Genomic DNA, 112389 nt, shown 5'->3' with positions numbered 1-112389 from the left:
TGCGCGGCGCGGTGGCACTCAACCACCGCACCGCGGACCGCATGCTGGTCGTGAACCTGCCCGGCAAGGGCACTTTCGAATTTCGCCTCCGCCTGCCGGCCGAGCCGCATCGCTCCGAACAGCCCGGCGCTCAGTTCGGCCCTCAGTTCGGCCCTTGGCACCTCGCCGACCGCATCGCCTCGCCGCTGGCGAGCCCCGCCGCGCCGCAGGACGCCTACATGATCCGCTATCGCGTGCTTTAAACATTGTTCGATCGCTGACCGTGGGTGCGCCGTCATCGTTCCGACGTCGGGCGGCGCCTATGATCAATCCATGTCCGTATTTCGCCTGACGCAGATCTCCGACACCCATCTTGGCCGGCGCTTCCCCGGCCTGATCGCCAACTTCCAGGCGCTGAGCGCGCATATCGACACCGATAGGCCCGATCTCGTCGTCAACACCGGCGACGTCTCGTTCGACGGGCCGACCAGTCGCGACGATGTCGAATTCGCCAAGGGCCTGCACGATGCCCTGCCCGTCGCCTGCCGCTACATCCCCGGCAATCACGACATCGGCGACAATCCGACCGCGATCGGCCCTGCGCCGAAGCCGCCGGTCGCGGAAGCCCATCGCCAGCAATTCCGCGAGATCATCGGCGAGGACCATTGGTCGTTCGAGGCCGCGGGCTGGTGCTTCATCGGCCTCAACTCGCTGGTGATGAATTCAGGGCTCGCCTTCGAGGCCGAGCAGTTCGATTGGCTCGCCTCGGAAGTTTCGCGCGCGAACGGCAAGCCGATCGCGCTGTTCGTGCACAAGCCGGTATTTCTCAACGGGCCCGACGACCCCGAGACGCCGGAGACGTCGATCCGCTACGTGCCGCAGCCGGCCCGCGCGCGGCTGATCGAGATGTTTGCACATGTCGACCTGCGCATCATCGCCAGTGGTCACGTGCACCAGCGGCGCGACTTCACCTGGCGCCACACCCGCCACGTCTGGGCGCCGTCGGCCGGCTTCAAGATCAACGATGCGCGCCAGGACCGGATCGCGATCAAGGAGGTCGGCCTTGTGGAGTACCGCTTCCAGCCCGACGGCTTCGAGGTTCGCCACGTCAGGGCCGCCGGCCAGGTCGATATTGATATCGAGGAGCTGCTCGCCCAGATGGGCGGCGAGCATTAGCGCTGCCCATCGCTGCTCAAGCTACGCTTTTGAGATCCTGCTGGATCGCGGCAAGCAAGGACTGCAGCGCGTCGCTGTCCACCGGCTTGGCCCCGGTGTTGGCGGGCGGAACATTGACAGGCCGCGCGGCTTTGACCGGGCGCTTGGGGAATGGCGGCATGGGCGTGGGCATCGCGGATTGCGCCAACGCGCTGGCGTCCTCGGTATGAACGAACTTGCCATGGATGACGTCGTCGCGACGGCCCATGACAAACATCGTCGCCCAATAACCGGCGGCCAGCAGGATTACGCAGAAAACAACAAGCTCTAACATCATCGCACCTGAAATATGCGCAATGATTCAATGCCTTCGCCTGCCCGTCAATGAACCGAGGGTCACACCTGCGGTTTTTACGGGCGGGTGTGGCCGATCGGTCACTCTTTGTTAATCATACTCGACCCTCAGAGGGGGGGGCCGAGCGCGGCGGATCAAGCTTTGTCCGGCCCGACCCGCACCAGCTGCTTCCCGAAATTGGCCCCCTTCAGAAGCCCCATGAAGGCCTCGGGCGCGCTCTCCAGGCCCTCGGTGACGAACTCCTTGTACTTGACCTTGCCCTCGCGGACCCAGCCGGACATGTCGCGCAGGAAGTCGCCATGGCGGGAGGCGAAGTCGGAGACGATGAAGCCGCGGAAGGTCAGCCGCTTGGTCAGGGTCGCGCGCATCATGCTGGCGGCCCATTTCGGCGGCTTCGCTTCAGTGTCGTTGTAGTGGGCGATGAGGCCGCAGACCGGTACGCGCGCAAACGCGTTGAGCAGCGGGAACACCGCCTCGAACACGGCGCCGCCGACATTCTCGAAATAGACGTCGATGCCCTTCGGGCAGGCGTCCTTCAGCTTCGCCGCGAGATCGGGATCGCGGTGATCGATGCAGGCATCGAAGCCGAGCTCCTTCACGACGTAATCGCATTTGTCCTTGCCGCCGGCGATTCCAACCGCGCGTGCGCCCTTGATCTTCGCGATCTGTCCCACGGCCGAACCGACCGCGCCGGAGGCGCCGGCGACGACGACGGTCTCGCCTTGCTGCGGCTTGCCGATATCGAGCAGGCCCGTGTAGGCGGTCATGCCGGGCATGCCGAGCACGCCGATAGCCGTCGAGATCGGCGCGAGCTTCGGGTCGATCTTGTTCAGCCCCTTGCCGTCGGAGATCGCATGCGTCTGCCAGCCCGCGCGCGAGAGCACGATGTCGCCCTTGGCGAAGTTCGGATTGTTGGAGGCTGCGACCTCGCAGACCGTACCGGCTTCCATCACGCCACCGACGGGCACCGGCGTCGCGTAGGACGGACCGTCGCTCATGCGCCCGCGCATATAGGGATCGAGCGAGAGCCAGATGGTGCGCAGCAGGACTTCACCTGCGGCAGGCGTCGGCACGGCGAATTCCTCGATGCGGAAATCGGACGGCTTTGGCTCGCCGACGGGACGCGCGGCGAGAACGATGCGTTTGCCTTGGGACATGATGGCTTCCTCCAGATTGCTTTGTCGCAATCATTTAGGAGGTGGATGGGAATGAAGCAAACCCAACAGGCGCTGTCATGCCCCGGTCGAGCCAGGGCATGACAGCGGAATGTGGAGCGCCTAACCCCCGCCCGGATAGTTCGGCGCCTCGCGCGTGATGGTGACGTCGTGGACGTGGCTTTCGCGCAGGCCCGCGCCGGTAATGCGGACGAACTGGGCCTTGTCGTGCAGGTCCTTCATGTCCTTTGCGCCGACATAGCCCATCGCGGCGCGCAAGCCGCCCGCGAGCTGATGCATGACGTTGCCGACCGGGCCCTTGTAAGGCACCTGGCCTTCGATTCCTTCGGGCACGAGCTTGAGCGTGTCCTTGATGTCCTGCTGGAAGTAGCGGTCGGCCGAGCCGCGCGCCATCGCGCCGACCGAGCCCATGCCGCGATAGGCCTTGTAGGAGCGGCCCTGCCACAAGAACACTTCGCCTGGCGTCTCGTCGGTGCCGGCGAGCAGCGAGCCGACCATGGCGATGTCGGCACCGGCAGCAAGCGCCTTGGCAAGATCGCCGGAGAACTTGATGCCGCCGTCGGCGATGACGGGGATGTCGGACTTCTTCGCCGCCTCGACCGCATCCATGATCGCGGTGAGCTGCGGCACGCCGACGCCGGCGACGATGCGCGTGGTGCAGATCGAGCCCGGACCGATGCCGACCTTGATGCAGTCCGCGCCCGCATCGATCAGCGCCTGCGCGCCCTCCGAGGTCGCGACGTTGCCGGCAACGACCTGCACGGAATTGGACAGGCGCTTGATGCGGTTGACCGCATGGAGCACGTGACGGGAATGGCCGTGCGCGGTGTCGACCACGACGAGATCGACGCCCGCATCGATCAGCCGCTCGGTGCGCTCGAACCCGCTATCACCGACCGTGGTGGCGGCGGCGACGCGCAGGCGGCCCTGCGCGTCCTTGCAGGCCAGCGGATGGGCGACCGCCTTCTCCATGTCCTTCACGGTGACCAGGCCGACGCAACGATATTGCTCGTCGACCACGAGCAGCTTCTCGATGCGGTGCTGATGCAGCATCCGCCGCGCCTCGTCCTGGCTGACATTCTCGCGCACCGTGACGAGACCTTCATGCGTCATCAGTTCGGAGATTTTTTGCTGGCGGTCGGTGGCGAAGCGGACGTCGCGGTTGGTGAGAATGCCGACCAGCTTGCCCGGCGTGGACTTGCCCGCACCGGTGACAACCGGAATGCCCGAGATGCCGTGATCGCTCATCAGCTTGAGCGCGTCGTCCAGCGTGGCGTCGGGGCTGATGGTGAGCGGGTTCACCACCATGCCCGACTCGTAGCGCTTGACCTGCCGCACCTGGGCGGCCTGCCCTTCGGGATCGAAATTGCGGTGGATGACGCCGATGCCGCCGGCCTGCGCCATCGCGATCGCCATGCGGGCTTCGGTGACCGTGTCCATGGCGGAAGCCATGATCGGGATATTTAGCGGAATGGCGCGGGTGACACGGGAGCGGATGTCGACCTCGCCCGGCATGACGTCCGACAGGCCCGGCTTGAGCAGCACGTCGTCGAACGTGAGGGCTTCGCGAATGCCTTGTTGCACGGTGGCCATGTGCCAACTCCTTCCGCGGCCCTGCCGCAAATAGCTATGGATGAGCGCCGCCCTCGGCGTACCTTGCGGCAACGCCGGAGAATCGGAGCCCATCGGTGGGGTTGACGCGGGTCGATAGCACGGGCGGGCGACGAATCAAAGCAAATCGGACCGCCGGCCAGCCATGCACAGGTACTTTGGCAAATTCGCCGCGGATCAAAAGGCGCTGAGAAGCTGGGCTGAGACACTTTGACATGTGCAGCACATGTTTCTATGCTGATCGCATGACAACGATGATTCAGATCCGCAACGTCCCGGACGCCTTGCATCGTCGGCTGAAGTCGCGGGCTGCGCTGGCAGGCATGTCGCTGTCGGACTATCTGCTCAGCGAAATTCGGCAGGTGGCGGAACGGCCGACGCTCGACGAGTTGCGGGCGCGGTTGCGCAGCCGCACCGAAACCATGCCCTCGATCGCCCCGGCTGAAGCGGTTCGCGCGGAGCGTGATCGCGCGTGATTGTCGTCGATGCCTCGGCCCTGCTTGAAGTCCTTCTACGGACGCCCGCAGCGGCAACGGTGGAACAGCGGCTGTTCGCCCCTCATCAAACACTGCACGCCCCTCATTTGCTCGACGTCGAGGTCGCCCAAGTGATCCAGCGCTATGCCGCCAACAGGGAGATCAACGTCGAGCGTGGGCGTATGGCCCTCGCCGACTTGGCGGACCTGTCCCTGCGGCGATACCCCCACGATTTCCTTCTGCCGCGCATATGGGAGTTACGGAACAATCTGACTGCATATGACGCCACCTATGTCGCGCTGGCCGAGGCGCTCGATACACCACTGCTGACGCGCGACAGACGCTTGGCCGCGGCTCCCGGACATCACGCGCAGATCCAACTGGTGTAGTCCCATCGGGCGCCGCAGCGAGCACGTCACGCGTCCCGGCGCCCACCGTCGCCCTCGCAGAGAATTTAGGTGCCATGCGTCGATCCGCCATGGTCGCGGCCCCGTGGCGGTGATAAGCCGCAATTCTCGCCCTTCCTTCCGATTTTCATTGCCAATCCGTCATGGTCGACAAGCAACGCGTCATCCCGCTGATCGTGGCCACTGCTCTCTTCATGGAGAACATGGACTCGACGGTGATCGCCACGTCGCTGCCCGCGATTGCGGCCGACATCGGCACCAGCCCACTGACGCTCAAGCTCGCGATCACCTCCTATCTGCTGTCGCTTGCGGTGTTCATCCCGGCGAGCGGCTGGACCGCCGACCGGTTCGGCGCGCGCATGGTGTTTGCGATTGCCGTCGGCGTCTTCATGGTCGGCTCTGTCGGCTGCGCGCTCTCGACATCGGTCACCGATTTCGTCTTCGCGCGCATTCTGCAAGGCATGGGCGGGGCGATGATGACGCCGGTCGGGCGGCTCGTGCTGTTGCGGTCGGTCGACAAGAGTGCGCTGGTCAATGCCATGGCGTGGGTGACGGTCCCTGCCCTGATCGGCCCCGTGATCGGGCCGCCGCTCGGCGGCTTCATCACCACCTATGCGTCGTGGCACTGGATCTTCCTGATCAACATCCCGATCGGGCTGCTCGGCATCTTCATGGCCTTGCGCTTCATCGATCCCATCAAGAGCGAGGAACGAGAGCCGTTCGACCTCTACGGCATGGTGCTCGCCGGCCTCGGGCTCGCCGGCATTGCCTTCGGGCTGTCGGTTGCCGGACTCAATCTGCTGCCGTGGAGCACGGTTGCCGCCCTGGTCGTCGGCGGATCGATCTCGATGACGCTGTATGTCCTTCACGCGCGGCGAACGGGGTCGCCGGTGCTGGACTTCACGCTGCTGAGGCTGCCGACGCTACGCGCCGCCGTTCTCGGCGGCTTCATGTTCCGGCTCGGCATCGGCGCGCTGCCATTCCTGTTGCCGCTGCTGATGCAGATCGGCTTCGGCCTCTCGCCGTTCAAGTCCGGCCTCGTCACGTTTGGCTCCTCGCTCGGCGCCATGGGCATGAAGGCGCTGGCCGCACGCATCATCCGCGCCTTCGGCTTCCGCAACCTGATGACGGTGAACGCAATCATCAGTGCCGTCTTCCTCGCCGCCTGTGCGCTCTTCACCGTGACGACGCCGCTGCTGATCATCATGATCATCCTGGTGGTCGGCGGCTTCTTCCGTTCGCTCGAGTTCACCGCGATCAATACGGTCGCCTATGCCGAGGTCGAGCACGCGCAGATGAGCCGCGCCACCACACTCGTCAGCGTCAACCAGCAGCTCGCGGTCTCGGCCGGCGTCGCCGTCGGCGCCGCGTCCGTGGAGACGACGATGTGGCTCAGCCACGCCAGCGAGCTCAACGCCACCGTGTTCGCGCCGGCCTTCGTCGTGGTCGCCCTGACTTCGGCGGCGTCGAGCTGGTTCTTCTGGCAGATGCCCGCCGATGCCGGCCACGAAGTCTCCGGCCGCAAAGCGGTGGAGATCGCGAGCCGCAAAGGTGCTGGCAAGGGCGCGGCCAAGGCGGCCGTCAAGGCGGCGACCGAGGATACGCAGGACGTGAGGGATCAGCGGCTGGGGTAGCCCATCTCGTCATTGCGAGCGAAGCGAAGCAATCCAGAATCCCTCCGCGGAGACAGTCTGGGTTGCTTCGTCGCAAGAGCTCCTCGCAATGACGGAGTTTGTTGCTATTCCGTCGCCCCGCCCCGAAATCCCGTCGCCAGCACATAGCGCTCCGAGGAATCCGCACGGCTCGCGGCCGGCTTGACGTGACGCACCGTTGCGAAATCGCGCTTCAGTTGAGCGAGCAACTCGGCGTCGGCGCCGCTCTGGAACGCCTTCGCCAGGAAAGTCCCGCCCGGCTTCAGCACATCGCAGGCGAACGCGGCGGCGGTCTCGATCAGGCCGACGATGCGGAGCTGGTCGGTCTTGCGGTGACCGGTCGTGTTGGCAGCCATGTCGGACATCACGACGTCGGCACCGCCGCCGTCGAGCATGGCCTTGAGCTTGCCCGGCGCGTCATTGTCCATGAAGTCGAGCTGCGCGAACTCGACGCCGGCAATCTCGGGGATTTCCAGCAGGTCGATCGCGATGACCTTGCCCTTGCCGTCGACCGAGCCGACGCGCTTGGCGGCGATCTGGCTCCAGCCGCCCGGCGCCGCACCGAGATCGACCACCGCCATGCCGTGCTTCAGCAGCCGGTATTTGTCATCGATCTCGAGCAGCTTGAAGGCGGCGCGCGAGCGATAGCCCAGCGCCTTCGCCTTCACCACATAGGGGTCGTTGAGCTGCCGCTCCAGCCAGAGCTTCGACGACAATTTGCGCTTGCCGTGGGTCTTGACCTGGACGTGCAAGCGGCCGGTGGTGTCCTTGGCCATCTCACCAGCTCCTGAGCGCGCCGTCTTCGCGCATCATCTCGACCAGCATGCCTTCGCGCAGGCCCCGGTCGGCGACGCGCAGGCGTGGCAGGGGAAAGGCGCGGCGGATCGCGTCGAGGATGGCGCAGCCGGCCAGCACGAGATCGGCGCGCTCGATACTGATGCAGCTGTTGCCGGCGCGCTCCTCATAGCTCATGCCGAGCAGCTTGTTGATGGTCGCAGTGACGTCGGTATCGTTCATCCAGACGCTGTCGATGCGGCGGCGGTCGTAGCGCGCGAGATTGAGATGGATGCCGGCGAGCGTCGTCACAGTGCCGGATGTGCCCAGGAGATGCATGTCGGCGAGATCGCCGCCATGCTGTTCGGCGAACGGCGTGATGTGACGGGCGACCTCGCGCTCCATTGCGGCGTAGATCTCGGGCGTCACGTCGCGGCCCCCGAACTGCTCGGCCAGCGTGACCACACCGAACGGGATCGACATCCAGGCTTTGATGCGCGGCTCCGGATTTGCGGCGTCGCGCTCGATTCGCACCAGCTCGGTCGAGCCGCCGCCGATGTCGAACAGGATCGCGCCGCGCCCCCTGGGATCGACCAGCGGCGAGCAGCCGAGCACGGCGAGCGCCGCCTCGGTCTCGCGGTCGATCACCTCGAGCTCGATCCCGGTCTCGGCAGCGACGCGGCTGCGAAAGCCCTCGGCGTTCGAGGCAGCGCGGCAGGCTTCGGTGGCGATCAGCCGCAATCGCTTGGCTTTGCGCAGGTTGATCTTGTCGCGGCAGATCCCGAGCGCCACGATGGCGCGCTCGATCGCGGCCTCGCTGATGCACCCCGTCGCCGAGACGCCCTCGCCGAGCCGGATGATGCGCGAGAAGGAATCGACCACCCGAAAGCCGTCGTGGGTCGGACAGGCGATCAGGAGCCTGCAATTGTTGGTGCCGAGGTCGAGCGCCGCGTAGACGCCGGTTCCCGGCGCTTGCGCGCCGACGGCCGGTTCAGTGGCGAACGCCGCCGCCATCGACCCCAGCTCACCGTGCGGCGCAAGGCCGTCGCGGAGCCGCGTGTGGTCATTCATACAAACTGTCTTTCCGCGGCCGGTTAGGCCGAGCTGGAATTGCTTTTTCGCCTGAAACATTAGCAGCGCACCAATCCTGCGCAACAACACATCACATGGGACCATGCCCATTCGTGCGTTGTCGTGAACGGGCCGGTGGGTTATTTTTGAGGGGTCCGGTCCCCTAGGCGCCCCCCAAACCGCGCAATTGCCGGCTTTTCAGGTCAATTCCATGCAAGAACACACCAAATCCTCGACGCTCGAAAACGCTATTGCACTGCAAAAATATGGCGTCGGGCAGCCGGTCCGCCGCAAGGAGGACGATACCCTGGTGCGCGGCAAGGGCCGCTACACCGACGATTTCAACCTGCCGGGCCAGGCCCATGCCGTGATCGTCCGCTCGACCCATGCCCACGGCGCCATTCGCGGCATCAACATCGACGCCGCCAGGGCGATGCCGGGCGTGCTGGGGGTGTGGACCGGCAAGGACCTCGATGCGGCCGGCTACGGCCCCTTCACCTGCGGCCTGCCGCTGAAGAGCCGTGACGGCTCTCCCCTGCTCCAGACTAACCGCCAGCCGCTCGCAACCGACAAGGTCCGCTTCGTCGGCGATCCTGTCGCCTTCGTGGTGGCGGAGACGCTGGCCCAGGCGCGCGACGCGGCCGAGGCGGTCGAGCTCGATATCGACCCGTTGCCAGCGGTGACCGATCCCGAGGAAGCCGCAAAACCCGGCGCGCCGCAACTCTACGATCACATCCCGAACAATGTCGCGCTCGACTACCACTATGGCGACATCGAGAAGGTCAATGCGGCCTTCGCCAGCGCCGCTCACGTCACCAAGGTCGACATCGAGAACACCCGCGTCGCCGTGGTCTCGATGGAGCCGCGCGTCGGCCTTGCCTCCTACGACAAGAAGTCCGAGCGCTACACCATCCAGATGCCGACGCAGGGCGTCGCCGGCAACCGCGCCAACCTCGCCAAGAACCTGAAGGTGCCGAACGAGAAGGTGCGCATCCTCACCGCCAATGTCGGCGGCTCCTTCGGCATGAAGAACGTCAACTACCCCGAGTACATGTGCATCCTGTATGCGGCCAAGGAATTGGGACGGCCGGTAAAATGGCTGGACGAACGCTCGACCAGTTTCTTGTCCGACAGCCACGGCCGTGCGCAGAAGATTCACGCCGAGCTCGCGCTGGACGCCGAGGGGCATTTCCTCGCCGCCAAGCTCTCGGGCTACGGCAATCTCGGTGCCTACATCACCGGCGTTGCCCCCAGTCCGCTCTCGCTCAACACCAGCAAGAACTTTTCCAGCGTCTATCGCACACCGCTGATGGCCGTCGATATCAAGACGGTGCTGACCAACACCACGCTGATGGGCGCCTATCGCGGCGCGGGCCGGCCCGAGGCCAACTACTACATGGAGCGGCTGATCGACCGCGCCGCCGACGAGATGGGCATCAACCGGCTGACCTTGCGCAAGCGCAACTTCATCAAGCAGAACCAGATGCCGTTCGCCGCGTCCTCCGGCGTCACCTATGACAGCGGCGACTTCCAGGCTGTCTTCAACAAGGCGCTCGAAATCTCCGACCACGAGAATTTTGCCAAGCGCAAGAAGGAGAGCAAGAAGTCCGGCAAACTGCGTGGCATCGCCGTCGGTTCCTATCTGGAGGTGACCGCACCTCCCGGCGTCGAGCTCGGCAAGATCGTGTTCGATCCCGATGGCTCGGTGCAGCTCATCACCGGAACGCTCGATTACGGCCAGGGCCACGCGTCCGCATTCGCGCAGGTACTCTGCCAGCAGCTCGGCGTCCCCTTCGACAGCGTCAAGCTGGTGCAGGGCGACAGCGATATCGTCCACACCGGCAATGGCACCGGTGGCTCGCGCTCGATCACCGCGACCGGCATGGCGATCGTGGGCGCCGCCAAGCTCGTGATTGAAAAGGGCAAGCGCGCCGCCGCGCACATGCTCGAGGCATCCGAAGCCGACATCGAATTCGAAGGCGGCAGCTTTACGATCGCCGGCACCGACCGCAGCATCGACATCATGGAGCTCGCCAAGCGCCTGCACGACGGCAAGACCCCGGATGGCGTGCCCGACAGCCTCGACGTCGATCACACCAGCGAACCGGTGCCGTCGTCCTTCCCGAACGGCTGCCATGTCGCCGAGGTCGAGATCGACCCCGAGACCGGCGTCGTGCAGATCGTGCGCTACAGCGCGGTCAACGATTTCGGCACGGTGATCAACCCGCTGCTGGTCGCGGGCCAGCTCCATGGCGGCGTCGTCCAGGGCATCGGCCAGGCTCTCATGGAGCACGTCCGTTACGACGAGAGCGGCCAGCCGATCACGGGCTCGCTGATGGACTACGCCCTGCCGCGCGCCGAGGACGTTCCGAACATGACGGTCGGCGACCACCCGGTGCCGGCCACGACCAATCCACTCGGCAGCAAAGGCTGCGGCGAGGCCGGCTGCGCCGGCAGCCTGTCAACGGTCGTGAACGCGGTGATCGACGCGCTCTCCGACTACGGCATCAAGCACATCGACATGCCGCTGACGCCGGAGCGCGTGTGGCGGGCGATCCAGGATGCCAAGGGGAAAGCGGCGTAGCGCTGCCCATCTGCCTCCACAAGCTCACTGTCATCGCCCGGCTCGACCGGGCGATCCAGTACTCTGAGGCGGCAGTGATTTACGGAGAAGCCGCGGCGTACTGGATGCCCCGCCTTCGCGGGGCATGACACCGAGCTTGGAGCCGTGTACTTGCCTCTCTTCGCCCGTGCCTACGCCACCGCCTGCTCGCGCGGCTGGTAGATCGCGATGTGCTGGCAGTGCGCCAGCGGCGTCGTGCCGTTGGCAACCACCAGCGCGTCGAGCTCGACGAAGCGGTGGCCCTTCTTCTCGTAATTCGCGGTGACTTTTGCCCGCGCGGTGATCTCGTCACCGGAGCGTGCGGCCGACAACAATTGCATGCGGCTGCCGACATGGATCCAGGGGCCGAGGATCGTGTTGTCCACCAGCACGCGGTTCATGACGCGCTGGATCAGGCCGGGGTGGCCTAGCCCCTCGCCCGCGAAGATCGGATCGGTCTCACGGATGTCGGCGAGATAGTCGGCCGCATCCTGCCCGGCCCAGCGGCGCGGTGTCGTGCCGAGCCATTTGCCGGTCTCGAATGTTGCCGCGCTGACCGGCTTGCGCTCGGCAATCGCGGGGACCTCGACATAGTCGCTCAACGACACCGCAGTCGCAGTCGCCGGCAGCGACGCCGTGCCCGTTGCGCAGAGCTCGGTACGGCTGAACACCTCGATGGTGAGCAAGCCGTTGTGCTCGGTCGCATCGACGTCGGCGGTCTCGCCGTCATAGACCGGCTTGATGAAACGCGCCTCGATCAGCCCGCGCGACAGGAAATCTCGGCCCCAGCGCGCCACCGGCACATGCACCATGTAGGCGAAGACGTCGACGCCGGGGACCAGCCCGCCGGAAAATCCGAAGCGGCGCGCCACATTGTCGTCATGCATCTTGTTTTCGGATTGTTTGGCCGTGTTGTAGGCCTCGACGCGATAGGTTTCGAGCCGGTTCGGCATGGCTTGGCTTTCCCCAAATTCTTGTTGTTTCGGGCCGATCGTAGGCCCTGAGGAACCGGGGTCAATCCCCTCGCCTTTGCGATCCGAATGGGGTACCACGCGGCTGCTGCGGAACCGCTTCGCAAGCCCCATCTACGGACAATGACGAACCCTCAAAACACCACCCGCATCTATGTCGACGCCGACGCCTGTCCGGTGAAGGACGAGATCTATCGCGTCGCTGGCAGGCACGGCCTGCCCGTGAGCGTAGTCGCGGGCAATTTCATCCGCGTGCCCCAGGATCCGCTGATCGAGCGGGTCGCCGCGGGTGCCGGCATGGACGCGGCCGATGACTGGATCGCGGAACGCGCCGGGCCCGGCGATATCGTCATTACCTCGGATATTCCACTCGCGAGCCGCTGCGTGAAGGCCGGCGCCGATGTGATTGCGTCCAACGGCAAGGCGTTCACCGAGGAATCGATCGGGATGACGCTCGCGGTCCGCAACCTGATGACCGATTTACGCTCGGCCGGCGAAGTCACCGGCGGTCCGAAATCCTATTCACCGCGCGACCGCTCGACGTTTCTGTCGACACTCGACCAGACCATCCGCCGCATCCAGCGCCGCCGCGCCGACCAGGCCGCAACAAGACAGGACTGAGACACCGCATGGCGCCACCGCTGATTCAACTGCGCGATATCAAGCTGACCTTCGGCGGCACGCCGCTCCTGGCAGGCGTCGAACTGTCGGTTTCGACCGGCGAGCGCGTCTGTCTGATCGGCCGCAACGGGTCCGGCAAATCGACGCTGCTCAAGATCGCCGCCGGCCTGGTCGAACCGGATGGCGGCAGCCGTTTCGTGCAGCCCGGCGCTACCATCCGCTACCTGCCGCAGGAGCCGGATTTTTCCGGTTTCTCCACCACGCTGGCCTATGTCGAGGCCGGCCTCAATGCCGGCGACGACCACTATCAGGCGCGCTATCTGGTCGAGCAGCTCGGTCTCAGCGGCGAAGAAGATCCGGCGCATGTCTCCGGCGGCGAAGCGCGTCGCGCCGCGCTGGCGCGCGTGCTGGCGCCCTCACCCGACATCCTGCTGCTGGACGAGCCGACCAACCATCTGGATCTTCCGACCATCGAATGGCTGGAGGGCGAACTGGAAAGCCGCCGCTGCGCGCTGGTGATCATCAGCCACGATCGGCGCTTCCTGGGCAATCTCTCGCGCAGCACCGCCTGGCTCGACCGCGGCCAGATCCGGCAGATCGACCGCGGCTTCAGTGCCTTCGAGGCCTGGCGTGACGAGGTGCTCGCGGAGGAAGAGCGCGACCAGCACAAGCTCGACCGCAAGATCGTCAACGAGGAGCACTGGTTGCGTTACGGCGTCTCGGGCCGCCGCAAGCGCAACGTCAAGCGGCTGGGAAACCTGCACGCGCTGCGCGACCAGCGCCGCACCCATCGCGGCGCGACGGGCAACGCCAATCTCGCGGCTGCCGAGGCCGACAAATCCGGCAAGCTCGTCATCGAGGCCAAGGATATCAGCCGGTCCTATGGCGAGCGAAAGATCGTCGACGGCTTCTCGATCCGCGTCCAGCGCGGCGACCGTATCGGCATCGTCGGCCCGAATGGTGCCGGCAAGACCACGCTGATCGAGATGCTGACCGGCGGCAGCGCACCGGACAGCGGCAGCATACGGCTCGGTGCCAACATCGAGATGGCCACGCTCGACCAGCATCGGGAAAGTCTCGATCCGAAGACGACGCTGGCCGAGGCGCTCACCGGCGGCCGCGGCGACCATGTCATGGTCGGCGGCAAGCCGAAGCATGTCGTCAGCTACATGAAAGACTTCCTGTTCGCCCAGGAACAGATGCGCACGCCGTTGGAGGTGCTGTCGGGCGGCGAGCGCGGCCGGCTTATGCTGGCACGCGCGCTGGCAAAACCCTCCAACCTCCTGGTGCTGGACGAGCCGACCAACGACCTCGACCTGGAGACCCTCGACGTCCTCGAGGAGATGCTCAGCGACTATGAAGGCACCGTGATCCTGATCAGCCACGATCGCGATTTTCTCGACCGCGTGGTAACGTCTGTGATCGTGCCCGAGGGCAACGGACGCTGGCTCGAATACGCCGGCGGTTATACCGACATGCTGGCCCAGCGCGGCGCCGACGTGAAGCGCGCGACAGCGAAGGCCGTCGAAGAGACGAGAGAGCAGCGATCAGTTGCGCCGTCCGGCGGCGCGAGACGGCGGTTGACTTTCAACGAGCAACACGCGCTGGAGACGCTGCCCAAGACCATCGCCAAGCTGCAGGCCGAAATCGCCAAGCAGCAGCGCTTCCTTGACGACCCCGATCTCTTCCGAAAGGATCGCAAGCGCTTCGACCAGGCATCCGACGCTCTGACGAAGGCGCAAAAGGAACTGGCCGAGGCCGAGGACAAATGGCTGGAGCTCGAAGTGCGGCGCGAAGAGATTGAACAGGCCTAGCGTGCATTCGCAAAAGTGGGCACCGCTTTTGCAAACGGAATGCGCGCCAACTCAGAGACTTCCATGACAACGACCCTTGCCGCCAAGATCGCCCGCGAATACGGCACGCCCTGCGCCGTCATCGACATGGACAAGGTCGAGCGCAACATCGCGCGGATCCAGAAGGCCTGCGATGACGCCGGGATCGCCAACCGGCCTCACATCAAGACGCACAAGAACCCGACGATCGCGAAGATGCAGATCGCTGCCGGTGCCAAGGGCATCACCTGCCAGAAGCTCGGTGAAGCCGAGATCATGGCCAATGCCGGCATCGATGACATCCTGATCAGCTACAACCTGCTCGGCGAAGAGAAGATGGCGCGGTTAGGGGCGCTGCAGGCGAAGGCGAACATGACGGTCGCCGCTGACAATTCGACCGTCGTTGCCGGCCTGCCCAAGGCCGCCGCGGCCTCAGGCCGACCGCTGTCGGTCGTGGTCGAATGCGACACAGGACGCAAGCGCGCCGGCGTCGAAACGCCCGCCGAGGCGATTGCGCTGGCGCAAGAGATTGCTGCATCCAAGGGACTGCAATTCGCTGGCTTCATGATGTATCCGACCGAGACCGGCTGGGTGGACGCGCAAAAATTCTATGACGAAGCTCTGGCCGGCGTGCGCGCGCACGGGCTGGATGCAAAAATCGTCTCGACCGGCGGAACGCCGAACCTGAAGAATCTCGGCAAGCTCAAGGGCGGCACCGAGCACCGCTTCGGCACCTACATCTATAACGACCGCATGCAGGTCGCGGCGGGCGTCGCCACCTGGGATGACTGCGCGCTGCACATCTATTCGACGGTGGTCAGCCGCGCCGCGCCTGAGCGCGGCATCCTCGACGCGGGCTCGAAGACTCTGACGACGGACACCGGCGGCCTCGACGGCCACGGCCTCATCCTCGAGCACCCCGAAGCGAAGATCGCACGCTTCGCCGAAGAGCACGGCTTCCTCGACCTCTCCCGCAGCAACACCCGGCCCAATGTCGGCGACGTCGTGCGGGTCGTGCCCAATCATGTCTGCGTCGTCGTCAACATGATGGACGAAGTGGTGATGGTGCGCGGTGAGGAGATCATCGGCACGCTGCCGGTGGCGGCACGGGGAAAACTGAGGTAGGGCTCCGTGGGATGGGTGGAGCGTGCGCTCTACCCGTCCTTCAGGGCGAGCCGTCGCAACACGCCCCTGCCCGCCGCAGCCCCCGTCGCGAACGAGGCCTGAAGCAAATAGCCACCGGTCGGCGCCTCCCAGTCCAGCATCTCACCGGCCGCGAACACGCCCGGCAGCTTGCGGATCATGAAGTCCGAGTCGAGTTCATCGAGAGAAATCCCGCCGGCGCTGGAGATCGCGCGCGCGATCGGCGCTACGCCCGTGAGCTTGATCGGCACGGCGTTAATGAGCTCCGCCAAACCTTCGGCCGACACGGCCGACAACGACTGGCCGGCACTGATGGCGGCTTCCTGCAACAGCCCGACTGCGACCGGCGACAGCTGCGCAGCCTTGCGCAGGAAGTTGGAGAACGATTGCTTGCCGCGCGATGCGGACAGGCGTTTGACGAGTTCGCCATGATCGACATCCGGCCGCAAGGCGACATGCAGGACCGCTTCGCCGTTCGCCGCGATCGCCTCGCGCAGTTCGGCCGACAGCGCATAGATCGCCCCGCCCTCGATCCCGCCGCTTGTGATCATGGCCTCGCCGCGCGCCCGGTGTGGGCCGAAGGACAGCGTAATGCCCTTGAGTGGCTGGCCTTCGAAGCGCGTGCGGAAGATTTCGGACCATGCGACTGTGAAGCCGGAGTTCGCTGGCCGCAGCGTCGAGATCGCAACGCCTTTGTCGGCCAGGATCGTCGTCCAGCCGCCATCGGAGCCTAGTCGCGGCCAGCTGGCGCCGCCGAGTGCCAGCACTGTGGCGTCCGCGGCGACGGTAGCGCCGCTGCCGGGCGGGTCAAAGACCAGCCGTCCGTCCCGGTCCCAGCCCATCCAGCGCTGCCGAAAGGCAAAGCGCACGCCGGCAGCATCGAGGCGCCGCAGCCACGCCCGCAGCAATGGCGATGCCTTGAACGCTTTCGGAAACACACGCCCGCTGGAGCCGACAAAGGTCGGCTCGCCCAGCGCCTCGCTCCAGGCACGCAGCGAGTCAGGCGAAAACGCTTCGATCGCAGCCTGCAGTCTCGGCGCCGCCTCGCGATAGCGCGTGATGAACTGCGGCAGCGGTTCGCTGTGGGTGAGATTGAGTCCGCCGCGGCCGGCCATCAGGAATTTGCGGCCCGCGGATGGCATGGAATCGTAGACGGTGACACGAGCACCGCCCTGCGCGAGCACTTCGGCCGCCATCAGCCCAGCAGGGCCGGCGCCGATGACGGCGACCGCTGTCAGAGCTTTACCCCGGCACGCGCGGCGGCCTGCGCCACGTATTTCTGCGTCTGCTCGAACGCCCCCTGCAGCGCCTTCGCCTTCGACATGTCGCTGATCTCTGCGAAATGCTCCGCGACCGCATCCGGGGTCCACTCGGACTCCGGCAGGTTGATGCCTTCGCTCTCGACGATCTTGATCACCGCGAACGAGCCGGCGCCAGCGCCCATGATGGTGCGGGTCGGCGCATCCTCGCTCAGCATGTACTCGACCGCTGGCGTGATCGCGTTCGGCTTCATCAACTGCAGCGCCTGCGGCGGCAGCAACTCTTCCGTCATGCGGGTTGCTGCCGTCGGCGAGATAATGTTGACGCGGATGTCGGACTTGCGGCCCTCTTCCGCCAGCACGTTCATCAGGCCGACCATGCCGGACTTGGCTGCTCCGTAATTGGCCTGGCCGAAATTGCCGTAGAGGCCGGAGGACGACGTCGTCAGCACGATGCGGCCGTAGTTGCGATCGCGCATGCCGGCCCAGGCCGCCTTGCAGCAATAGAAGGTGCCGACGAGGTGCACGTCGAGCACCTTCTGGAAATCGGCCGCTTCCATCTTGCCGAACGACTTGTCGCGCAAAATGCCGGCATTGGCACACAAGAGATCGACGCTGCCCCATTCCTTGGTGGCGCGCTCGACCATCGCGGTGACCTGCTCGAAATTGGAGACGTCGGCGCCGTCGGCCATGGCGATGCCACCGGCCTTGCGGATCTCCTCGACCACGGCTTCCGCCGGCGAGAGCGAGCCGCCGCTGCCGTCGCGCGCGCCACCGAAATCGTTGACGACCACTTTGGCGCCACGGCTGGCCAATCCCAGCGCATGCGCGCGCCCCAGACCATTCCCCGCGCCGGTGACGATGGCGACGCGTCCGTCGAACCTGATTGCCATTGTGCTTCCTTGTGCTGTCTTCCTTTCTCCCCTTCTGGGAGAAGGTGGCATAGGCGGCCAACGGCCGCCGTTCCTAGTTAAAACGCCAACGCGTAGCGTTGGCTACGGCGCCGGATGAGGGGTCTGTCTCGGCAGATGAGCGTGTGGAAAGATACCCCTCACCCGGCTTCATCTCGCTCCGCTCGATTTCGCCACCCTCTCCCGCAAGGGGAGAGGGTGCACCGAGCGCGATTTGAACGGCTTTTGAGCAGCGATGGGTTGCCGGGTCAAGTCCGGCAGGAACGGCTCGCCTCAGGCGAAATAGATCAACCCCAGCCACTCCGCGACCAGCGCGGGCTTGTCCTCACCTTCGATCTCCACGGTGACGTTGGTGCGCGACTGCAATTCATTCGGCTTGCGCAGCTTCGCTTCCGCCAGCACGAAACGACCGCGAACGCGTTTTCCCGAGCGCACCGGCGAGATGAAACGCAACTTGTCGAAACCGTAATTGACGCCCATCGTGGTGCCCGCGATGACGGGCATCACCTCGTACGACATGATCGACAGCAGCGACATCGTGAGGAAACCGTGCGCGATGGTGGTGCCGAACGCCGTCTCCTTCTTCGCACGCTCCGGGTCGACGTGAATGAACTGGTGATCCTCGATCACGTCGGCATAGGTGTCGATGCGGGGCTGATCGACCAGGTGCCACGACGACACCCCGATCTCCTTGCCGACCATGGCCTGATAGGCGTCCAAGGAAATCGGCGGCTTCTTCCAGACTTCGTTCACTTAGGTCTCGCTCCGTGTTTTCGGCAGTTCCGGAAAATCCTCTTCGCGGAATTCCCGACCGCGCAGGGGATCGTTGCGGTCGTCGTCGCGCTCGAGACGTCTGAGCTGAACGCGGCGGATCTTTCCCGAGATTGTCTTCGGCAGCTCCGTCACGATCTCGAGGCGGCGGATGCGCTTGAACGGCGCCAGGCGCGCGTGCAGATGCCTGAAGATGGAGAGCGCGGTTTCCGGCGAGCGCTCCGCGCCGGATGTCAGCAGCACGAAGGCCTTGGGAATCGCCAGCCGGATCGGATCCGGGCTCGGCACCACGGCGGCTTCCGCGACGAGCTCGTGCTCGAGCAACACGCTCTCGAGTTCGAACGGGCTGATGCGATAGTCGGAGGATTTGAACACGTCGTCGGAGCGGCCGACGAAGGTGAGATAGCCATCATCGTCCTCGAACACGACGTCGCCGCTGCGATAAAGCTCGCCTTCGGCCCCGGACAGTTCACCGTTGTCGCCTTGATAGCCCTGCATCAGGCCGGCGGGGCGGTTTTCGCCGAGCACCAGAGCCACCTCGCCCTCCTTGGCCGGATGACCATCGGCGTCGCTGACCTGCACGCGATAGCCCGGCAGCGGCCGGCCCATCGAGCCGATCTTGATCTTTTGCCCCGGCGAGTTGCCGGCGAGCGCTGTCGTTTCCGTCTGCCCGTAACCATCGCGGATGGTGAGGCCCCAGGCGGCCTGCACCTGGTCGATCACTTCCGGATTGAGCGGCTCGCCCGCGCCGCAGACCTCGCGCAAGGCCACCTTGAATGACGACAGGTTCTCCTGGATGAACAGCCGCCACACCGTCGGCGGCGCGCACAGCGTGGTGACGCCGCAGCGGCCGATGGTGGCAAGCAGGCCCTTGGCGTCGAAGCGCGGCTGGTTGAGCACGAACACGGTCGCGCCCGCGTTCCACGGCGCGAAGAAGCAGCTCCAGGCGTGCTTGGCCCAGCCGGGCGAGGAGATGTTGAGATGGACGTCGCCGGGCTTCAACCCGATCCAGTACATGGTCGAGAGATGGCCGACGGGGTAACTGCGCTGGCTGTGCCGCACCAGCTTCGGCTTTGCGGTTGTGCCCGAGGTGAAATAGAGCAGCATGGGGTCATCGGCGTTGGTCGGGCCGTCGGCTGCAAAGCTCTCCGCCGCCTTTGCCGCCTCATCATAGGAAAGCCAGCCATCGGAAGCCTCGCCCACGACAATGCGGACGATATTGTCGGCGCCAAGGCTTGCGAACTTCGCAACCTGGTCCTGCGCTGCCACCACCGCCTTCGCCTTGCCGCGATCGAGCCGGTCGTGGAGCTCGTCGGCGGTGAGCAGCGTCGTTGCGGGAATCACGACGACGCCAAGCTTGATCGCCGCCAGCATTGTCTCCCACAGCGGAACGACATTGCCGAGCAGCAGCAGGAGATGATCGCCGCGCCTCAAGCCTTGCGCACGGAGGAAATTCGCGACCTGGTTGGAGCGGCGCGACAACGCCGCGAACGAGAGCTTGGTCTGCCGGTCCTGCGCGGCATCGACGATCCAGAGCGCAGGACGATCCTTGCTGTCCGCATTCGCCGCCAGCTCGGCGTCGAACCAGTCGAGCGCCCAGTTGAAGGGAACCGGATCGGGCCAGCGGAAGCCCTTGACCGCTGTCTCGTAGTCCGTGCGGTTATGAAGTAGAAACGCGCGCGCTTCCTGAAATGTCGTCATGGTGAGAGCCCGTCGAATTGACCTTCGAGCGTAGCCCGGATGGAGCGAAGCGCAATCCGGGGCCAGCTAGGCAATTGGAAGCGGCTGTCCCGGATTTCTCTTCGCTCCATCCCGGCTACGAGCAAAGCATCGCTATTTCTCAGCGAGGCTGCGAACGTGCTTGATAATTCCGGAAAAATCCACCCCGCCGTGGCCGGCTGCGTCGAATGACTGATAGATTTCCTGCGCATGCTTGCCGAGCGGCGTCGCCGCGCCCGCGGCCTTGGCGGCGTCCTGCGCCAGCGTCAGATCCTTCACCATCAGCGCCGAGGCAAAGCCCGGCTTGTAGTCGTTGTTGGCGGGCGAGGTCGGCAATGGCCCGGGCACCGGGCAATAGGTGGTCAGCGACCAGCACTGGCCCGACGAGGTCGAGGCGACGTCGAACAGCGCCTGGTGCGAGAGCCCGAGCTTCTCGGCCAGCGCGAACGCCTCGCTCACGGCGATCATGGAAATGCCGAGGATCATGTTGTTGCAGATCTTTGCCGCTTGGCCCGCGCCGGCACCGCCGCAATGCACGATCTTCTTGCCCATGTTCTCCAGCACGGGCTTTGCCGCTGCGAACGCGTTGTCCTCGCCGCCGCACATGAAGGTGAGCGTCGCACCCTTGGCGCCGCCGGTGCCGCCGGAGACCGGCGCGTCGACCGAAAGCACCCCGTGCTTGGCCGCCAGCGCATGCGCCTGGCGCGCGCTCTCGACGTCGATGGTGGAGGAGTCGATGATCAACGCGCCCTTGGTCATCACAGGAACGACCTCGCCCCACACGCCGAGCACATGCTTGCCGGCCGGCAGCATGGTGACGACCACATCGGCGCCTTTCACGGCGCCCGCCGCGCTCTCGGCGATGCCGGCACCGTCGGCCTTGGCCTGGTTGCGGGAGGCCTCGGCGAGGTCGAAAGCGACGACCTTGTGGCCGGCCTTGACCAGATTGGCGGCCATTGGACCGCCCATGTTGCCGAGACCGATGAATGCGATCGTGGCCATCTTGGTTTCCTCCGCTTCAAAGACGTTGTTAATTGAACTTCAGTTCGTCGGCGCCGATCTCGGCGAGATACTGCGCGAGCATGTCCGGCGTGACGTCCTCGATCCGCGACGGCGACCAGGTCGGATTGCGGTCCTTGTCGATCACGGCGGCACGCACGCCTTCGCGAAAGTCGTCGCTGTGGAAGACTTCCAGCGCAGCGCGATATTCGCGCACCAGGCATTCTTCCAGGCTGGACGCGGTGCGCGCGAGCCGCAGCAACTTGAGCGTCACCACCATGCCGCGCGGCGATTTTTCGTTGAGCGTCTTCAATGTCGTGAGCGCGAACTCGGAACCGTCACGCTTGAGCGCGGCAAAGATGTCTTCCATGCGGTCGAAGCCGAACAGTGCGTCGATCGCCGGCTCCCTTGCGGCGACCGGCCCCACGGTCTCCCCCGTCGCAAAACCTTTGATGAGCTTGCTGACATCGGCCGCGGTGATGCCCAGGCGAACCTTGGTCAGCGCGTCGCGCAACTCCGGCCATTTGGCCGCCGGCACCACCGCGTCGGCAAACCTCGCGTGGATCGCATCGGGGCCGTTCATGGTCTGGCCAGTCAGGCCGAAATAAGTGCCGATCTCGCCCGGCGAGCGTGACAACAGCCAGGTGCCGCCGACGTCGGGAAAGAAACCGAGCCCGACCTCGGGCATCGCGAGCCTGGTGCGGTCGGTCACGATTCGATGGCTCGCATGGGCCGAGAGTCCGACGCCGCCCCCCATCACGATGCCGTCCATGAAGGCGACATAGGGTTTTGGGAATTTCTTGATCCGGGCATTGAGGATGTACTCTTCCCGCCACAGGATCTTGCCGAGGTCACCGTCGACCTTCGAGCTCTCCCAGAGCGCACGAATGTCGCCGCCGGCACACAGGCCGCGCTCGCCGGCACCTTCCAGCACGATCACGGCAATGGCGGGGTCGGCTTCGAAGCGGTCGAGCGCCTTGTCGATGTCGCGAAACATCTCCAGCGTCACCGCATTGATTGCCTTCGGACGGTTGAGCCTGACAATGCCGGCCGCGCCCTCGACCCGCGCGACCAGGTCGCCCTCCTGCGCTCCACTCATCGCGCGCCCTCGATCAATTTGCGCGCCACGATCAGCCGCATGATTTCATTGGTGCCTTCGAGGATCTGGTGCACGCGCAAATCGCGCACGATCTTCTCAATGCCATATTCGCTGAGATAGCCGTAGCCGCCATGAAGCTGGAGCGCCTGGTTGGCGACCTCGAAGCCGACATCGGTGCCGAAACGCTTGGCCATCGCACAGAGCATGGTGGCATCCGGATCCTTGCGATCCAGCGCGGCGGCGGCGCGCCATAGGAAGGTGCGCGCGGCCTCGAGCTCGATCGCCATGTCGGCAAGCTTGAATTGCAACGCCTGGAATTCGTCGAGACGTTTTCCAAACGCCTTGCGCTCCTTCATGTAGGCGCGCGCCTTGTCGAGCGCGGTCTTCGCGCCGCCGAGCGAGCAGGCCGTGATGTTGAGGCGCCCGCCGTCGAGGCCCGCCATCGCGATCTTGAAGCCGACGCCCTCCTCGCTCAGCCGGTTGGCAACCGGCACGCGGGCGTTCTCGAAGATCACGGCGCGGGTCGGCTGCGCGTTCCAGCCCATCTTGCGCTCGTTGGCGCCGAACGAGACGCCCGGCGTCTTGCCGTCGATCACAAGCGTCGAGATACCGCCCGGGCCATCGCCGCCGGTGCGGACCATCGCCACCAAGAGATCAGTGCCGCCGGCACCGGAGATGAACTGCTTCTGACCGTTGAGGACGTAATGATCGCCCTCGCGCATGGCACGGGTGCGGAGCGCTGCCGCGTCTGAACCGGCGCCGGGCTCCGTCAGGCAGTAGCTCGCAATCAGCTCCATGGTGCAGAGCTTGGGCAACCATGTGTGGCGTTGGGTGTCGCTGCCGTAGGCATCGATCATCCAGGACGCCATGTTGTGGATGGAGATGAAGGCCGAGGTGGTCGGACAGCCTGTCGCCAGCGCCTCGAAGATCAGCGCCGCGTCGAACCGCGTCATGGCGGAGCCGCCGACATCCTCGCGGATGTAGATGCCGCCCATCCCGAGCGTGGCGGCCTCGCGCATGACCTCGACGGGAAAATGTTTCTCCTCGTCCCAGCGCAGCGCGTGCGGCGCGATCCTTTCCGCCGCAAACGCCAACGCCATGTCGCGAACCGCGATCTGATCCTCGTTCAGAGCGAACTGCATGATGGGCTGCTCATTTTTACTCGTCATTGCGAGCGAAGCGAAGCAATCCAGACCGCCTCCGCGGAAAGATGCTGGATTGCTTCGTCGCTGCGCTCCTCGCAATGACGGCCGAGGGGATCACTTCATCAGCGGGATCGAGAACTCCGCGCCTTCCTTGACGCCGGACGGCCAGCGCGAGGTCACCGTCTTGGTCTTGGTGTAGAAGCGGACCGAATCCGGGCCGTGCTGGTTGAGATCGCCGAAGCCCGACTTCTTCCAACCACCGAAGGTGTAATAGGCGATCGGCACCGGGATCGGCACGTTGATGCCGACCATGCCGACGTTGACTTTGGCCGCGAAGTCGCGCGCGGCATCGCCGTCGCGGGTGAAGATCGCAACGCCGTTGCCGTAATCATGCTCCGACGGCAGCGCCAGCGCTTCCTTGTAATCGTGCGCACGCACGACCGAGAGCACGGGACCAAAGATCTCTTCCTTGTAGATCCGCATGTCCTTGGTGACGTTGTCGAACAGCGAACCGCCGAGATAGAAGCCGTTCTCGTAGCCCTGCATCTTGAAGCCGCGGCCGTCGACGGCGAGCGTCGCGCCTTCCTTGATGCCGATGTCGATATAGCCCTTGACCTTCTCGACCGCCTCGCGCGTCACCAGCGGACCGTAATCGGCGGACGGATCGATCGAGGTGCCGATCTTGAGCGACTCGACGCGCGGGACCAGCTTTTCCATCAAGCGGTCGGCAGTGGACTTGCCGACGGGGACCGCGACGGACACGGCCATGCAGCGTTCGCCGGCCGAGCCGTAGCCGGCGCCGATCAGTGCGTCGACCGCCTGGTCCATGTCGGCATCGGGCATGATGATGGCGTGGTTCTTGGCCCCGCCAAAACACTGGCAGCGCTTGCCAGTCTGGGCTGCGCGCTCGTAGATGTATTGCGCGATCGGGGTGGAGCCGACGAAACCGACGGCCTTGATATCGGGATCGTCGAGGATGGCGTCGACCGCTTCCTTGTCGCCGTTGACGACATTGAGGATGCCGGCCGGCAGGCCCGCCTCGATCATCAGCTCGGCGAGCATCATAGGCACGCCGGGATCGCGCTCCGACGGCTTCAGGATGAAGGCGTTGCCGCAGGCAATCGCGGGAGCGAACTTCCACATCGGGATCATCGCCGGGAAATTGAACGGCGTGATGCCGGCGACGACGCCGAGCGCCTGGCGCATGGAGTAGATGTCGATGCCGGGGCCGGCGCCTTCGGTGTATTCGCCCTTCATCAGGTGCGGGATGCCGCAGGCGAATTCCGCGACTTCGAGGCCACGCTGGATGTCACCCTTGGCGTCAGGAACGGTCTTGCCATGCTCGCGGGCGAGCAGCTCGGCGAGCTTGTCGTAGTCGCGCTGCACCAGCTCGACGAACTTCATCATGACGCGGGCGCGGCGCTGCGGGTTGGTCGCAGCCCATTCCGGCTGGGCGGCGCGGGCGTTTTCCACGGCGGCGCGAACCTCGGCCTTGGACGCCAGCGCCACCTTGGCCTGGACGTCACCGGTCATCGGCTCGAAAACGTCGGCGGTGCGGCCCGAGGTGCCCTTGACCTCTTTGCCACCAATGAAATGTCCGACTGAACGCATGGAATGGTCTCCTTGAGGCGAGCTTGAACGCTTTGACAAATCCTATCGACCTGCATTTTATAGGATTCAAGTCTGAGATAATGCACCATAGATGTGCGAAAATGCTGGATCAAGGCGCTATCGACTGGGACGACTTCCGCTTCGTGCTGGCCATCGTGCGGGGCGGCTCGGTTTCGGCTGCGGCAAAACAGCTCGGCGTCGACCATGCCACCGTCATCCGCCGCGTCGACCGGCTGGAGAAGCACCTCTCGGCCAAGCTGTTTGACCGGCGCAAGACCGGCTACCTGCTGACAGAGGCTGGCCAGCGCGTCGCCGACAGCGCCGAAGCCATGGAATCGACCATCGTCGCCAACCAGGAGCAGGTCGGTGGCTCCGTGGCGCGGCTGACCGGCACGGTGCGGATCGGCGCCCCCGACGGCTTTGGGACCGCGTTCCTGGCGCCGCGACTGGCGCCGTTCGCGGACCGGTATCCCGATCTCGACCTGCAACTTGTGGCCACCGCGCGGCTGTTCAGCCTCTCCAAGCGCGAGGCCGATATCGCCATCAGCCTGACCATGCCGAAGGAAGGCCGCATCGTCGGCCGCAAGCTGCTCGACTACCGGCTCGGACTCTATGCCGCGCCCGCCTATCTCGACCGCTTCCCGAAAATCACCTCGCGCGAGGTGCTGCCGCACCATCGATTCGTCGGCTATATCGAGGAGCTCTTGTTCACGCCCGAGCTCGACTATTTGCCGCAGGTGTCGCCGAAGATCTCCGCACGGTTGCGCAGCGCCAATCTGATCGCGCAACTCAACGCCACGCTCGCCGGCTTCGGTATTGCCGTCCTGCCGCATTTCATGGCGGCCGACTATCCGCAGCTGATTGCGGTGCTGGCGGAAGAGGTCTCGATCACCCGCACCTTCTGGATGCTGATGCACGCCGACAGCAAGGACCTCGCGCGGATCCGTGCGGTGGCGGATTACATCGGCGAGATCGTTGAGCGCGAGCGGGCGTTGTTTGCGGGAAGGTAGAATTTGCAGGGGAGCACGACTGCCTCACCTCATGGTGAGGAGGCGCGGAGCGCCGTCTCGAACCATGCAGGCCACATCTCACCCGCGGCCATCCTTCGAGACGACCGCTGTGCGGTCTCCTCACGATAACGTCCGGAGCCTCTGGCTTTCGCTAACTCTGCTTCGCCTTCTTCGCAACCGCAGCCTTCGGCTCGCGGCGCGCGCCGTCCAGCGCGCTGTCCTTGCCCGTCTTCAGCACCTCGTCCGATAGCTCGCTCGAGCCGGCGATGCGCGCGAGCAACATGGTGCCAGCCATGGTCGCCAGGGTCGCGATCGCCTGCTTGCGCGCAGCCTTGCGCGGCAGATTCGGGATGAAGTCCGTGATCATCTCGATCATCTCGTCGAGCTTGCCGGCAAAGGCCTTTCGCGTCTTCGGGCTCTCGCGGGCGATCTCGGCGCCGAGCGCGGGGATCGAGCAACCGTGACCGGGGTTGTCGCGATGCACCGTCGAGAGATAGGTCTCGACGATCTGGGGAAGCTGCTTCTCCGGCGCGACCTGATCGGACTGCTTGCGCCAGTGCTCCATCGAGCGATTCATCGCGTAGTCGAATGCCTCGATCACAAGCGCCTCGCGGGAATCGAAATGGGCGTAGAAGCCGCCATGGGTCAGGCCCGCTTCCTTCATGAGGTCGGCGACGCCTATGCCGTGGGCGCCCTTTTCGCGCAGCCGCACGGAGGCCTTCTTCACGATGCGGTCGTGGGTTTCCTGCTTGTGTTCCCGGGAATAGCGCATGCGGATCTCATTGGATGTCGGAGGTCATCTAATAACACGGATATCGGCCGGACGGCGCATTAATTCCCGGTAAAATTGTTGCCGATCATGGAAAAGGTCGCCGTTGCGTGCACCGCAAGTGCCCCCTTACCGTCCCGCACGAAGCCCTCGGTGTAGCTGGTCTGGCGTCCCAGCTTGATCACCTTGCCTTCGGCTGCGATCAGCCCGGACCGGACCGAGAGCGGACGCAGGAAGGTCATTTTCAGATCGAGGGTGACGGAGCCCTGCCCGGACTCCAGCCTGGTCGAGATCGCACACCCCATGGCGGTGTCGATCAGCGCGGCGGCAGTGGCTCCGTGCAGGAGGCCGATGGTGTTCTCGAGGTCCTCGCGCGGATCGAGTTCCATGACGATTCGGCCCGGCTCGACCACGGCCATGACGAAGCCGATCAGCTTGGCAAAGGGTGGCGGCGGCAACCGTCCGTCGCGGATGCCTAGCATCGCGTCCATGCCTGACAGGCCCATTGCCACTTTCGCAACCGGCGCAGGCACCTGCCACTCCACCACCCGCTCGCGCCTCTGCACGGGCGAAAACAGGTCGAGTTGATCGATGTTGGTCACCACGGCCTCTTTGTATGATTTCCATCATACTATGCTGCGGATTTCGTGCTGGCAACTCCCTCCCCGCCCGCTTGACAAGCAATGTAATTCGGCCCGGAAGTGTGATCCCGACCGGCGTATTCGCACGTCCACGAAACTCAGAGATCCTCTCATGGAAATGCTCAACCACCACTGCGGCGTGACGCGCGATGCGCGCGGCGTCGTTCATGTCGCGATCTGCAACGCCGGCTCGCTGAACATTTTGGGCTCGCCCGTCACCGAAGCGGTGCGCAAAGGCTTGCAGCAGCTCTCGTCGGACCGCAGCATCCGGGTTGTGGTGCTGCGCGGCCAGAGCGAGAAGAGCATGATCGGCGGTGCCGATATCAAGGAGATGGCCGGGCTCGACCAGAAGTCCGCCGAAGCTTTCATCAGCCGCCTGCGCGACCTCTGCGAGGCGGTGCGCGCCTTTCCGGCCCCGATGATCGCGCGCATGCCCGGCTGGTGCCTCGGCGGCGGGCTCGAAGTCGCTGCCGCCTGCGATTTCCGGATCGCGGCGCATGACGCGCATTTCGGCATGCCGGAGGTGCGCGTCGGCATTCCCTCGGTGATCCATGCCGCGCTGCTGCCGCGCCTGATCGGGTGGGCCCGCGCGCGCTGGTTGGTGATGACTGCTGAGAACATCGACGCGGCGACGGCTCTGGCGTGGGGACTGGTCGACAAGGTCGCGCCGGAGGGTGGGCTCGATGCCGAGGTCGAGCACCTCGTGAAGGCCCTGCTCGAATGCGGCCCCGAGGCGCTGCGCTCGCAGAAGGCACTGCTGCGGCAATGGGAGGAACTGCCGCTGACGGAGTCGGTGGATTTGAGCGTCAAAGTCTTCGGCGAGTCGTTCCTGACGGACGAGCCGACGCGGCTGATGGGCGCGTTTGTGAATCGGAAACGCTAGGCTCTCCGCCTCGTCCGTTCGAACGAGCAAATCTCATCTGACCCACGACAATTTCTCATGCCGGACGCGGTTGCATTTTTTGCGCCGCATCATATGATGATCATAATCTTACATTCTGACATCTGAGGGAGCCTTCCCCATGGCCGAAGCCGCCGATCCCGTCGTCATCGTCTCCGCCGTCCGCAGTCCGCTCGGCCGTTTCATGGGCGAGCTGTCGCCGCTGGCCGCGCACAAGCTCGGGTCGCACGTGATCGGCGCGGCACTCGAGCGTGCCAAGCTTGCGCCGGAGAAGGTCGACGAGGTCTTCATGGGCTGCGTCCTTCCCGCGGGCCAGGGCCAGGCCCCGGCGCGCCAGGCTGCGCGTGCCGCCGGCCTGCCCGACGCCACCGGCGCCACCACCGTCAACAAGGTCTGCGGCTCCGGCATGAAAGCGACCATGCTGGCGCACGATATCATTCGCGCCGGCTCGGCCGAGATCGTCGTCTCCGGCGGCATGGAAAGCATGAGCAACGCGCCATATCTGCTCGCCAAGGCGCGTGGCGGCTATCGCGCCGGCCACGACCGCATTATCGACCACATAATGATGGACGGCCTCGAAGACGCCTACGAGACCGGCCGCTCCATGGGCGATTTCGGCGAGGCCACCGCCGAAGCCTATCAGTTCACCCGCAAGGACCAGGACGCCTATGCGATGGAAACGCTCAGCCGCGCGCGCAAGGCGGTCGAGGGCGGCGCGTTCAAGGCCGAGATCGCGCCGATCACGCTGAGCGAGAAGGCAGGTCCCCGCATCGTCGCCAATGACGAGCATCCGCTGAAGGTCGATCCCGCGAAGATCCCCGGGCTGAAGCCGGCGTTCCGCGCCAACGGCACCATCACGCCGGCGGCCTCTTCCGCCAACGCCGACGGCGCCGCTGCGCTGGTCCTGACGAAGCGCTCGCTCGCCGATCGCAGCGGCCTGCCGGCTCTGGCCGAGATCAAGGGCCACGCCACCCACAGCCAGGAGCCGCAATGGTTCACCACGGCGCCGATCCCGGCAATCCGCAAGCTGCTCGACAAGGTCGGCTGGAGCGCCGACGATGTCGATCTGTTCGAAATCAACGAGGCCTTTGCCGTGGTGGCGATGGCGGCGCAGCGCGATCTCGGCATTCCCCGCGACAAGCTCAACGTCAACGGCGGCGCCTGCGCGCTCGGCCATCCCATCGGCGCCACCGGCGCACGGCTGATCGTGACGCTGCTACATGCGCTCGAGGCGCGAAACCTCAAGCGCGGTATCGCGGCGCTCTGCATTGGCGGCGGCGAAGCCACTGCGATCGCGGTGGAGCGCTTGACGCACTGACGTGAAAGTCCGGAAGTGAGGGAACTCTGTCATTTTCGACAGACGCGTCCCGTGCCATTCTGCAAACTCGCGCAGGTCTCTCGCCTGCCCTTCAAGATTGAGGCCCAATGATCTCGAACTGGCTCGCGGCAGCACTCGGCCGCCGCAATATCCATTACGGCTGGGTGATGGTCGGCGTAACCTTCCTCACGGCGCTGATCAGCGCCGGCACGGTCGGCGCGCCCGGCGTGTTCATCGTTCCGCTTCAGAAGGAGTTCGGCTGGAGCACGGCGGAGATCTCCTCCGCACTGTCGATCCGCTTCATCCTGTTCGGGCTGATGGCGCCGTTCGCGGCTGCCCTGCTCAACCGCTACGGCCTGCGCAACGTCACGCTGACCGCGCAGCTCATCGTCGTCTCGGCGCTGGTGCTCTCGCTCGGCATGACAGAGGTCTGGCAGCTCGTCGCGCTGTGGGGTGTGGTGATCGGGATCGGCACCGGCATGACTGCGCTGGTGCTGGGCGCCACCATCGCGACGCGCTGGTTCGCGGCGCGGCGCGGCCTCGTCGTCGGTATCATGACCGCGAGTGTCGCCACCGGTCAGCTCGTGTTCCTGCCGCTGCTGGCAAGCCTCACCGAACGTTTCGGCTGGCGGGTTGCGCTCGGCTTCGTCTGCATCGCGCTCGGTGTTTCCGCCCTCGCGGTCCTGCTCGCGATGCGCGACCGCCCGAGCGACGTCGGCCTGCGCCCCTTCGGCGACGAAGGCGCAGAGCCCCTGCCCGCCGCGCCGGTCACCCACGGCTCGATCACCGGCGTTGCACTCGGCACGCTGCGCGACGCCTCGAAGAGCAGCGCGTTCTGGGTTCTGTTCGCGACGTTCTTCGTCTGCGGCGCATCCACCAATGGCCTCGTGCAGGTGCATCTGATTCCGATGTGCCTCGATTTCGGCATCCCCCAGGTGCAGGCCGCGGGCCTGTTGGCTGCGATGGGCATCTTCGATTTCTTCGGCACCATCATGTCGGGCTGGCTGTCGGACCGCTACGACAACCGCTATTTGCTGTTCTGGTATTACGGCCTGCGCGGGCTCTCGCTGATCTTCCTCCCTTTCAGCGATTTCTCGTTCTATGGGCTCTCGATCTTCGCGATGTTCTACGGGCTCGACTGGATCGCAACCGTGCCGCCCACGGTGCGCTTGACCGCGCAGAAATTCGGACCCGAGCGCGCCAATCTGGTGTTCGGCTGGATCTTTGCCGGCCACCAGCTCGGCGCGGGCACCGCCGCCTTCGGCGCGGGTTTCTCGCGTACGGTCTATCAGAGCTACCTGCCCGCCTTCTTCATCGCCGGCGCGCTCTGCGTGTTCGCCTCGCTGATCGTGCTGACGCTGTCGCGACAACCGAAGCCAAAGCCGCAGGCCGCGATGGCTTAGTACCTGATCGTGGTGGTGACGCCGAAGACTGCGGCGTCACCGATCCGCGCGACACCGCTCGAATCGTTCGGGTCCGGGATGCCGCCCGATGGACGGAACACATATTGGAAGTACGGCGCGACCAGCCAGCCCGGCTTGACATGCGCTTCGTAGATCATCTCGATCAGGGTTTCGTTGCTGCGCACCGGGCTCTGGATGCCGGTGAAGAATTGGGTATCGACGTCGAGATGACGCGCAGTGTTCGAGATCCGCATGTAGGCCGCCGCCACGCCGAAGCGATCGAGCGGTCGACCGGGAACGAAACCGACGAAGCCGATGCCGCCGTCGATATAGAGATCAATCAGGTTGCGGTCCGGCGGGCTGTAGGCGATGCGGCCGAACGCGGTGACACCCGGGATCGAGGCCGACGTGCTGTTGTCCCTGACCTCCGGCGGGCGGTAGAGCACCTGCTCGATGACCGCGAAGATTCCGTAATTGCCGCGAAGCTTCGCCGGAATGCCGCTTCCGCCGGGATCGGCGATCGACTGTCCCTCCGCCGTCAAGCGCTGGCTGTCGAAGGAGCCATAATGCTTCCAGGCACCCGGCGTGACATTGCCGGCGAGCGGACGGCCGCCGATATCGATGGCGTAGTTGAAGCGAACCTGCCCGATCACCCACGGCGGGTCGTTGACGCGAAAGGCGAGACCATGATGGTCGCGAAGCTGCGGATCTGCATCGCCAGGTCCTGACGGATCGCCGTTGAAGACAGCACCGAACGCCGTGATCTGATCCGTCAGCGCGGCCTTGATGCGAATGCCGGGCACCGCGATCGGCGGCGCCGGCCCGCCGGCCGGAAGGTTGGATGCCTTGATCGCCGGCCAGCCGAAGGTGCCGTTGATGAAGAGATCGTCGGTCTGGCTGTCGAAAAACTCGACATCGGCGGCCTGCTGGCCGGCCCTGATGTTCAAGCGGTCGTTGAAGAAGCTCTGCTCGAAATAGGCATTGTAGAGCCGCTGGTCCGGCAGCGCCTCGATTTCGCTGATGGTGGCGAGATTCATGACGTAGTTGCGGCTCAGACCTCGCCCGTAGATCACGAAGGCATTGGCGTAAAAGCGGCCACCGGTCCAACCGACCAGCTTGTCGAGATCGGCATCGACCGACAGATCAAGCCGGCCGAAATGGATGGCGCCGCGCTTAACGCCACCCGACACATTGCCGATGTTGTCGGCGATGTAGGTGGCGCCGAAATTCAGGCCCTTGTCGGCGAGGCCGTCATGCCAGTCGTTGAACCATTTCGGAGCGAGCCACCCCGCCGCGCTTTCGTCCTTGGCGCCGGCGAACGCGCTCGTGCCTGCCACTGTCCAGGCCAGCGCAATGGCAGCCGCATATCGCAGCAAAAATCGATGTGCACTCGCGATCACGGCTGATACCGGCTGGCGTACGCTATTTGAAGATGCCGCTACGCCGCATGAAGAGATAGGCCGCACCGACCGACGAGGCCATCAGGAGCGCCGCCCAGAAAAATCCGCTCTCGACATCGGTCAGCGGCAGGCCCTTGGTGTTCATGCCGAAGATACCGGTGATCAGCGTCGGCGGCAGCAACAGCGAAGTGACGATCGATAGCGTGTGGAGGTGGTTGTTGCTTTGCTCCTCGTTCTTGAAACGCAGCTCCTCCTCGAGCAGGCGGCTGCGTTCGCGCAGCTCGACGATATCGTGGTCAAGGCCGTCCAGCCGCTGCGCCAGCTTGCCGGCCTGGATACGCAGGTCCGGCGACAGGTGGTCGGTGTTCTTCTGGTCGAGGCGATGGAACAGCGTACGCAGGCCGGTGAGCTGGCGATGCAGCCTGACGCAGGTCCGGCGCAGCCGGCCGAGATTGCGGCGCATCTCCGGCTTGGCGTCGTCGGCCAGAATCCGCTCCTCGATCTCGTCGATCTCCTGGCCGAGCTTGTCGGCCATCCTATCAAGCGTGTCGGCGACCTCGTCGACGATCTTTTCGAGGAGATGGGCGACATTGTCGACGCGGTAGCCGCCTTCGAGCACCCGGCGTGTCGCGTCCGCCGAGCACAGCGCCTGATGGCGGCCGCTGATCAGGAGCCGCTCGGTCATGGCGAAGCGCAGGAACGCGGTCTCCTCCGTCGCGCTGCCGATGTCGCGTACGAGGTCGGAGAACACGCCGTAGATGCAGTGATCGATGACGTGAAGCTGCTGGAAGGTGTCGTTGGACAGCAAGAGCTCGCGCGCAAGCGGCGGCAGCTGTGACGCGGCGATCCACGGCCGTGAACGCGTGTCCGTGAGGTTGAAATGCAGCCAGAGCCGGCCGTCGTGACTGAACTCGATCGGCTGGTCGATCGGCAGCGCTTCGGCACCGCCGTCGCTGTGGAGGCGGAACGCCCACACCAGGCCGGGAATGCCAGACACGGAATCCGATATCGCGCTGACACGCTCTGCCGGCTCAGCCATGACCAACCCCAACCGTCAACGAATGCCCCGCTCCGGAAGATGGCTGACGCATCTTCCGGACCCACGCGGGTACTCAATTACGGCATTGTTACAGTTTGATGATGACGCCCTACTCGGCCGCCAACCCGGTCGAGGCCGCCGCCTCGGCTTCCCTGATGTAGTCGTGCACGACGCGGCCGAACGGCAGCGTCAGGTCGGCGATGTAATGATGCGCGCCGAGGCAGCGGCGGACCGGGAAATCAGCGACGGGCGCGTTGACATGCGGCACCAGATGCAGCCGGCCGGGCCCCATCCAGGAGCCCTTCGGCACGATGTCGGTGAGGTTGATCGCGACCAGCTGGCAGACCTCGAGGCGACCGTCGACGCCGGGGATCATCTTCAGATTGATCTGCGTCTTCGACAGCGTGGCGCGGGTGAGATCGCCGTTGCCGGCCATGCTCTCGTGCTTGTAACCCATCGTGCCCATGGCGACGAGCTGGCCGGCATATTCCAGCGTGCCCGTCAGCGTGTCCTTGACGATCTCGAGTTTGGGATGAGCGTATTTCTTGGGAAAGCCCCAGATCTCGCGGCCGGCGGCGATCGGCGGATCATCGTCCAGATACATCTGCGAGACGAAGTTGACCTCCTCGCCGTGCAGGCGCGCGGGGATGACGAGGCCGGATTCGGTGTAGCTGCCAAAGCCGGACGAGTCCGGCATCCTGATCCATTCGTAATGCACGATCGGCTGATCGATCGGCTCCAGCGGCTCAGGCAGGCCGGCGCGGATGAGGTCCGGATCGGTCTCGTAGGTGATGACGAGGAATTCGCGGTTGACGAAGCGATAGGGCCCGGCCGGATAGCTCGGCCCGGCCGCCGGCATCGACGGAAGTCTCAGCAAATCTTCCCTGCGCATCGCTGGTCTCTCCTCTCGTGGCGCTCACGTGATGCCCACCCGGCGGCGTCAGGCGGCGATGCAGAGTGCTAGCCGCCGTCATTGACTGCGATGTGAAGGATTTCCGTCAGCCGCACGACCGCAGCCATTCCCAAGGCGATCATGGTGCATGCAAGCGATGCATCGGCGCCAGAATTGTCATTACGCCGTCACCGCCGGACGCAATCGTTTGGCGAAACAGGGAGCACCGACCATGGACGCCCGCACATATCAGACACATCAGCCTTCTTCACGAGGCTGGCGGCCCGAGCGCTGCGACCGCGTCGCGCTGGTGCTGCAAGGTGGCGGCGCGCTCGGCGCCTATCAGGCCGGCGTCTACCAGGCGCTGCACGAGGCCGGCATCGAGCCCGACTGGGTCTGCGGCGTCTCGATCGGCGCGATCAACTCCGCCATCATCGCCGGCAACAAGCCGGAGAAGCGGCTCGAGGCGCTGCGCATTTTCTGGGAGCGCATCACCAACCGCAAGATCTGGCACTACACGCCTGACGGCGACATCTTTCGCCAGTGGCGCAATCTCACCAGCGCCTGGATGACGTCGGCGATGGGCCAGCCGGGCTTCTTCAGCCCGCATCAAGTCAATCCATGGCTCAGCCCGGTCGGAGCCCGGACCGCCACCAGCTATTACGACACGATGCCGCTGAAGGAGAGCCTGCTCGAACTCGTCGACTTCGACCTCATCAACGAGAAGAAGGTTCGCTTCGCAGTCGGCGCCGTGAACGTGCTCTCCGGCAATTTCATCTATTTCGACAATTCCCATGACGAGATCGAGCCGGAGCACATCATGGCTTCCGGCGCCCTGCCCCCGGCACTGCCGATGGTACGGATCGGCACCGATCATTTCTGGGACGGCGGCATCGTCTCCAATACGCCGCTCCAGCACCTGCTCGACCAGGAGGACGCGCTCAATTCGCTGGTGTTCCAGGTCGACCTGTTCAGCGCGCGGGGCGTGCTGCCGCGCTCGATCCAGGACGTGATGGCCCGCCACAAGGACATCATGTATTCCTCGCGCACCCGCCACAACACCGACGTCTACCGCCGCACCCACAACCTCAAGGTCCTGCTCTACAAGGCCTTGGCGAAGCTGCCCGACGAGCAGCTCTCCGAGGAGGAGCGCAAACTCAAGTCGAGCCTGCGCCACATGCCGGAGATCGCGATCCTGCATCTGATCTACCAGCAGAAGGCCTATGAAGGCGACGCCAAGGACCACGAATTCTCGGGCACCTCGATGCGCGAGCACTGGACCTCCGGCTACGAAGACACCAAGCGCACCCTCAAGCGCCGCGACTGGATCAAGATGCCCGACGAAGGCATGGGGCTGGTGGTGCACGATGTGCACCGGGAGACGGAAAGCGCGTGAGCAACGCGCCCCGCGGGGCGCGCTCAAACAAAAAGTGCGAAAACAACCCCATGCACAGTAGCCGGGGCGTGGCAAATCAATGACTTACGTTTTACCGAAAACGATTTGACTCGTCGGGCAAAACAGGAGCAGGATGTCATCGTCGGGCATCTGCGTCATCATCGTCATCAACCTGCAAAATGGTCTCCGACAGCAGAGCGGCAGCCTTTTGCAGCGGGCCTATGAACCGGTCCAACTCGACGAAGCTGACGCGTGCCACCGGCACGGAGACGCCCAGGCAAGCGATCAGCTCTCGATCCGGGGACAGGATGGGCACGGCACACCCCACCACGCCTTTCACGTACTCTTCGTTCGTTTTGGCCCAGCCGCGCTGCCGCGTCTCTTCGAGCACCTTCATTAGCGCGTGGACATCGACAATCGTCGTTTCAGTGAATTTGATCAGAGCGAGTGCGTGGCACAGCTTCACCCGCGTCCGCTCGGGCAATCCGCTCATGTAGATCTTTCCGGTGGACGTGCAGTGTAGCGGCGCCGCTTCTCCCGGATTGAACTGAAGACCTTGCGGCTCCGAAACGCGAACGCTGTCCACATAGGCGACGGAATTATCGCGCACGACGCCGATCTCGCATTGTTCACCGATTTCTGCCGCGACCGCTCGAAGCACCGCGTGCCGCCGCGCTGTGCGGAAGGCCGCTCCGATCACAGTCGCGGATAGCGTGACGAGTTGATTACCCACAACGTAACGCTTGGTCCCCAACGCCTTCTGAAGCAGTCCGCGGCCTTCAAGATTTCCGATCAACCTGTGCGCCGTTGGAAGAGGCAGCGAGAGAGCCTTGGCGATCTCTGCCGCTGAGACGGCTTTGCGTTGGTCAGCCACATGCCGAACGATCGCGAGGGCGCGGTCCAAGGGTCCATCCCTCTCAACTTGCTTCGTCATTTCCCTACCGGTTGGGATTGGCAGCAAAATACACTGCATCCAATAATTATCATTTTTCGGAATAAAATCTATTGATATTCGACAATTCCATTTGTCCAAATCCGGAAAGCTCATATTCTTGGCGCTGTCGGCGATTGACTAGAACTTGTGCAGCGCGGTCTCGCCGTTTCGAAATGTCGCTTCGTCGCATGGCCGACCGCCAAGTCCGACGGCGCGCTCAACAGGAGATGTGTATGTCTCGTCACTACGACGTGGACGCCGTGAGGAAGGAATTCCCTGCCGTTGAACGGATGGTTTATCTGGACTCGGGATTTCAAACGCCGCTCGCGCGCCCGGTGAGAGCCGCGATCGAGCTCTTCCTTCGCGAGGGCTTCGAGACGGCTGGCCCGAAGAGCGTCTGGCTCGACCGGGTGGAGCAGACCCGCGCCAAGGTCGCTCGCTTTCTCGGCGTGACTGCCGATGAGATCGCCTTCACGAAAAACACGTCGGAAAGCATGAACATCGCGGCAAACGCATTGCCGCTCCAGGCCGGTGACAATGTCCTGATGGTCCACGGCGATCATCCGAACAACGCCTACGCGTTCCTCAATCTGCAACGGAAGGGCGTCGAAATTCGCTTCATTCCGATGACGGATATCGTCGATGCCGACAGCTTTGCTCCCTTCATTGACGACAAGACGCGCGCAATCTCGATGTCGCATGTGACCTTCCATGCCGGTCACCGCTTTGACATCGAGAGCGTCGGCGCGATGTGCGCCAGGAAGAAGCTCTACTTTGTCGTCGATGTGATGCAGGCGATCGGCGTCGTACCTGTTGATGCGAAGGCGATCGGCGCCAGCTTCATCGGCTCCGGCAGCCACAAGGGATTGCTCGTTCCGCAAGGCCTCGGGCTTCTCTATTGGGACAAATCCCTTCGAGAGCTGGAACCGACCTATATGGCGGCCGCGAGCCTCGCCGATATCCCCAGCGACCTCATCGCGTGTCCCGACAAAATGGCGCCCTCTGCGACCGCCAGGCGCTTCGAACTTGGCAATTTCAATCTGCCCGCGATCCATGCTCTGGGTGCTTCCCTCGACATGATCGAGCAGATCGGGGTGCAGAACATCCAGAACCACTGCTTCGACCTCGGCGATCACCTGATCGCGCGCCTGGACGAATTGGACGTCCGCCTGGTTGGCCCGCACGAGCGACAACACCGCGCTCCGCACATCTACGTCATCGCCCTGCCCGCAGCGGACTGGCTCGGGCATTTCGAGGAGAACGGCGTGCGGGTTTCGCCCGAACGTGACGGCATCCGCGTCTCGCTCGGCATGTTCAACACCGCGACGGATATCGATCGCCTGATCGACGTCATTCGCCGGCGAGGGCTCGGACGCCCTTCGGTTGCAGCTTGAATTTGACAAACGATGGGATGACAAAAACCATGAAACAGCTCGTTCAGGTATTGGGACTTCTCCCGGCGCTCTTAGTTAGCAACGCAAGCCCCTCCGCGGCGGCGGATAGCCCGACGCTGGACAAGATCAAATCCAGCGGTTCGATTACGATCGGTCACCGTGAGGCCTCAATACCGTTCTCGTACCTCGGGCCCGACCAGAAGCCCGTCGGTTTCTCGCTCGATCTCTGCGCGGCGATCGTCGATCGCGTCAAGGAGGAGCTGAGATTGCCCAATCTCAAGGTCAGTTTCACCCCGGTGAACTCGTCGAACCGGATACCGCTGATCCAGAGCGGGACCGTCGACATCGAATGCGGCGGCACCGCGAATGACAAGAAGCGGCAGGAACAGGTCTCGTTTTCGGTCGCCACGTTCGTCAGCCAGCCGCGATGGCTGGTCAAAGCCGCCAGTGGCGTCAAGACCGCCGGCGACCTGAAAGGCAAGACGATCGTCGTCACCCAGGGCTCCAACGCGGTCGGCTTCGCGCAGGGCGTCAACGCCAAGGAACAGCTCGGCCTCAACATCGTCCAAGCCAAGGACCATGCGGAATCGTTCCTCATGTTGAACACCGGCCGTGCGGCCGCCTTCATGGAGGACGATATTCTCCTCGCCGGGCTGAAGGCTGCGGCGCCGAATCCGGACGCACTCCTGTTCCTTCCCGAGGGTTACGCGAAGATCTACTACGGGCTGATGTTCACGAAGGGCGATGCCGGCTTCAAGGCACTCGTCGACGACGTTCTCTCCAAGCAAATGGCATCAGGCCAATTCGAGAAGACCTACGCAAAATGGTTCACCAAGCCGATCCCGCCCAAGGGTGAGAATCTCGCATTTCCGCTCACCGACGAATTGATGGGCCGGATCGCGCATCCCAGCGATTCTGTCGACTGACTGACGGAGCCGATCGTCTCGCCAGGTCATCCTCGTCCGCACCTGCAACTTTGAGGACTCGCGATGTTCGGAGTGCTTTTTGAACAGACGGCGGACGGCCAGCGCTATATCGACTGGCTGCTGTCGGGCCTCGGTTGGACACTCGCTCTCGCCTTCTTCGGCTGGTGGATCGCCTTCGGCATCGGGGTGATCGTCGGCGTGGGCCGCACGGTGCAAAATCGCGTCTTCGCGATATCGGCCCGGCTCTATGTCGAGATATTCCGGAACATCCCTGTCCTTGTGCAGATGTTCCTCTGGTATTTTGTTTTCCCGGAGGTGGTGCCGAGCGCAATCGGAGATGCAATCAAGCAGATCCCGCCGCCATGGGCATCGTTCTTCCCGGCACTTCTTTGCCTCGGGCTCTACACGGCTTCCCGCATAGCCGAGCAGGTCCGGGCCGGCATCGAGGCGCTCCCAAAAGGACAGCTCGAAGCCGCCAACGCCCTCGGCCTCAGCGGTTACCTCACCTATCGACACGTCATCGTGCCGCAGGCCTTGCGCCTCATCGTGCCGAGCCTCACCAGCGAGGTGATGGGCATCTACAAGAACACCTCCGTCGCACTCACGATCGGTTTGATGGAGCTGACCGCCCAGGCACGCCAGATCAGTGAAGCGACGTTCCAGACATTCACTGCCTTTGGCGCGGCGACCATCGTCTATCTCTGTCTGGCACTGATTGCCTATCAAGCCATGGCGCTGATCGACAGAGCGGTCCGGATTCCGGGTAGCGCGCCCGCCACGCTCCCGGCTGACCAGGATCTCGCCGGCGAAGTGGAGCAAGGCGCCTTGCCCGGCGTGATGGGAGCCGCGAAATGAACGCCCTCGATTTCTCGATCGTCGCGCAATCATGGCCCTATCTCTGGTCGGGCCTGCTGTTCTCGCTGTCGCTCACGGCCGCCGCGTTCGCCATCGGCATGATTCTCGGAACCTGCCTTGCGCTGGCGCAGCACTTCGAGCTTCCCGTGGTTGCCCAGATCATCCGCGGCTACGTCGCGATCATCCGATCGATCCCGCTGATCCTCGTTCTATTCTGGTTTTTCTTCCTGGTGCCGATCGTGCTCGGGCACCTTAGCGGCAACGGCCGCCCCATCCCGATCGGCGCCACCTATACCGCCTTCATCACTTTCGGCTTGTTTGAGGCGGCCTACTATTCCGAGATCATCCGCGTTGGACTGCGCGCCGTGAACAAGGGCCAGTTTGAGGCCTGCCAAGCCCTCGCGCTGTCCACCTACGACACCTACCGCCAGATTGTCCTCCCGCAGGTCCTGCGGGTGGCAAGTCCGATTATCCTGAGCCAGACGATCATCCTGTTTCAGGACACGTCTCTCGTCTACGTCCTGTCGTTGACGGATCTTCTCGGTGCGGCCTCCAAGCTCGCGCAGCTCAACGGCCGCCTCGTCGAAATGTACCTCGTCATAGCAGTAGCCTATCTCGTCATCAGCTCTGCGGCGTCCCAGTGCGTCGCCATCCTTCGCAAGCGATATGCTGTTGCCGCTGCCCGCTGACCATCGGGGTACCAAATGGCCCCGCATTTGGGAGACGAACATGCCTCAAGCGACTGTCCGCAATGCCACACGGCCCGCCGAGATCGTCGTCGTCGAGAACGTGACGAAGCGGTTCGGCGCATTCACCGCGCTGAACGACGTCACCCTCAAGGTCGACAAGGGCGAGAAGATCGTGCTCTGCGGACCATCAGGCTCCGGCAAGTCCACCCTTATCCGGTGCATCAACCATATCGAGAAGCACGATGCAGGCAGGATCATCGTCGATGGTGTCGAGCTGACCAACCGCATCGCCGACATCAACAGCGTACGTTGTGAAGTCGGGATGGTATTTCAAAGCTTCAACCTATTTCCGCACCTCACCGTCGCGGAAAACTGCATGCTGGCTCCAATTAAGGTTCGCGGGATTTCGCAGTCTGAAGCGCGCGATCGCGCACTCGGCCTGCTGCGGAAGGTCCGCATTCAGGATCAGGCCGACAAGTATCCCGCGCAATTGTCGGGCGGTCAGCAGCAACGTGTCGCCATCGCGCGAGCGCTGTGCATGCAGCCCAAGATCATGCTGTTCGACGAACCGACATCGGCTCTCGACCCCGAGATGGTCAAGGAGGTACTGGAAACCATGGTCGAGTTGGCGAAAGAGGGAATGACGATGGTGTGCGTGACGCACGAAATGGGATTTGCCCGGGAGGTCGCCGACCGAGTGGTCTTCATGGATCGCGGAAACATCATCGAGGAAGCGGATCCGGAAACATTCTTTCGAGATCCTCGCACGGAACGAGCGAAGGCTTTTCTAAACCAGATCATTCACTAGCCAAATCGGCAGCGCCCGATAGAGTGCGGCTTGTCGAGGCGATGCCACAGCCCCCATCACGACGCCCCGGAGCGCTTGGTTTCCGCTCTGATTCGAAAGTCCGATTTTGCAGCACTGAGCGCTGCGGCGAGCTCGTCGATGTGGTAGGGTTTCGACAGGATCCGGATCCCGGCTGTTTCGGCGTCGCGAACCGCGGCTTCGGCGTATCCGCTCGTCAGCAAGACCGGAATGTCGCTTCGCCGTCTCTTGATCTCGGACGCGAGCTCGACACCGTTCATGCCGCCCGGCATCATGATATCGGAAAACACCAGATCGACGGAGCGGCCGTCCGCTAGGGCACCGAGCGCCGCCGCAGCGCTGGCCGCGCGCGTGACCTGGTAACCGAGCTGCGCAAGCATCTCGCTGACCAGCGCGGCGACCTCGTCGTCGTCTTCGACGAGGAGAACCCGGCCATGATTGGCCTTCTTGGGCCGAGCCCTGTTCAGGTCGATGAGATGCCGTTCACCCGAAGGGATATTCCTGGATCGCGGCAAGTAGAGCTCGATGCTGGTGCCCTCGTCGACGATCGATTTTATGCGAACCATCCCGCGTGACTGCGTCGCAAATCCGTGAACCTGGGCAAGCCCCAGGCCCGAGCCTTTCCCGACATCCTTGGTCGTGAAGAACGGTTCGAAGACCCGCGCCAGGATCTCGGGGCTCATTCCAACGCCCCTGTCGACCACGGACAGACGAACGTAATCGCCCGCGATCTCGTTCTCGTTCAGGCCGGCCAGGTTCTCGCCACGGACAACGATCGTGCCGCCGTTCGGCATCGCGTCGCGGGCGTTGACCGCCAGGTTGAGAACGACCAGTTCGAGCTCTCCCGGATCGACCTCCACCGGCCAAAGCCCCTCCGGAAAATCGAACTCGACGTGAACGTCGCCTCTCAGGCTCCGATCGAGCAATTCGCGCATGCCGCCGATCTGCGCCGGGATGTCGACGGCCTCGGGCCGGAGCTTCTGCCGCCGTGAAAAAGCCAGAAGCTGCCTGGTCAGGCCGGCACCACGCTGCGCCGCCTGAACCATTCCTTCCAACAGGCGCCGCCGCCGATCAGGATCGGTCTGCCGGTCGAGCATGTCCAATCCACCGGAGATCACCATCAGCAGATTGTTGAAGTCGTGCGCTACTCCGCCGGTCAATTGCCCGATGGCTTCGATCTTCTGGGCCTGACGAAGGGTCTCCTCGACGCGGGCGCGCTCTTCCATTTCGGCCCGCAGATGCTTGTTGGCCTCCTCGAGGGCACGGGTGCGCTCGACCACGAGCTTCTCGAGCTCCTGGGCCGTCCGCTCGCGCGCCTGCAGCAAGGTCCGAATTTCATATTGCCGCCGGCGGGCCCGCATTGCGGATTGAATTGCGCTCGTCAGCGTGATCGGCTGAACCGGGCGTTCAAGCAGCGAAACGTTGCGAAGTGTCTCGACGATGCTGCGGCGCCAGGCAACCACCGCCGGCTGCTCCCGGTGGCTGGTGAGAATGACAAAGGGCAGGTCGGACCAGGGCGGCTGCCGCTCGATCCAATGTGCCAGCGGCTGGGTATCCTTCCCGAACAGACCCTCCTCGGCGAGAAGGACCGCGCCCACGCCCGCCGACATCTCGCTGACCAGTTCAGGCAGACCCCGACAATTGATCGCTGCGAGATTCGAACTACGGAAAAGCTCGACCGATGCCGGTCCATCGCGGCCGATCGGAGCAAACACGAGAACGCAATGATCGCGGTCGGCGTTCATTCCGACAGCCCTTCCGGCATCTCTGTGCCCGAGTAATGCGGATTCCCGGAAAAGATACCGCTGAATCCGGTCAGCGGAGGACCTACCGTGATGCCCGCACTGCCAAGACGAAACTCGCGGATGGAATTTTCATGATTGCCGCTGCGCTTCTTCACGACCGAGAGCGCACGCCGCACCGTTCCGCCGACTTCGAAATAGCGCAGCATGAGCACGGCATCGCTCAAATAGCTGATATCGAGAGCCGTTTCCATCGGACCGACCAGCCCATGCTGAGCGAGGATCAGGACGGTCAGCACGCCTTTCTGTCCGAGATAGCTCAGCAGCTCGTGCATCTGGAGGATGAGAAATCGCTCATCCGGCATTGCGTTGAGATAGCCGTTCAGACTGTCGATGATAACAATTCGGGCGTTATCCTGTTCGACGCTGTTGCGCACATTGGCGGCGAATTCGCCGGGGGACATCTCGGCGGGATCGATCTGTTTAAATCGGATGAGTCCCGACTGCAGATGGTTTTCAAGGGGCAGGCCCAGCGTTCGAGCCCGGGCCTCCACCGTACCGCGACCTTCATCGAAGGCAAAGAACACCGTATGCTCACCGCGATCTGCCGCAGCGATCGCATAGGTCAGCGCGAGAGAAGATTTGCCTACACCGGCGGCGCCCAAAAGCAGCGCACTGGTGCCGCGCTCGAGCCCTCCTCCCAGGAGCTGGTCGAGTTCCGCATTGCCGCTGGGCGTCAACTCACCGGTGAACGCGGTGTGATGTTCCGCCGCCACCAGACGGGGGAATATATGTACCCCTCCCGCTTCGATCGTGAAATCGTGGAAGCCGCCGCGAAATCGAATGCCGCGCATTTTGATCACGCGAAGCCGCCGGCGCTCTGCGCCATAATCAATGGCGAGCTGTTCGAGCATCACGACGCCATGCGCGATCGAATGGAGTTGCAGATCGTCCTGGGAGGACGAGAGATCGTCGAGGAGGATGACCGTGCAATTGCGGTTGGTGAAAAAGTGCTTCAGGGCCAGAACCTGGCGCCGGTACCGCAGCGGGTTCTGCGCAAGGAGGCGTAACTCGGACAGGCTGTCCAGCACCACGCGCGCGGGATTGATCCGTTCGACCTCCTTGAATATCAGGCCCGTGGTTTCGCTCAGCTCCATTTCGGCGGGGTGGAAGACGGTGAGCTCGCGCTCCGGATCGAGCGTCGTCTCCGGCGGCACCAGTTCGAAGATGTCGACGCCTTGCAGCGACCAGCCGTGCCGCTGCGCAACCAGCGCCAGCTCGCGCTTGGTTTCCGACAAGGAGATATAGAGTACGCGTTCACCGCAGCGCGCGCCCTCGAGAAGGAATTGAAGCGCCATCGTGGTCTTGCCCGAGCCGGGCCGACCCTCGTAGAGGTACATGCGATTGGGATCGAGCCCGCCGTAGAGGATATCGTCGAGGCCGTCACTGCCGGTCGAAATCCTGGGCAACTCTCCGGGGTCGCTGGCTTGCACCCGGCTTGATGAATTGATCATTGAATCCCCGTGAAGTTCCATCGCCGACAGTGCGCTCCGGCCCCGAGATGGGACGCGCGGTCAGCGGCCCGGTCTCAGCCGTAAGGCGAAATCTGGCAAAGAACGCCCAAGCCGGGTTCCAAGTTCCGCCTCCGGACGCATGTCCGCCAGACTGTCTGCCGCGGAACCGTTCCGGTCCTAGACGGTCAGCGTGGACAAGGCAGTTCGCGGCCCCGAAAAGCCGCGCGAGCTCACTGCATCATCGCGGCCGCGATCTTCTCCGCCGACATCAGGACCGGAAAATTGGTGTTGGCGCACGGCACCACCGGGAAGATCGAGGCATCGACGACGCGCAGGCCCTGCACGCCCTTGACGCGCCCCTCTGGATCGACCACCGCCATCGGATCGTCGGCCCGGCCCATGCGGCACGAGCAGGAGGCGTGCCACACGCCGATGGTCGCCTTGCGCACGAAGGCTTCCAGCGCCTCGTCATCGTTGATGACGTCGTCGAAGGTGAAGCCCTCGACCACGAAATTGTCGATCATGTAGTGGCGCAGCACAGCCGGCCCGTCCATCAGGGCCGCGGCGATCTTGGTGAGAATCCGATTCTTTGTGTTGACCACGCCGATCTTGCGCACGCGGTCGGTATAGGAGGCCGGGAACGGCTTGTCCGTCACGGCCCTGACGACGTCGCTCATCTGCACGGCCGCCATCTTGCGGAAACCGCTCATCAGCCGATCGAGGTCGCGCCGGTCGGACAACAGGTTGAACTCGACGATCGGCTCGACCGCCGGGTCGCGCGAGGCAAGCTTGACCTGTCCGGTCTCGGAATAGGTCTTGTTGACGAATGTCAGCAGCGATCCGATCTGCTCACCGACCGCGTGCCAGGCCGATTTGCTGAGCAGGACGACGAACATGTCGCCTTTCGGTACGCCTTCGAGCCCGGACGAGTAACGCAGGCCAAGCTGCATGTGGCGCCTGGTGTGCTCGTTCATCCGCGCGCCGCGGCGGACAAAGGACGACAGCGAGATCGAGGGGTGATCCATCAGGCGCTGGCCGACGCCCTGCAGCCCCATCAGCACGGGAATGCCCATGTCCTTGAGGTGACCGACCGGGCCGATGCCGGCGCGCAACAGATGCGCCGGCGAATGGATGGCGCCGCTCGAGAGAATGATCTCGCGGGCGCGGAATTCCTGCTCCCGGCCGTCGACCACGGCCTTCACGCCGACGCATTGCGTGCCTTCGAACAGCAACTCCCTGACTTGCGTGTTGGTGGAGATCGTCAGGTTGGCGCGCTTGCGCGTGTCGCGATCGAGATAGCCCATGGCAGCCGAGACGCGTTGCTCGGCCTGGTTGGAGTGCGTCACCGGGAAAAACCCATCGACGAACTCGCCATTCTGGTCGGGCAGGAACTGATGTCCGGCCTGCTGGAAGGCTTGCGCGAACGCCTGCGAATGCCGCGTCCAGTGCTCCCTGGGGATTCGGCGGACCGGAATGCGGCCGTCCTTGCCGTGGTAGGGACCGTCGAAATCGAGGTCGCGCTCGACCTTCTTGAAGAAGGGCAGCACATCGTTCCAGCTCCACCCCGCAGCGCCGCGCGCTTCCCATTCGTCGTAGTCGGTCGGCGCGCCGCGGTTGGCCATCTGGCCGTTGATCGAGGAGCCCCCGCCAAGCACGCGTGCCTGCTCGTATTTGCGTAAGGGCGGACGTCCTTCGTTCGGATTGTTGTGGCTGACGATCTGGGTCGTGACCTTGAGCTCGGTCCAGTGAAAGCGCGGATCGAAATAGGCCGTCCCCGGATAGCTGTCCCTGATCTCGGCCGGCTCGTCTCCGGGCGGCGTGTCCTGTCCGGCCTCGCAGAGCAGGACCTTGTTGGCGCTCCTCGCGGAGAGCCGGTGGGCCAGCACGGACCCCGCCGAGCCGCCGCCCACGATAATGAAGTCGTACACGATTGGCGCTTCCTCTTGTTCTTGCCCGGGAAGCGTAGCGCGTTATTGTTTTGAGGTCACGTCATCGCTGCCGCGGCAAAGCGCGAGCACAGACGCCGATGGCTTTGCCTATGGCCTGATCGCGACGCTCGCGGGCTTTACCGCTTGCTCGTTAAGCTCGCCCGCAATCGCTCGGCGAACCAAATGGCAAAAATCGCAGCGAACGACAGACCGAAAAAGATGGCTGTCCAAAGCAGCGCGTTTCCGGCGTTTGTCATGGCGTTCCTCCCCGTGCTATCGGCGAGAGGCTTGCAGACAATGAGGCGCGAGGCTTTGCGCTAGATCAATTTTGCCCGATTGTATCGGGCTGAGGGCAGGCTGACCCTACGGCCTGATCGAGAAATTCCCCGGCGGCCCTGGCTTTCGCAATGGCTCCGCCAGCCGCGCAAACTCGCACAGCAGCGACCGCGTCTTCCTGGGATCGATGATCTCCTCGACCCAGAACTTTTCGGCGGAGCGGAATGGCGAGCGCAGTTTGTTGAGGCGGTCCTCGATCTCTTTCAGTTTCTCCGCCTTGTCCTCGGCCGCGTCGATATCCGCGCGGTAAGCGGCTTCGATGCCGCCTTCGAGCGGGAGCGAGCCCCAATAGGCCGACGGCCAGGCGTAGCGGATCGAGAAGCGGTCGGCCGGCTGATGCACCACGCCGGCGACGCCGAAGGCGTTGCGCAGGATCACCGTGCACCAGGGCACCGTGGTCTGGTTGACCGCCGCCATGGCGCGAACGCCATGGCGGATGGTGCCCGCCTTCTCCGCATCGAGGCCGATCATGAAGCCGGGGCAGTCCATGAGATAGACGATCGGCAAATGGAAGGTCTCGGCGAAGTCGACCCAGCGCACCACCTTCTGGCAGGCATCGGCCGTCCAGGAGCCGCCATAGTGAAAGCTGTCGCTGGCAAGCACCATCACCGCCCTGCCCTCGAGCCGCGCGAGGCCGACAATGATCGGCTTGCCGAAATTCTTGGCGACCTCGAAGAACGAGCCCTTGTCCACGACCTGCTCGACGATCGGCCGTATCTTGTAGACCTGCTTGCGGTTACGCGGCACTGCGTTCATCAGCGCCTCTTCGGTGCGCTCCGGATTGTCGGTGCAGGGCAAGGTCGGCGGCAGCCCGTCAACCGACGACGGCAGATAGGACAGGAATCGCCGCGCGCAGGCGAAGGCCTCCTCCTCGGTGTCGACGGCATGATCGACCGCGCCGGCGCGGGTCTGGATGTCGGCGCCGCCGAGCTCTTCCTTCGAGAGGTCCTGCCCCAGCGCCTTCACCACCGGCGGACCTGCGACGAACATCGCGGACTTCCGGGTCATGATGGAATAGTGGCTGGCGGCAAGACGCGCGGCGCCGAGCCCTGCGACCGAGCCGAGGCCGAGCGCGACCACGGGCACGCGCGACAAATTCTCCGTGGTGAAGCGATACCAGCGTGTGCCGCCGATGCCGCCCGGCAAGTTCGCCGCGCCCTTGGTCTCGATGGTCTTGACCGAGCCGCCGCCGCCCGAGCCTTCGATGATGCGGACGATGGGCAGGCGGAGATCATGCGCCATCTCCTCCGCCATCAGCGGTTTTGCGGAGATGGACGCGTCCGCCGAGCCGCCGCGCACGGTGAAATCGTCGCCGACCACGACGACGGTGCGGCCTTCGACGCGCGCGCGACCGAACACGCAGTTCGCCGGCGTCAATTTCTGCAGCTCGCCGCTGGAATCGTACTCGCCGACGCCGGAGACGGCGCCGATCTCGTGAAAGCTGCCTTTGTCGGTCAGTCTGTCGATACGTTCCCGAACAGTCAGTCGGCCCTGGTCATGCTGACGCTTGACCTTGTCAACGCCGCCCATCTCCCGCGCGAAGGCTTCGCGCCGGGCGAGCTCGTCGAGTTCCGACTTCCAGTTCATTCACTCCCTCCGAATTGATCGGCTTGTTATTGTTGTGCACGGCCATGGCGACCGGTTTACGCGGGATGCGGGCGTTGAAGACGTCGCCCTCCGCGCCGTCCATCAGGCTGCCGAGCGAGCGGCCGAGCGCGACCATCAGCGGGGCGACCTCGGCATGCAGACGCTCTTCGTCGTACATCGACGACAGAAGACCGATCGTGATCACCACGAAGGTCTGGTATTGCGGCGACCAGATCGGCACCGCTAGCCCGTTGATATGCGGGCTCCACAGGCCGCAGGCCACGACATAGCCGCGCTCATGCAGCGATTGCCGGTTGGCCTCGATGCGGGGCCGCAGGATTTTCGCGGCCTCGGGAGCTTCCCGCTCCATATCCGCGATGAAGGCATCGCCGACCTCGGGCGCCAATGCCGCGGTATAGGCTGCGCCCGCAGCGGTCGAGGCCATCGAGATGCGGCTGCCGGTGCCCTCGTGCAGGCCGAGCGCCGAGGCCGAGCGCGCGAACTGGAGATAGACCAGATGGAAGCGATCGGGGACCACGAAGCCGACGGTGCCGGGCAATTGCTCGGCGACTTCCTGGAGCCGCTGGCGGATCATGCTGCGCAGCTGCGCGCCCTTCATCATCGAGGCGCTCATCGCCACCGCGCTCGGTCCGATGCGATATTTTTGATCGCGCGGCAGATAGACCAGTTGCCCCATCCGCGTCAGCGTGTGCGTGAGCCGCGACACCGTCGAGCGCGGCAGGCCGCAGCGATTTGAAATCTCGAGATTGCCGAGCCTGCTATCGTGGCCCTCGAAGCATCGCAACACGTCGAACGCGCGCGACACCACCTGGATGACATCACCCTCACCGGCATCGCCGGCGAGCGCACCTTGTCTACTCAACCGCTCTGAACGTCGTCCCATGATCCCTACCGCTTGTTCCGCTGTGCGGAATTAAATTCCGCTTGCAGAAGAAACTACCTCAGGCATTTTGCGACCACAACAAAAAGGCGATGGCATGCCAGAAATTAAGATCGTCACGGAGATCGCCGGACGCGTCTGCGCAACTCCCGTGCAAGTTGGAGGAACCGTTGCAGATGGTGATGAGATTGTGGTGATCGAAGCGATGAAGATGGAGATCCCTGTGCTTTCTCCTGTGAGCGGCGAGATCACATCGCTTCTGGTGAAGCTCGACGACGTCGTTGCCGAGGGACAGGCGATCGCGATCGTGGCGAACTGACTGCATTATCCGGGTTTCCGCGACATTCTGTCAGCTTCATTGCGGCGTTCGCGCTACGGCGTTGCCATCGCTTGATGGCGATGACATGATCCGTTTCAAACAAAACCTGTTTCAAACAAAGAAAGAAAATCGTCGCGGCAAACGCGAGGATCATTGGAGGGAAACATGCTTCGTGGGCTGATCGTGCTCGCGCCTGCCTTGGTGGCGGGCATTTCTTTTGCGTCTACACGCTATGCGTCCGCCGAAGACATCAAGCTGCCGGCGACATTGACGTTCACCGCCTATGACACCGGCACCGCCGGCTTCAACATCGCTGTCGGCGTCGGCAAGATGATGAAGGACAAATACTCGAGCGACGTGCGCGTGCTCCCCGCAGGCAACGACGTCGCGCGTCTGGCGCCGCTGCGCGCCAAGCGTGCGGTTTCCGCGGCGATGGGATCGGGCACCTATTTCGCACAGGAAGGCGTGTTCGAGTTCGGCTCCAGGGAATGGGGCCCGCAACCGCTTCAGATCATGCTCTCATCCGTCGACTGCAATTGCGGCACGCTCGGCGTGGCCGCGGACACAGGCGTGAAGGAGCTCAAGGATCTCAAGGGAAAGCGCGTCGGCTTCGTCGTCGGCTCGCCGGCGCTGAACCAGAACTCGCTCGCGGTGCTCGCCTTCGCCGGCCTGACGCAGAAGGACGTCAAGGTCGTCGAGTTCGCAAGCTACGGCGCGATGTGGAAGGGCCTGATCAACAACGACACCGACGCAGCCTTCGGCACCACCATCACCGGGCCCGCCAAGGAAGCCGAGACTTCGCCGCGCGGGCTGGTCTGGCCGCCGCTGCCCGCCAAGGACAAGGAAGGCTGGGCACGGATGCGGAAGGTCGGCTCGTTCTTCTTCCCGCAGACCGCGACCTGCGGCGCCGGTATCTCGCCGGACAAGCCGATCGAACTCGGCAATTATCCCTATCCGATCTTCGTCGCCTACGCCTCGCAGCCGGCCGACCAGGTCTATGCGATCACCAAGGCGATGATCGTGAACTACGATTCCTACAAGGACTCCGCGCCCGGCGCCGGCGGTCTTGCGGCCGACCGCCAGACCAAGAACTGGGTGGTGCCGGTGCATCCCGGCGCGGTGAAGGCATTGAAGGAAGCCGGGCAATGGAGTGACGCGCAGGACGCGCACAATAACAAGCTGATCAAGCGCCAGGAGGTGCTTGGCGCAGCGTGGACCGACTACGGCAAGTCCAATCCGCCTGCGGATGACAAGGCGTTCCTCGACGGCTGGATGAAGGCGCGTGCCGCAGCGCTTGCGAAGGCCGACATGCCGAACGGGTTCGAGGATTAGTTCTCAGCGTTAATTGCCCACGCGCGGGGTCGATCATGTCGTCTGCTTCAGTCTCCACCGCCCCGCAGGACGAGGCCAAGCGGATCGTGTTCGACGATCCTCATGGCGCCGCCGGCAACATGCAGGAGGCGGAGGTCACGCGCGTGCGAAGCTTGCGCGGTGCCTGGCGCTGGATGCTCGTCGTCGCGACCGCAGCGACCATCCTGCTCTGCATCAACCAGCAATTCTCGCTGCGCTTCTTCGTCGGCTACACCCAGCTCAACACGGAGTACTTCTATCTCCTGATCGCGCTGATGCTGCCGTTCACGTTCCTGATCTTCCCGGGGACCCCGCGCGCGCCGCTCGACCGCATTCCCTGGTATGACCTTGTCTGCTTCGTCGTGACCTTTGCCGCGGCGCTCGTGTTGATGTCGAACGTCCGCAAGGCCGCGGAGGCCGGCTGGGAATTCGGCGGCGCGCCGAACAGCGTGACCGCCGCGGGTCTCGTGATGTGGGTGATGCTGATGGAGGCGCTGCGCCGGACCGGCGGCTGGAGCCTGCTTCTGAGCGTGCTTCCCTTCACCGTCTATCCGCTGTTCGCAGAATCCAGCTGGTTAGGTCCGTTCCGCGGCACGCAGTCGACGCTGGAGCAGGCGACCGCCTATCACGTGCTTTCGGGCGAGAGCCTGCTCGGCATTCCCATCCAGGCGTTTGCCGACACCGTAATCGGCTTCCTGGTGTTCGGCACCGCGCTCATGATGACCGGCGCCGGAAAGTTCTTCATCAATCTCGCCTTCGCCCTGTGCGGCACGTTCCGTGGCGGCGCGGCGAAGGTCTGCATCTTCGCCAGCGGCCTGCTCGGCATGATGTCGGGCTCGATCATCTCCAACGTGCTGACCGCCGGCACGATGACCATCCCGGTGATGAAGAAGAGCGGCTTTCGCGCCTCCTATGCCGGCGCGATCGAGGCCTGTGCCTCGACCGGCGCGGTGCTGGCGCCGCCGGTGATGGGCGCGACCGCTTTCGTGATCGCACAGTTCCTCAACGTCAGCTACGCCGATGTCGCGCTCGCAGCCATCATTCCGGCGGTGCTCTATTACATCGGCCTGTTCATGCAGGTCGATTCCTACGCCGCACGACACGGGCTGAAGGGCATTCCGCGCGCGGAGTTGCCGCGCGTCATGGATACGATCAAGGATGGCTGGTACTACGTCTTCGTCATCGCCCTCCTGATCGTGATGCTGCTCTACTTCAAGCGCGAGAGCCATGCGCCGTTCTACGCCACCGCCCTGCTTCTGGTCCTTAACCAGCTGTTCTCGAAGGACACGCGCTGGACTGTCGCGACCATCGGCAAATTCCTCGAGGTCAACGGCCGCACCTTCGTCGAGCTCGTCGGCATCCTCGCTGGCTGCGGCCTGCTGATCGGCGCCTTCTCGATGACCGGCGTGGTGTCGAGCCTCGCCAACGACTTGCTGCGCATCGCCGGTGACAATCCGTTCCTGCTACTCGGCATGTGCGCCCTCACCAGCCTGATCCTTGGGCTCGGGCTGACAACGACGGCCTGCTACATCTTCCTCGCCATCCTGGTCGCACCCGCGCTGGAGAAACTCGGGCTGAACAGGATGGCCGTGCACATGTTCATCTTCTACTGGGGCATGCTGTCGTCGATCACCCCGCCAGTCGCGATCGCCTCGTTCGCGGCCGCAGGCATCGCCGGCTCGCCGGCGATGAAGACGGGCTGGGAATCGATGTGGGTCGGCAGCATCATCTATTTCATTCCGTTCTTCTTCGTGCTCAATCCGGCGCTGGTGCTGCAGGGGCCGAGCCCCTATTTCGCCGGCCTCGGCTTGATGGCGCTCGCGGCGTTCGGCACGCTGTTCATCTGCGGCGGCATCCAGGGCTACCAGCCCTTCGTCGGCGATCTCCGCGGCGCCGGTGCCCTGGAATGGCCAATCCGCGTGCTGCTCGTGATCGGCGGGTTCGTGGTGGCCACCCCCGGCGGCGGCATCATGCCGCTGTCGCAGATTCAGGTGACGCTGCTCGGCCTCGCCATCCTCGTCCCTACGGTTTTGCTCGCCCTGCTGCTGGTCCGGCGGCAGACCGTGGTGCCGGACGGGTTGCGCGTGCCCTGATTGCGTTGCACAAAGAGAGGCGATGAAACCGCTTTCGCCTCTGGCCACCGCCTGGACCCGCTCGAAGCCGCCTTTGCTGCGGTTTCTGGACAATTGCCTCAATGAATTCTCGGCGGAGTCCTCCGGCGCAGTCGCCGATTACATTCCCGAGCTGAGCAAGGCCGATCCTGCCTGTTTCGGCGTCAGCCTCGCGACCCTGGACGGTCATGTCTACGAGGTCGGCGACTCCAGGGTGCCCTTCACCATCCAGTCGATGTCAAAGCCGTTCGTGTTCGCACTGGCGCTGGACCTGCTCGGCGCAAACAGGGTCGAGAGCGCGATCGGCGTCGAGCCTTCAGGCGATCCCTTCAACTCGATCCGGCTCAACTCGGAGAACCATCCCTTCAACCCGATGGTCAATGCCGGCGCGATCGCCTGCACCGGGCTGATCCACGACAGCAAGGGTCCGGACGCCTTCGAGCAAATTCGCCTCGCGCTCGGTCGTTTTGCCGGCCGCGACCTCGCCGTCGACGAGGCCGTCTACGCTTCCGAAAGCCAGACCGGCGACCGCAACCGCGCCATCGGCTATCTCCTCAAGACCAATGCGGTGATCTCGGACAATGTCGCTGCCGTGCTCGACGTCTATTTCCGGCAATGCGCGGTGCTGGTCACCGCGCGCGACATCGCCGTGATGGCGGCCACGCTCGCCAATCGCGGCATCAACCCGGTCACCGGCGAGCAGGTGCTGACGCCCTACGCGATCTCGCGCACGCTGTCGGTGATGACGTCGTCGGGCATGTACGACTATGCCGGCGAATGGATCTACCGGATCGGCATCCCTGCCAAGAGCGGCGTCGGCGGCGGAATCCTCGCCGCCCTCCCGGCCCGCCTCGGGCTCGGCAGCTATTCGCCGAGGCTCGACAAGCACGGCAACAGCGTGCGCGGCATCAAGGTGTGCGAGGCGCTGTCCTCGCATTACGATTTGCACATGCTCAACCGCAGCGATGATGCGCGCAACGCCGTCATCGCCGACTACGACATCGGCAAGAGCCCGTCTCGGCGCGTCCGCCGCCCGCAGGAGCGCGATATTCTCGCGGCCCACGAGCAGGAGGTGCGGGTCATCGAGCTGGTCGGCACGCTGTCGCTGTCGGCGGTCGACTATGTCTCGCGCCGGCTTGCGGGCCGGCCGCGGCCGCAATTCGTAATCTTCGATCTCCACCGCGTCACCTCCACCACACGCGCCGGGGCGCGGCTGGTAGCCGAAGCGTTCGAGGAGCTGGCGGCGCTGAATGTGACCGTCGTGCTGTCAGGCGTCAGGCGCGCCTCCAAGGAATGGGACAGCCTGCGGGAATGGACCGCGGAGCTCAAGAACATCCGCGATTTCTACCTGCTCGACACCGCAATCGAATGGGCCGAAGACCAGATCGTCTACCGCTATGGCGGTTCGATCGACTTCCATGAGACCACCGAGCTCGCCGAACAGCCGCTGCTCGCCGGCATGAGCGAGGAGGAGCTGACCGACCTCGCCTCGATCTGCACACTTCGAACCTATCCGTCGGGCGCAAAGATCCTCACCACGGGCGATCCCGCCGATGCCCTGTTCTTCCTGCGCAGCGGCGCGGTGCATGTCACGCTGCCCGACGGCGTGCGGTTGGCGACGCTCACGGCCGGCATGGCCTTCGGCGAAATGGCCCTGATCGAGACCACTCGCTCGGCCGACGTATTCGCGGACATGGCGGCGACCGCGTTCGACGTGCCCCTGAAAGCGTTCGACCGCTTCCGCAGGCAGCACCCGCACGCCAGCGAACGCATCATGCGCAATCTTGCGCAGCTTCTGGCCGATCGCCTGATCGTCGCCAACGCCAGGGTGGATATCTTGACCTCGACCTGAGCGGCCTAGCGGCTCGCCGCCTCGCTGATCCGCCGCTTGATCTTGGCGGCGCTGGTCTTGAGCAGCTCCGATGGCTGCTGGCCGGTCGCCACGCACAGGCAGGCCCAGTAGTAGATGACATCGCCCAGTTCATCGACGAGGCCGGCCTGGTCGAGCCAGTCATCGCGGAGCAGCTTCTTGATGTGCTCGGCCACCTCGCCGGACTCCCCGGCGAGTCCGAGGCCCAGATAGGCCAGCCGTTCGTTGGACGGACGCTCATCGACTTTCGCAATCGTTGCAGCCCAGGCGGCATATTCATCGATCGTCATGAGCATCCCTCACAGCAATGCCTCGATCAGCCTACCACTTCGGTGACCGGTTGAAGGTCGATCTCAAAGGTCTCCAGGAACTTAGACGTCATGATGTAGAACCCGACCGAGAGCTGCAGCTCGACGAGCGCGGCCGGCGTCAGTTTCGATGCGATCGCCTTGAAGGTCGGATCCGTCGGCTTGTTCAGCTTGACGATCTCGTCGGTGAAGGCGAGCGCGGCGCGTTGCGTCTCGTCGAAACAGGTCGCGGCCTGCCAGTTCTCGAGCGCCTCGTTCTGCTCGTCGGTGACGCCGACGTTCTTGCCGATGCGCTTGTGCGCCACGATCTCATACGGCGCCTCGCACAAAATGCCGGTGCGGGTGATCGCGAGCTCGCGCACGATCGGATCGAGCTCACCCTTGTGGCGGATGGCGCCGCCGAGCCGGCAGTACTGCTCGAAATAGCTCGGCGAGTGCGACATCATCCGGAAGATGTTGGCATTGCGGTTCTTGTCGAGGATCTCGCGGGTGCGGTCGGATGCCTTGGACGGATCGCTGTAGTTGATGCGGGCCATGATTTTCCTGAAGTTTTTCCCTAAGCCTTTGATGCTTTTTGTCGTTAGCGGCGAAAGTTCCACGAAACTGTATTCTTGCGCGTCCGCAGGAGCAACAACATCGAGTCAAAATGCCGCCGCATTGCTGAACGACCTTGGCACAGTCGATATTCGCCGCGTGGGGACTTAATCGCGGCGGATACTCGCAAGGGGTGTTCCGAGTAAAAACAATTGGCCGTCGGGCGCTAACCGCGCATCGATGAGTCACGCCCAAGTCTAGGGAGAAAATGGCATGAAGGAAGCCACCAAGGGGGCGGCCTCGGAAGCGTTCGCGCATATGCTGGCGGTGATGGCGATGCTCGTCATCGCCAGCATCCTGTTCTACGGCCGTTAGTTAGGAGTCGCGTGGGAGCTTTCGTCATTCCGGGGTGGCCCTCGCACAGGCCAGGCCCAGAATTCCCGTTCCAGGCTCGGTCTCTCAGGACCGCCCCCGAATGACGAATCCCACCGCTCGCTTTGCTGCAGTAGCCCGGATGGAGCGCAGCGCAATCCGGGAGAGTCTATCGGTGAGGTGAAAACCCCGGATTTGGCTGCGCTCCATCCGGGCTACATTCGACAAAGTTCGTTATCTGTCTTTGGCAAAGAACGGCACAATCTTTCCGGCGAACGGTTTGAAGCTCGCACTGACCTCATCGCCGATGGCGAGGTCATTCTCACCATGCGCCATCATGCGAAAACCCTCGGCGCAATCGACCAGCAGGATGTTGTAGGGTACGTGCGACCGCGTCTCAGGCGTCGCGGCGCGGCAGACCAGCGACTTCGCATAGACCCTGCCCTTGCCGCTGGCGCGCTGCTCGCGCGGATCGGACGCACCGCAGGCGGCGCAGAAAGCGCGATGGCAATACTGCACATGGCCGCATGACGTGCAGGTCTGAAAGGTGATGACCTGCTCACCTTGGGTCCAGTCCGCGATTCGCTCGCTCATCGCACCCGCTCCAGGAACATGGTCACGTGGGACGACAGCACGCCGCCATCGCCGTGCAGCAGCGAGATCGAGGCGTCACGCACCTGACGATTCGCCGCCCGCCCCGTCATCTGCAGATGCGTTTCGACCAGATGCGCCATGGCGCCACCGACGCCGCAATGACCGTAGCTGAGCAGGCCGCCATGGGTGTTCAGCGGCATTGCGCCGTCGCGGCTGAAATGGCCTGCGCGCACGCGCGCGGCTGCCTCGCCCCGGCCAGCGAGGCCGAGGTCTTCCAGCAGCATCGCGAGCGTGATCGTAAAGCTGTCGTAGATCGCGGCGTAGCGCACGTCGGAAATCGCGAGGCCGGTGGCCTCCCTGGCGCGGGCGACGGAGATCTCGGCGCCGAGTTCGCTCAGGGCGGGCGCTGCAGTAACGTGCTGATGGGTATGAGCCTGGGCACAGCCGCGAATGCGCACGCCGGCCTCTCCGGTCCGCTCGCGGCTGATGACGAAGGCGGCGCCGCCGTCGGACACCGGGCAGCAATCGAGCAGCTTCAGCGGCATCGCCACGGGCTTCGAGGCCATGACGTCGGAAACAGTGATGGGATCTTGGAATTGCGCACCGGGATGAGTGCAGGCGTGGGTGCGCATCAGCACCGCGAATTCGGCGAGGTCTTCTTCTGTCACGCCGTATTCGTGCATGTATCTGTTAGCGACCAGGCCGTAATAGGCGGGAATGGTCGGTCCGAGCGGCACCTCGTAGTCGGGATGGCCGACCTGCGCCAGCGCCTGGATCGAGGCATCGCGGCTCTGCCCGGTGAGGCGGTTCTCGCCGGCCACGACAAGCACATTGCGGGCGACGCGCGCTTCGACCAGATGATGGGCGAGCATGGTCATCGCGAGGCCGGTCGCGCCGCCGACCTGGACGGCGTGGGCGTAACTGGGGCGGATGCCGAAATGCTCGGCAAAGACGGTCGCCAGCATGATGTGCGGCGAGACGGTCGAGTAGCCGCAGAGGATGCCGTCGATCTCGGCGCGCTTGAGCCCGGCATCATCGAGTGCGGCCTGCGCGGCCTTGCTCATCAGGTCGAGCGAGGAAGAACCTCCGTGCTTGCCGAAAGGCGTGAGGCCGACGCCGGTGATGAAGCTCATGGGCGCACCAGTGCATCGTCATTCCGGGGCGGCGAACGGGTGACGCCATCGCGGACCATGGCGTCGATCTCGTCGGCGGAATAGCCGATCTCACGCAGGATTTCCGCGCCGTGCTCGTTGAGCTGCGGCGCAAGCCGTACCGGTTCGGCCTCGGTCTCCGACCAGGTCGCCGTCACCCTCATGCTCCGGATCGGCCCTTCAGTTGGATGGTTCACCACTGGGAAAAAGCCGGTCGCCTCCAGATGCTCATCGTGCAGCATCGACGCAAGGTCGTGCATCGGCATCACAGGCACGTCCGCCCTGGTCAGCAGGTCGATCCATTCTGCCGTGGAACGCGTCTCGAAGATGCGCGCGAGCTCGGCATAGACGACGTCGATATTGGCGGCGCGGCCGGCGAAGCTCGCGAACTTGGGATCGGCGCGCAGATCGTCGCGTCCCGTCGCCTTGAAGAAGTTCTCCCACTGCTTGTCGTTGTAGACGATGACGCTGAGATAGCCGTCTGATGTCTTATAGGGCCGGCGGTCGCGCGAGAGGTGGCGGGCGTAACCGCCCTTGTCGAGCGGGGGCTCATAGGTCAATCCGCCCATGTGGTCGCCCATGACGAAGCCGGCCATGGTCTCGAACATCGGGATGTCGACGCGCTGGCCGCGTCCGGTGCGGTCGCGATGCACGAGGCTGGCGCAGATCGCGCCCACGGCAGTCAAGCCTACGATGCGGTCGACCAGCGCGTTCGGCACATAGCGCGGCACACCGTCACCAGTCTGCGCCATCAAGGTCGGCAGCGCGGTGGCGCCCTGGATCAGATCGTCATAGGCCGGTTTTGCAGCATACGGCCCGTCCTGGCCGAAGCCGAACACGCCGGCATAGACCAGACGCGGATTGATCTTGGCAACAACGTCATAGCCGAGTTGAAGCCGCGCCATCGCCTGCGGGCGGACGTTGTAGACCAGCACGTCGGCATCCTTGAGCAGCCGCAACACCGCCTCGCGGCCGGCGGGCTTTTTCAGGTCAAGGCAGATCGAGCGCTTGCTGCGGTTGGTGTTGAGAAACACCGGGCCCATGCCGGCGTGCCGCATCGGACCGATCAGGCGGGTGACGTCACCGTCCAGAGACTCCACCTTGATGACGTCTGCGCCGTAGTCGCCGAGCATCTGGGTCGCATAGGGACCCATCAGCACGGTGGTCATGTCGACGACCTTGATGCCCTTCAGCGGCCCCATCGTTCACTCCCGATTGCGCGGGCTCAAGGTGCGGCCCTGCGATTTCGGTTCAGCTAACGGCAGCGGCGGCGCGTGCGCAAGGGCGGCCGGCGTATGGCCGCATGCGCCGGCCGCGAAAGGCCGCTATTTCTTCTGACGGGATTCGCGAACCTTGAGGAGACGGTCGAGCTCCTCGTTCTGCTGGTTGATGCGGTCCGCAATCCGCGACTCGTTCTGCTCACCCGAGGCGGCCGCGGCCTGCTCGATGAGCTGGCGGATATTGTCCTCGAGAATCGCGATGCGGTCGTTGAGTGTGTCCATCGACAGCGAGTCTTCGTAGTCATTGCTCATGATGTATTCCCTGCAAATCGATCAAGAGCTTTAAGGGCCCCGGGCGGGCCCACCATGATCTAGCGCAAGAAGAAGGTGGGCATGGGCGCTTCTCGCCTTTGCCCACCGTGGAGCCTTACTTCAGCGGCTCCAGCACGGAGACGTAGTTGGCGACCGCGGCGCCGCCCATGTTGAAGATGCCGCCGAGTTTTGCATTTTTGAGCTGCATCCCCTCGGGCGCTTGGCCGGCGAGCTGCATCGCTGTCATCACGTGCATGGAGACGCCGGTGGCGCCGATCGGATGGCCCTTGGCCTTCAGGCCACCGGACGGATTGACTGGCAGCTTGCCGTCCTTGAGCGTCCAGCCTTCCTTGATGGCGCGGGCGCCCTGCCCCCTGGGCGTCAGCCCCATCGCTTCGTACTCGATCAGCTCGGCGACGGTGAAGCAGTCATGAGTCTCGACGAAGGAGAGATCGGAAAGTGTTACGCCCGCCTTCTCCAGCGCGCGCTGCCAGGCGACCGTGCAGCCCTCGAACTGGAGGATGTCGCGCTTGGACATCGGCAGGAAATCCTGGGCGTGCGCGGTGGCGCGGAAGCCGATCGACTTGCTCATGCCCTTGGCGGTTTCCGCGTCGGCCAGCACCAGGGCAGCGGCGCCGTCCGAGACCAGCGAGCAGTCGGTGCGCTTCAGCGGGCCGGCAACGTAGGGGTTCTTCTCGCTCTCGGCGCGGCAGAAGTCGAAGCCGAAGTCCTTGCGCATCTGGGCGAAGGGATTGGCGACACCGTTCTTGTGGTTCTTGGCCGCGATCAGCGCCAGTGCGTCGGACTGGTCGCCGTATTTCTGGAAATAGGAGCTGGCGATCTTGCCGAACACGCCGGCGAAGCCGCCGACGGTGTCGCCGTCCTCAGGCAGATAGGACGCCTTGAGCAGGTTCTTGCCGATCTCCGGCCCCGGCGTGCGCGTCATCTGTTCGACGCCGACGACGAGGACAATCCTGGCCGCGCCGGCCGCGATCGCGCGCACGCCCTGATGGACGGCGGCGGAGCCGGTGGCGCAGGCGTTCTCGACTCGGGTCGCCGGCTTGAAGCGCAGCTTCGGGTCGGCCTGGAGCACCAGCGAGGCGGTAAAATCCTGGGGCGAGAAGCCGGCGTTGAAATGGCCGAGCACGATCTCGTCGACATCGCCGGCCGAAATGCCGGCATCCGCCAGCGCCTCATTGGCGACCTTCACCACAAGGCTTTCCACGGTCTCGGTGTCGAACTTGCCGAACGGCGTATGCGCCCATCCGACGATGCTGGCGGTCATGGTCTTTCTCCCTGGCGGTCTCTTGCTGAGCTAAGTCTTAGCTCAGCGATGGCAAGACTTCACGCGGGTTTAAGGGCCTGGAGGGTGCGCTGGCAGATGGCAGTTATGCCGGCCCAGTTCCCGGCCCTGATCTCCGCCGTCGGGCACAGCCAGGAACCGCCGACCGCGATCACATTGGGCTCCGCGAGCCAGGTTGCCGCATTGGTCTCGCCGACCCCACCGGTCGGGCAGAACCGCACGTTCGGGAACGGACCACCCAGCGAGCGCAGCCCCTTGATGCCGCCGGCCTGCTCGGCCGGGAAGAATTTTGCGACGTCGAAGCCGTAGGACAGCGCCATCATCAGTTCGGAGGCCGTGGCGATACCCGGCGCAAACGGCAAGGAGCTATGGGTCGCGGCCGCCAACAGGTCCGGTGTCAAGCCCGGGCTGATGCCGAACGCAACGCCGAGCTTCTCGACACGCGTAAAGTCGGCCGGATTGAGAATCGTGCCGATGCCAACCACCGCCTCGGGCACCTCGGCCATCATCGCCCTCGCCGCCTCGATCGCAACAGGGGTCCGCATGGTCACCTCCAGCGTGCGGACGCCGCCGGCCACCAGCGCACGCGCCAGCGGCACCGCATCCTGGATACGCTCGATGGTGAGGACGGGGATGACGGTCGCGGCCTTGAACAGCGCGACGAGGTGGTTCTGCTGGGCAGTGGTGGTCATCTTGGCTTTCGTTTCACTTGGTCGCTTGACGCGTCGTCGCCGGCCGGTGCCGTTTCTTCGGCGGCATGGCATACCCCGGAATGATGGCACCGGAATAGCAGATCACGAGGCTGGCGAGCCGGTGCCCGGCCTGGGCGGCCTCGACCGGGTCGGACCCAGCGAGCCGCGCCGCGATATAGGCCGCGGCAAAACTGTCGCCGGCCGCGGTGGTGTCGACCACGGGTTTGGTCATGGGCTCGGCGCGGACCTCGTAAGGCCCCCCGGGAAAACGCAGCAGGCTGACCGGCTCGGCGAGCCGGAACACCAGCTCGGGGCTCGGGATGCGCGCCATCAGCTGCTCGTGGCTCTCGCCGGGATAAAGGGCGAGCAGATCCTCGGTCGAAGTCAGCACGATGTCGGCAGCCGCGAAGGCCGCTGAAAACACCTCGCGCGCGACATCGCGATCCGGCCATCCCCGCGCGCGGAAATTGGTGTCGAACACGAAGCGGGTGCCGAGCAGGCGCGCGCGCTTGATCGCCGCGAACAGGCGCTCGCGCCCGGCCGCGTCGTAGATCGAGAGCGTGATCGCAGAGAGATAGACGATGTCGTAGCTCATCAGGGAGTTGAGAAGATCGTCCGTCTCCGGCAGATTCATCAGCTGGCGCGCCGCCGCACTGTCGCGCCAGTGGAAGAACTGGCGCTCGCCCTTCGCATCCAGCTGGATCATGTAGAGGCCGGGCAGCTTGCCGGGCAGCCGCGCGACGCGCCTCGTGCCGACGCCCTCCGCAGTCCAGGCCGCGATCATCTCATCGCTCAGGGCATCGTCGCCAAGCGCGGTGAGATAATCGACCTTGACCTCGAGCCGCGCGAGGTACACCGCCGTGTTGAGGGTGTCGCCGCCGAATCCACGCGAGTAGAGGCCCCCACCCTGCCCGCTGGAATGTCCGGCAGATTGTCCACCCTGGGCCTGCCGGAGCTCGACCATGCATTCGCCGATGCAAGCAACGCTCGCCATCACTTTACCCGCTAAGTCAGAGATCAGGCGACGAAATTGCCGCCGAGCTCGTCTTCGATGTGAATGCGGATGATGTCGTCGAAAGTCTTCTCGGCCGTGGTGAAGCCGAGCTCGAGCGACCGCTTTGCATTGAAGTTGCGCGGCCAGCCGCCGACGATGCCGACGATGAAGGGATCCGGCTCCCGCTTGATGCGGGCGGCGACCTTGTCGCCGGCGACGCGTTTCAGCGCAGCGATCTGCTCGCCAACCGTCGCCGACAGGCCCGGCATGGTCAAATTACGGCGCGGCCCCACCGCGGCGAGGTCCATGGTACCGGCATGCAGCAGGAAGCCGACAGCGGAGCGCGGCGTGGCATGCCAGTGGCGGACGTCTTCGGACACCGGAAGGACCGCTTCCTTGCCGGCCAGCGGCTCGCGCAGGATGTTGGAGAAGAAGCCCGATGCCGCCTTATTCGGCAGGCCGGGCCGAATGCAGATGGTCGGCAGGCGGATGCCGATGCCGTCGAGGAAGCCGCGGCGGGAATAGTCGGCCAACAGCAATTCGCCGATCGCCTTCTGCGTGCCGTAGCTCAGAAGCGGCGTGTGGAAGAACTCGTCGCCGATCGCATCGGGGAACGGCGCGCCGAACACCGCGATCGAGGACGTGAAGACCACACGCGGCTTGTAGCCGCCGCCCGCGAGCCTGACGGCATCGAGCAGCATCCGCGTGCCGTCGAGATTGATGCGGTAGCCCTTATCGAAATCGAGTTCGGCTTCGCCCGAGACGATCGCAGCGAGATGAAAGATCACGTCCGGACGGCCAGCAATCAGCTTTTCGGCCGCACCCGGCACGGCGAAATCGCTCGACACGGTCTCGACGGCAAAACCGGCTTTTTCCGGTGTCTTCGGCTCGACCACGTCATGCATGGTCAGCTTGGTGATGTCGCTCTTGCCGAGCCGGCCGTCGCGCAACAACCGTTCGCATAATTTGCGGCCGACCATGCCGGCCGCGCCCAGAACCAGAATGTGCAAGAGCCTACTCCTTTTTATTGGCCGGAACGCGCCGATTTTGCCGATTCGTCCTGGCGCGTTCTCAAGGCAGGCCCCGCGATCATTCCTTCACGGCGCCGGTCATCGCCGACACATAGTACTCCACGAAGAAGGAATAAAGGATAACTACGGGAACCGAACCGGTCAGAGCCGCCGCCATCAACGCGCCCCAATGGTAGACGTCGCCATTGACGAGCTCGGTGATCGCGCCGACGGGGATCGTCTTGTTCTCGGACGAGGAGATGAAGGTCAGCGCGTAGATGAACTCGTTCCAGGACAACGTGAAGGCGAAGATGCCCGCCGAGATCACTCCCGGCAGCGACAGCGGCAGCGTGATCTTCATCAGAATCTGCAGCCGCGTCGCTCCGTCGATCAGCGCGCACTCCTCCAGCTCATAGGGGATAGTGCGGAAATAGCCCATCAGGAGCCAGGTGCAGAACGGGATCAGGAAGGTCGGATAGGTCAGGATCAGCGCCAGGTTGCCGTCGAACAGCCCAAGCTGAAACACGATCGCCGCCAGCGGAATGAACAGGATCGAGGGCGGCACCAGATAGCCGAGGAAGATCGCAAGGCCGACATAGCGCGAGCCCTTGTAGCGCAGGCGCTCGATCGCATAGGCGGCGCAGACGCTGGCGAACAACGAGATGAAGGTCGAGGACACCGAGACGATCACGGTGTTCCACATCCAGAGCGGATAGTCGGTGTCGAAGAACAGCTTCTTGATGTGCTCCAGCGTCGGATGCAGGATCCAGAACGGATTGTACTTTTCGTAGTCGTACATCTCCGCGTCCGGCTTGAACGTCGCGACCGCCATCCAGTAGAATGGGAACAGCAGGAAGAAGATGATCAGGCCGAGCGGAAGGTAGACCCGAAAAAACTTCCGCGGGAAGCTCTCGAGGTAGTCCATTCCGACGCTTTGGTCGTCTGCCGTGGTCATGGTCAGTCCCTCCCGCCCTGCTGCCAGCGGGAACGCTGAAGCCCGAAAAAGCTGAGCAGGATCGCCGCGACCAGGAACGGAATCATCGCGTTCGAGATCGCCGCGCCCTCGCCCAGATTGCCGCCGGTGATGGCGCGCTGGAACGACAGCGTCGCCATGAGATGGGTGGCGTTGATCGGCCCACCCCGTGTGATGGTGTAGATGAGCTGGAAGTCGGTGAAGGTCATCAGCACTGAGAACGTCATCACCACCGCGATGATCGGCGACAGCATCGGCAGCGTGATGTGGCGGAAGCGCTGCAGATTGGTGGCGCCGTCGAGATTGGCGGCCTCATAGAGCGAGGGCGAGATGGTCTGAAGTCCCGCCAGCAGCGTGATCGCCACGAAAGGCACGCCGCGCCAGATATTGGCGGCGACGACCGACCAGCGCGCATTCCAGGGGTCGCCGAGGAAATCGATATAGCGCGTGATCAGGCCGGCCTTGATCAACACCCAGGAGATGATCGAGAACTGGCTGTCATAGATCCACCAGAACGCGATCGCAGAAAGCACCGTGGGCACGACGAAGGGCAACAGGACGATGGCACGGACCATCGACTTCATCGGCAGCCGCTCGTTGAGCAGCAGCGCCAAATAGAGGCCGATGGCGAATTTCACCGCGCTGGCGGCGACCGTGTAGAAGATGGTGTTGAACACCGACAGCCAGAACACCGAGTCCTTCGACAGCGAGACGAAATTCTGGAAGCCGATGTAGCGCCCGGCACCGCCGATCTTGGTGTCGGTCATGCCGAGCCAGAAGCCCAGCGCCAGCGGGTAAGCCAGAAACAGGATGAGGATGGCGATCGCCGGCACCATGAACATCGCGCCGAGGAAGTTCCGGCTCTCGAATGCTCTGGTCCACAAGCTGCTGCGCTTGACCTGCGCGACTGCTGACTCGGCCATAACTGCCATGTCGGATTCCCCTCGACGAAAAGTCGCGGCGTCCGGCGAACCGGACGCCGCGCAGATTGGAGCTGATCAGACCTGGTAGTAGCGCTTGGCCCGCTCGGCTGCGCGTGCGGCTGCCGCCTTCGGCGTCACGGAGCCCGACGCGGCTTCCGCGAACATGTCGACGACGACGAAGTCGCCCATCACGGCGGCCGAGGCATAGCCGAGATCGCCGGCATAGCCGTTATCGCGGCAACGCTTCAGGCAGTCGCGATACGGCGTGATCTTCGGATCCGACGTCCACACCGGGTTGTCGTTGTAAGCCGGAAGCGGCGGCGACACGTAGCCGTTGGAGGAGACCTCCCAGGCGTCGTAGTTCGCCTTGTCCATCATGAACTTGATGTATTCCTTGACCGCCTTCGGATACTTCGAGTGCTTGTAGCCGTAATAGACGAGCACGTTCTGCTGCTCGGTCGACACGCCCACGGGACCGATCGGCATCGGCGCGTGGTTCATGTCCTTGGCGATCTCCTGCTGCTTCGGATCGGTCGAGTTCTTTCCGACGGTCCAGATCGAGATGCCGTTCAGCGTCAGGCTGAGCTCGCCGTTGAGGAACGCCTTGTTGTTGTTCGAGTCATTCCACGACAGCACGCCGGGGATGAAGGTCTCGTAGAGCTGCTTGACGTATTCGAGCGCGGCGATCGTCTCCGGCGAGTCGATCACAACCTCGTTCTTGTCGTTGACGACCTTGCCGCCGAAGGCCCACAGCGCCCACTGGCACCAGCCGTTGGCGTCGCCCGTGGCGTGGCCGAGCGCGAAGCCGGCCGGCGTGTTGTTCTTCTTCAGCGCCTGGCAGAGCTTGAGGAAGCCGGCGGTGTCCTTGGGGAATTCATCGAAGCCGGCGGCCTTCACGTGGCTGATGCGGTAGTTCAGGCAGCCGCCGGTCGCGCCCTGCGGAATGGCGATCCAGCTGTTGCCCTTCTTGCCGTAACGTTCGGCAACCGGATACCAGCCGCCATACTGCGCGCCGAGATAGTTGGCGACGTCAGTCATGTCGATGAGCTTTTCCGGGAATTTGTGGGGATCATCGAGCGTGCCGATGATCAGGTCGGGACCGGCGCCGACGTTGGCGGCGACCGCGGCTTTCGGGCGGATGTCCTCCCAGCTCTCGGCCTCGAGCTTGACCTTGACGCCGGTCTTCTCGGAAAACGCCTTGGTCTGCTCGGCGAATTTGTCGAACTCGGCCTGAATGAACTGCTTCCAGCGCAGCACGCGGATGGAGGCGTTCGGCTCGGGCGTGTTGGTCCACTCCGCCGCGCGCACCGGGACGATACCCGGGCCGGCCAGCAGCGCCGCGCCGCCCAGGCCGACTTTAAGCACACTTCGCCTGTCGAAATCGCTCATCGTTCTCTCCCTAATTTTATATTTGTATTGGGTCGTCTTGTATTGGGTAGTTCTGCTTGGGCCGTTCTTCGGCCTCGCTACACTCGCTTGCCCGTCGCTTCGTCGAACAGATGAATCACGGAAGGATCGGGCTTCAGCTTGACCTTGTCACCCGGGTTGAACTGGTGACGTTCGCGGAAGACCGCGACGACCTGCTCACCACCGAGCTTCGCAAACACCTGCGTTTCCGAGCCGGTCGGCTCGACCACGACGATCTCGGCATCGGCGCCGTCGTCAGCAATGGTGAAATGCTCGGGACGCACGCCGTAAACGACAGGACGCCCGTCGGACGCCGCCGGCGCGTTCCTGAGCGGCAGCTTGACGCCGTTCGGCCCCTCGAAGGTCGCAACGCCGTTGACGCGCACATGACCCTTCAGGAAGTTCATGGACGGCGAGCCGATGAAGCCGGCGACGAACTGGTTCTCGGGCTTGTCGTAGAGCTCGAGCGGCGTCCCCATCTGCTCGACGATGCCGTCATGCATGACAACGATCTTGTCGGCCATGGTCATGGCCTCGATCTGATCGTGGGTGACGTAGACGGTCGTGGTCTTCAGCCGCTGGTGCAGCTCCTTGATCTCGGTGCGCATCGCGACGCGCAGCTTGGCGTCGAGGTTCGACAAGGGCTCGTCGAACAGGAACACCTGCGGATCGCGCACGATGGCGCGGCCCATGGCGACGCGCTGGCGCTGGCCGCCGGAGAGCTGGCGCGGATAGCGTTCGAGCAGCGGCGACAGCGCCAGGATCTCGGCGGCGCGCTTGACGCGCTTGTTGATCTCTTCGGTGCTCTCGCCCCGCAGCTTCATCGAGAAGCCCATGTTCTCGCCGACCGTCATGTGCGGATAGAGCGCGTAGTTCTGGAACACCATCGCAATGTCCCGCTCCTTCGGCTGGACATTGTTGACGACGCGGTCGCCGATCGAGATCGTGCCTGAGGTGATGTTCTCGAGACCCGCGAGCATGCGCAGAAGCGTCGACTTGCCGCAGCCGGAGGGGCCAACCAGGACGACGAACTGGCCGTCCTCGATCGGAATCGAAACGCCGTGCAGGACTTCAAAATTGCCGAACGATTTCCGCACGTCGCGGATTTGCACAGACGACATCTAGCTCCCTCCTCGAAAGTCCACGACGCATCTCGCGCCGCGACCGTCTTGTTTTTTCAGACTTCACCGAACGAAGCCCAACCTTAACGGGCGACATTGTCGGCAGTTTGTGCGGTTTTGGCAATTTGTCTTTGGTTAGTCTGTGCTGGTAGCGCTGTCAACGTTCCTTTGTTTGCGACAGTGAGTGTGTTATGAGCAGCAAATGGGTCGAAACCGCACCAAGTCAGGCAAAATCCGGCTGGCGGAAGTCGCCGAGCTTGCCGGCGTCAGCCCGATCACGGCGTCCCGTTTCTTCCGCAATCCCGAGGCGCTGTCGGTCGCGAAGCGGACCCGGGTCGAAAGCGCGGCCAGAGAGCTCGGCTATGTGCCGAACCTGGCGGCGCGCGCGTTGGCCTCGCAGCGCACCGAGGTCATCGGTGTCTTGATTCCGTCACTGACCAATAACGTGTTCTCCGACGTGCTGCGCGGCATTTACGACGCCTCCGAAAACAGCCGTTACTCGATCCAGCTGTCCAACACACGCTACAGTGTTCTCCAGGAGGAGAAGCTGCTGCGCCTGTTTCTTGCGCAGAAGCCGGCCGGGCTGATCGTCACCGGCATCGACCAGACCACGGAATCGCGCGCGATGCTCGATGCCGCCGACTGCCCGATCGTGCAAATCATGGAGATCGGACCCAATCCGGTCGACATGATGATCGGCTTTTCGCACTATGAAGCAGCCCGTGCGGCGGTTGCGCATCTGTTCGCGCAAGGTCACCGCAAGATCGGCTTCGTCGGCGCGCGGATGGATCCGCGGGTGCAGCGGCGGCTCGACGGGTACGTCTCGGCCATGAAGGACGCAGGACTGTTCGAGCAACGCCTCGTCGTCACGACGGCGACACCGACCTCGGTGACGCTCGGCGGCGCCCTGTTCACCGATCTCCTGGCGCGGGAGCCTGGCATGGACGCGGTGTTCTGCGCCAACGACGACCTCGCGCTGGGTGTGCTGTTCGAATGCAGGCGCCGCGAGATCGCGATCCCCGAACAGATCGCGATCGTCGGCTTCAACGATCTCGAATTCATGGCATCCGCCGTCCCGACTCTCACGAGCGTGCGCACCAACCGCTACGAGATGGGCAACACGGCCGCCAGCATGCTGATCGACGCGATCGACGGACGGCGTCCGGAGCATCCGGTGCTCGATCTCGGCTTCAAGGTGATCGAGCGGCAAAGCTCGTTGGCCCGGCGGTCGGACAACCGGCCAGCCGCTTCAGGCGGGGGCGTTGCGAACAAAATGGTAGCGTTACCAAGCGGTCATGACTAGTATCGGATTTGTGAGGAAACGACCCGCCAGCGGGCAGGCAAATCGTCGCTCGCGCCGTTGGGCATCGCACAAGCCGATACCATAAAACGGACGTCAGTGCGTTTGCATTGCAGGAGAAGCCAATGACAAAAAAGCCAACCAATGGGCATGCCCCCGCCGGCAACGGCGCTCGCCGCCATCTCCGCTCGCAGGAATGGTTCAACAATCCGCATAATCCGGGCATGACCGCGCTCTATATGGAGCGCTATTTGAACTACGGTCTCACCCGCACCGAGCTCCAGTCCGGCAAGCCGATCATCGGCATCGCACAGACCGGCAACGACCTCTCCCCCTGTAACCGCCACCATATCGAGCTTGCTCATCGCGTCCGCGAAGGCATCCGCGAGGCCGGCGGCATTGCGATGGAATTCCCGACCCATCCGATCCAGGAGACCGGCAAGCGCCCGACCGCGGCGCTCGACCGCAACCTCGCTTATCTCGGCCTGGTCGAAATCCTCTACGGCTATCCGCTCGACGGCGTGGTGCTGACCACCGGCTGCGACAAGACCACGCCGGCCTGCATGATGGCGGCGGCGACCGTCAACCTGCCCGCGATCGTGCTGTCGGGCGGGCCGATGCTGAACGGCTGGCACAATGGCGAGCGCACCGGCTCCGGCACCATCGTCTGGAAGTCGCGCGAACGGCTCGCCGCCGGCGAGATCGACTATGAAGAATTCATGGAGATCGTGGCGTCATCGGCGCCCTCGGTCGGCCATTGCAACACCATGGGCACCGCCTCGACCATGAACGGGCTGGCGGAAGCGCTCGGTTTCTCGCTGCCGGGCTGTGCGGCGATCCCCGCTCCCTATCGCGAGCGCGGCCAGATCGCCTATGAGACGGGCAAGCGCGCCGTCGAGATGGTCTGGGAGGATCTGAAGCCTTCGGACATCCTGACCCGCAAGGCGTTCGAGAACTGCATCGTGATCAATTCGGCGATCGGCGGCTCAACCAACGCACCGATCCACATCAACGCGCTGGCGCGCCACATCGGCGTCGAGCTCTCCATCGACGATTGGCAGAAGGTCGGCCACGACGTGCCGCTGCTGGTCAACATGCAGCCGGCCGGCTTCTATCTCGGCGAGGAATTCCACCGTGCCGGCGGCGTGCCGGCCGTTGTGCGCGAACTGATGAAGCACAAGCGCATCCATGAGGACGCGGTCACGGTCAACGGCCGTGGCATCGGCGAGAACTGCGCCAATGCGCCAAAGCCCGACAACGACGTGATCTGGGCTTACGACAAGCCGCTGGTGAAGGACGCCGGCTTCCTGGTGCTGAAGGGCAATCTGTTCGATTCCGCGATCATGAAGACCAGCGTGATCTCCAAGGAATTCCGCGATCGCTATCTCAGCAACCCGACCGATCTCAATGCCTTCGAGGGCCGCGCCGTCGTATTCGAGGGTCCCGAGGATTACCACGAGCGGATCGACGATCCCTCGCTCGAGATCGACGAGCGTTGCGTGCTGTTCATCCGCGGCACCGGCCCGATCGGCTATCCCGGCGGCGCCGAGGTCGTGAACATGCAGCCGCCTGCGGCGCTGATCAAACGCGGCATCATGTCCCTGCCCTGCATCGGCGACGGCCGGCAGTCCGGCACCTCGGGCTCGCCTTCGATCCTCAATGCCTCGCCGGAAGCCGCCGCCAATGGCGGGCTCGCGATCCTCAGGAACGGCGACAAGGTGCGCGTCGATCTGAACAAGGGTAGCGCCAACATTCTCATCTCGGACGACGAGGTGAAGAAGCGCCATGCCGAACTCAAGGCCAATGGCGGCTTCAAGCATCCGCCGAACCAGACGCCGTGGCAGGAGCTTTATCGCAACACCGTCGGCCAGCAGTCGACCGGCGCCTGCATGGAGCTCGCCACGCGCTACCAGAACGTCGCCGGCACGTTTGGTGTGGCGCGGGATAATCACTGAGTTGGGAACAAATAGCCCGGGTGAGCGAAGCGACACCCGGGACATCCGCTCCCGGATATCGCGCTCGCGCGCTCATCCGGGCTACGGCACTGAGCAAATCGAGGAGAACAACAACATGGCAGACCGCCTCAAGGGAAAGCGCGCCGTCGTCACGGCTGCAGCGGCAGGCATCGGACGCGCATGCGCCATCGCATTCGCGCGTGAAGGCGCAACCGTCATCGCCACCGACATCAACGAGAGCGGTATCGCGAGCCTGACCAAGGAAGGGATCGCCGAGGTCGCCAAGCTCGACGTCCGCAACACCGCCGACGTCAACGCCTTCGCCAAGCGCGTCGGCAAGGTCGACATCCTGCTCAATGCGGCCGGCTTCGTGCACCACGGCACCATCCTCGAATGCTCGGAAGAGGACTTCGATTTCTCGTTCGACCTCAATGTCAAGTCGATGCACCGGACCATCAGGGCCTTCCTGCCGGACATGCTCGCGGGTGGCGGCGGCAGCATCGTCAACATCTCTTCCTGCGCGGCGCTGCGACCGCCGGCCAACCGCTACGTCTACAGCGCCTCGAAGGCCGCGGTATCGCTGCTGACGCGCGCGGTCGCGCTCGACTTCATCACCAAAGGCATCCGCTGCAACAGCATCTGCCCGGGCACCGTCGAGACGCCATCGATGCTCGACCGCGCCGCGGCGCAAGGGCCGCAGGGCAAGGAGATGTTCGTCTCCCGCCAGAAGATGGGCCGGCTCGGCACCGCCGACGAGATCGCGTCCATGGCGGTCTATCTCGGCAGTGACGAGAGCGCCTTCACCACCGGCGTCGACCTCGTCGTCGACGGCGGCTACATGCTCTGACGCCAAGGCATCCAGCATGAACAAGATCGATCTCAACGGCCGTGTCGCCATCGTCACCGGCGGCGCGCAGGGCTTTGGCCGCGCCATTGTTCAGCGCTTCGTCGCCTCCGGCGCCAAGGTCGCGATCTGGGATTTTGATGCCGCGCTGGCCGAGAAGACGGCAAAGGAAATCGGCGGCGAAACAAAAGTCTTCAAGGTCGACGTCACCGATCCCGCGGCCGTCGAGCAGGCGCGCGACGCGACGCTGGCCGCCTTCGGCAAGATTGACATCCTCGTCAACAATGCCGGCATTGCCGGGGTCAACAAGCCGGTCTGGGAGACCGATCTCGAGGAATGGCGGAAAGTTCTGCGCATCAACCTGGACGGCCCGTTCATCGTCTGCAAGGCGGTCGTGCCCGCGATGCTCAAGCAGAAATACGGGCGCATCGTCAACATTGCCTCGATCGCCGGCAAGGAAGGCAATCCCAACGCCTCGCACTATTCGGCCTCCAAGGCCGGCCTGATCGCGCTGACGAAGTCGCTCGGCAAGGAATTGGCGGCACATGACATTCTGGTCAATGCGGTGACGCCCGCGGCTGCGAAGACCGCGATCTTCGACCAGATGACGCAGCAGCATATCGACTTCATGCTGTCGAAGATTCCAAAAGGCCGCTTCGTGCTGGTGGAAGAGCTCGCCGCGATGGTGGCGTGGCTCGCATCCGAGGATTGCGCGTTTTCGACCGGCGCGGTGTTCGACATCTCTGGCGGGCGCGCAACTTACTGAGGGCGTCATGATCAGAGAAGGCGGATGTCTGTGCGGGGCGGTGCGGTTCAAGGCGGAAGGTGAGCCGCTCAACGTTCGCATCTGCCATTGCCGCATGTGTCAGAAGGCGATGGGCTCGCCCTACTTCGTCCGGGCACAGTTCGACCAGCGCGCACTGACCGTCGAGGGCGACACCGCCCGCTATGCGTCGTCCGAGAACATCGACCGCGTGTTCTGCAAACACTGCGGCACGCGGCTGTTCTCCTGGCGACGCAACGGCACGTTGGCGGGCGTCGCGCTCGCGACTTTTGATGACCGCAACGCGTTCGCGCCGACCGAACACATCTGGGTCAGCGAAAAGATGGACTGGGTGACGATCGAGGACGGCATGATCCGATATGAGGGGACGATCCCGACGTAGCTCATGCGACGGCAAGGCTCGGTGTCAAGGCCGCCGGTCTCGCCAATCATTTGCGGCGTGGCATTTCGGAGCTGGTCACCCTATGTGAGGTGAAGCGCTGCTGCACCACCGGTTTGGCTGGGTCGGCTGCAAGACCGCAGGCAAACCGGGACGGACGAACCGTGAACGTTTCTTTGTATGACCTCTCGGTCTGGGTGCTGCCAGTCCTGATCGCCATCACCTTCCACGAGGCCGCGCACGCATTCGTCGCGCATCGTCTCGGCGACAACACGGCTTGGCAGCTCGGGCGCGTCAGCTTCAACCCTATCCAGCATATCGACCCGTTCGGCACCGTGGTTCTCCCAGCGATGCTGCTGTTTGCGCATTCGCCGTTCCTGTTCGGTTATGCTAAGCCGGTGCCGGTCAACTATCGCAACCTCGCCAACCCTCGGCTCGACATGGTTTGGGTGGCGGTGGCCGGGCCCCTCACCAATATCCTGTTGGCGCTGATCGCCGCTCTCGCCATCCACGCCCTGCCTTGGGCTCCGGCCGGCTCGGCCCGGTGGATCCTCGATAACATCGAAAATGCAATCCAGCTCAATGCCGCCCTGGCGGTGTTCAACATGATGCCGATCCCGCCGCTCGACGGCGGGCGCGTCGCGGTCGGGCTGCTGCCCCCGCCGCTCGCCCTGCCGCTGGCGCGGCTCGAGCCGTTCGGGATGCTGATCCTGATCGGCTTGCTGATCCTGCTACCGCTGGCAGGCTCGCAGTTCGGTCTAAATCTTGATGTTATTTCAGCAATACTGCGAACGTTGACCGGTTATGTGATTCAGGCTGTTCTCATTCTGACCGGCAATGCGTAGTTGAACGGCGACACACCCGAACACAAGCCGAAGGGCTCGAGGCCGACTTGGTCAAAGCTGCCGATATGCTGATCGCGCGACGCGCCGATACCCGTGCCCGCGCCGATTTCGCCACCTGGAAGATGATGGCCAAGCTCAACGGGTCATCCGCGCTGCCTCCGGAGGCGCAGGAGTTCCTGGTGAGCTACAAGAACCTGCAGGCCCAGATGAACGAGGGTGAGGCTACCGAGGCCACCATCGGCGCCATCTACAAGGCCTACTATGTCGAGATGGGCGGCGCGGGAACCCCGCCTGACGTCCGCCCCCGCGCGGCTGAACCGGCGGCGGACAATGTTACCGCTTTCCGCCGCCCAGAACCGAAGCCGAAGAAGTCTGGTTTCTTTGCGGCCACGACCGCTGGCGCAACCCAGAAACGGCCGCTCCCGGTGGCGCTGATCTTCGCCTGCCTGGTCGTGGTCTATGTCGGGATCAGGCTCTACTGGCGGTGAGCCGTCTTCTTCTTTTTCCTTGCGTCCGGCGGCGTGAAGATGATGTCGACGGTGCGCTCGAACCGGTCGTCGGTCAGGCTGGCAGGCGGCTGCGGGATGGGATCGGACTTGCGGACAATCGAGATCGCGGCTGCATCGTAAGCTGCATCCCCGGACGACTCGACAACGTCGACTGAAAGCACGTTGCCCCGTCGGTTGATCGCGAAGGAGACCTTGACCTTCTGATTGTTGGGCTCCTTGCCCTCCGGATTGACCTTGTGGGCCGTGAGGTGCGCACTGATCTTGCGATTCCAGTCTGCCGTCAGCTTCAGAATGTCCTTGCCGATGCCCAGCACAGGCGCCAGCGCCTTCTCGGCCTCGCGCGCGTCCTCGTCGAGTGTCTGCCGCGCGGTCGCAACGGACTTCGGCGAAGCCTCCGCAGCGGGCGTTTCGACCGCCGCAATCTTCGGATCCTCGTCCTGCGGCTTCTTCGAGATGTTCTCGGTGACGACCCGATCGGGATCGTCGACCTGTTGCGACTGATCCTTTGGAAGCTCGGTTTCCTTGGTCTCGGCCTTTTGCTCGGGAAGCGCCTGCTGCTCCTGCATCGCTTCGCTATCCGGTCCCGGCGGAAGGTCGGTGTCCGGCGCCTTCGGCGAAGCCATCTCGACCGCGAACTCCGCGCCGGCCGCGCCGAGGCCGTCGTCGCCGTCATCGGCCCGCAGGTGCGCCAGCGCAAGCGCGGCACCGCCCAGATGGAGCGCGAGCGCCGCCACCGCTGCCAAAATCCAAAGCGTCCGGGCTGGTCTGGACTCGTCCGACATCGCGGGCCTCTAAGGCTGAGCGGCGCCTGCCGCGGGCGCCCCCGGAGCACCTTCCAGCGCAACCAGCTTCACCCGCGAATAGCCGCCTGAGCGCAACAGCTCCATGACGCCCATCAACTCGCCATACGGCACCGAGCGATCGGCGCGCAGGAAGACATACTTGTCCTTGCTCATGTCGGACAGGCCGTCGAGGGTGCCGATCAACTCGGCGCGGTTGACCGGGTTCTCTCCGATGGCAAGCGTCAAATCGGGCTTGATGCTGAGATAGGTCGGCTTGTCCGGCTTCTTCTGCGGCGTCGCGCTCGACGTCGGCAGATCGATCGGCAGGTCGACGGTCGACAGCGGCGCTGCGACCATGAAGATGATGAGCAGCACCAGGATGACGTCGATGAACGGCGTGACGTTGATTTCATGCGTTTCGCCGAAATCGTCGTCGTCATCATTGTCTGCGAGCGAAACGCCCATGGTTCACTCCGCCGCGCGCGAATGCGCGCCGCCGTGGCTGCGGTCGAGATCGCGCGAGAGCAACCGCCCCGCCGCGCCCGAGGCACGGCTGACGAGTTCGAGGTAGCTCTTCGTCACGCGCGAGAAGTAGTTGTAGATGATGACGGCGGGAATGGCGGCGACCAGGCCGATCGCGGTGGCGAGCAGCGCCTCGGCGATACCGGGCGCGACGACGGCGAGGTTCGTGGTCTGCGACTTCGAGATGCCGATGAAGCTGTTCATGATGCCCCACACCGTGCCGAACAGGCCGACGAAGGGCGAGGTCGAGCCGATGGTCGCGAGCACGCCCATACCGACGCGGATGCGCCGCGCCTCCGCGCGCATAATCTCGGAAAAGCTCGAAGCCGCCCGCTCCTTGATGCCGGTGTCGCTGGAGAGGCCGGCTGACATCCGCGCCTCGCGCAGCGCCGCTGCCAGGAACGACGGCAGGATGCCCTCCTTGGCGCCGAGCGCCATCTGCGCTTCCGCGAGCGAGCGCGCCTCTGCGATCTTCTTCAGCGCCGAACGAAGCTTGGTCGAGGCGACCGACAGCTCGATCGACTTGGCGATCAGCACCGTCCAGGTCATCAGCGATGCAAAGGCGAGCCCGATCATCACCGCCTTCACGATGATGTCCGCCGACATGAACATCACCCAGGGCGATAGTTCCTTCATGGCCGGCGCAATGCCGGCTGCCGTATCGGACTTTGCAGCCGCGGGCACGGCAGCTTGGGGCGCCGCAGGCGGAGCAACAACCGGGGCCGGGCTGACCGCGGACGGCTGAGCCGTCGACTGGACCGGTGCCGCGGGCGCGGCCTGTGTCTGCGCACAAACAGGGGATGCAAGCCAGGCGGCCGCCAGCACCAGAGCTGCGGCAAGGCTTGCTTGGAAGGACATGATCTTCATACTTCGGCCCAGTAACGAATGAGGTTGTGATAGATACCCGTCAATTTGACCGTTTCGGGATCGTCACGCCCGAGCCGTTCCACCAGCGCCTGTATCGCGGTGTCGAGGTCAAAGATCATGCTCCGGGCTTGATCGTCCCGTATCATGCTCTGAAGCCAGAAGAAAGACGCAACCCGCGTTCCCCTGGTGACCGGCGTCACGAGATGGAGGCTGGTCGAGGGATAGAGCACGCAGTCCCCGGCTGGCAACTTGACTTCGTGCGAACCGTAGCTGTCCTCGATCACAAGTTCGCCACCGTCGTACTCCTCCGGCTCGGCCAGGAACAGCGTGACCGAGAGGTCTGTGCGGATGCGAAGGCCGGTCAGGCGGTCGCCGCGCATGGCATTGTCGACGTGCAGGCCGAAATGGTGGCCGCTGCTGGCCGCATAGCGGTTGAACAGCGGCGGGAAAATCCGGAGCGGGATCGCGGCCGCGATAAAGCGGGGATTCGACGTCAGCGCCGAAATGATGCGGTTGCCGAGCTTGCGCGCGACCTCGCTGTCCGGCGCCAATTGCTCGTTGCGCTTGACCATCGCCGACTGCGAGCCGGCGGTGGAGCGCCCGTCCTCCCACTCGCTGGCGTCCATGGTGCGGCGGAAATCCGCCACATCATCCTTGCTCAGAACGCCAGGCAGGCAGGTCAACATGATCAGAACTTCGCCGTCGTGATGAGGTAGAACGCCCGCCCCGGCGCGACCGCGACGAACGGCACCGCGCTGCGATAGAGCGTGTCGTAATAGAGCTTGTTGGTGAGGTTCTGGGCGTAGAACTTCATCGTCCAGTTCTTGTCGATCTTCTTCTCGACGAACGCGTCGAAGCGCCAGTAGCTCGGCAGCTCGTTGCCCGTATTGGCAGCGAACGTGCCGCCATACACCTTCGAACGGTACACCGCCTGACCGCCAAGCTCCCAGCCGTCGTCGAACTTGTACTTGGTCAGCATGCTGAACGACTGATGGGCCACGTTGGCAAGCTGCAGGCCGAGATTTGAGGCAACACCGCTCTGCGTGACCTTCGATTGCATCAACACCAAGCCGCCGAAGATGCTCCAGCGATCGGTGATCTTGCCCTCGGCCTCCATATCGATGCCTTGGATCCTGTAGGCAGCGCCCGAAGTCAGCAGGCCGCTGACGGTTTCGCGCGCATTGTCCTTCGTGGTCTGGAACAGCGCGGCGCTGACCAGCAAATGGCGATCCGCCAGCTCCCATTTGGTGCCGAGCTCGGCTGCCTTGTTGCGCTCCGGCCCGAGCAGGATAGCCGTGTTGGCGGGAATGCCGCCGTAATCGGTGCCGGTCGCGTCAAGCTCCGATCCGAACGGATTGGCCGAGGTCGCATAGGCCGCATAAAGGCTGCCGATCGACATCGGCTTGTAGACCAGGCCGACGTTGTAATTCACGAGATCGGCGTTCTGCTTCAGATAGGCTGCGTTGGTCGACGAGCTCTGGCTGTAGCCATCGTAGCGCACGCCGCCATTGACGATGATCGTGTCCTGCCAGTTCGCGGTGTCCATGACGTAGACGCTGCTGGTGTTGACGCCATAGCGCGTCGGATTTCCGACCAGCGACGGCGTGTTGCTGAAGGGAATGTAGGTGTACTGCGGCGAGTAGAGGTTGACCCCCGTGACCGCCCCGCTGCTGGTCGAGCCGCCGCCGAACAGTTCCGATGAGAGGCCGGTGTAACGATCGATCGAGATGTTCTCGTTCGAATATTCGACGCCGAACACCGCGGTGTGCTTGATCCCGCCGGTGTCGAGCTTGAACGTGGCCTCGTTCTGGTTGGCCCACACGTCCACGTTCTGGTAGCGGCTTTGCGCACTGGCCGTCGTGGTCCAGAGCAGCGGATTGGAGCCGGTCGTGTTCGGGTTCTGCGGCAGCGTGCCGATATAGTTCAGCAGCGAATGCTCGCCGCGCACCTTGCTGCTCAGCGTGATGGCCTCGTTGACCTTGTACTCGATCGTGCCGGTGCCGAAATCCTGCCGCGCGGTCTGGAAGTCGCGGTTGAGGAAGCCGTACCAGTTGCCACGCGGAATGCCGGCCGAGGTCACCGGCACGTTGCCCTGCTTGTAGTAGGGCACGCCGAAATCAGGGTAGCCGCTGAGGTCGGTGTGGACGTAGTTCGTCGTGATCTTGATGTCGTTGGTCGGGGTGTACTTGGTGGAGATGAAGCTGCCCCAGCGATTGTCGGTCACGTAATCGCGGCCGGCGACGTTGGCGTCCTGAAACAGGCCGCCGGCGCGCACCGAAAAGGCGGGATCGATGACCTGGTTGACATCGAGCGTGACCCGCTTGGTCCTGTCGGTGCCGAACTCGGTATCCATTCGCTTGAAATTGACGTCGCCAGCCTGCTTGGTGACGATGTTGATGGCGCCGCCGGCGGTGCCGCGGCCGGCGTAGGACGACGCCGGGCCGCGCAGGATCTCGATCTGCTCGGTGAAGAAGTTCTCGCGGATCGAGACCGCGGGATCACGGATACCGTCGATGAAGACGTCGTTGCGCGCATCGAAGCCGCGAATGAAGAACCGGTCTCCGAACGCGTTGCCGCCTTCCCCCGATCCCAGCGTCACGCCGGCGGTCGAGCGCCCGATCTCCTTCAACGTCGTGGCGTTCTTGTCCTCGAGCACTTCCTTGCTGAGCACGGTGATGGTCTTCGGCGTGTTCAGCATCGGCTCGGGAAATTTGCCGGAGGCCTGGACGTGGTCGACCTTGTAGGGCGCCGCCGGATCGGAATACGGATTGCGGTCGACTTCGCCGGCCGGCGTGGTAGGAGCGGTCTGCTGCGCCGCCTGCTGCCGCTGCGCGGCGCGGCGAAGCGCATTGCGCGCGCGGACCTGGTCCGCCGTCGGCTTCGAAGCCACCGGGCGCGGACGCGCGACCGGCGCGTCGACTGTTACTGGGGGCAGATTCGATTGCTGCGCCTCCGCGCCGCTCGACACCGATGCTGCCGCGATCAGGCCCGCGACAGCGGAGACCTTCTTGCCGGAAACGCCCGTGAACTTTTCATCGAATGCTGCGACCGAACGCAACGACTTCGGTGCGACCACCTGCCCCATTACCAAACACGCCCCATATTCCTGTTCGCCCATTCACTTCGATGAGCGATTGGAGTGTTGGTATCGGCCGTAAAATAGCGGGTCAATGCGAGTAAGCCGCGAGAACCCTTGAATAAGTCCAGATCAAAGCGATTCTAAACTGCAGTTTGAAATCGTTCTAAAACAGGATTGGAGTCGTTCTAAAGAGAGCGCGAAAATGCTGCAAAATCCGGCGGTCGCGCGCGCGTCGTCAATCGCTGCTCGGCGGCTTCATCAGCGAGAACAATTCATCGACGGTCTTCCGCGCCACCGCGCGCACGCGATCGCTATCGTCCATGCCAGCGATGTTGACGCCGTTGACGACTGCTCTGATCTCGTCGCGGAAGTCAGTGAGAAAGCGCAAGGGATCACGCTGCTCGTTGGCGACGCGTGCGATCAGTCCCGTGATCAGGATCTGACACGCGATCAGCTTGCCGTTCAGTTCGTCCATGCTGCGCTCCCGTTGTGGCGCGCCGATATGACCGATGCCGGTTTTCCTGACAACCGAAACGACCTCCGCACGATTTAGAACCGTTCTTGCGAGCCGTCGCCTCGCGGCCCATGCGCGGCGCCGCTCAGTCCAGAGCACACCGCTTTCGAGCATTGCACAAACTTTGCACGCTGATCGTTCCTGACGGGAGAATGCAGCACTGCACACCGTAGTGACACGGAGCTGCCTAACCGGTGCAAAGCTTTCCAATTGTTTAGGATTCTCAACCGATAGTGCTGTTTACACTGGAACTTGGCGTGTATTATACAGGCGCGCTGGAACCCTATGATTGCCCCATAATTCGTAGTTTAAGGCATAAGAGCCGACACGAGACGATATGAAAAAGTCCCGGCCGATCCTCTGGATTCTGATCATCGCGGCCGTGGCCTCCGCGGGTTACTATGGTTGGCAGAAATTCGGCTCGCCCGACGCCGGAAAAACCCAGACCGCACAGAAGGGGCCGCAGCGCCCGCCCGCCGTCCCCGTGAGCGTTTCGCCGGTCCAGAAGATGGACTTTCCGGTCTACCTGACCGGTCTCGGCACGGTTGCGGGCTTCAACACCGTCCAAGTCCGGACCAGGGTGGACGGCCAAATCGACAAGATCGCCTTCACCGAAGGCCAGATCGTCAAGGAGGGCGAGCTACTCGCCTCGATCGATCCCCGCCCCTATCAGGCCACGCTCGACCAGGCCAAGGCCAAGAAGGCCCAGGACGAGGCAAATCTGGCCAACGCCAATCTCGAGCTCCAGCGCGCCATGAAGCTCGGCGAATTCGCCACCGCGCAGCGGGTCGATACCCAGCGCTCCACGGTCGCCCAGCTCACCGCGCAAATCGCGGCCGACGAAGCTTCGATCTCCAACGCGCAGACCCAGCTTGACTACACCCAGGTCAAGGCGCCGATCACCGGCGTCGCGGGCCTGCGCCAGGTCGACGTCGGCAACATCGTCAATTCCTCGACGCAGACCGGCATCGTCACAATCTCGCAGGTCGAGCCGATCTCGGTGATCTTCACCGCGCCGGAGGATCAGCTGCCCTATATCAGCGAGGGCCAGAAGGCCGGCGCGCTCAGGGTGATCGCCTTCACGACCGACGGCAAGAAGACGCTGGCCGAGGGCAAGCTCGCGGTCATCAACAACCAGGTCGACACCAGCAGCGGCACGATCCGGCTCAAGGCGGTGTTCGACAACAAGGACCACGCGCTGTGGCCCGGGCAGTCGGTGTCGACCCGCCTGCTGGTGCGCACCCTGAAGGATGCGACCGTTGTCCCGGATGACGCGGTCCAGCACTCCACCAACGGCCTCTACGCCTATACCGTCAATCAGGACAACAAGGCTGAGGTGCACAAGATCAAGGTCAGCTACGCCATCGACGGACGTTCGGTCGTCGACGAAGGGCTCACGCCCGGGCAGCAGGTAATCACCGGCGGCCAATTCAAGGTCCAGCCCGGAAGCCTCGTCTCCACGGCCGTGGCGAGTACGGATCCGGCCCAGAACAAGGTTCGACGGGAATGAACGCGGGCGGGATTTCGGCACCTTTCATCCGTTATCCCATCGGCACCTCGCTGCTGATGGCCGGCATTCTCTTCGTCGGTCTCGTCGCCTATCCCCTGCTGCCCGTCGCGCCCCTGCCGCAGGTGGACTTCCCGACCATCCAGATCACCGCCAATCTGCCGGGCGGCAGCCCGGAGACCATGGCCTCGTCGGTGGCCCAGCCGCTCGAACGGCAATTCGCCCAGATCCCGGGCATCGCCCAGATGACCTCGACGAGCTATCTGGGCACCGCGTCGATCACCATCCAGTTCGACCTCAACCGCAGCATCGACGGCGCCGCCAACGACGTGCAGGGCGCCATCAACGCAGCGAGCGGTCAGCTGCCGAAGAACCTGCCCTCGCCGCCGACCTACCGCAAGGTCAACCCGGCCGACGCGCCGATCCTGCTGTTGTCGGCAACCTCTGAGACAATGCCGCTGACCAGCGTCAGCGACGCGGTCGATGCCCAGCTCGCCCAGCAGATCAGCCAGCTCTCGGGCGTGGCGCAGGTCTTCATCGGCGGCCAGCAAAAGCCCTCCATCCGCATTCAGATCGACCCGGCGAAACTCGTCGCCAAGGGCCTGTCGATGGAGGACGTGCGCAGCCAGATCGCGATCACCACGGTCGACAGCCCAAAGGGCAACATTGACGGCCCGAAGCGTGCCTACACGATCTACGCCAACGACCAGCTCACCCAGGCCAAGGACTGGAACGACGTCATCATCGCCTATCGCAACGGCGGTCCCTTGCGTATCCGCGACATCGGCCAGGCGGTCAGCGGCCCCGAGGACGCCAAGCAGGCGGCCTGGGCCAACGGCAAGCGCGGCGTGTTCCTGGTGGTGTTCAAGCAGCCCGGCGCCAACGTCATCGAGACCGTCGATCGGATCAAGGCGACGTTGCCTCGCCTCGTCGCAGCGATCCCGCCCGCGATCAAGATCGAGGTGATCAGCGACCGCACCACCACGATCCGCGCCGCGGTCGAAGACGTCCAGTTCACGCTGCTACTGACCATTGCGCTGGTGGTCATGGTCATCTTCATCTTCCTGCGCAGCTTCTGGGCAACCGTCATTCCCACCATCACGGTGCCGCTGGCGTTGCTGGGCGCCTGCGCGCTGATGTGGGTATTCGGCTATTCGCTCGACAATCTGTCGCTGATGGCGCTCACCATCGCGGTCGGATTCGTCGTCGACGACGCCATCGTGATGCTCGAGAACATCACGCGCTACATCGAGGAAGGCGAATCGCCGATGGCGGCGGCCTTCAAGGGCTCGAAGGAAATCGGCTTCACCATCGTGTCGATCAGCATCTCGCTGGTCGCGGTCCTGATTCCGCTGCTGCTGATGGGCGGGATCATCGGGCGCCTGTTCCGCGAATTCGCCGTCGTGCTGGCGATGACGATCTTCGTCTCGATGTTCGTGTCGCTGACCCTGACCCCGATGATGGCCTCGCGCTTCCTGCGCGCCCATGGCGAGGTCACCCACGGCAAGTTCTACCAGTGGAGCGAGCGCGGCTTCGATGCGATGCTGCGCGGATACGAATGGGTGCTCGACCACGCCCTGAGCTGGCGCCGCACCACGCTCGCGATCTTTTTCGCGACTCTTGCCCTGTCGGTCTATCTGTTCGTGCTGATCCCGAAGGGCTTCTTTCCGCAGCAGGACGTTGGCCTGATCACTGCGACTTCCGAGGCCTCTCAGGATATTTCCTTCAAGGCCATGCAGGAGCGTCAGGAAGCTCTCGGCAAGGTCATCATGGCGGATCCGGACATTGCCAGCGTCGCCATGGCGATCGGCGGCAGCGGGAGGGCCGGTAACAATGGCAACCTGTTCATCACGCTGAAGCCGCGCAACCAGCGCGATGCTTCCGCGCAGCAGATCATCGCGCGGCTGCGTCCCAAGCTCGAGAAGGTGTCCGGCGCCCGCCTCTACATGCAGGCGGCCCAGGACGTCCGGCTCGGCGGCCGGCCGACGCGTACGCAGTTCGAGTTCACCCTGCAGGACGCCGATCTCGCCGAGCTCAACGACTGGGCGCCGAAGATCCTCGCCAAGATGCAGACCTTGCCGCAACTGCGCGACGTCGCGACCGACCAGCAGACCCAGGGCACCACGGTTCAGCTCAAGATCAACCGCGATACGGCTGCGCGTTACGGCATCCAGCCGCAGCTGATCGACGACACGCTGTATGACGCCTTCGGACAGCGCCAAGTCACGCAGTATTTCACCCAGCTCAACACCTACAAGGTGATCCTCGAGATCCTGCCGGAGATGCAGGGCAGCCTCGAGAGCCTGAACAAGCTCTACCTGAAATCTCCGCTGACCGGCGACCAGGTGCCGCTGTCGACGTTTGCGACCTGGAGCACCGATCCGGTTCGCCCGCTCTCGATCAGCCACCAGGGCCAGTTCCCGGCGATCACGATCAGCTTCAACCTCGCCCAGGGCGTCGCGCTCGGCCAGGCCACCGAGGCCGTGCAGAAGGCGATGGCCGATCTCGGCGCGCCGCCGACGCTCAATTCGAGCTTCCAGGGCACGGCACAGGCGTTCCAGCAGTCGCTCGGCACCGTGCCGCTCCTCATCCTCGCCGCGCTGGTCGTGGTCTATCTGATCCTCGGCATCCTCTACGAGAGCTACATCCATCCGATCACAATTCTGTCGACCCTGCCCTCGGCAGGCGTCGGCGCGCTCGCGATCCTGATGGCGGCGGGCTTCGAGTTCAGCCTCATTGCTTTGATCGGAGTCATTCTGCTGATCGGCATCGTAAAGAAGAACGGCATCATGATGGTGGACTTCGCCATCGCCGCTGAGCGCGATGAGCACAAGACGCCGGCGGAATCGATCCGGCAGGCGGCGCTGTTGCGCTTCCGTCCGATCATGATGACGACAATGGCTGCCCTGCTCGGCGGCGTGCCGCTGATGCTCGGCCACGGCACCGGCGCCGAAATTCGCCAACCGCTCGGCTACGCCATGGTCGGCGGTCTGATCGTCAGCCAGGCGCTGACGCTGTTCACCACCCCGGTCGTCTATCTCTATCTCGACGAGCTCAACAACTGGTTCTCGGGCTGGGGCCGTAAGGGTGACGGCGAAGGCGACGAGACAGTCGAGCACGGCACCGTTAAGGAGGCTGCCGAGTAGCAGCTTGCACCGCGCGTCTCACGACGTTACAGCGAGGCCCTCGGTTCACGTGAACGCGGTCTTGCCATGCCCATGCAATCCAGACTTGTCGCCCTTGCCGCCGCTGTCCTGTTGTCGGCGGGTGCCGCGCATGCCCAGCAGGGCGCCAAGAAGAGCGCGGCTCCCTCTGCTCCGGCGGCACAGCCCGCGCCGGCTCCGACGCACCCGCAGGCTGACGGCGCTCCGGCGCAGCAGCCCGGCTGGGTCGTGCGCTGCACCAGCGTCAGCCGCGACGCGCCGCTCGAATGCGCGATGGAGCAGAACGCGGTGCTGACCAAGACCGGCCAGACCATCGTCCTGATCAACATCCGTGTCGCGCCCGACACCCGCACGCCGGTGGCGCTGCTGCAATTGCCGCTCGGCCTCAACCTTCCCATCGGCGCCAAGCTCCAGGTCGACGAGGGCAAGACGGTCGATCTCCAGATCCAGACCTGCGAGAACCGCGGATGCTACGCCTCGACGCCGATCGCACCGGACCTGCTTGCGACCTTGCGGTCGGGCAAGCAACTCAAGGTCTCGTTCCAGAACATGGCCAAGGAAACGATCGCGATCCCGATGCCGCTCGGTGATTTCGCGGCGGCCTACGATAAGATCAAGTAGCGCCGCTAGAGCCATTTCCGTTCCGACGGAACGGAACGGAGCTCCAGCCTCTTCTTTTGACGCTTTTTCTCGACGCGAACCTGACGGCGTCTTGCGCCCAGGCGGATGATCTGGTGACTGCCGCCGATGTTGGGGCATGCACGAGATGGCCCTAGCCGACGTAGAAGCTGCGCGCCACCCCTCTTCTGCTGCAAGCCATGGTGGAAATCAGTTAGTCCACGCCGAGATAAGCCTTCTGCACCTGCGGGTCCTCCGCGAGCGCCGCCGCCGTGCCTGACAGCACGCTCTTGCCGACCTGGAGCACCGTGGCGAAATCCGAGACCTCCAGTGCGAGCTCGATCGACTGCTCGGCGAGCAGAATGGTCAGGCCTTCGCGATGCAGGCGGCCGAACGTCTCGTACATGGACTCGACCACCGCCGGCGCGAGACCGAGCGAAGGTTCATCCAGCATCAACAGCTTCGGGTCGCTCATCAGCGCGCGCCCGACCGCGAGCATCTGCCGTTCGCCACCGGACATGGTGCCGGCACGCTGGTTGCGGCGTTCCTTCAGGCGCGGAAAGATCTCGTAGACACGTTCGAGCAGCGTGGCCTGGCGCGACTTGTCGCGCAGCGGCGTTGCGCCAAGCATCAAATTGTTTTCGACGCTCTGCTGCACGAACAGCCGCCAGCCTTCCGGCGACAGCGCCAGCCCCTTGCGCACGATCGCAAACGCCCTCTCGCCGGCAATGTCATCGCCGCGAAAGCGGATCGATCCGGAATGCACGGGAATGAGGCCGGCGATCGCGTTCAGCGTCGTGGTCTTGCCGCCACCATTGGAGCCGAGCAGCGCGACCACGCTGCCTTCGGGAACCTCCAGCGAGACGTCGGACACGCCGATGAGATCGCCGTAGCGCACCTCGAGGTGCTCGATCCGCAGCAACGGCCCGTTCATAGGTCCGGCCCGCCCATCAGTTCGACCGGCGTGTGGCCGGCGGCCGCCTTGGCTGCGCGCTTGCCGAGATAGGCCTCGATCACCGCCGGGTTGGAGGTCACCTCGCGCGGCGAGCCGCGGGCGATCTCCTTGCCCTGGTGGAACACCATCACGCGGCTGGCGAGCGACATGATCACTTCCATGATGTGCTCGACGATCACGAGCGTGATGCCGGAACGATGGATGTCGCGCACGAGGTCGATGGCGAGCCTCACCTCATGGGCGTTGAGGCCGGCCATGGCTTCGTCGAGCAGAAGCACCTTCGGTTCGGTTGCCAGCGCCCGCGCGATCTCCAGCCTCTTGCGACCGGGCGTGCCGAGCGAGCGCGCCGGCGCATCCGCAAGCCTGATCATGCCGACGCGCTCGAGCACCGCGCGCGCTCTGGTCTCGGCGTCCTTGCGATGCGAGGTGCGCAGGAACGCGCCGATCATGACGTTTTCCAGCACCGTCATGCCCTCAAAGGTCTGCGGCACCTGGAAGGTACGAGCGAGCCCAAGCCCGGCGCGCAGTTCCGGCGTGAAGTCGGTGATGTCGCGACCCTCGAACAGGACACGGCCCGAAGTGGTCTTGAGATCGCCAGTCAGGCAATTGAAGAAGGTGGACTTGCCCGCGCCATTCGGGCCGATCAGGCCGAGGATGTCGCCCTGCTCCAAAGTCACGGAGGCGTCGTCCACCGCCTTGAAGCTGCCGAACGCTTTTGTGATTGCGCGTGCCTCAAGGAGCATGGCCGGCTCCGGTGTCCTTTGTCGGCTTGCTGCGCCGCGTGAACAGGCTGAGCAGACCGCCGGGCTGGAAGCGCGCGATCACCACGATGATCGCGCCATAGAGCACGAAGGTGAGCCCGGCGCCCTTGCCGCCGAGCCAGCTGTTTGAGATCTCCTCCAGCGGAACCAGGATCGCGGCACCGACCAGCGGCCCGAACAGCAGCCCTGCCCCGCCCAGCGCCGCCATGATCAGGATTTTCACCGAGATCAGGATGCCGAACCCGGACTCGGGATCGACGAAGCCGAACATCATGGCATAGAGCGCGCCGGCGACGCTCGTCAGCGCCGCACTCAGCATGTAGGCGTAGAGCTTGGTGCGGCTGGCGGGTGCGCCGAGCGAGCGCGCCGCGCGCTCGGAATCCTTGATCGCGCGCAGGTAAAATCCCATGCGGCTGTTGGTCATCCACCAGGTGATCAACAGCGTGATCACGAGGATTGCGAGGAAGAGATAATAATACGGCAGCGACGACAGGAACGAGAGATCGAAGATGTTGCGCGGCACGGTCGGCCCGGAGAGCCCGACGGCCGCGCCTAACCAGTCGGTGTTGGTCACGATCAGCCGCATCGTCTCGGCAACCGCGATGGTCGCCATGCTGAAATAATGGCCCGACAGGCGTAGCGTCGGCACGCCGATGATCGCGGCCAGGCCCACGGCGAGCACGATCCCACCGGGAATGCCGAACAGGGGCGACAGGCCGAACTTTGCGTAGGATCCCATCGCGGCATAAGCACCGCAACCGAAGAACACGACGTGGCCGACCGAGACCTGGCCCGCGTAGCCGCCGACGATATTCCACGCGGATGCCGCAATCGCATAAAGCAGCACCAGCGCGCCCAGGCGCTGCTGGAACGGCGAGGACAGCAGCAGCGGATAGGCGATCGCAATCGCCGCGACAACCGAGAGCCAGATCAAGCGCCGCATCACAGCTTGCTCATCACATCTTCCCCATCAAGCCCTGTGGCCGGAACCAGAGGAAGAGCAGGAACAGGACATAGACGACGATGTCCTTGTAGATCGCACCGATCAGATAGCCCGACAGCGACTCGATCACGCCGATCAGCAGGCCTGCGACAAGGGCGCCCGGCACACTGCCAAAACCGCCGAGCGACACCGTGACGAAAGCGACGATGCCGAGCGTCTCGCCGACGGTCGGCACGATGTAGAAGAAGTTCGCGATCAGCGCGCCGGCAAGCCCGGTGGCGCCGGCCGCAATCGCCCAGGCGATTGCCTGCATGGTATCGGGACGGATGCCCATCAGTTGCGCCGCTGTTTGATCCTCCGCCACCGCCAGCATCTTCGAGCCGAGCGACGTCCGCGTCAGCAGCAGATGCAGCCCGAGCGTGACGAGCAGCGCGACCACGCCGGCAAGCAACCGCGAGGCCTCGATGCGCAAGCCCGCGAACGCATAGGTGCCGCCGACGATGTTCGGAGGCATCGACAGGAAGTTGGCGCCGAACCACCAGAACACGGAATAGCGCAGCAATAGCGCAAGCCCGAAAGTGCCGAGGATCTGCGCCAGCATCGGCCCTTTCATGATGTCGCGGATCAGGGTGAAATAGACCACGACGCCGACGGTCGCGAGCACCAGCGTCGCCAGCGGCGCGCCGAGGATCGGCCCTCCCCCCATGAGCGTGTAGACGACGTAGGCCACGTACATGCCGAGCATGACGAAATCGCCATGCGCGAAATTGACGATGTTCATCATGCCCCACACCAGCGTGAGGCCTGAGGAAAACAGGGCATAGACAGCGCCAAGCAGAAGACCGCCGACGATCACCTGCACGAGGACAAAGGACATGAGCCAGCGTTGCTCTGATCAATCATTTCGGGAAAGGCGAGGCCCGCGGCCCCGCCTTCAAATCTCACCAGCCCTTGTAGGGCAGCACCGGCGCCTTCGCGGCATTGGCCTTCGGCCATACCGCGCTGTAGTTCTCGCCGTCCTGGAGCTGGATGATGAGCCCGGAGGCGAGGATATTCTGGCCCTTGTCGTCGAACTTCACGCCCTTGTAGCCCATCATCAATTGCTCGGGCTTCAGATCGGTCGCCTTCAACGCGGCCTGGATCTTCGCCGGATCGGTCGAGCCGGCGCGGTCGATCGCGTCGGCCAACACGAAGAAGCCCTGCATCTGGCGGCCGACGGTGTCGTCCATCTCCTCGCCGCTCTTCTTCTTGTACATGTCGGCGATAATGGCCGATGGCGAGCCGGCCGGCCCCACCGACCATGACGAACGGTTGAAGACGCCTTGCGATATCTTGCCGACCGCCTTGATGAAGGAGGGATCTGAATAGCCGGCGTCGTCGGCCAAAAGCACCGCCGGCTTGTAGTCGAGCGACTGCATGGTCTTGGCGAACAGGATCGCATCCGACGTGTAGCTGATCATGATGATCACGTCGGGCTTCTTGTCCTTGAGCTGGAGCACCTGGCCCTGAACATCGGTCGCGTTGACGGGATAGGCCACGTCAACCGCGATGGCCTGGCCCTTCTCCTTGAAGGCGGCGCTGATCGTGTTGGCGACCGAGGTGCCGTATTCGGTGTTGTCGTGAACCAGCGCGATTGCATCGGTCTTGGCGCCTTGCGCCTTGATGTCGGCGAGGAAATCGACATAGGCCTTGGCGAAGTCGGTGGCGATCGGCGTGGTGCGGAAGAACCATTTGAAGCCGCGCTCGGTGAGATTGGCGGCGACCGACTCGGAGTTCAGGAAGGGAATGCCGTATTTTTCGGCGATCGCGCTCGAGGTCAGCGTGACGCCGGACTGATACGAGCCGAACACGGCGGCCACCTTGTCTTCCGTGATCAGGCGCAGCGCCTGGTTCTGGCCTGTCGCCGGGTTACCCTGGTTGTCGGCGAACACGATCTCGATCTTGGCGCCGCCGAGGCCCGCAAGGCCTGCGTTCTTGGCCAGCGGCAGAGCGCCGAGTTCGGGATGAGCGCTGTTGATGATGTCCATGGCGACCTCGAGCGCCGCCTTGGCGTGCGCCCCGATCGAGGCGGTGCCGCCCGACATCGGCAGGATCGCGCCGATCTTGACGACCTTGTCCTGGGCCTGCGCGGCTGAAGCGAGCGCAAGGGACATCGCGGCCGCGCAAAGCAGCCCGGTGACGTGCTTCAATCTCATGAAATCAGACCTCCCAAAGGGTTTCCCCAACCAGATTTTTTGGAAGCCCGGCTAAGCGCCCGCTTCCCTTTGTTTATGCCTGGCGACGAGAGGATGGCATGCTGGCCCGGTACCGGCAAGTAAAACGGCTTGCCACGATGCTGCATGGACAAGCACCGATATGTGGGCCGGATCAGCGCCCTCACCCCACGGGGTCGCTCGCCCTCAGCAGCGTCGTGAAGCCGCCATAGATCATGCGCTTGCCGTCGAACGGCATGCTGTCCAACTTCAGGCGAGGGTCCGCCATCACCTTCTTGTTGACGGCGTCGCGAGTCTCCCGGTCGCGATAGACGATCCAGGAAAACACCACGATCTCGTTCTCCTTCGCCATCACGGCACGCGGAAACGAGGTGAACTCGCCATAGGGCACGTCGTCGCCGATGCACTCGACGTAATCGAGCGCACCGTACTCCATCCAGATCGCGCAGGCCGTTTTCGCCAGCGCCTTGTAGGCCTCGATGTTGTCCTTCGGCACGGCCAGCACAAAACCATCGACATAGGGCATCAGGGATCTCCTTGGATCGTGTGTCCGAAGGACGATGCGGTGCGTGACGATCCGACCATGAAACGTGATTTTCGGATGAGGCAAACGGTCGCGCGCCGCCGCGGCGCTCCGCCGGAGCCCACGATGCCACGGCCCGCACGTCCCATGTGGACCGCAAAACATCCCTGCGTCGCAGCGCTTGCCAGCCCACAGCCGAGCGGGTAGAAACCCTCCACGCCTGAGCCGTGATTTGCGCGATAAGTGCCATCGGCCGCAGCCGGACAAATCAACAAGTCCTTGAATTTGTTCGGCTATTCCGTTGGGGAATGGTGTAACGGTAGCACAACAGACTCTGACTCTGTTTGTCTAGGTTCGAATCCTAGTTCCCCAGCCACCGCAGGTTAAGCAGCCCACAATCAGACCGTCAGAGGTTACGCTCTCTTTGAGCGGTGCCGCTAAATCACGATGCGATCGAAGTCGGCGGCGATCCGCGTGTTTGGAAAAACGCTTGTCGCTTCGGCCAGAATCTCTTCGTCGCGATAACGCCCGGACATGTGATTCAGCACGAGTTGCCCGACGTTGTTCGCGGCGGCAAATGAAGCCGCCTCGCGTGCGGTGAGGTGGCCATAGTCCCGTGCGGTCGCGGCGTCGCGCTCGAGGAAGGTCGCCTCGATCACCAGCAGATCGGCGTCGGCCACATGCCTGGACAGGCCGTCGGTGGTTTCGGTGTCGCCGATCAGCACGAGTTTCCTGCCGCCGCTCGGCGGCCCCATGACGTCTTCGGGATCAATCGTGCGGCCGGCGATCACGACTGGTCGTCCCGCGGCCAGTTCTCCGCGCATCGGCCCATCGGGAACACCGAACTCGGCGAGGCGCGCCCGCTCAAGATGGCGGCGTGCCGGACTCTGGAAGCAAAAACCAAAGCTGTCGGTGTCGCGGTGGCGAACCGGAAAGCAATCGATGGTGAAGTCGCCGGCGTCGATAACCTGTCCTTCGGCCAGCGGTGCGAACTCCACAGGGATCGGCGCCCTGCCCGCGCCCCACAGCCCGGCAAGCATGCGGATGACGATGTCGAGCGTGCCCTGCCCTCCATGAACGGTCATCGTGTCCGATTGCTGGCGCAACCCCAGCGTCGAGAAGAGACCGGGGATGCCGAGCACGTGATCGAGATGGGCATGCGTCAGCAGGATGCGGTCAAGCCGCCGAAACCCCGCGCGGCTGCGCAGCAACTGGCGCTGCGTGCCCTCGCCGCAATCGATGAGGACGCGCTTGCCCGCTGCCTCCACGAGGAGAGCGGGATGGTTGCGCTCCGCCGACGGAACGCTAGCCGAGGTCCCAAGGAATGTCAGGGCGAACATGCTCGTCAGTATCCAGGCTTCACCGCCCCCAATGCCACGTGAGCGGCAGCGCGTACAGAGCCCATCGATCCCGCATAGACCGCGGCAGGAAGCGCGTATCCCGCGATCTGATGGCCAGGCGCCGCCTCCGGCCCCCGACCGGCGGACAGATCTGGTTCCCGTTGCGCGGCCTCCTCATCCTATCCGCCAAATTGCATGCTCGATATTCGGATCGATTTGCAGCCGAACGACATCGACGCGGCGATGCAAGACAATGGAGATCGTGATGCCGCCCGGATTGACCGCCACTGACTGGGACTACGGCTCGATCAGCACATTGCTGAGCGCCCTGCACGCGCGCAAGCTTTCTGCGTCGGAGTTGATCGAGCATACGATCGCGCGCATCGAGGCGCTGGACGGGCGGATCAATGCCGTCATCGTTCGCGATTTCGATCGCGCACGAGACGCCGCGCGCGCCGCCGATACCGCGCTTGGCCGGGGCGAGCGCCTGCCGTTGCTCGGCATCCCCGTGACGTTGAAAGAACCGTTCAACGTCGCCGGCCTGCCGACGACATGGGGCTTTCCGCATTTCAAAGATTTCCAACCGGCGGGGGACGCCCTTGTCGTCTCGCGGTTGAAGGCGGCGGGTGCTGTCATCATCGGCAAGACCAATATCCCGATTGGCCTCAGAGATTTCCAGAGCTACAATGAGATCTACGGTACGACGAACAATCCGTGGGATCTCGGCCGATCGCCCGGCGGCTCTTCAGGCGGATCGGGCGCGGCGCTGGCTGCGGGATTCGGACCGCTCTCGATCGGCTCGGATATCGGCGGTTCGATCCGGGTGCCCGCGCATTTCTGCGGTGTGTTCGGACACAAGCCGAGCCTCGGCCTGGTGCCGCTGCGCGGATACGGCCTGCCGCCGGCGCCGCCCGTGCCTGGCCAGGGCGATCTGGCTGTCGTCGGGCCGATGACGCGCACCGCCTCGGATCTTGCGCTCGCCCTCGACGTGATCGCCGGCCCCGACGAGACGCGCGACGGGATCGGCTATCGTCTTGCGCTGCCCGCCCCGCGACACGACCAACTCAGGGATTTCAGGATTCTCGTGATCGATACGCATCCGTTGATGCCGACAGGCGATGCCGTGCGTTCCGCCATCGGGCGGCTGTCGGAACGGCTCGAACGATCAGGCGCGCGGGTTTCGCGGTCGAGTGCGTCGCTGCCCGACCTCGCTGAATCCGCGCGGCTCTACATGAAGCTCTTGAACGCGGCGCGAAGTCCGCGCCTGACACCGGCCGCCCTCGCAGAGGCGCAAGGAGTTGCCGCGGCACTCTCGCCCGACGACCGCAGCCTGCAGGCCGAGCGCGCGCGCGGCTGGGCCATGGTCCATCGTGAATGGCTGGCGACCGATGCGGCGCGCTTGCGGCTGCAGCAACGATGGCAGGAGCTGTTCCGCGATTTCGACGCAGTGATCTACCCCGCCGCCGCCGTGCCGGCCTTTCCACAGGACCAGTCCGAGCCGTTCGACGCGCGGCAACTCGATATCGATGGACAGCTCTATCCCTATTCCGATGCGTGCTTCATCTGGGCAGACCCCGCTTCGACCTGCGGACTGCCTGCGACCGCCGTTCCGATCGAGCGCACGCCATCGGGCCTCCCGATCGGCGTCCAGATCATCGGACCTTATCTCGAGGACCGCACCACGATTGCCCTCGCCGGACTGATCGAACGCGAGTTCGGCGGCTTCGTCCCGCCGCCGTCGTTGGCTGCCACGCAACCCGTCAAATGATCGGGGCGAAGACGCCAACGGTCGTCATGTTCTTTCAGTCGACTGCGCCTCGACCGCCTGCACGGCGACACTCGCAACCTGCTGCAATGCCTCGCGGTCGGTGCCCGAGGACGCCATCACGCCCATGCCGACCGAGACGGCCGAGACGTAGCGCGCGAGTGCCGCGGGATCCGAGGTCGGCTTGAGATCGCCTTCGGCCTTGGCGCGAACAAAACGATCGCGAAGCTGGTCCTCGTTCTGGGCGCGACGGGCGGCGAGCTCGAAGGGGACGCTCTCTGAGCCGGTGCCGCACGCGATGCCGCCCTGCACGAGCAGGCAACCGGGTGGGTTGGCGGGATCGGTCTGCTTGTCGGCGATGCCCATCAACATCCGCTCGGCGACTTCGCGGGCGGTGGGTGCCGCGACCACCTCGTCCATCCAGACATTGCGCAGTTTTGTATAGCGGTCGAGCGCGGCCTTCAGCAGCCCTTCCTTGTTGCCGAAACAGGCATAGAGGCTGGGCGGATTGATCCCCATGGCTTCGGTCAACTGAGCGATCGTGGCACCCTCATAGCCATGGCGCCAAAACACTTCCATCGCCTGATCCAACGCCGTTTCGGCGTCGAATTCGCGGGGGCGTCCCATGCCCATGTGCCTGTTCTCCTCGAAATCGGCGTCGTCGCTGACCTAACGCCTGATCCTATCTATTTGTTCTCGCTTTATTTTCTCTTCCGCTTGCCAACTCTTGCGGTAAGGGGCTACAATTTTCTTAGTGAATGGTACATAAGTATCTTGCGCTGCGGTATCCAGCTCCACATCTGTAGTGAACACTACATATCTGGAGCGCGCAAATGCATCCCTCCCAAAACACTGCCCAAAATGCTCGCCGCACCGGCCGTTTCCGCCGCCTCCTCGGCGGCGTGGCCATCGTGGGCGCCCTCGCCGCGGCCGGTTCGATTGCGACCGGCCATTACTTTCGTGCCGCCCAGGCGACCGCGACGGCCGCCGCGGCCGAGCAAGCCGTCCCTGTCACGATCGCGCTGATCGAAGCAAAGCAGACCGTGCTGTGGGACGACTTCTCCGGCCGGCTCGAGGCCATCAACCGCGTCGAGCTTCGCCCGCGCGTCGCGGGTGCGATCCTTGCGACCAACTTCACCGAAGGCGCGCTGGTGAAGGCAGGCGACATCCTGTTCAAGATCGATCCGGCACCCTACGCGGCCGAGGTCGACAAGGCCGCGGCCCAGCTCGAAGCTGCGAAAGCGCGCGTCGTGTTCACGCAGAATGAACTCGAGCGCGGCGCGCAACTGGTCGGCAACGCCGTCGTGACGCGGCGCGACTATGACCAGCGCGACAACGCCAACCGCGAGGCCATCGCCAACGTGAAGGCGGCCGAGGCGACGCTCCAGACCGCAAAGCTCAATCTCGATTACACCGAGGTGCGTGCGCCCGTGGACGGCCGCGTCGGCAAGATCGAAATCACCGTCGGCAATCTCGTCGCCGCCGGCACCGCCTCTCCGGTGCTGACTTCGCTAGTCTCGGTCAACCCGATCTATGCGTCATTCGATGCGGATGAAGAGCTGGTGGTGCGGGCGTTGAACTCGATTTCCGAGGTCTCCGGCAAGCGCGGCAATCTCGACCAGATCCCGGTCGCGATGGCGACCTCCGGCGGCCTCGCGGCGAAGGGCCACATCCAGCTCATCGACAACCAGGTCAACGGCCAGAGCGGCACCATCCGTGTCCGCGCGGTGTTCGACAACGAGGACGGGCGCTTCATCCCCGGCCAGTTCGCCCGCGTGCGCATGGGCCAGCCCAAGCAGCAATCGCTCGTGATGATCGATGAGCGCGCGATCGGCACCGACCAGGACAAGAAGTTCGTGATGGCGGTCGGCGACGACAGCCGTGCGGTCTATCGGCCGATCACGCTCGGCGGCGCGGTCGATGGCTTGCGCATCGTCACCGCGGGCCTGAAGTCCGGCGACCGTATCGTGGTCAACGGCCTGCAGCGCGTGCGTCCCGGCGCCCTCCTCAAGACCGAGGTCGCGGCGATGGGCGCGCGTGGGCCGCAGCAGGCCTCCAACCACAGCAACCAGGACGTGGTGCAACGCTAGCATTCTCCGCTTCCGGAGCGCGCGGGCAGCGCGAACCGGAATGTCGAATTCGTTGAACTACCAGGACATCACTTCTGGATTTCCGGGTTTGCGGGCTTGGCCCGCGCCCGGGAATGACGGGAGAGCTGTCTCTCGCGCAGGGGCAAAGCCATGAATCTCTCGAAGTTCTTCATTGATCGTCCGATTTTTGCCGGTGTGCTGTCGGTCCTGATCTTTCTCGCGGGCCTGATCTCGCTGTTCGCGATGCCGATCTCGGAATATCCCGACGTCGTGCCGCCCTCCGTCCTCGTGCGCGCGACCTATCCCGGCGCCAATCCCAAGGTGATCGCCGAGACGGTGGCGACTCCCATCGAGGAGCAGATCAACGGCGTCGAAGGCATGCTCTACATGTCGAGCCAGGCCACCACCGACGGCGCGATGACGCTGACGGTGACGTTCCGCCTCGGCACCGACCCCGACAAGGCGACGCAGCTGGTGCAGAACCGCGTGCAGCAGGCCGAGCCGCGCCTGCCGGCCGTGGTGCGCCAGCTCGGCATCATCACCAAGAAGTCGTCGCCCGACCTCACCATGGTCGTGCATCTCTTGTCGCCCAACGGCCGCTACGACATGACGTATTTGCGCAATTACGCCGTGCTCAACGTCAAGGACCGCCTTGCACGGATCGACGGCGTCGGCGACGTCCAGCTCTATGGCGCTGGCGACTATTCGATGCGGGTCTGGGTCGATCCGCAGAAGGCCGCCGAACACGGACTGACTGCGAGCGACATCGTCAAGGCGATCCAGGCGCAGAACGTCGAGGCCGCTGCCGGCGTAGTCGGCTCCTCCCCGAACATCAAGGGCATCGACCTGCAACTGTCCGTCAATGCCGAAGGGCGGCTCGCGAATGAAGAGCAATTCGGCGACATCGTGGTCAAGACCGGTACGCGTGGCGAAGTCGTGCGCTTGCGCGACGTCGCCCGCATCGAGCTCGGCGCGTCCGAATACGGCCTGCGCTCGCTGCTCGACAACAAGCAGGCAGTGGCGATCCCGATCTTTCAGGCGCCCGGCTCCAACGCGCTGGAGATATCCGATCACGTCCGTGCCACCATGGCCGAGATCAAGAAGAACATGCCGGAAGGCGTGTCCTACCAAATCGTCTACGACCCGACCCAATTCGTCCGCTCGTCGATCGAGGCGGTGATCCACACGCTGCTGGAGGCGATCGCGCTGGTGGTGCTGGTGGTGATCCTGTTCCTGCAGACCTGGCGCGCCTCGATCATTCCGCTGCTGGCCGTGCCCGTGTCGATCGTTGGCACCTTCGCCGTGATGCACGTATTCGGCTTCTCCATCAACGCACTCAGCCTGTTCGGCCTCGTGCTTGCGATCGGCATCGTCGTCGACGACGCCATCGTCGTGGTCGAGAACGTCGAACGCAACATCGAGGGAGGGCTGTCGCCGCGCGACGCCACCTACCAGGCGATGCGCGAAGTGTCGGGGCCGATCATCGCGATTGCGATGGTGCTGATCGCGGTGTTCGTGCCGCTCGCCTTCATCTCCGGCCTCACCGGGCAATTCTACAAGCAGTTCGCTCTGACGATCGCGATCTCGACGGTGATTTCCGCCGTCAACTCGCTGACGCTGTCGCCGGCGCTGTCGGCCTTGCTGCTCAAGGGACACAACGAGCCGAAGGACCGGCTGACGACCATCATGGAAAAGGGCCTCGGCTGGTTCTTCCGCGGCTTCAACAAGGTGTTCACACGCTCGTCGGAGAATTACAGCGGAACCGTCACCAAGGTGATCTCGGGCAAGGCCGCAGTGATGGGGCTCTATGTGGTGTTGGTCGGCGTGACCGCGCTCCTGTTCCAGCAGGTGCCGAGCGGCTTCGTGCCGGGCCAGGACAAGCAATATCTGGTCGGCTTCTCGCGGCTGCCCGACGGTGCATCGCTCGATCGCACTGAAGAGGTGATCCGCAAGATGAGCGACATCGCGCTGACCCAGCCCGGTGTGGAGAGTTCCGTCGCCTTTCCGGGCCTGTCGATCGCCGGCTTCACCAACTCCTCCAATGCCGGCATCGTGTTCTCCACGCTCAAGCCGTTCGACGAGCGCAAGGATCCTTCGCTCAGCGGCCCCGCGCTCGCGGCTGAGCTGAACAAGAAATATGCCGGCATCCAGGAAGCCTTCATCGCCATGTTCCCGCCGCCGCCGGTCAACGGCCTCGGCACCATCGGCGGCTTCAAGCTGCAGATCGAGGACCGTGCCGGTCTCGGCTATGAGGCGCTGAACGAGGCGACCAAGGCGTTCATGGCGGCGATGCAGAAGGCGCCGGAGATCGCCGGCGTGTTCTCGAGCTTCCAGGTCAACGTGCCCCAGCTGTTCGCCGACATCGACCGCACCAAGGCGCTCCAATTGGGCGTGCCCGTGACCGAGGTGTTCAATACGCTGCAGATTTACCTGGGCTCCTACTACGTCAACGACTTCAACAAGTTTGGCCGCACCTATTCGGTCCGGGTGCAGGCCGACGCGCCGTTCCGCGCGCGCGCCGACGACATCCGGCAGTTGAAGGTGCGCTCGTCCTCGGGCGATATGGTGCCGCTCTCGGCGCTGTTGAGCGTTCGCCAGAGCGCCGGACCCGAGCGCGCGATCCGTTACAACGGCTTCCTGTCTTCCGATATCAACGCGGCGGCTGCTCCCGGCTTCTCCTCCGGACAGGCGCAGGAGGTCGCGACGCGGATCGCGGCGGAGACGCTGCCGCCCGGCTTTGCCTTCGAATGGACCGACCTGACCTATCAGGAGTTCATCGCCGGCAATTCCGGACTGTGGGTGTTCCCGCTGGCGATCCTCCTGGTCTTCCTTGTGCTGGCCGCGCTCTATGAGAGCCTGACCCTGCCGCTCTCGATCATCATGATCGTGCCGATGGGTCTGCTGGCTGCGATGTTCGGCGTCTGGATCTCCAAGGGCGACAACAACGTCTTCACCCAGATCGGTTTGATCGTGCTGGTGGGACTCTCGGCCAAGAACGCGATCCTGATCGTCGAATTCGCGCGCGAGCTCGAATTCGCAGGCCGCACGCCCATCCGGGCCGCGATCGAGGCGAGCCGGCTGCGGCTGCGTCCGATCCTGATGACGTCGATGGCGTTCATCATGGGCGTCTTGCCGCTGGTGCTGTCTACCGGTGCAGGTTCGGAGATGCGGCGCGCCATGGGCGTCGCCGTGTTCTCCGGCATGATCGGCGTCACCGTATTCGGTCTGTTCCTGACGCCGGTGTTCTATGTGCTGCTGCGGACCGTCACCGGCATGAAGCCGCTGACGCATCACGGCAGCGACACCAGCGCGGCGCCGGTGCAAACCGTCGGGCATTAGATCAGGGAAATTCCCGACAGCAACAACAGAACGAGCACGGTCTTGCGAAAGACCGTCTCGTTGACCTTGTGGAACGCGATCACGCCGAGCGCGGAGCCTGCGAACAGCGCCGGCAGGCTCACCGCGAGATCGACGAAGACTTTTGACGACAGATCCTGATGTCCGACCAGCAGCGCGATCGCGAACAGCTGCATCGCGGCGATGAACGGCTGCACCAGGCCACGCTGTTCGCTCTTGGGCATACCGCGCATGTCGCACCAGATCGTCGGAATCGCGCCGGGCATCGCAGTCAACCCGCCGACCAGTCCTCCCCCGAACCCGATCAATGCGACCCAGTGCCGCCCGACCGCCTCGCCGGCCGTCACCAGCGTCGGCCGCAGCAGCATGTAGGCCGCATAGAGCGCAACGATGATGCCGAAGCCGCGCCGGAGCAGATGCGTATCCGTGTTCTGGAGCAGCGACACCGCAATGGGAACGCCGATCAAGCCACCGACGATCAGCAGCAGACTGCCTTCCCAGCGAATATTGCGCCGAAGCGCCCACAGATTGGTGGCCTGCACGCCGATGCTGCACGCCATCATCAGCGGCACGGCTTCGAGCGGCTGAAACACCCGGAGCAGGATGGCGCCCGCCACCGCGGAAAAGGCAAAGCCCGAGAGCCCGGAGACGAAGGCGCCGGCGAACACGGCAACGCTGAGCAGCATCAGAGTCGTGACATCAGGCACAATCCGCCCTCCGGGTCAGTCGTACGGAATTTGCGAGACAGGGACCCCGGCGCTCTCCGTGCAGACGGCCGGCTCAAGTGGAGCCGACGGATGCATCGCGTAAGCGTGAGATCGCTCCAGCATCGCGAGGCCGACCAGTTGGAGAGCAACGAGCGCCGCGGTCAGCGCGATCGCGACGATGCTGACGTCACGCACGTTCGAATTTGGGGTGGCCGGCCGTGCGCTCGCGCGGATCAACTCCGTTGGCATTTTCAAAAGTATCCTCTTCACGGGAGACGTGCATAATTTCATTCAGACACGGCGCTTCGTGCGGCTGGTCCAGCAGGTGGCGATAGCGCCGCAACACGCGCTGCGCGTCGATTTCCCGCTGCGCGCGGAGTATCGCGCCTATGCGGGCGACGATATCGCGGAACCTGCCTGTCAGAACTGGTGACCCCGTTCGCATGACAATCTCCTCTCAACCTGTTCGAGAGATTGACGGGATCCACTTCCGCCTGCAGTGAGTTGCTTCACACGAATGCCTGACCCGTCGAACAACAGACCGTGTGATGTTCAGTAGAATAGAGCGCAGAACATCGCGTCATTCGATCGAACGACGCGCGATAACTTTCTAATGATGCTTCTGATTGAACCTATTGCGAGCTGCAGCGACTCGCCTGCGTTTTTGAACGCATCTCAGTGCACGAGCGGATTGGAGAATCCAGCAGCGAGCTTGACGAGATCGGCCTGACGAGAAACGCCGGTCTTTGCGAACACGCGATGCAGATGCGTCTTCACCGTCGTCTCCGCGATGCCGAGCGCAACCGCCGTCTCCGGCACGCCGCCGACATCGACGATCGACTGCAAGACCCTCAGTTCCGCAGGCGTGAGTTGGAAGGTGTGGTCAATGAGACCGGCACTCGAGCGGCCGTCGAGTTCCGCCTTCCAAATGAACAAGGCTCCGATGGCCGAACTTCGCTCGGCCACACCCTCGCGCAGCAATGACGGCAGCGCGATCACGTGCGCGACATAGTAAGAACCGTCATGCGACATCAGCGGAATTTTCCGTCCCGAAGATGCCGCCGACGCGACCTCGCTTGTGTCACGGAAAATATCGCGCAGGGCCGAATTTGCAGCGGAGGATCTTGCCACCAGCCGGCCCGAGACAGACCGCAGGACATCGTCGACGGCCAGGATCGTGTCCGCAGCCGGATTCCTGTGGACGATATGACAGGTCGAATCGAGCAGGATGACACCGGCATTCAGTCGGTCCACGACGTCGGCGAGCGCGATCGCCCGCTGCTGCTTCCGCTCGATCGCCCGGTTGATCAAGAGCGCCCGGCTCGCATGCGGAGCCAGGAACTGCATCCGCGCCCGCTGCTCGGCGTCGAGCATCTCCCTGCCGGGGATCACGGTCATCAGCATCGGACACGGCGACTTCGACTGCTCCAGCACCACATTGGCGACGTCGACGCAGCCCTGGGGGCGCAGCCATTCCTGGTAGAAGCGGCCGCGGCGATATTCGTCGAAATCCACGAGATCGGGGATGTTCCGCACCTCGCCATAGCGCGGAAGCCGAGCGAGCGGGTCGTACCGGGCGTAGGTCTCCGCATAGAGCTGAATGTAGTGCGGATCAACCCCGCAATAATAATGCGTCGCGCCTGATTTGCTGACCGGGTCCTTCGAAATCAGACCACAGGCCCGGCTGCCGATGAAAGCATTGAGCTTGACAACGACCTCGCTCCACAACTCCGGCTGGAGACCCGCGTCATAGATAGTCTCGATCAACTCGGACGGTTTTGGAGGTCGGGGCATCGGAAGAGCCAATGGTGACACATGGAGATGGCGACATGTTCTTCATGCCCGGCGGCTCCTGTGAGTCTGGCGATGGAGCGAAAGGTTCAATCCTGAGGGCCCAATTGGCAGCCTAGTTGATCAGCGGATTGGAGAATCCTGCCGCGAGCTTGACGAGATCGGCCTGACGCGAAACGCCCGTCTTGGCGAACACGCGATGCAGATGCGTCTTCGCCGTCGTTTCTGCGATACCGAGCGCGACCGCCGTCTCCGGGACGCCGCCAACCTCGACGATCGACAGGAACACGCGCAGCTCGGCCGGTGTAAGGTCGAAGGTCCGCGCGATCAATTCGCCGTAGGATTGTCCGCCGATCGATACTTTGCGCAGGAGCAGCGCACCGACGGCATCGACCACCCGCTCGCTGCCGTCCCGGAGGACCGAAGACAGCGGCAGGATGTGCGCGACGTAGCGCTCGCCCGAGGGCGAAAGCAGCGAAAACGCCTGCCCCTTTGCGGCAAGCAGGGCAATTTCATTGCGGGTCGCGAACGCTTCCCGCAGCGTCTGATTGGCCTCCGCACTGCTGGTCACCAATTGCCCGGCAACGGACCGAACCAGATCGTCGGCCGCAAGCAAGACGTGTCCTGCGGAATTCGCGTGCACCACCCGGCAGAATCCATCGAGCAGGAAGATGCCGCAGGCCAGATTGTCCAGGACCTCCGCCAACGCCGTCGCCAACGTCAGTTGCGAGGTCATGGCGCGGTTGATCAGCAACGCACGGCTGGCGTGCGGGACGATCAGCGAGAGGCGGTGCTTCATCACCGGATCCACCATCCGGCGGCCCGACAGCACCGTCATCATCACGGGGCAGCTCGCATTCGAATTGTCGAGCACGACGTTGGCCGCATCGCTGCAACCCTGCGGCCGCATCCATTCCTGGTAAAAGCGTCCGCGCCGATATTCATCGAAATTGACGAGATCCGGAATGCTGACGATCTGGCCGTGCGGCGGCAGGACGGTCAGCGGATCGAACTTCGAATGCGTCTCGGAATAGAGCTGGATATAGTGCGGGTCCGCCCCGCAATAATAGTGCGTGACGCCGAATTTGCTGATGGAATCCTTGGAAAACAGTCCGCAGGCCTGGCCGCCGACGAAGTCGCGGATGCCGGTGACGACGTTGTGCCACAGCGAAGGATCGAGTCCGGCATCGTAGATGGCCTCGACGAGGTCGGGCAGCTTCCGCGGTCCGTGCATGGCTATAAATGGCCTGGGTGATCAATATCACCAAGCATACCACAACCTCAGCATGCGGCATCCTCCGATCGGAGGACGCCGGCCGGGCAACGAACGGATATCCGTTCGGGTGCTACTGATGCAGAGTCGCGATACCGCACCGGGACGCTCACATCTCGTCCCAGCCGACCTTCTCCACATTCTCCGACCAGACCGCGGCGCGATAGATCTCGCGCCCGTCGGTGTCTCTGACCCGGATGCAGGCATCGCGGCCGCGCAAATCGTCGCGCCAGACGAACAGGTGGCTTGCCATCTCGTTGGCCACCACGAATGTCGCTTCGGGGCATTCGAACACCATGCCACCCGGATCGATCTTCACGATATTGCCGAGCATAAGATCAAAGAAAAAACGGCGCATGCAACACTCCAACTGCGGGCGGCGCACGCCCGTGCCGTCTCCAATCGGCATTTGACTGAAATTCAATCGCGCACGGTCACGGCATGTCACCGCTCCTGACGTCACTCGGAGTGGCGCCATAGGTTCGCCGGAAGCAGCGGTTGAAATAGGAGAGATCGCCGAAGCCGACATCGTAGGCGATCGAGCTGACCGTCCGCTCGGCGTATCCGGGTTCGCGCAACATGCGATGCGCACGCTTGACGCGCTGTTCGATCAGGAAGGACGAGAACGTCTTGCCGTCGGCCTCGAACAGGCGCTGGAGATAGCGCGGCGTCACGCCGAGCTCCTGGGCGACCGTGGCCACCGACAGGTCCTGCCGCCAGCAATTGTTGGCGATGGAGACTTTCGCCTTCTGCAGCCGTGCCGCCTTGACGCCGCGGCGCCCGGCCAGCTCCCGCGGCTCGTTGGTGGCACCGAGGACCATTGCCAGAAGATCGTGCAGATGCCCGACCCCGAGCTGGCGCAAATTGGGCATCGCGAACGCCTTCTCCCGCACCAGCGTCACCGCGTAATCGACCAGCAATCGAAGTCCCGTCGAGCTCTCCGGCATGACACGCATCACGGCGTCATCGACGTCCACGATCATCGGCGCCAGCACGCGTCTCGGCACACGGAGCGAGAAGCAGCTACCCAGCGACAATCGCTCGAACGTCGTGACGTCCTCCGCGCTGGTCAGGACCGCCTCTCCCGCACGAAGGCTCAGATCGTGTCCCCGCTCGGATATCCCAAGCACGCCAGATCGATTCACGATCAGGGCCAGGCTGTCGTCCCCATCGGCAACCAGATGCTTGGTGCGAACGACGCGCGCTCCGCACAATCCTCCGATCAGCAATTGGGCTTCCGGCAAGACGTGGGACGTGAAGCTCGCCGCGAACGGCTTTCCTTCCCTCACCTCGACCTCCGCCTTCAACACCCCGCGGCAATAGAAATCGCGAAGCAGCGGGATACGTTCGTTTTCGGGAATTTCGTTCGTTGAAACGTTAATAACTGAAAAATCAAACTGGCTCACTGCAATCCTCCAACCGACGAGCAGGTCCGGCCACGCGCTGTCGTTTCCTCACCCTCGCGTTCGATGCCGTCGCGGCATCGCTTCGCGGCGCTTGCTGCTCTTCACTTTTCTGGAAGCGATATACGAAAGTATCAAATGACTCGCGTCCTGCATTCGGAGGACAGGGGAGCTCGGCTCATCACAATGGATTGAGATTGCGGCACATGCCGGCGAGCCATGTGAAATGGATCACAAGGTATCGTCACCGTCGTTCGTTCGAGGCGCGAATGGAACGGCAAAGCCGGTGGCAATCTTGACCAGATCGGCCTGCCTGCCGGCGCCGGTCTTCTCGAACAGGCGGCCGAGATGCGTCTTCACGGTCGTTTCGGCGATGCCGAGCTTTGCCGCAATGTCGGGAACGCCGCCGATCTCGATAATGGCCATCAATACGCGCAGTTCTGACGGTGTCAGCCTGAAGGCCGCAGCGATCGCATCGGCTGCGAGCCATGTCGCCGCCGATGCCTTCTGCACGAACAGCACCGTGGCTGCAGCATCTCGCGATGGACTGCGATCGCGCTTCAAGGGAAAAGCGTGGAGCAGATAGTGCTGCCCATCAACTGATGTCGCAAGCCCGATCTGACGGCGGGCAGCGGAACGAGTTTCTCGGCCTGCATCGATTCCGCACAGGCCGCGGAATATTTTGTCGGTCTGGGTGTTGCGGGCCACGATCCGGTCTCCGACCATTGTGAGCAGGTTGGCATCGGCGAACAGCCCGCGGCATGCTGCGTTGGCATGCACGACCCGACCATCTGCGTCGAGCAGGCAGATCGCCGTGCTCAGCCCATCCAAGACATCGGCAAGGTCGTCAACGGTATGCGAGCGGGCCCTGATCTGCCGGCCCATGGCTCTGGAGCGCTGGAGGTGCGGAGCAAGCAGCCGCATGCGCTCACGCATCGGCTCGTCGACGAGTCCGTGCGACCTGTGGCGCAACACCTGCAGAATCGTGGTGCGCGTGGCCGACGTCTCGATCGCGACGGTTGCAAGGTCTATCGCTCCTTGCGGTTCCACCCACTCGCGATAGAAGCTCGTTGCCAGGAAATCCGCATGAGGCATGATGTCGGCTACGCCGATCGTCTGCCCCGCTGCGAGCGTGAGATGACGATCGAGCAGAGGGTCGAGCTCCACATATCGGTCGCGATAAAGCTGGCGGAAGCGGGATTCGGTGCCAAAATGCTCCTGGATCTCGATCGAAAGCCTGGCTCTGTCCCTGGACAGGATGGTCGCGGCACATCCGCCGACGAAATGCGCAACCCGTTCCAGCACCCCGCTGCGCAGCGCGGGATCGACCGCCGCGTCGTAAATCGCGCCGACGAGGGACGAGAACCGATTTGCGTGGAGGATTGTCATCGGCCGGACGACGCAATCTGCGTATGGCTCGGGCGTGCGAGAAAGATCGCTATCCGGGGACTGGCGAAGGAGACGGGCCGTTCAATGGCCGGCTTCGACGGGGAGAAAACGTTGCAACGAAATGCTGGAATATCGAACATCGTCCTTGCGTAACGTCAACCGCAGGATGCGGCTTGGACGTTTTCGCCAAAGACTAGGATAAAAGCGAACAGCGCGCGGACTGTGTGCGATGAGTCACGCGTGCGATCAGTCAGGCGTCGGTCGCGCTGCAGAACCCTGTCGCCACCGACCCCTGGGCCTCGCATGGGGCTCCGGCAATTTACTTGCGATTCTCCTCGCAGAATTTCAGCGCCGCCAGCGCTTCACCGGCACGCGGCACCTGCATCTCGATGCTGTCGTCATCATCGTCCTCGAAATCGAGCGAGAGACGCTTGGCCTTGGACAGCCGATCCATCATGGACTGATCGTATTCGAAGATGCCGCGAACGGTGGTCTTGTCCATGACCTCCCACTTGGCCTTCTTCATGATATCGGCGTCGTCGGTACCGACGTCAGCCCGGAGGATCTCGCCGACCTTGTCCCACTCCCAGCCGTCATAGATCATCACGATGACGATAGCTTTCTCGGAATAGGTGATGACGATGACGTAGTCCCGGTTCTCGTCTTGCTTGTCCTTGTAGCCGCGGCTCGCATTGCAATGTGCGTCCTGCGTGCGCTTCTCGATGGTCCAGTCGCCAACCTTGGATTGTTGCGCCTGCACCGGACTTGCGGTCAAAGCGACGGCGCCCAAGGCGCCGGCCAGCAACCCAGCGGCGAGGAGAAATCGTTTCATGTCAGCCTCCATCGTGTTCCCCGGACCGAGATGACCACCTCTGCCGGTGACCCGCAAGGGCTTCGGCGACCGCGTAGGGCGCTGCCCCTGCCCTACTCCCGCCGCGGCACGATCGCGATCGGGGTGAAGGTGTAAACCTCCTCGCCGTTCTGGTTGAACATCGTCCATTTCACCAGTGCGATGCCCTGTGGCTTCGATTTCGACGGCGTCAGGCTCATGACCTCCCCGACCAGATGCAGGCGGTCATCGGGCCGTACCGGGATGGTCCAGCGCAGCCCGTCAACGCCGGCGCCGATCAGCGGATGCGGGCCGAAGGGGCGGGTCTGGATCGCAAGGCTCATGGCAATCGCGGCGGTGTGCCATCCCGAGGCAGCGAGACCCCTGAACAGGGTCTGCTTGGCGGCTTCGTGGTCGAGATGCATCGGCTGCGGATCGAACTCGGCCGCGAACCGCTTGATGTCGGCCTCGGTGACATGAACTTCGGGGGATTTGAACTGCATTCCAATGGTGAGATCGTCGAACCACTCGATCCGCGCCATGATTTCGCCTCGCAGTGTGATGCGCCGCCTCGCGGCTAACAGGGTTGAGCAAGAGCGGGATGTAGCGGCTCCGCAGCGCACAAACCAGCCCGGGTTCCCCCACGAAACCCGTTTCCAGATGCGACGAAACACGCCTGAAACAGATGGTCGGTTATCTGGTTGTCAAAATCATACAGGGACGGCCACCATGCAATTCTTCCTCAACCTGATCTGGGATTATTCCTGCTGTCAGCACCTCGTCGCCCTGCCGCCGCAGGAGGACGAGCTATGATCGAGCTGATCTCGGCCTTGCTCGCGCTTTGCAGCGTCGGTGTTTTTGCAGCGCACGCGGTGGATGCCTATCGCACCACACATTACTGATAGCCGTGCACTGATAGCCTTGCCCTAGAACGGCCGCCGGTAGAAATGCTCCGAATGCGTTGCGGGCGGAAACCTGTTGGCGAGCGCGAGAGCTCCCCTTTCGTCCGTTTCGAGCGCGATCTTCTGCGCGAGCATCACGTCGCCGGGAACGAGAAAGCCTGACGGGACGAAGCACCACCCCATCGCCGCATTGCCGGCCGCGTCGATCTCATGGACATTGGCGGCCGTGCCATAGTGGATGCGATAGGTCTTGCCGGTATCACAGCCGACGACATCGAAATGCCGGTGCTGCTCGAATTGCGCGCGCTGCGCCGGCGACAGCCATTCGGCCAGAAGCCGGCGGCCGCGGGCATCCGGCGTGTTCTCGCCGAAGAAGCGCCGATAGAGTTCGCGTAGCGCATGCAGACGCGCACGCGCCGGCGCGCGGAGCCAGACTGCCGCGATCATGAGCAGCTCAGATCAACCGCCGACCAGGCGGGGATAGAACAGCGTTTCCTGCGCGGTCGGGTCAAACGATCGGATCCGGGTGACTTCGCCGGGTCCGGTTCGCAGCGCGGCGGTGAAGCCCGCTCCGGTGAGCTCCCGAAAGCGCCGTTCGGCCCGCGCCAGCGCTTCGGCATTGCCAGGATCAAACTCGTGGCGCGTGTCGCCAGTCTGGTCCATCACGATCTGGGTTGCCATGTTGAGTCTCCTCATGCCCAGCCCTGTTCGATCAAAGCAAACCTCGTGCCGTCGGTTCCAGTTGGCAACAACTTTCTCTTGCCGGCGCATCACGCCTTGCTGAGCTGCTCAACGCGAGGCGGCCGCTCCTCCGCCCTCGTCGATCTGCCGTCCCATCAGGGCGATCGCTTTCTGATAAACGCCGGCGGCATTCCAGGCTTCGATGGCGGCGAAATTCGGCTCGCCCGGCTGGTAACCGGCTCCTGCGCGCCAGCCATGGGCCTTGAGGAAATTCGCCGTCGAGTTCAGCGCATTGGCGGCAACTTCGAGATTGCCGGTGCCGTAGGCCAGGATGTTCTTGGGCATGAACTGGGTCTGGCCGACTTCGCCGTGCATCGAGCCGCGGGTTGCCCCCGACAGCGTGCCGCGATCGATCAGCTTCAGCGCCGCATAGAGCTGGTCGGTGAAGAATTCGGGACGGCGGCAGTCGTAGGCGAGCGTCGCAATCGAGGAGAGCATGTTCTGGTTGCCGCGCTGGCTGCCGAACCCGGTCTCCATGCCCCAGATCGCGATCAGCGGCCCCGGCGGAACGCCATAGCGCTGCTGGATCGAGGCGAACAAGGCGCCCTGCGACTGCTTGAGCTGGCGCCCCTTGGCGACGATGGTAGTGGCGCCGCGCTTGGCGAGGAATTGGTCGAGTGTCAGCGAGAAGCTGCGCTGGCCGCGGTCGGCCGCGATGGTGGCACTAGCGTAATTGGTCTGCATCAGCGCCCCGAGCGCGGTCTGGCCGACGCCTTTGCCCTGCGCTTCCGCACTGAACTCGCGCTTCCAGGCCTCGAAGCCGGCCGGCGAACTGCCGCATTGCGCGGCGTGGGCGGCGGGCGAGAGGCAGCCGAGCAGCGTCATCGCCCCGAAAACCGCCGCAGTTACAGTTCTGCCCCTGATCATGTCCAATGTCCTCTCTCTGGCGCGATCCAATGCCCGAGCTTACCCGGACGAAGGCGCCGACTCCATGGCGTGATCATACGACAGTTCCAGTCCGTCCAAATTGCCCTCCTTGCGCCACTTGTCGAGCAGCCGCAGGAATGCCACCGGCCCGCGCCAATACTGGCTGTTTCTCGCCGCGATCGGATCGAACACGCCTTCATTGTTGTAATAGCCGGGCGTGCATTCGGCGAGATAGGTCTGGCGTCCGAGCGCGGCTTTGACCACCTCCTCGACCCAGGCGTTTTCGGCCGCTAGCGTCGGCTCGAGGGTTCGCGCCTTGCGCTTGCGCACCTCGGCGATCACGTAGGCGATGTGCTGCGACTGCTCGTCTATGATGTGCGGGAAGTTGGCGCTCTGGCCGGCCTGCACCATGACGATCAGGAAGCAGTTCGGGAAGCCGCGGCTGTAGAAGCCGTGCATCGTCTTGACGCCGTCGCGCCAGCGCTCGGACAGGCTCACGCCGTCACGGCCGTAGACCTCGAAGCCCATGCGGCGGGCGTAGTCGGTGCCGACCTCGAAACCGCTGGCATAGATCAGGCAGTCGAGTTCGTAGGCGTGGCCGTCGACCACGACCGCGTTCTCGGTGATGCGATCGACGCCCTGTCCCCTGGTGTCGACGAGATGCACGTTGGGGCGATTGAAGGTGTCGAGATATTCGTCGTGGAAACACGGCCGCTTGCAGAAGGCCTTGTACCAGGGTTTCAACGCCGAAGCCGCCGCCTCGTCCTTGACGATCGCATCGACGCGCGCCCGGATCTCTTCCATCTTGCGATAATCGGCCTGCTCGATGACCTTGAGCGCCTCCTCGATCGAGGTCACCGGCTGCTTCTGGCGGCGCGGCGCCAGCAGGATCTCGCCGAGCAGGCCGGTCCAGCCGTCCTGCACCAGATCCTGTTCGAATGGCTCGCCCGAGATCACCGCCGTGAAATTATCCATGCGCTCGCGCTGCCAGCCAGGCCTGAGCCCCTGCGCCCAGCTCGGATCCGTCGGGCGGTCGTCGCGCACGCCGATCGCTGACGGCGTACGTTGGAAGACGTAGAGCTCCTTGGCCGAGCGGCCGAGATGCGGCACGCATTGCACGGCCGTGGCGCCGGTGCCGATGATCCCGACGCGTTTGTCGCCAAGACCGGTCAGACCACCTTCGGCCGTCCCTCCGGTGTAGGCGTAATCCCAGCGGCTGGTGTGGAAGCTGTGTCCCTTGAAGTTTTTGATACCGGGAATGCCCGGCAGCTTCGGACGGCTCAGTGGGCCTCCAGCAAGGATGACGAAGCGCGCGCGGATGCAATCACCGCGATCGGTCTCGACCAGCCAACGTGCCTCGTACTCCTGCCATTCCATGCGCGTGATGACGGTCTGAAACAGCGCGCGCTCGTAGAGATCGAAGTGACGGCCGATGCGGCGCGAATGTTCGTAGATCTCGGGGGCTCGCGCATATTTGCGCACCGGCATGTAGCCGGTCTCTTCCAGTAACGGCAGGTAGATGTAGCTCTCGGTATCGCAGGCCGCGCCAGGGTATCGATTCCAGTACCAGGTGCCGCCGAAATCAGCGGCCTTTTCCACGACCCGGAAATCATCGATGCCGGCCGCGCGCAGTCGCGCGCCGCACAGAAGGCCGCCGAAGCCGCCGCCGACGATCAGCACCTCGGTCTGTTCGCTGACGGCCTCGCGCGCAAATCCGGAATTGGCCCAGGGATCGTCGAGATAGCGCCCGAACTCGCCGGTCACCTCGACATATTGCGCCTTGCCTTCGGTGCGCAGGCGACGATCGCGCTCATCGCGATAGCGCGCACGGAGTGCGGCAATGTCGATTGTAGATTCGCCGGCTGCACCGGTCTTGTGTCTTTGCGCTGACATCGATTTCCTCCCCGGCGGACACTGCTTCGCCGGCAGCTCGCATCACTTAGCCCTGAAAAAGTGACGCATGCAATCGCGTCTCTCGCTTTTTGCGTGAACGTCGCGCGGCGTTCCGCTAACCTCAAGCGCACATCAAAGCGTACGTCATGCAACGACATGGCGGTCCGGAGGAAACGATGCAGGGATTGATGATGGACATGCCGCTCCTGATCAGCAGCCTGATCCAGTATGCCGCCGACTATCACGGCGAGGCCGAGGTCGTCGCCCGCGAGATCGAGGGCGACATCCATCGCTACACCTATGCGGACGCCCATCCGCGCATCAAGCGCATGGCATTGGCGCTCAAGAGGCTCGGCATGATGCCCGGCGACCGCGTCGGCACGCTGGCCTGGAATACGCACCGGCATTTCGAGATGTTCTATGCCGCGCCGGGCATGGGCTATGTGCTGCACACCGTCAACCCGCGGCTATTCCCCGAGCAGCTCGTCTACATCGTCAATCACGCCGAGGACCGGCTGCTGTTCATCGACCGCGCCACGCTGCCGATCGTCGAGGCCATCGCGCCGCAGCTCAAATCGATCGAAGCTTATGTCGTGATGTGCTCGCGCGAGCGGATGCCGGAGACCAAGCTTGCCAACGTCCATTGCTACGAGGACCTGCTGGAGAAGGAGCACG

The 112389-nt window shown here is 63.9% G+C and carries 103 protein-coding genes and 1 tRNA gene (2 of these 104 running past the window's edge); 39 read left to right on the top strand and 65 right to left on the bottom strand.

What is annotated here, in order from left to right; translation table 11 throughout:
- Nucleotides 1-242, top strand: partial view of a hypothetical protein gene (locus BRA471DRAFT_RS16625; protein WP_007609145.1) — the end only. It extends 418 nt beyond the left edge of the window; only the last 242 of its 660 coding nucleotides appear in the window; its start codon lies off the left edge, out of view; the stop codon is at nt 240-242.
- A gap of 70 nt (nt 243-312) precedes the next feature.
- Nucleotides 313-1155 carry a metallophosphoesterase gene (locus tag BRA471DRAFT_RS16620; protein ID WP_007609144.1) on the top strand — a complete coding sequence of 281 codons (843 nt, stop codon included), beginning with the start codon at nt 313-315 and terminating at the stop codon, nt 1153-1155.
- Between the two features lie 16 nt (nt 1156-1171).
- Here BRA471DRAFT_RS16620 and BRA471DRAFT_RS16615 read toward each other — a convergent pair whose 3' ends face one another.
- The 3 genes from BRA471DRAFT_RS16615 to guaB form a co-directional block, all read right to left on the bottom strand.
- Complete coding sequence (locus tag BRA471DRAFT_RS16615) at nt 1172-1468, bottom strand: hypothetical protein (protein WP_007609142.1); 297 nt, start codon at nt 1466-1468, stop codon at nt 1172-1174.
- Between the two features lie 155 nt (nt 1469-1623).
- Nucleotides 1624-2646 (bottom strand): NADP-dependent oxidoreductase, encoded by a 1023-nt coding sequence (locus tag BRA471DRAFT_RS16610; RefSeq protein WP_007609140.1) that lies wholly within the window; start codon nt 2644-2646, stop codon nt 1624-1626.
- Between the two features lie 120 nt (nt 2647-2766).
- Nucleotides 2767-4257: an IMP dehydrogenase gene (gene guaB / locus BRA471DRAFT_RS16605; RefSeq protein ID WP_007609139.1), complete on the bottom strand. Its 1491-nt coding sequence runs from the start codon at nt 4255-4257 to the stop codon at nt 2767-2769.
- Nucleotides 4258-4520: 263 nt separating this feature from the next.
- On the opposite strand from guaB, the gene BRA471DRAFT_RS16600 reads away from it, so the two are divergent.
- The 3 genes from BRA471DRAFT_RS16600 to BRA471DRAFT_RS16590 all read left to right on the top strand — a co-directional run bounded on the left by BRA471DRAFT_RS16600 (nt 4521) and on the right by BRA471DRAFT_RS16590 (nt 6792).
- The gene (locus tag BRA471DRAFT_RS16600; protein WP_035974028.1) at nt 4521-4751 is read left to right on the top strand and encodes a hypothetical protein; all 231 of its coding nucleotides are present in this window, start codon (nt 4521-4523) and stop codon (nt 4749-4751) included.
- Complete coding sequence (locus BRA471DRAFT_RS16595; RefSeq protein ID WP_007609137.1) at nt 4748-5140, top strand: type II toxin-antitoxin system VapC family toxin; 393 nt, start codon at nt 4748-4750, stop codon at nt 5138-5140. The genes BRA471DRAFT_RS16600 and BRA471DRAFT_RS16595 overlap by 4 nt, the downstream gene beginning before the upstream one ends.
- Nucleotides 5141-5301: 161 nt before the next feature.
- Nucleotides 5302-6792 carry an MFS transporter gene (locus BRA471DRAFT_RS16590; protein WP_007609135.1) on the top strand — a complete coding sequence of 497 codons (1491 nt, stop codon included), beginning with the start codon at nt 5302-5304 and terminating at the stop codon, nt 6790-6792.
- A gap of 104 nt (nt 6793-6896) precedes the next feature.
- Here BRA471DRAFT_RS16590 and BRA471DRAFT_RS16585 read toward each other — a convergent pair whose 3' ends face one another.
- Together BRA471DRAFT_RS16585 and BRA471DRAFT_RS16580 are read right to left on the bottom strand one after the other, a co-directional pair.
- Entirely contained in the window at nt 6897-7586 is a 690-nt protein-coding gene (locus tag BRA471DRAFT_RS16585) for an RlmE family RNA methyltransferase (protein WP_007609132.1), read from the bottom strand.
- A 1-nt stretch (nt 7587) separates the two neighbouring features.
- The gene (locus tag BRA471DRAFT_RS16580; RefSeq protein WP_035974952.1) at nt 7588-8655 is read right to left on the bottom strand and encodes a Ppx/GppA phosphatase family protein; all 1068 of its coding nucleotides are present in this window, start codon (nt 8653-8655) and stop codon (nt 7588-7590) included.
- A 211-nt stretch (nt 8656-8866) separates the two neighbouring features.
- Here BRA471DRAFT_RS16580 and BRA471DRAFT_RS16575 point away from each other — a divergent pair, with 211 nt between their 5' ends.
- A complete protein-coding gene (locus tag BRA471DRAFT_RS16575) occupies nt 8867-11239 on the top strand; it encodes a xanthine dehydrogenase family protein molybdopterin-binding subunit (protein WP_007609129.1) in 2373 nt (790 codons plus the stop codon).
- Nucleotides 11240-11409: 170 nt separating this feature from the next.
- Here BRA471DRAFT_RS16575 and BRA471DRAFT_RS16570 read toward each other — a convergent pair whose 3' ends face one another.
- A complete protein-coding gene (locus BRA471DRAFT_RS16570) occupies nt 11410-12210 on the bottom strand; it encodes a hypothetical protein (protein WP_007609127.1) in 801 nt (266 codons plus the stop codon).
- 141 nt (nt 12211-12351) lie between these two features.
- On the opposite strand from BRA471DRAFT_RS16570, the gene BRA471DRAFT_RS16565 reads away from it, so the two are divergent.
- The 3 genes from BRA471DRAFT_RS16565 (at nt 12352) to BRA471DRAFT_RS16555 (ending at nt 15806) form a co-directional block, all read left to right on the top strand.
- The gene (locus BRA471DRAFT_RS16565; protein WP_007609125.1) at nt 12352-12849 is read left to right on the top strand and encodes a YaiI/YqxD family protein; all 498 of its coding nucleotides are present in this window, start codon (nt 12352-12354) and stop codon (nt 12847-12849) included.
- Nucleotides 12850-12857: 8 nt separating this feature from the next.
- Nucleotides 12858-14663 (top strand): ABC-F family ATP-binding cassette domain-containing protein, encoded by a 1806-nt coding sequence (locus BRA471DRAFT_RS16560; RefSeq protein ID WP_007609124.1) that lies wholly within the window; start codon nt 12858-12860, stop codon nt 14661-14663.
- Between the two features lie 63 nt (nt 14664-14726).
- Entirely contained in the window at nt 14727-15806 is a 1080-nt protein-coding gene (locus BRA471DRAFT_RS16555) for an alanine racemase (protein WP_007609122.1), read from the top strand.
- Nucleotides 15807-15835: 29 nt separating this feature from the next.
- On the opposite strand, the gene BRA471DRAFT_RS16550 is transcribed toward BRA471DRAFT_RS16555, so the two are convergent.
- The 8 genes from BRA471DRAFT_RS16550 to BRA471DRAFT_RS16515 all read right to left on the bottom strand — a co-directional run bounded on the left by BRA471DRAFT_RS16550 (nt 15836) and on the right by BRA471DRAFT_RS16515 (nt 25338).
- Nucleotides 15836-17062, bottom strand: a complete 1227-nt coding sequence (locus BRA471DRAFT_RS16550) for a TIGR03862 family flavoprotein (RefSeq protein WP_007609119.1) — start codon at nt 17060-17062, stop codon at nt 15836-15838.
- On the bottom strand, nt 17059-17976 hold the full coding sequence (locus BRA471DRAFT_RS16545; protein ID WP_007609117.1) for an SDR family NAD(P)-dependent oxidoreductase: 918 nt from the start codon (nt 17974-17976) through the stop codon (nt 17059-17061). Before BRA471DRAFT_RS16545 ends, BRA471DRAFT_RS16550 begins: the two co-directional genes overlap by 4 nt.
- Nucleotides 17977-18267: 291 nt before the next feature.
- Nucleotides 18268-18747: a MaoC family dehydratase gene (locus tag BRA471DRAFT_RS16540; protein WP_007609115.1), complete on the bottom strand. Its 480-nt coding sequence runs from the start codon at nt 18745-18747 to the stop codon at nt 18268-18270.
- Nucleotides 18748-20466 (bottom strand): AMP-binding protein, encoded by a 1719-nt coding sequence (locus tag BRA471DRAFT_RS16535; RefSeq protein ID WP_007609113.1) that lies wholly within the window; start codon nt 20464-20466, stop codon nt 18748-18750.
- A gap of 132 nt (nt 20467-20598) precedes the next feature.
- Complete coding sequence (mmsB, locus tag BRA471DRAFT_RS16530) at nt 20599-21486, bottom strand: 3-hydroxyisobutyrate dehydrogenase (RefSeq protein WP_007609111.1); 888 nt, start codon at nt 21484-21486, stop codon at nt 20599-20601.
- A 28-nt stretch (nt 21487-21514) separates the two neighbouring features.
- Nucleotides 21515-22582 carry an enoyl-CoA hydratase/isomerase family protein gene (locus tag BRA471DRAFT_RS16525; protein WP_007609109.1) on the bottom strand — a complete coding sequence of 356 codons (1068 nt, stop codon included), beginning with the start codon at nt 22580-22582 and terminating at the stop codon, nt 21515-21517.
- Nucleotides 22579-23724 (bottom strand): isobutyryl-CoA dehydrogenase, encoded by a 1146-nt coding sequence (locus BRA471DRAFT_RS16520; protein WP_007609108.1) that lies wholly within the window; start codon nt 23722-23724, stop codon nt 22579-22581. The genes BRA471DRAFT_RS16525 and BRA471DRAFT_RS16520 overlap by 4 nt, the downstream gene beginning before the upstream one ends.
- Nucleotides 23725-23841: 117 nt before the next feature.
- Nucleotides 23842-25338: a CoA-acylating methylmalonate-semialdehyde dehydrogenase gene (locus BRA471DRAFT_RS16515; protein ID WP_007592262.1), complete on the bottom strand. Its 1497-nt coding sequence runs from the start codon at nt 25336-25338 to the stop codon at nt 23842-23844.
- 101 nt (nt 25339-25439) lie between these two features.
- On the opposite strand from BRA471DRAFT_RS16515, the gene BRA471DRAFT_RS16510 reads away from it, so the two are divergent.
- Nucleotides 25440-26348: a LysR family transcriptional regulator gene (locus BRA471DRAFT_RS16510; RefSeq protein WP_007609106.1), complete on the top strand. Its 909-nt coding sequence runs from the start codon at nt 25440-25442 to the stop codon at nt 26346-26348.
- Between the two features lie 151 nt (nt 26349-26499).
- On the opposite strand, the gene BRA471DRAFT_RS16505 is transcribed toward BRA471DRAFT_RS16510, so the two are convergent.
- Entirely contained in the window at nt 26500-27120 is a 621-nt protein-coding gene (locus BRA471DRAFT_RS16505) for a TetR/AcrR family transcriptional regulator (RefSeq protein WP_007609104.1), read from the bottom strand.
- A 59-nt stretch (nt 27121-27179) separates the two neighbouring features.
- A complete protein-coding gene (locus BRA471DRAFT_RS16500; protein WP_007609099.1) occupies nt 27180-27719 on the bottom strand; it encodes a PaaI family thioesterase in 540 nt (179 codons plus the stop codon).
- A 151-nt stretch (nt 27720-27870) separates the two neighbouring features.
- Here BRA471DRAFT_RS16500 and BRA471DRAFT_RS16495 point away from each other — a divergent pair, with 151 nt between their 5' ends.
- The 3 genes from BRA471DRAFT_RS16495 to BRA471DRAFT_RS16485 all read left to right on the top strand — a co-directional run bounded on the left by BRA471DRAFT_RS16495 (nt 27871) and on the right by BRA471DRAFT_RS16485 (nt 31380).
- Nucleotides 27871-28641 (top strand): enoyl-CoA hydratase, encoded by a 771-nt coding sequence (locus BRA471DRAFT_RS16495; protein ID WP_007609097.1) that lies wholly within the window; start codon nt 27871-27873, stop codon nt 28639-28641.
- 139 nt (nt 28642-28780) lie between these two features.
- A complete protein-coding gene (locus tag BRA471DRAFT_RS16490; protein WP_007609095.1) occupies nt 28781-29977 on the top strand; it encodes an acetyl-CoA C-acyltransferase in 1197 nt (398 codons plus the stop codon).
- A 107-nt stretch (nt 29978-30084) separates the two neighbouring features.
- The gene (locus BRA471DRAFT_RS16485) at nt 30085-31380 is read left to right on the top strand and encodes an MFS transporter (RefSeq protein WP_007609087.1); all 1296 of its coding nucleotides are present in this window, start codon (nt 30085-30087) and stop codon (nt 31378-31380) included.
- Here BRA471DRAFT_RS16485 and BRA471DRAFT_RS16480 read toward each other — a convergent pair.
- The 3 genes from BRA471DRAFT_RS16480 to BRA471DRAFT_RS16470 all read right to left on the bottom strand — a co-directional run bounded on the left by BRA471DRAFT_RS16480 (nt 31377) and on the right by BRA471DRAFT_RS16470 (nt 34711).
- Entirely contained in the window at nt 31377-32780 is a 1404-nt protein-coding gene (locus tag BRA471DRAFT_RS16480; protein ID WP_007609086.1) for a carbohydrate porin, read from the bottom strand. The genes BRA471DRAFT_RS16485 and BRA471DRAFT_RS16480 overlap by 4 nt on opposite strands.
- Nucleotides 32781-32802: 22 nt before the next feature.
- Entirely contained in the window at nt 32803-33819 is a 1017-nt protein-coding gene (locus BRA471DRAFT_RS16475; RefSeq protein ID WP_007609085.1) for a transporter, read from the bottom strand.
- 109 nt (nt 33820-33928) lie between these two features.
- Nucleotides 33929-34711: an acetoacetate decarboxylase gene (locus tag BRA471DRAFT_RS16470; protein WP_007609084.1), complete on the bottom strand. Its 783-nt coding sequence runs from the start codon at nt 34709-34711 to the stop codon at nt 33929-33931.
- Nucleotides 34712-34943: 232 nt separating this feature from the next.
- Between BRA471DRAFT_RS16470 and BRA471DRAFT_RS16465 the strand changes: the two genes are divergently transcribed.
- Nucleotides 34944-36107: a patatin-like phospholipase family protein gene (locus tag BRA471DRAFT_RS16465; RefSeq protein WP_007609083.1), complete on the top strand. Its 1164-nt coding sequence runs from the start codon at nt 34944-34946 to the stop codon at nt 36105-36107.
- Nucleotides 36108-36243: 136 nt separating this feature from the next.
- Here the strand turns inward: BRA471DRAFT_RS16465 and BRA471DRAFT_RS16460 are convergent, their stop codons facing one another.
- Nucleotides 36244-37041 carry an IclR family transcriptional regulator gene (locus BRA471DRAFT_RS16460; RefSeq protein ID WP_035974022.1) on the bottom strand — a complete coding sequence of 266 codons (798 nt, stop codon included), beginning with the start codon at nt 37039-37041 and terminating at the stop codon, nt 36244-36246.
- A 233-nt stretch (nt 37042-37274) separates the two neighbouring features.
- On the opposite strand from BRA471DRAFT_RS16460, the gene BRA471DRAFT_RS16455 reads away from it, so the two are divergent.
- The 5 genes from BRA471DRAFT_RS16455 to BRA471DRAFT_RS16435 all read left to right on the top strand — a co-directional run bounded on the left by BRA471DRAFT_RS16455 (nt 37275) and on the right by BRA471DRAFT_RS16435 (nt 41713).
- Nucleotides 37275-38435, top strand: coding sequence for an aminotransferase class V-fold PLP-dependent enzyme (locus BRA471DRAFT_RS16455; RefSeq protein ID WP_007609081.1), 1161 nt, complete (start codon nt 37275-37277; stop codon nt 38433-38435).
- 29 nt (nt 38436-38464) lie between these two features.
- The gene (locus tag BRA471DRAFT_RS16450) at nt 38465-39361 is read left to right on the top strand and encodes an amino acid ABC transporter substrate-binding protein (RefSeq protein WP_007609080.1); all 897 of its coding nucleotides are present in this window, start codon (nt 38465-38467) and stop codon (nt 39359-39361) included.
- Nucleotides 39362-39424: 63 nt separating this feature from the next.
- Nucleotides 39425-40216 (top strand): amino acid ABC transporter permease, encoded by a 792-nt coding sequence (locus BRA471DRAFT_RS16445; protein WP_007609079.1) that lies wholly within the window; start codon nt 39425-39427, stop codon nt 40214-40216.
- Entirely contained in the window at nt 40213-40905 is a 693-nt protein-coding gene (locus BRA471DRAFT_RS16440; protein ID WP_007609078.1) for an amino acid ABC transporter permease, read from the top strand. The genes BRA471DRAFT_RS16445 and BRA471DRAFT_RS16440 overlap by 4 nt, the downstream gene beginning before the upstream one ends.
- A 40-nt stretch (nt 40906-40945) precedes the next feature.
- Entirely contained in the window at nt 40946-41713 is a 768-nt protein-coding gene (locus BRA471DRAFT_RS16435) for an amino acid ABC transporter ATP-binding protein (RefSeq protein WP_007609069.1), read from the top strand.
- Nucleotides 41714-41769: 56 nt separating this feature from the next.
- On the opposite strand, the gene BRA471DRAFT_RS40360 is transcribed toward BRA471DRAFT_RS16435, so the two are convergent.
- The 5 genes from BRA471DRAFT_RS40360 to BRA471DRAFT_RS16410 form a co-directional block, all read right to left on the bottom strand.
- Nucleotides 41770-43476 (bottom strand): response regulator, encoded by a 1707-nt coding sequence (locus BRA471DRAFT_RS40360; protein ID WP_007609068.1) that lies wholly within the window; start codon nt 43474-43476, stop codon nt 41770-41772.
- Complete coding sequence (locus tag BRA471DRAFT_RS16425; protein WP_007609067.1) at nt 43473-44987, bottom strand: ATPase domain-containing protein; 1515 nt, start codon at nt 44985-44987, stop codon at nt 43473-43475. Before BRA471DRAFT_RS16425 ends, BRA471DRAFT_RS40360 begins: the two co-directional genes overlap by 4 nt.
- Before the next feature lie 230 nt (nt 44988-45217).
- Entirely contained in the window at nt 45218-46915 is a 1698-nt protein-coding gene (locus BRA471DRAFT_RS16420) for a GMC family oxidoreductase (RefSeq protein ID WP_007609066.1), read from the bottom strand.
- Nucleotides 46916-47278: 363 nt separating this feature from the next.
- On the bottom strand, nt 47279-48838 hold the full coding sequence (locus BRA471DRAFT_RS16415; RefSeq protein WP_035974020.1) for an acyl-CoA carboxylase subunit beta: 1560 nt from the start codon (nt 48836-48838) through the stop codon (nt 47279-47281).
- Nucleotides 48768-49742: an IclR family transcriptional regulator gene (locus tag BRA471DRAFT_RS16410; protein WP_007609063.1), complete on the bottom strand. Its 975-nt coding sequence runs from the start codon at nt 49740-49742 to the stop codon at nt 48768-48770. The genes BRA471DRAFT_RS16415 and BRA471DRAFT_RS16410 overlap by 71 nt, the downstream gene beginning before the upstream one ends.
- A 94-nt stretch (nt 49743-49836) precedes the next feature.
- On the opposite strand from BRA471DRAFT_RS16410, the gene BRA471DRAFT_RS16405 reads away from it, so the two are divergent.
- The 4 genes from BRA471DRAFT_RS16405 (at nt 49837) to glsA (ending at nt 55371) form a co-directional block, all read left to right on the top strand.
- Nucleotides 49837-50058, top strand: a complete 222-nt coding sequence (locus tag BRA471DRAFT_RS16405) for an acetyl-CoA carboxylase biotin carboxyl carrier protein subunit (RefSeq protein WP_007609062.1) — start codon at nt 49837-49839, stop codon at nt 50056-50058.
- Between the two features lie 165 nt (nt 50059-50223).
- Complete coding sequence (locus BRA471DRAFT_RS16400) at nt 50224-51390, top strand: TAXI family TRAP transporter solute-binding subunit (protein ID WP_007609061.1); 1167 nt, start codon at nt 50224-50226, stop codon at nt 51388-51390.
- A gap of 35 nt (nt 51391-51425) precedes the next feature.
- A complete protein-coding gene (locus tag BRA471DRAFT_RS16395) occupies nt 51426-53501 on the top strand; it encodes a TRAP transporter permease (protein WP_007609060.1) in 2076 nt (691 codons plus the stop codon).
- A gap of 22 nt (nt 53502-53523) precedes the next feature.
- Nucleotides 53524-55371: a glutaminase A gene (glsA, locus tag BRA471DRAFT_RS16390; RefSeq protein WP_007609054.1), complete on the top strand. Its 1848-nt coding sequence runs from the start codon at nt 53524-53526 to the stop codon at nt 55369-55371.
- Between the two features lie 5 nt (nt 55372-55376).
- On the opposite strand, the gene BRA471DRAFT_RS16385 is transcribed toward glsA, so the two are convergent.
- The 14 genes from BRA471DRAFT_RS16385 to BRA471DRAFT_RS16320 all read right to left on the bottom strand — a co-directional run bounded on the left by BRA471DRAFT_RS16385 (nt 55377) and on the right by BRA471DRAFT_RS16320 (nt 68303).
- The gene (locus BRA471DRAFT_RS16385) at nt 55377-55679 is read right to left on the bottom strand and encodes a nucleoside triphosphate pyrophosphohydrolase family protein (RefSeq protein WP_007609049.1); all 303 of its coding nucleotides are present in this window, start codon (nt 55677-55679) and stop codon (nt 55377-55379) included.
- A gap of 26 nt (nt 55680-55705) precedes the next feature.
- Nucleotides 55706-56233, bottom strand: a complete 528-nt coding sequence (locus BRA471DRAFT_RS16380) for a carboxymuconolactone decarboxylase family protein (RefSeq protein WP_007609048.1) — start codon at nt 56231-56233, stop codon at nt 55706-55708.
- A 604-nt stretch (nt 56234-56837) separates the two neighbouring features.
- Nucleotides 56838-57197 (bottom strand): Zn-ribbon domain-containing OB-fold protein, encoded by a 360-nt coding sequence (locus BRA471DRAFT_RS16375; protein WP_007609044.1) that lies wholly within the window; start codon nt 57195-57197, stop codon nt 56838-56840.
- A complete protein-coding gene (locus tag BRA471DRAFT_RS16370; protein WP_007609043.1) occupies nt 57194-58330 on the bottom strand; it encodes a thiolase family protein in 1137 nt (378 codons plus the stop codon). The genes BRA471DRAFT_RS16375 and BRA471DRAFT_RS16370 overlap by 4 nt, the downstream gene beginning before the upstream one ends.
- On the bottom strand, nt 58327-59550 hold the full coding sequence (locus BRA471DRAFT_RS16365) for a CaiB/BaiF CoA-transferase family protein (RefSeq protein ID WP_007609042.1): 1224 nt from the start codon (nt 59548-59550) through the stop codon (nt 58327-58329). Before BRA471DRAFT_RS16365 ends, BRA471DRAFT_RS16370 begins: the two co-directional genes overlap by 4 nt.
- A 123-nt stretch (nt 59551-59673) precedes the next feature.
- Nucleotides 59674-59880 (bottom strand): hypothetical protein, encoded by a 207-nt coding sequence (locus BRA471DRAFT_RS16360; protein ID WP_007609041.1) that lies wholly within the window; start codon nt 59878-59880, stop codon nt 59674-59676.
- A gap of 115 nt (nt 59881-59995) precedes the next feature.
- Nucleotides 59996-61165: an acetyl-CoA acetyltransferase gene (locus BRA471DRAFT_RS16355; protein WP_007609038.1), complete on the bottom strand. Its 1170-nt coding sequence runs from the start codon at nt 61163-61165 to the stop codon at nt 59996-59998.
- 59 nt (nt 61166-61224) lie between these two features.
- Nucleotides 61225-61875: a bifunctional 4-hydroxy-2-oxoglutarate aldolase/2-dehydro-3-deoxy-phosphogluconate aldolase gene (gene eda / locus BRA471DRAFT_RS16350; protein ID WP_007609035.1), complete on the bottom strand. Its 651-nt coding sequence runs from the start codon at nt 61873-61875 to the stop codon at nt 61225-61227.
- A 13-nt stretch (nt 61876-61888) separates the two neighbouring features.
- Nucleotides 61889-62869 carry a sugar kinase gene (locus tag BRA471DRAFT_RS16345; RefSeq protein WP_007609033.1) on the bottom strand — a complete coding sequence of 327 codons (981 nt, stop codon included), beginning with the start codon at nt 62867-62869 and terminating at the stop codon, nt 61889-61891.
- 23 nt (nt 62870-62892) lie between these two features.
- A complete protein-coding gene (denD, locus tag BRA471DRAFT_RS16340) occupies nt 62893-63879 on the bottom strand; it encodes a D-erythronate dehydrogenase (RefSeq protein WP_007609032.1) in 987 nt (328 codons plus the stop codon).
- 79 nt (nt 63880-63958) lie between these two features.
- Nucleotides 63959-64834: a carbohydrate ABC transporter permease gene (locus BRA471DRAFT_RS16335; protein WP_007609031.1), complete on the bottom strand. Its 876-nt coding sequence runs from the start codon at nt 64832-64834 to the stop codon at nt 63959-63961.
- Between the two features lie 2 nt (nt 64835-64836).
- Nucleotides 64837-65784 (bottom strand): carbohydrate ABC transporter permease, encoded by a 948-nt coding sequence (locus BRA471DRAFT_RS16330; protein ID WP_007609030.1) that lies wholly within the window; start codon nt 65782-65784, stop codon nt 64837-64839.
- Nucleotides 65785-65850: 66 nt separating this feature from the next.
- On the bottom strand, nt 65851-67164 hold the full coding sequence (locus BRA471DRAFT_RS16325; protein ID WP_007609029.1) for an ABC transporter substrate-binding protein: 1314 nt from the start codon (nt 67162-67164) through the stop codon (nt 65851-65853).
- A gap of 77 nt (nt 67165-67241) precedes the next feature.
- Nucleotides 67242-68303 (bottom strand): ABC transporter ATP-binding protein, encoded by a 1062-nt coding sequence (locus BRA471DRAFT_RS16320; RefSeq protein WP_007592328.1) that lies wholly within the window; start codon nt 68301-68303, stop codon nt 67242-67244.
- A gap of 202 nt (nt 68304-68505) precedes the next feature.
- Between BRA471DRAFT_RS16320 and BRA471DRAFT_RS16315 the strand changes: the two genes are divergently transcribed.
- The 7 genes from BRA471DRAFT_RS16315 (at nt 68506) to BRA471DRAFT_RS16285 (ending at nt 74898) form a co-directional block, all read left to right on the top strand.
- On the top strand, nt 68506-69606 hold the full coding sequence (locus tag BRA471DRAFT_RS16315) for a LacI family DNA-binding transcriptional regulator (RefSeq protein WP_007609028.1): 1101 nt from the start codon (nt 68506-68508) through the stop codon (nt 69604-69606).
- A gap of 122 nt (nt 69607-69728) precedes the next feature.
- Nucleotides 69729-71558, top strand: coding sequence for an IlvD/Edd family dehydratase (locus BRA471DRAFT_RS16310; RefSeq protein ID WP_007609027.1), 1830 nt, complete (start codon nt 69729-69731; stop codon nt 71556-71558).
- Between the two features lie 115 nt (nt 71559-71673).
- Nucleotides 71674-72405 (top strand): SDR family oxidoreductase, encoded by a 732-nt coding sequence (locus tag BRA471DRAFT_RS16305; protein ID WP_007609026.1) that lies wholly within the window; start codon nt 71674-71676, stop codon nt 72403-72405.
- 16 nt (nt 72406-72421) lie between these two features.
- Entirely contained in the window at nt 72422-73168 is a 747-nt protein-coding gene (locus BRA471DRAFT_RS16300; RefSeq protein WP_007609025.1) for an SDR family NAD(P)-dependent oxidoreductase, read from the top strand.
- Between the two features lie 7 nt (nt 73169-73175).
- Complete coding sequence (locus tag BRA471DRAFT_RS16295; protein ID WP_007609024.1) at nt 73176-73568, top strand: GFA family protein; 393 nt, start codon at nt 73176-73178, stop codon at nt 73566-73568.
- A gap of 161 nt (nt 73569-73729) precedes the next feature.
- The gene (locus tag BRA471DRAFT_RS16290; RefSeq protein WP_007609023.1) at nt 73730-74410 is read left to right on the top strand and encodes a site-2 protease family protein; all 681 of its coding nucleotides are present in this window, start codon (nt 73730-73732) and stop codon (nt 74408-74410) included.
- 65 nt (nt 74411-74475) lie between these two features.
- Nucleotides 74476-74898, top strand: a complete 423-nt coding sequence (locus BRA471DRAFT_RS16285; RefSeq protein WP_035974016.1) for a hypothetical protein — start codon at nt 74476-74478, stop codon at nt 74896-74898.
- Here the strand turns inward: BRA471DRAFT_RS16285 and BRA471DRAFT_RS16280 are convergent.
- From BRA471DRAFT_RS16280 to BRA471DRAFT_RS16255, 6 genes are all read right to left on the bottom strand, one after another.
- Nucleotides 74886-75701, bottom strand: coding sequence for an energy transducer TonB (locus BRA471DRAFT_RS16280; RefSeq protein ID WP_007609021.1), 816 nt, complete (start codon nt 75699-75701; stop codon nt 74886-74888). The two genes, BRA471DRAFT_RS16285 and BRA471DRAFT_RS16280, sit on opposite strands and share 13 nt — an antisense overlap.
- A gap of 9 nt (nt 75702-75710) precedes the next feature.
- A complete protein-coding gene (gene exbD, locus BRA471DRAFT_RS16275; RefSeq protein ID WP_007609020.1) occupies nt 75711-76166 on the bottom strand; it encodes a TonB system transport protein ExbD in 456 nt (151 codons plus the stop codon).
- A 3-nt stretch (nt 76167-76169) separates the two neighbouring features.
- Nucleotides 76170-77090, bottom strand: a complete 921-nt coding sequence (gene exbB, locus BRA471DRAFT_RS16270; protein WP_007609019.1) for a tonB-system energizer ExbB — start codon at nt 77088-77090, stop codon at nt 76170-76172.
- Complete coding sequence (locus tag BRA471DRAFT_RS16265) at nt 77087-77776, bottom strand: Fe2+-dependent dioxygenase (RefSeq protein WP_007609018.1); 690 nt, start codon at nt 77774-77776, stop codon at nt 77087-77089. The genes exbB and BRA471DRAFT_RS16265 overlap by 4 nt, the downstream gene beginning before the upstream one ends.
- A 2-nt stretch (nt 77777-77778) precedes the next feature.
- Entirely contained in the window at nt 77779-80175 is a 2397-nt protein-coding gene (locus tag BRA471DRAFT_RS16260; protein ID WP_035974014.1) for a TonB-dependent siderophore receptor, read from the bottom strand.
- A gap of 229 nt (nt 80176-80404) precedes the next feature.
- Nucleotides 80405-80644 (bottom strand): hypothetical protein, encoded by a 240-nt coding sequence (locus tag BRA471DRAFT_RS16255; RefSeq protein WP_007609012.1) that lies wholly within the window; start codon nt 80642-80644, stop codon nt 80405-80407.
- 376 nt (nt 80645-81020) lie between these two features.
- On the opposite strand from BRA471DRAFT_RS16255, the gene BRA471DRAFT_RS16250 reads away from it, so the two are divergent.
- The 3 genes from BRA471DRAFT_RS16250 to BRA471DRAFT_RS16240 all read left to right on the top strand — a co-directional run bounded on the left by BRA471DRAFT_RS16250 (nt 81021) and on the right by BRA471DRAFT_RS16240 (nt 85975).
- Complete coding sequence (locus BRA471DRAFT_RS16250; protein ID WP_007609009.1) at nt 81021-82193, top strand: efflux RND transporter periplasmic adaptor subunit; 1173 nt, start codon at nt 81021-81023, stop codon at nt 82191-82193.
- Nucleotides 82190-85336, top strand: a complete 3147-nt coding sequence (locus BRA471DRAFT_RS16245) for a multidrug efflux RND transporter permease subunit (protein WP_007609008.1) — start codon at nt 82190-82192, stop codon at nt 85334-85336. Before BRA471DRAFT_RS16250 ends, BRA471DRAFT_RS16245 begins: the two co-directional genes overlap by 4 nt.
- Nucleotides 85337-85402: 66 nt before the next feature.
- Nucleotides 85403-85975 carry an invasion associated locus B family protein gene (locus BRA471DRAFT_RS16240; protein ID WP_007609007.1) on the top strand — a complete coding sequence of 191 codons (573 nt, stop codon included), beginning with the start codon at nt 85403-85405 and terminating at the stop codon, nt 85973-85975.
- A 211-nt stretch (nt 85976-86186) separates the two neighbouring features.
- Here the strand turns inward: BRA471DRAFT_RS16240 and BRA471DRAFT_RS16235 are convergent, their stop codons facing one another.
- The 6 genes from BRA471DRAFT_RS16235 to BRA471DRAFT_RS16210 all read right to left on the bottom strand — a co-directional run bounded on the left by BRA471DRAFT_RS16235 (nt 86187) and on the right by BRA471DRAFT_RS16210 (nt 91370).
- Entirely contained in the window at nt 86187-86906 is a 720-nt protein-coding gene (locus BRA471DRAFT_RS16235) for an ABC transporter ATP-binding protein (protein WP_007609005.1), read from the bottom strand.
- Complete coding sequence (locus tag BRA471DRAFT_RS16230; protein ID WP_007609003.1) at nt 86903-87670, bottom strand: ABC transporter ATP-binding protein; 768 nt, start codon at nt 87668-87670, stop codon at nt 86903-86905. Before BRA471DRAFT_RS16230 ends, BRA471DRAFT_RS16235 begins: the two co-directional genes overlap by 4 nt.
- The gene (locus BRA471DRAFT_RS16225) at nt 87660-88631 is read right to left on the bottom strand and encodes a branched-chain amino acid ABC transporter permease (RefSeq protein WP_007609002.1); all 972 of its coding nucleotides are present in this window, start codon (nt 88629-88631) and stop codon (nt 87660-87662) included. Before BRA471DRAFT_RS16225 ends, BRA471DRAFT_RS16230 begins: the two co-directional genes overlap by 11 nt.
- A 13-nt stretch (nt 88632-88644) precedes the next feature.
- Nucleotides 88645-89508 (bottom strand): branched-chain amino acid ABC transporter permease, encoded by an 864-nt coding sequence (locus tag BRA471DRAFT_RS16220; protein WP_007608999.1) that lies wholly within the window; start codon nt 89506-89508, stop codon nt 88645-88647.
- A 64-nt stretch (nt 89509-89572) separates the two neighbouring features.
- Nucleotides 89573-90826 (bottom strand): ABC transporter substrate-binding protein, encoded by a 1254-nt coding sequence (locus tag BRA471DRAFT_RS16215; RefSeq protein ID WP_007608997.1) that lies wholly within the window; start codon nt 90824-90826, stop codon nt 89573-89575.
- Between the two features lie 181 nt (nt 90827-91007).
- A complete protein-coding gene (locus tag BRA471DRAFT_RS16210) occupies nt 91008-91370 on the bottom strand; it encodes a DUF1428 domain-containing protein (RefSeq protein WP_007608994.1) in 363 nt (120 codons plus the stop codon).
- Nucleotides 91371-91669: 299 nt separating this feature from the next.
- On the opposite strand from BRA471DRAFT_RS16210, the gene BRA471DRAFT_RS16205 reads away from it, so the two are divergent.
- Nucleotides 91670-91743 (top strand) — tRNA-Gln (locus tag BRA471DRAFT_RS16205).
- Between the two features lie 61 nt (nt 91744-91804).
- Here the strand turns inward: BRA471DRAFT_RS16205 and rnz are convergent.
- Nucleotides 91805-92707 (bottom strand): ribonuclease Z, encoded by a 903-nt coding sequence (gene rnz, locus BRA471DRAFT_RS16200; protein WP_007608988.1) that lies wholly within the window; start codon nt 92705-92707, stop codon nt 91805-91807.
- 265 nt (nt 92708-92972) lie between these two features.
- Here rnz and BRA471DRAFT_RS16195 point away from each other — a divergent pair, with 265 nt between their 5' ends.
- Nucleotides 92973-94475 carry an amidase gene (locus BRA471DRAFT_RS16195; protein WP_007608987.1) on the top strand — a complete coding sequence of 501 codons (1503 nt, stop codon included), beginning with the start codon at nt 92973-92975 and terminating at the stop codon, nt 94473-94475.
- 24 nt (nt 94476-94499) lie between these two features.
- Here BRA471DRAFT_RS16195 and BRA471DRAFT_RS16190 read toward each other — a convergent pair whose 3' ends face one another.
- Nucleotides 94500-95105 (bottom strand): TetR/AcrR family transcriptional regulator, encoded by a 606-nt coding sequence (locus BRA471DRAFT_RS16190; RefSeq protein WP_007608985.1) that lies wholly within the window; start codon nt 95103-95105, stop codon nt 94500-94502.
- A gap of 200 nt (nt 95106-95305) precedes the next feature.
- Here BRA471DRAFT_RS16190 and BRA471DRAFT_RS16185 point away from each other — a divergent pair, with 200 nt between their 5' ends.
- Entirely contained in the window at nt 95306-96562 is a 1257-nt protein-coding gene (locus tag BRA471DRAFT_RS16185) for an efflux RND transporter periplasmic adaptor subunit (RefSeq protein ID WP_007608984.1), read from the top strand.
- A 150-nt stretch (nt 96563-96712) separates the two neighbouring features.
- The gene (locus BRA471DRAFT_RS16180; RefSeq protein ID WP_007608983.1) at nt 96713-99901 is read left to right on the top strand and encodes an efflux RND transporter permease subunit; all 3189 of its coding nucleotides are present in this window, start codon (nt 96713-96715) and stop codon (nt 99899-99901) included.
- On the opposite strand, the gene BRA471DRAFT_RS16175 is transcribed toward BRA471DRAFT_RS16180, so the two are convergent.
- Nucleotides 99898-100626: a sulfite exporter TauE/SafE family protein gene (locus BRA471DRAFT_RS16175; RefSeq protein ID WP_007608979.1), complete on the bottom strand. Its 729-nt coding sequence runs from the start codon at nt 100624-100626 to the stop codon at nt 99898-99900. The two genes, BRA471DRAFT_RS16180 and BRA471DRAFT_RS16175, sit on opposite strands and share 4 nt — an antisense overlap.
- Before the next feature lie 178 nt (nt 100627-100804).
- Between BRA471DRAFT_RS16175 and BRA471DRAFT_RS38880 the strand changes: the two genes are divergently transcribed.
- On the top strand, nt 100805-101059 hold the full coding sequence (locus BRA471DRAFT_RS38880; protein ID WP_198287885.1) for a hypothetical protein: 255 nt from the start codon (nt 100805-100807) through the stop codon (nt 101057-101059).
- 242 nt (nt 101060-101301) lie between these two features.
- Here the strand turns inward: BRA471DRAFT_RS38880 and BRA471DRAFT_RS16165 are convergent, their stop codons facing one another.
- From BRA471DRAFT_RS16165 to BRA471DRAFT_RS16115, 11 genes are all read right to left on the bottom strand, one after another.
- The gene (locus BRA471DRAFT_RS16165) at nt 101302-102420 is read right to left on the bottom strand and encodes a helix-turn-helix transcriptional regulator (protein WP_007608975.1); all 1119 of its coding nucleotides are present in this window, start codon (nt 102418-102420) and stop codon (nt 101302-101304) included.
- A gap of 112 nt (nt 102421-102532) precedes the next feature.
- On the bottom strand, nt 102533-103651 hold the full coding sequence (locus BRA471DRAFT_RS16160; protein WP_007608974.1) for a helix-turn-helix transcriptional regulator: 1119 nt from the start codon (nt 103649-103651) through the stop codon (nt 102533-102535).
- Between the two features lie 148 nt (nt 103652-103799).
- Nucleotides 103800-104048: a hypothetical protein gene (locus BRA471DRAFT_RS16155; protein WP_007608973.1), complete on the bottom strand. Its 249-nt coding sequence runs from the start codon at nt 104046-104048 to the stop codon at nt 103800-103802.
- 76 nt (nt 104049-104124) lie between these two features.
- Nucleotides 104125-105096 carry an AraC family transcriptional regulator gene (locus tag BRA471DRAFT_RS16150; protein ID WP_007608966.1) on the bottom strand — a complete coding sequence of 324 codons (972 nt, stop codon included), beginning with the start codon at nt 105094-105096 and terminating at the stop codon, nt 104125-104127.
- Between the two features lie 228 nt (nt 105097-105324).
- Nucleotides 105325-106482: a LuxR C-terminal-related transcriptional regulator gene (locus BRA471DRAFT_RS16145; protein ID WP_007608965.1), complete on the bottom strand. Its 1158-nt coding sequence runs from the start codon at nt 106480-106482 to the stop codon at nt 105325-105327.
- A gap of 319 nt (nt 106483-106801) precedes the next feature.
- The gene (locus tag BRA471DRAFT_RS16140) at nt 106802-107314 is read right to left on the bottom strand and encodes a hypothetical protein (RefSeq protein WP_007608964.1); all 513 of its coding nucleotides are present in this window, start codon (nt 107312-107314) and stop codon (nt 106802-106804) included.
- A 92-nt stretch (nt 107315-107406) separates the two neighbouring features.
- Nucleotides 107407-107853 (bottom strand): MaoC family dehydratase, encoded by a 447-nt coding sequence (locus tag BRA471DRAFT_RS16135; protein ID WP_007608960.1) that lies wholly within the window; start codon nt 107851-107853, stop codon nt 107407-107409.
- 384 nt (nt 107854-108237) lie between these two features.
- Complete coding sequence (locus BRA471DRAFT_RS16130; protein WP_007608959.1) at nt 108238-108660, bottom strand: hypothetical protein; 423 nt, start codon at nt 108658-108660, stop codon at nt 108238-108240.
- 12 nt (nt 108661-108672) lie between these two features.
- Entirely contained in the window at nt 108673-108894 is a 222-nt protein-coding gene (locus BRA471DRAFT_RS16125; protein WP_007592399.1) for a hypothetical protein, read from the bottom strand.
- 108 nt (nt 108895-109002) lie between these two features.
- Nucleotides 109003-109821, bottom strand: a complete 819-nt coding sequence (locus tag BRA471DRAFT_RS16120; protein ID WP_007608958.1) for a lytic transglycosylase domain-containing protein — start codon at nt 109819-109821, stop codon at nt 109003-109005.
- 39 nt (nt 109822-109860) lie between these two features.
- Nucleotides 109861-111714, bottom strand: coding sequence for an NAD(P)/FAD-dependent oxidoreductase (locus tag BRA471DRAFT_RS16115; protein ID WP_007608957.1), 1854 nt, complete (start codon nt 111712-111714; stop codon nt 109861-109863).
- A gap of 176 nt (nt 111715-111890) precedes the next feature.
- On the opposite strand from BRA471DRAFT_RS16115, the gene BRA471DRAFT_RS16110 reads away from it, so the two are divergent.
- Nucleotides 111891-112389, top strand: the beginning of a protein-coding gene (locus BRA471DRAFT_RS16110; protein WP_007608956.1) for a long-chain fatty acid--CoA ligase. Its footprint extends 1127 nt past the window's final position; 499 of the gene's 1626 nt are visible here — the first part of the coding sequence; the start codon lies at nt 111891-111893; the stop codon falls past the right edge of the window.

The organism is Bradyrhizobium sp. WSM471 (genome assembly GCF_000244915.1).
Lineage (GTDB): Bacteria > Pseudomonadota > Alphaproteobacteria > Rhizobiales > Xanthobacteraceae > Bradyrhizobium.
This window is presented reverse-complemented; position numbering and strand designations above follow the sequence as displayed.

Excerpts from the sequence above, each read along its gene's own strand:
- BRA471DRAFT_RS16620 (WP_007609144.1), top strand. The coding sequence starts at position 313 with ATGTCCGTATTTCGCCTGACGCAGATCTCCGACACCCATCTTGGCCGG.
- BRA471DRAFT_RS16615 (WP_007609142.1), bottom strand. The coding sequence starts at position 1,468 with ATGTTAGAGCTTGTTGTTTTCTGCGTAATCCTGCTGGCCGCCGGTTAT.
- BRA471DRAFT_RS16610 (WP_007609140.1), bottom strand. The coding sequence starts at position 2,646 with ATGTCCCAAGGCAAACGCATCGTTCTCGCCGCGCGTCCCGTCGGCGAG.
- guaB (WP_007609139.1), bottom strand. The coding sequence starts at position 4,257 with ATGGCCACCGTGCAACAAGGCATTCGCGAAGCCCTCACGTTCGACGAC.
- BRA471DRAFT_RS16600 (WP_035974028.1), top strand. The coding sequence starts at position 4,521 with ATGACAACGATGATTCAGATCCGCAACGTCCCGGACGCCTTGCATCGT.
- BRA471DRAFT_RS16590 (WP_007609135.1), top strand. The coding sequence starts at position 5,302 with ATGGTCGACAAGCAACGCGTCATCCCGCTGATCGTGGCCACTGCTCTC.
- BRA471DRAFT_RS16585 (WP_007609132.1), bottom strand. The coding sequence starts at position 7,586 with ATGGCCAAGGACACCACCGGCCGCTTGCACGTCCAGGTCAAGACCCAC.
- BRA471DRAFT_RS16580 (WP_035974952.1), bottom strand. The coding sequence starts at position 8,655 with ATGAATGACCACACGCGGCTCCGCGACGGCCTTGCGCCGCACGGTGAG.
- BRA471DRAFT_RS16575 (WP_007609129.1), top strand. The coding sequence starts at position 8,867 with ATGCAAGAACACACCAAATCCTCGACGCTCGAAAACGCTATTGCACTG.
- BRA471DRAFT_RS16570 (WP_007609127.1), bottom strand. The coding sequence starts at position 12,210 with ATGCCGAACCGGCTCGAAACCTATCGCGTCGAGGCCTACAACACGGCC.
- BRA471DRAFT_RS16565 (WP_007609125.1), top strand. The coding sequence starts at position 12,352 with ATGACGAACCCTCAAAACACCACCCGCATCTATGTCGACGCCGACGCC.
- BRA471DRAFT_RS16560 (WP_007609124.1), top strand. The coding sequence starts at position 12,858 with ATGGCGCCACCGCTGATTCAACTGCGCGATATCAAGCTGACCTTCGGC.
- BRA471DRAFT_RS16555 (WP_007609122.1), top strand. The coding sequence starts at position 14,727 with ATGACAACGACCCTTGCCGCCAAGATCGCCCGCGAATACGGCACGCCC.
- BRA471DRAFT_RS16545 (WP_007609117.1), bottom strand. The coding sequence starts at position 17,976 with ATGGCAATCAGGTTCGACGGACGCGTCGCCATCGTCACCGGCGCGGGG.
- BRA471DRAFT_RS16535 (WP_007609113.1), bottom strand. The coding sequence starts at position 20,466 with ATGACGACATTTCAGGAAGCGCGCGCGTTTCTACTTCATAACCGCACG.
- mmsB (WP_007609111.1), bottom strand. The coding sequence starts at position 21,486 with ATGGCCACGATCGCATTCATCGGTCTCGGCAACATGGGCGGTCCAATG.
- BRA471DRAFT_RS16525 (WP_007609109.1), bottom strand. The coding sequence starts at position 22,582 with ATGAGTGGAGCGCAGGAGGGCGACCTGGTCGCGCGGGTCGAGGGCGCG.
- BRA471DRAFT_RS16520 (WP_007609108.1), bottom strand. The coding sequence starts at position 23,724 with ATGCAGTTCGCTCTGAACGAGGATCAGATCGCGGTTCGCGACATGGCG.
- BRA471DRAFT_RS16515 (WP_007592262.1), bottom strand. The coding sequence starts at position 25,338 with ATGCGTTCAGTCGGACATTTCATTGGTGGCAAAGAGGTCAAGGGCACC.
- BRA471DRAFT_RS16510 (WP_007609106.1), top strand. The coding sequence starts at position 25,440 with ATGCTGGATCAAGGCGCTATCGACTGGGACGACTTCCGCTTCGTGCTG.
- BRA471DRAFT_RS16505 (WP_007609104.1), bottom strand. The coding sequence starts at position 27,120 with ATGCGCTATTCCCGGGAACACAAGCAGGAAACCCACGACCGCATCGTG.
- BRA471DRAFT_RS16495 (WP_007609097.1), top strand. The coding sequence starts at position 27,871 with ATGGAAATGCTCAACCACCACTGCGGCGTGACGCGCGATGCGCGCGGC.
- BRA471DRAFT_RS16490 (WP_007609095.1), top strand. The coding sequence starts at position 28,781 with ATGGCCGAAGCCGCCGATCCCGTCGTCATCGTCTCCGCCGTCCGCAGT.
- BRA471DRAFT_RS16485 (WP_007609087.1), top strand. The coding sequence starts at position 30,085 with ATGATCTCGAACTGGCTCGCGGCAGCACTCGGCCGCCGCAATATCCAT.
- BRA471DRAFT_RS16475 (WP_007609085.1), bottom strand. The coding sequence starts at position 33,819 with ATGGCTGAGCCGGCAGAGCGTGTCAGCGCGATATCGGATTCCGTGTCT.
- BRA471DRAFT_RS16470 (WP_007609084.1), bottom strand. The coding sequence starts at position 34,711 with ATGCGCAGGGAAGATTTGCTGAGACTTCCGTCGATGCCGGCGGCCGGG.
- BRA471DRAFT_RS16465 (WP_007609083.1), top strand. The coding sequence starts at position 34,944 with ATGGACGCCCGCACATATCAGACACATCAGCCTTCTTCACGAGGCTGG.
- BRA471DRAFT_RS16460 (WP_035974022.1), bottom strand. The coding sequence starts at position 37,041 with ATGACGAAGCAAGTTGAGAGGGATGGACCCTTGGACCGCGCCCTCGCG.
- BRA471DRAFT_RS16455 (WP_007609081.1), top strand. The coding sequence starts at position 37,275 with ATGTCTCGTCACTACGACGTGGACGCCGTGAGGAAGGAATTCCCTGCC.
- BRA471DRAFT_RS16450 (WP_007609080.1), top strand. The coding sequence starts at position 38,465 with ATGAAACAGCTCGTTCAGGTATTGGGACTTCTCCCGGCGCTCTTAGTT.
- BRA471DRAFT_RS16445 (WP_007609079.1), top strand. The coding sequence starts at position 39,425 with ATGTTCGGAGTGCTTTTTGAACAGACGGCGGACGGCCAGCGCTATATC.
- BRA471DRAFT_RS16440 (WP_007609078.1), top strand. The coding sequence starts at position 40,213 with ATGAACGCCCTCGATTTCTCGATCGTCGCGCAATCATGGCCCTATCTC.
- BRA471DRAFT_RS16435 (WP_007609069.1), top strand. The coding sequence starts at position 40,946 with ATGCCTCAAGCGACTGTCCGCAATGCCACACGGCCCGCCGAGATCGTC.
- BRA471DRAFT_RS40360 (WP_007609068.1), bottom strand. The coding sequence starts at position 43,476 with ATGAACGCCGACCGCGATCATTGCGTTCTCGTGTTTGCTCCGATCGGC.
- BRA471DRAFT_RS16425 (WP_007609067.1), bottom strand. The coding sequence starts at position 44,987 with ATGATCAATTCATCAAGCCGGGTGCAAGCCAGCGACCCCGGAGAGTTG.
- BRA471DRAFT_RS16415 (WP_035974020.1), bottom strand. The coding sequence starts at position 48,838 with ATGAACTGGAAGTCGGAACTCGACGAGCTCGCCCGGCGCGAAGCCTTC.
- BRA471DRAFT_RS16410 (WP_007609063.1), bottom strand. The coding sequence starts at position 49,742 with ATGGGACGACGTTCAGAGCGGTTGAGTAGACAAGGTGCGCTCGCCGGC.
- BRA471DRAFT_RS16405 (WP_007609062.1), top strand. The coding sequence starts at position 49,837 with ATGCCAGAAATTAAGATCGTCACGGAGATCGCCGGACGCGTCTGCGCA.
- BRA471DRAFT_RS16400 (WP_007609061.1), top strand. The coding sequence starts at position 50,224 with ATGCTTCGTGGGCTGATCGTGCTCGCGCCTGCCTTGGTGGCGGGCATT.
- BRA471DRAFT_RS16395 (WP_007609060.1), top strand. The coding sequence starts at position 51,426 with ATGTCGTCTGCTTCAGTCTCCACCGCCCCGCAGGACGAGGCCAAGCGG.
- glsA (WP_007609054.1), top strand. The coding sequence starts at position 53,524 with ATGAAACCGCTTTCGCCTCTGGCCACCGCCTGGACCCGCTCGAAGCCG.
- BRA471DRAFT_RS16385 (WP_007609049.1), bottom strand. The coding sequence starts at position 55,679 with ATGACGATCGATGAATATGCCGCCTGGGCTGCAACGATTGCGAAAGTC.
- BRA471DRAFT_RS16380 (WP_007609048.1), bottom strand. The coding sequence starts at position 56,233 with ATGGCCCGCATCAACTACAGCGATCCGTCCAAGGCATCCGACCGCACC.
- BRA471DRAFT_RS16375 (WP_007609044.1), bottom strand. The coding sequence starts at position 57,197 with ATGAGCGAGCGAATCGCGGACTGGACCCAAGGTGAGCAGGTCATCACC.
- BRA471DRAFT_RS16370 (WP_007609043.1), bottom strand. The coding sequence starts at position 58,330 with ATGAGCTTCATCACCGGCGTCGGCCTCACGCCTTTCGGCAAGCACGGA.
- BRA471DRAFT_RS16365 (WP_007609042.1), bottom strand. The coding sequence starts at position 59,550 with ATGGGGCCGCTGAAGGGCATCAAGGTCGTCGACATGACCACCGTGCTG.
- BRA471DRAFT_RS16360 (WP_007609041.1), bottom strand. The coding sequence starts at position 59,880 with ATGAGCAATGACTACGAAGACTCGCTGTCGATGGACACACTCAACGAC.
- BRA471DRAFT_RS16355 (WP_007609038.1), bottom strand. The coding sequence starts at position 61,165 with ATGACCGCCAGCATCGTCGGATGGGCGCATACGCCGTTCGGCAAGTTC.
- eda (WP_007609035.1), bottom strand. The coding sequence starts at position 61,875 with ATGACCACCACTGCCCAGCAGAACCACCTCGTCGCGCTGTTCAAGGCC.
- BRA471DRAFT_RS16345 (WP_007609033.1), bottom strand. The coding sequence starts at position 62,869 with ATGGCGAGCGTTGCTTGCATCGGCGAATGCATGGTCGAGCTCCGGCAG.
- BRA471DRAFT_RS16335 (WP_007609031.1), bottom strand. The coding sequence starts at position 64,834 with ATGACCACGGCAGACGACCAAAGCGTCGGAATGGACTACCTCGAGAGC.
- BRA471DRAFT_RS16330 (WP_007609030.1), bottom strand. The coding sequence starts at position 65,784 with ATGGCAGTTATGGCCGAGTCAGCAGTCGCGCAGGTCAAGCGCAGCAGC.
- BRA471DRAFT_RS16325 (WP_007609029.1), bottom strand. The coding sequence starts at position 67,164 with ATGAGCGATTTCGACAGGCGAAGTGTGCTTAAAGTCGGCCTGGGCGGC.
- BRA471DRAFT_RS16320 (WP_007592328.1), bottom strand. The coding sequence starts at position 68,303 with ATGTCGTCTGTGCAAATCCGCGACGTGCGGAAATCGTTCGGCAATTTT.
- BRA471DRAFT_RS16315 (WP_007609028.1), top strand. The coding sequence starts at position 68,506 with ATGGGTCGAAACCGCACCAAGTCAGGCAAAATCCGGCTGGCGGAAGTC.
- BRA471DRAFT_RS16310 (WP_007609027.1), top strand. The coding sequence starts at position 69,729 with ATGACAAAAAAGCCAACCAATGGGCATGCCCCCGCCGGCAACGGCGCT.
- BRA471DRAFT_RS16305 (WP_007609026.1), top strand. The coding sequence starts at position 71,674 with ATGGCAGACCGCCTCAAGGGAAAGCGCGCCGTCGTCACGGCTGCAGCG.
- BRA471DRAFT_RS16300 (WP_007609025.1), top strand. The coding sequence starts at position 72,422 with ATGAACAAGATCGATCTCAACGGCCGTGTCGCCATCGTCACCGGCGGC.
- BRA471DRAFT_RS16295 (WP_007609024.1), top strand. The coding sequence starts at position 73,176 with ATGATCAGAGAAGGCGGATGTCTGTGCGGGGCGGTGCGGTTCAAGGCG.
- BRA471DRAFT_RS16285 (WP_035974016.1), top strand. The coding sequence starts at position 74,476 with ATGCTGATCGCGCGACGCGCCGATACCCGTGCCCGCGCCGATTTCGCC.
- BRA471DRAFT_RS16280 (WP_007609021.1), bottom strand. The coding sequence starts at position 75,701 with ATGTCGGACGAGTCCAGACCAGCCCGGACGCTTTGGATTTTGGCAGCG.
- exbD (WP_007609020.1), bottom strand. The coding sequence starts at position 76,166 with ATGGGCGTTTCGCTCGCAGACAATGATGACGACGACGATTTCGGCGAA.
- exbB (WP_007609019.1), bottom strand. The coding sequence starts at position 77,090 with ATGAAGATCATGTCCTTCCAAGCAAGCCTTGCCGCAGCTCTGGTGCTG.
- BRA471DRAFT_RS16265 (WP_007609018.1), bottom strand. The coding sequence starts at position 77,776 with ATGTTGACCTGCCTGCCTGGCGTTCTGAGCAAGGATGATGTGGCGGAT.
- BRA471DRAFT_RS16260 (WP_035974014.1), bottom strand. The coding sequence starts at position 80,175 with ATGGGGCAGGTGGTCGCACCGAAGTCGTTGCGTTCGGTCGCAGCATTC.
- BRA471DRAFT_RS16255 (WP_007609012.1), bottom strand. The coding sequence starts at position 80,644 with ATGGACGAACTGAACGGCAAGCTGATCGCGTGTCAGATCCTGATCACG.
- BRA471DRAFT_RS16250 (WP_007609009.1), top strand. The coding sequence starts at position 81,021 with ATGAAAAAGTCCCGGCCGATCCTCTGGATTCTGATCATCGCGGCCGTG.
- BRA471DRAFT_RS16245 (WP_007609008.1), top strand. The coding sequence starts at position 82,190 with ATGAACGCGGGCGGGATTTCGGCACCTTTCATCCGTTATCCCATCGGC.
- BRA471DRAFT_RS16240 (WP_007609007.1), top strand. The coding sequence starts at position 85,403 with ATGCCCATGCAATCCAGACTTGTCGCCCTTGCCGCCGCTGTCCTGTTG.
- BRA471DRAFT_RS16235 (WP_007609005.1), bottom strand. The coding sequence starts at position 86,906 with ATGAACGGGCCGTTGCTGCGGATCGAGCACCTCGAGGTGCGCTACGGC.
- BRA471DRAFT_RS16230 (WP_007609003.1), bottom strand. The coding sequence starts at position 87,670 with ATGCTCCTTGAGGCACGCGCAATCACAAAAGCGTTCGGCAGCTTCAAG.
- BRA471DRAFT_RS16225 (WP_007609002.1), bottom strand. The coding sequence starts at position 88,631 with ATGCGGCGCTTGATCTGGCTCTCGGTTGTCGCGGCGATTGCGATCGCC.
- BRA471DRAFT_RS16220 (WP_007608999.1), bottom strand. The coding sequence starts at position 89,508 with ATGTCCTTTGTCCTCGTGCAGGTGATCGTCGGCGGTCTTCTGCTTGGC.
- BRA471DRAFT_RS16215 (WP_007608997.1), bottom strand. The coding sequence starts at position 90,826 with ATGAGATTGAAGCACGTCACCGGGCTGCTTTGCGCGGCCGCGATGTCC.
- BRA471DRAFT_RS16210 (WP_007608994.1), bottom strand. The coding sequence starts at position 91,370 with ATGCCCTATGTCGATGGTTTTGTGCTGGCCGTGCCGAAGGACAACATC.
- rnz (WP_007608988.1), bottom strand. The coding sequence starts at position 92,707 with ATGTTCGCCCTGACATTCCTTGGGACCTCGGCTAGCGTTCCGTCGGCG.
- BRA471DRAFT_RS16195 (WP_007608987.1), top strand. The coding sequence starts at position 92,973 with ATGCCGCCCGGATTGACCGCCACTGACTGGGACTACGGCTCGATCAGC.
- BRA471DRAFT_RS16190 (WP_007608985.1), bottom strand. The coding sequence starts at position 95,105 with ATGGGCATGGGACGCCCCCGCGAATTCGACGCCGAAACGGCGTTGGAT.
- BRA471DRAFT_RS16185 (WP_007608984.1), top strand. The coding sequence starts at position 95,306 with ATGCATCCCTCCCAAAACACTGCCCAAAATGCTCGCCGCACCGGCCGT.
- BRA471DRAFT_RS16180 (WP_007608983.1), top strand. The coding sequence starts at position 96,713 with ATGAATCTCTCGAAGTTCTTCATTGATCGTCCGATTTTTGCCGGTGTG.
- BRA471DRAFT_RS38880 (WP_198287885.1), top strand. The coding sequence starts at position 100,805 with ATGCTGACGTCACGCACGTTCGAATTTGGGGTGGCCGGCCGTGCGCTC.
- BRA471DRAFT_RS16165 (WP_007608975.1), bottom strand. The coding sequence starts at position 102,420 with ATGCCCCGACCTCCAAAACCGTCCGAGTTGATCGAGACTATCTATGAC.
- BRA471DRAFT_RS16160 (WP_007608974.1), bottom strand. The coding sequence starts at position 103,651 with ATGCACGGACCGCGGAAGCTGCCCGACCTCGTCGAGGCCATCTACGAT.
- BRA471DRAFT_RS16155 (WP_007608973.1), bottom strand. The coding sequence starts at position 104,048 with ATGCGCCGTTTTTTCTTTGATCTTATGCTCGGCAATATCGTGAAGATC.
- BRA471DRAFT_RS16145 (WP_007608965.1), bottom strand. The coding sequence starts at position 106,482 with ATGACAATCCTCCACGCAAATCGGTTCTCGTCCCTCGTCGGCGCGATT.
- BRA471DRAFT_RS16140 (WP_007608964.1), bottom strand. The coding sequence starts at position 107,314 with ATGAAACGATTTCTCCTCGCCGCTGGGTTGCTGGCCGGCGCCTTGGGC.
- BRA471DRAFT_RS16135 (WP_007608960.1), bottom strand. The coding sequence starts at position 107,853 with ATGGCGCGGATCGAGTGGTTCGACGATCTCACCATTGGAATGCAGTTC.
- BRA471DRAFT_RS16130 (WP_007608959.1), bottom strand. The coding sequence starts at position 108,660 with ATGATCGCGGCAGTCTGGCTCCGCGCGCCGGCGCGTGCGCGTCTGCAT.
- BRA471DRAFT_RS16125 (WP_007592399.1), bottom strand. The coding sequence starts at position 108,894 with ATGGCAACCCAGATCGTGATGGACCAGACTGGCGACACGCGCCACGAG.
- BRA471DRAFT_RS16120 (WP_007608958.1), bottom strand. The coding sequence starts at position 109,821 with ATGATCAGGGGCAGAACTGTAACTGCGGCGGTTTTCGGGGCGATGACG.
- BRA471DRAFT_RS16115 (WP_007608957.1), bottom strand. The coding sequence starts at position 111,714 with ATGTCAGCGCAAAGACACAAGACCGGTGCAGCCGGCGAATCTACAATC.